This is a genomic window from Dyadobacter frigoris, assembly GCF_005280585.1.
Lineage (GTDB): Bacteria > Bacteroidota > Bacteroidia > Cytophagales > Spirosomataceae > Dyadobacter > Dyadobacter frigoris.
In genome coordinates this window covers 1-115,343 of sequence record NZ_SZVO01000002.1, presented here as the reverse complement: position 1 = coordinate 115,343, position 115,343 = coordinate 1, and the positions used below count along the sequence as shown (strand labels likewise).

At 39.8% G+C, this 115,343-nt stretch carries 90 protein-coding genes; 41 read left to right on the top strand and 49 right to left on the bottom strand.

Annotated features, from left to right (window positions below; translation table 11 throughout):
- Positions 1–49 precede the first annotated feature (49 nt).
- From FDK13_RS04255 to FDK13_RS04190, 14 genes are all read right to left on the bottom strand, one after another.
- On the bottom strand, positions 50–757 hold the full coding sequence (locus FDK13_RS04255) for a phosphoadenylyl-sulfate reductase (RefSeq protein WP_262711808.1): 708 nt from the start codon (positions 755–757) through the stop codon (positions 50–52).
- Between the two features lie 117 nt (positions 758–874).
- Positions 875–1,330, bottom strand: a complete 456-nt coding sequence (locus tag FDK13_RS04250; RefSeq protein ID WP_137338748.1) for a type II toxin-antitoxin system VapC family toxin — start codon at positions 1,328–1,330, stop codon at positions 875–877.
- Positions 1,327–1,674: a hypothetical protein gene (locus FDK13_RS04245; RefSeq protein ID WP_137338747.1), complete on the bottom strand. Its 348-nt coding sequence runs from the start codon at positions 1,672–1,674 to the stop codon at positions 1,327–1,329. The genes FDK13_RS04250 and FDK13_RS04245 overlap by 4 nt, the downstream gene beginning before the upstream one ends.
- 27 nt (positions 1,675–1,701) lie before the next feature.
- Positions 1,702–2,889 (bottom strand): trans-sulfuration enzyme family protein, encoded by a 1,188-nt coding sequence (locus tag FDK13_RS04240; RefSeq protein WP_137338746.1) that lies wholly within the window; start codon positions 2,887–2,889, stop codon positions 1,702–1,704.
- Positions 2,890–3,024: 135 nt separating this feature from the next.
- Positions 3,025–4,200: a sulfite exporter TauE/SafE family protein gene (locus tag FDK13_RS04235; protein WP_137338745.1), complete on the bottom strand. Its 1,176-nt coding sequence runs from the start codon at positions 4,198–4,200 to the stop codon at positions 3,025–3,027.
- A gap of 170 nt (positions 4,201–4,370) precedes the next feature.
- On the bottom strand, positions 4,371–6,647 hold the full coding sequence (locus tag FDK13_RS04230; RefSeq protein ID WP_137338744.1) for an FAD-dependent oxidoreductase: 2,277 nt from the start codon (positions 6,645–6,647) through the stop codon (positions 4,371–4,373).
- Between the two features lie 68 nt (positions 6,648–6,715).
- Entirely contained in the window at positions 6,716–8,743 is a 2,028-nt protein-coding gene (locus tag FDK13_RS04225; protein WP_137338743.1) for a glycoside hydrolase family 2 protein, read from the bottom strand.
- A gap of 21 nt (positions 8,744–8,764) precedes the next feature.
- Positions 8,765–10,483 (bottom strand): sodium:solute symporter family protein, encoded by a 1,719-nt coding sequence (locus tag FDK13_RS04220; protein WP_137338742.1) that lies wholly within the window; start codon positions 10,481–10,483, stop codon positions 8,765–8,767.
- A 44-nt stretch (positions 10,484–10,527) separates the two neighbouring features.
- Positions 10,528–13,113 carry a glycoside hydrolase family protein gene (locus tag FDK13_RS04215; RefSeq protein WP_137338741.1) on the bottom strand — a complete coding sequence of 862 codons (2,586 nt, stop codon included), beginning with the start codon at positions 13,111–13,113 and terminating at the stop codon, positions 10,528–10,530.
- A 10-nt stretch (positions 13,114–13,123) separates the two neighbouring features.
- Positions 13,124–14,131 carry an FAD:protein FMN transferase gene (locus FDK13_RS04210; RefSeq protein WP_229215898.1) on the bottom strand — a complete coding sequence of 336 codons (1,008 nt, stop codon included), beginning with the start codon at positions 14,129–14,131 and terminating at the stop codon, positions 13,124–13,126.
- An 18-nt stretch (positions 14,132–14,149) separates the two neighbouring features.
- On the bottom strand, positions 14,150–15,949 hold the full coding sequence (locus tag FDK13_RS04205; RefSeq protein ID WP_137338740.1) for an FAD-dependent oxidoreductase: 1,800 nt from the start codon (positions 15,947–15,949) through the stop codon (positions 14,150–14,152).
- 746 nt (positions 15,950–16,695) lie between these two features.
- Positions 16,696–17,730: a hypothetical protein gene (locus FDK13_RS04200; RefSeq protein ID WP_229215897.1), complete on the bottom strand. Its 1,035-nt coding sequence runs from the start codon at positions 17,728–17,730 to the stop codon at positions 16,696–16,698.
- Positions 17,731–17,808: 78 nt separating this feature from the next.
- Complete coding sequence (locus FDK13_RS04195; protein ID WP_137339273.1) at positions 17,809–19,254, bottom strand: RagB/SusD family nutrient uptake outer membrane protein; 1,446 nt, start codon at positions 19,252–19,254, stop codon at positions 17,809–17,811.
- 89 nt (positions 19,255–19,343) lie between these two features.
- Positions 19,344–22,373, bottom strand: a complete 3,030-nt coding sequence (locus FDK13_RS04190; protein WP_137338739.1) for a SusC/RagA family TonB-linked outer membrane protein — start codon at positions 22,371–22,373, stop codon at positions 19,344–19,346.
- Between the two features lie 334 nt (positions 22,374–22,707).
- Between FDK13_RS04190 and FDK13_RS04185 the strand changes: the two genes are divergently transcribed.
- A complete protein-coding gene (locus FDK13_RS04185; protein ID WP_137338738.1) occupies positions 22,708–23,877 on the top strand; it encodes a LacI family DNA-binding transcriptional regulator in 1,170 nt (389 codons plus the stop codon).
- Positions 23,878–24,012: 135 nt separating this feature from the next.
- Here FDK13_RS04185 and FDK13_RS04180 read toward each other — a convergent pair whose 3' ends face one another.
- The 5 genes from FDK13_RS04180 to FDK13_RS04160 form a co-directional block, all read right to left on the bottom strand.
- On the bottom strand, positions 24,013–24,480 hold the full coding sequence (locus FDK13_RS04180) for a PIN domain-containing protein (RefSeq protein ID WP_137338737.1): 468 nt from the start codon (positions 24,478–24,480) through the stop codon (positions 24,013–24,015).
- 316 nt (positions 24,481–24,796) lie between these two features.
- Positions 24,797–26,461: a RagB/SusD family nutrient uptake outer membrane protein gene (locus tag FDK13_RS04175; RefSeq protein WP_137338736.1), complete on the bottom strand. Its 1,665-nt coding sequence runs from the start codon at positions 26,459–26,461 to the stop codon at positions 24,797–24,799.
- Between the two features lie 38 nt (positions 26,462–26,499).
- Positions 26,500–30,039, bottom strand: a complete 3,540-nt coding sequence (locus tag FDK13_RS04170; RefSeq protein WP_229215896.1) for a TonB-dependent receptor — start codon at positions 30,037–30,039, stop codon at positions 26,500–26,502.
- 214 nt (positions 30,040–30,253) lie between these two features.
- A complete protein-coding gene (locus FDK13_RS04165; RefSeq protein ID WP_137338734.1) occupies positions 30,254–31,372 on the bottom strand; it encodes a FecR family protein in 1,119 nt (372 codons plus the stop codon).
- Between the two features lie 95 nt (positions 31,373–31,467).
- A complete protein-coding gene (locus tag FDK13_RS04160; RefSeq protein WP_170982707.1) occupies positions 31,468–32,073 on the bottom strand; it encodes an RNA polymerase sigma factor in 606 nt (201 codons plus the stop codon).
- A 243-nt stretch (positions 32,074–32,316) separates the two neighbouring features.
- Between FDK13_RS04160 and FDK13_RS04155 the strand changes: the two genes are divergently transcribed.
- Positions 32,317–33,387, top strand: coding sequence for a glycoside hydrolase family 76 protein (locus FDK13_RS04155; protein ID WP_137338732.1), 1,071 nt, complete (start codon positions 32,317–32,319; stop codon positions 33,385–33,387).
- A gap of 1 nt (position 33,388) precedes the next feature.
- Here FDK13_RS04155 and FDK13_RS04150 read toward each other — a convergent pair whose 3' ends face one another.
- From FDK13_RS04150 to FDK13_RS04130, 5 genes are all read right to left on the bottom strand, one after another.
- Complete coding sequence (locus tag FDK13_RS04150) at positions 33,389–34,156, bottom strand: glycosyltransferase (RefSeq protein WP_137338731.1); 768 nt, start codon at positions 34,154–34,156, stop codon at positions 33,389–33,391.
- Positions 34,157–34,183: 27 nt separating this feature from the next.
- Positions 34,184–35,533 carry an RNA-binding domain-containing protein gene (locus tag FDK13_RS04145; protein WP_170982706.1) on the bottom strand — a complete coding sequence of 450 codons (1,350 nt, stop codon included), beginning with the start codon at positions 35,531–35,533 and terminating at the stop codon, positions 34,184–34,186.
- A gap of 26 nt (positions 35,534–35,559) precedes the next feature.
- On the bottom strand, positions 35,560–36,831 hold the full coding sequence (locus FDK13_RS04140) for a glycosyltransferase family 4 protein (protein ID WP_137338729.1): 1,272 nt from the start codon (positions 36,829–36,831) through the stop codon (positions 35,560–35,562).
- Positions 36,828–37,571 (bottom strand): class I SAM-dependent methyltransferase, encoded by a 744-nt coding sequence (locus FDK13_RS04135; RefSeq protein ID WP_137338728.1) that lies wholly within the window; start codon positions 37,569–37,571, stop codon positions 36,828–36,830. The genes FDK13_RS04140 and FDK13_RS04135 overlap by 4 nt, the downstream gene beginning before the upstream one ends.
- A 157-nt stretch (positions 37,572–37,728) precedes the next feature.
- Complete coding sequence (locus FDK13_RS04130; RefSeq protein ID WP_137338727.1) at positions 37,729–38,226, bottom strand: ORF6N domain-containing protein; 498 nt, start codon at positions 38,224–38,226, stop codon at positions 37,729–37,731.
- A gap of 344 nt (positions 38,227–38,570) precedes the next feature.
- Here FDK13_RS04130 and FDK13_RS04125 point away from each other — a divergent pair, with 344 nt between their 5' ends.
- The 4 genes from FDK13_RS04125 (at position 38,571) to FDK13_RS04110 (ending at position 43,869) form a co-directional block, all read left to right on the top strand.
- Complete coding sequence (locus tag FDK13_RS04125) at positions 38,571–39,839, top strand: nucleotide sugar dehydrogenase (protein ID WP_137338726.1); 1,269 nt, start codon at positions 38,571–38,573, stop codon at positions 39,837–39,839.
- Positions 39,840–40,079: 240 nt separating this feature from the next.
- On the top strand, positions 40,080–41,231 hold the full coding sequence (locus FDK13_RS04120; protein WP_170982705.1) for a glycosyltransferase: 1,152 nt from the start codon (positions 40,080–40,082) through the stop codon (positions 41,229–41,231).
- A gap of 28 nt (positions 41,232–41,259) precedes the next feature.
- Positions 41,260–42,360, top strand: coding sequence for a non-hydrolyzing UDP-N-acetylglucosamine 2-epimerase (gene wecB, locus FDK13_RS04115; protein WP_137338724.1), 1,101 nt, complete (start codon positions 41,260–41,262; stop codon positions 42,358–42,360).
- Positions 42,361–42,369: 9 nt separating this feature from the next.
- On the top strand, positions 42,370–43,869 hold the full coding sequence (locus FDK13_RS04110; RefSeq protein ID WP_229215895.1) for a lipopolysaccharide biosynthesis protein: 1,500 nt from the start codon (positions 42,370–42,372) through the stop codon (positions 43,867–43,869).
- 3 nt (positions 43,870–43,872) lie between these two features.
- On the opposite strand, the gene FDK13_RS04105 is transcribed toward FDK13_RS04110, so the two are convergent.
- Entirely contained in the window at positions 43,873–44,754 is an 882-nt protein-coding gene (locus FDK13_RS04105; RefSeq protein WP_137338723.1) for an FkbM family methyltransferase, read from the bottom strand.
- A gap of 175 nt (positions 44,755–44,929) precedes the next feature.
- Between FDK13_RS04105 and FDK13_RS04100 the strand changes: the two genes are divergently transcribed.
- Positions 44,930–45,574, top strand: coding sequence for an FkbM family methyltransferase (locus tag FDK13_RS04100; protein WP_137338722.1), 645 nt, complete (start codon positions 44,930–44,932; stop codon positions 45,572–45,574).
- Here the strand turns inward: FDK13_RS04100 and FDK13_RS04095 are convergent.
- Entirely contained in the window at positions 45,571–46,560 is a 990-nt protein-coding gene (locus tag FDK13_RS04095) for a GNAT family N-acetyltransferase (RefSeq protein ID WP_137338721.1), read from the bottom strand. The two genes, FDK13_RS04100 and FDK13_RS04095, sit on opposite strands and share 4 nt — an antisense overlap.
- Positions 46,561–47,248: 688 nt before the next feature.
- Here FDK13_RS04095 and FDK13_RS04090 point away from each other — a divergent pair.
- Positions 47,249–47,881 carry a response regulator gene (locus FDK13_RS04090; RefSeq protein ID WP_137338720.1) on the top strand — a complete coding sequence of 211 codons (633 nt, stop codon included), beginning with the start codon at positions 47,249–47,251 and terminating at the stop codon, positions 47,879–47,881.
- 205 nt (positions 47,882–48,086) lie between these two features.
- Positions 48,087–48,737: a response regulator gene (locus FDK13_RS04085; RefSeq protein WP_137338719.1), complete on the top strand. Its 651-nt coding sequence runs from the start codon at positions 48,087–48,089 to the stop codon at positions 48,735–48,737.
- A 17-nt stretch (positions 48,738–48,754) separates the two neighbouring features.
- On the opposite strand, the gene FDK13_RS04080 is transcribed toward FDK13_RS04085, so the two are convergent.
- Positions 48,755–51,928: a sensor histidine kinase gene (locus FDK13_RS04080; RefSeq protein WP_137338718.1), complete on the bottom strand. Its 3,174-nt coding sequence runs from the start codon at positions 51,926–51,928 to the stop codon at positions 48,755–48,757.
- Between the two features lie 300 nt (positions 51,929–52,228).
- Here FDK13_RS04080 and FDK13_RS04075 point away from each other — a divergent pair, with 300 nt between their 5' ends.
- The 3 genes from FDK13_RS04075 to FDK13_RS04065 all read left to right on the top strand — a co-directional run bounded on the left by FDK13_RS04075 (position 52,229) and on the right by FDK13_RS04065 (position 55,171).
- Positions 52,229–52,759 carry an RNA methyltransferase gene (locus tag FDK13_RS04075; protein ID WP_137338717.1) on the top strand — a complete coding sequence of 177 codons (531 nt, stop codon included), beginning with the start codon at positions 52,229–52,231 and terminating at the stop codon, positions 52,757–52,759.
- Positions 52,760–52,906: 147 nt separating this feature from the next.
- The gene (locus tag FDK13_RS04070) at positions 52,907–53,317 is read left to right on the top strand and encodes a histone H1/H5 family protein, HCT subfamily (protein WP_181956142.1); all 411 of its coding nucleotides are present in this window, start codon (positions 52,907–52,909) and stop codon (positions 53,315–53,317) included.
- Positions 53,318–53,473: 156 nt separating this feature from the next.
- A complete protein-coding gene (locus FDK13_RS04065; protein WP_137338716.1) occupies positions 53,474–55,171 on the top strand; it encodes a lamin tail domain-containing protein in 1,698 nt (565 codons plus the stop codon).
- Between the two features lie 4 nt (positions 55,172–55,175).
- On the opposite strand, the gene pgeF is transcribed toward FDK13_RS04065, so the two are convergent.
- Both pgeF and FDK13_RS04055 read right to left on the bottom strand, forming a co-directional pair.
- The gene (gene pgeF / locus FDK13_RS04060; protein ID WP_137338715.1) at positions 55,176–55,949 is read right to left on the bottom strand and encodes a peptidoglycan editing factor PgeF; all 774 of its coding nucleotides are present in this window, start codon (positions 55,947–55,949) and stop codon (positions 55,176–55,178) included.
- 89 nt (positions 55,950–56,038) lie between these two features.
- Positions 56,039–56,554 (bottom strand): DinB family protein, encoded by a 516-nt coding sequence (locus tag FDK13_RS04055; RefSeq protein ID WP_137338714.1) that lies wholly within the window; start codon positions 56,552–56,554, stop codon positions 56,039–56,041.
- Positions 56,555–56,797: 243 nt separating this feature from the next.
- On the opposite strand from FDK13_RS04055, the gene FDK13_RS04050 reads away from it, so the two are divergent.
- The gene (locus FDK13_RS04050; RefSeq protein WP_137338713.1) at positions 56,798–58,024 is read left to right on the top strand and encodes a metallophosphoesterase family protein; all 1,227 of its coding nucleotides are present in this window, start codon (positions 56,798–56,800) and stop codon (positions 58,022–58,024) included.
- A 40-nt stretch (positions 58,025–58,064) separates the two neighbouring features.
- Here FDK13_RS04050 and FDK13_RS04045 read toward each other — a convergent pair whose 3' ends face one another.
- Positions 58,065–58,253, bottom strand: coding sequence for a hypothetical protein (locus FDK13_RS04045; protein WP_137338712.1), 189 nt, complete (start codon positions 58,251–58,253; stop codon positions 58,065–58,067).
- Positions 58,254–58,446: 193 nt separating this feature from the next.
- Between FDK13_RS04045 and FDK13_RS04040 the strand changes: the two genes are divergently transcribed.
- Positions 58,447–59,919 (top strand): gluconokinase, encoded by a 1,473-nt coding sequence (locus FDK13_RS04040; protein ID WP_137338711.1) that lies wholly within the window; start codon positions 58,447–58,449, stop codon positions 59,917–59,919.
- A 119-nt stretch (positions 59,920–60,038) separates the two neighbouring features.
- Here FDK13_RS04040 and FDK13_RS04035 read toward each other — a convergent pair whose 3' ends face one another.
- The 7 genes from FDK13_RS04035 to FDK13_RS04005 form a co-directional block, all read right to left on the bottom strand.
- Positions 60,039–60,752, bottom strand: a complete 714-nt coding sequence (locus tag FDK13_RS04035) for a DUF4198 domain-containing protein (RefSeq protein WP_137338710.1) — start codon at positions 60,750–60,752, stop codon at positions 60,039–60,041.
- Between the two features lie 65 nt (positions 60,753–60,817).
- Positions 60,818–61,240, bottom strand: a complete 423-nt coding sequence (locus FDK13_RS04030; protein ID WP_137338709.1) for a DoxX family protein — start codon at positions 61,238–61,240, stop codon at positions 60,818–60,820.
- A gap of 109 nt (positions 61,241–61,349) precedes the next feature.
- A complete protein-coding gene (locus tag FDK13_RS04025; protein ID WP_137338708.1) occupies positions 61,350–63,725 on the bottom strand; it encodes a TonB-dependent receptor in 2,376 nt (791 codons plus the stop codon).
- A gap of 300 nt (positions 63,726–64,025) precedes the next feature.
- Positions 64,026–64,430 (bottom strand): c-type cytochrome, encoded by a 405-nt coding sequence (locus tag FDK13_RS04020; protein ID WP_137338707.1) that lies wholly within the window; start codon positions 64,428–64,430, stop codon positions 64,026–64,028.
- A gap of 19 nt (positions 64,431–64,449) precedes the next feature.
- Complete coding sequence (locus FDK13_RS04015; protein WP_137338706.1) at positions 64,450–65,628, bottom strand: PQQ-dependent sugar dehydrogenase; 1,179 nt, start codon at positions 65,626–65,628, stop codon at positions 64,450–64,452.
- A gap of 53 nt (positions 65,629–65,681) precedes the next feature.
- Positions 65,682–66,677: an aldo/keto reductase gene (locus tag FDK13_RS04010; RefSeq protein ID WP_137338705.1), complete on the bottom strand. Its 996-nt coding sequence runs from the start codon at positions 66,675–66,677 to the stop codon at positions 65,682–65,684.
- A gap of 154 nt (positions 66,678–66,831) precedes the next feature.
- The gene (locus tag FDK13_RS04005; RefSeq protein WP_137338704.1) at positions 66,832–69,120 is read right to left on the bottom strand and encodes a GH92 family glycosyl hydrolase; all 2,289 of its coding nucleotides are present in this window, start codon (positions 69,118–69,120) and stop codon (positions 66,832–66,834) included.
- Between the two features lie 363 nt (positions 69,121–69,483).
- On the opposite strand from FDK13_RS04005, the gene hslU reads away from it, so the two are divergent.
- Positions 69,484–70,884: an ATP-dependent protease ATPase subunit HslU gene (gene hslU, locus FDK13_RS04000; protein ID WP_137338703.1), complete on the top strand. Its 1,401-nt coding sequence runs from the start codon at positions 69,484–69,486 to the stop codon at positions 70,882–70,884.
- 73 nt (positions 70,885–70,957) lie between these two features.
- On the opposite strand, the gene FDK13_RS03995 is transcribed toward hslU, so the two are convergent.
- From FDK13_RS03995 to fmt, 3 genes are all read right to left on the bottom strand, one after another.
- The gene (locus FDK13_RS03995) at positions 70,958–72,064 is read right to left on the bottom strand and encodes an alpha/beta hydrolase (RefSeq protein ID WP_137338702.1); all 1,107 of its coding nucleotides are present in this window, start codon (positions 72,062–72,064) and stop codon (positions 70,958–70,960) included.
- A 219-nt stretch (positions 72,065–72,283) separates the two neighbouring features.
- Positions 72,284–72,799 (bottom strand): dihydrofolate reductase, encoded by a 516-nt coding sequence (locus tag FDK13_RS03990; protein ID WP_137338701.1) that lies wholly within the window; start codon positions 72,797–72,799, stop codon positions 72,284–72,286.
- Positions 72,800–74,005: 1,206 nt separating this feature from the next.
- A complete protein-coding gene (gene fmt / locus FDK13_RS03985; RefSeq protein WP_229215894.1) occupies positions 74,006–74,926 on the bottom strand; it encodes a methionyl-tRNA formyltransferase in 921 nt (306 codons plus the stop codon).
- Positions 74,927–75,162: 236 nt separating this feature from the next.
- On the opposite strand from fmt, the gene greA reads away from it, so the two are divergent.
- The 5 genes from greA to FDK13_RS03960 all read left to right on the top strand — a co-directional run bounded on the left by greA (position 75,163) and on the right by FDK13_RS03960 (position 79,709).
- The gene (gene greA, locus FDK13_RS03980; RefSeq protein WP_137338700.1) at positions 75,163–75,648 is read left to right on the top strand and encodes a transcription elongation factor GreA; all 486 of its coding nucleotides are present in this window, start codon (positions 75,163–75,165) and stop codon (positions 75,646–75,648) included.
- A 131-nt stretch (positions 75,649–75,779) separates the two neighbouring features.
- Positions 75,780–76,103 carry a hypothetical protein gene (locus FDK13_RS03975; RefSeq protein WP_137338699.1) on the top strand — a complete coding sequence of 108 codons (324 nt, stop codon included), beginning with the start codon at positions 75,780–75,782 and terminating at the stop codon, positions 76,101–76,103.
- A 55-nt stretch (positions 76,104–76,158) separates the two neighbouring features.
- Entirely contained in the window at positions 76,159–77,229 is a 1,071-nt protein-coding gene (locus FDK13_RS03970) for a M42 family metallopeptidase (RefSeq protein ID WP_137338698.1), read from the top strand.
- A 118-nt stretch (positions 77,230–77,347) separates the two neighbouring features.
- Positions 77,348–78,400 (top strand): PA0069 family radical SAM protein, encoded by a 1,053-nt coding sequence (locus FDK13_RS03965; RefSeq protein ID WP_137338697.1) that lies wholly within the window; start codon positions 77,348–77,350, stop codon positions 78,398–78,400.
- A gap of 43 nt (positions 78,401–78,443) precedes the next feature.
- Complete coding sequence (locus tag FDK13_RS03960; RefSeq protein ID WP_137338696.1) at positions 78,444–79,709, top strand: exo-beta-N-acetylmuramidase NamZ family protein; 1,266 nt, start codon at positions 78,444–78,446, stop codon at positions 79,707–79,709.
- 375 nt (positions 79,710–80,084) lie between these two features.
- Here the strand turns inward: FDK13_RS03960 and FDK13_RS03955 are convergent, their stop codons facing one another.
- The 3 genes from FDK13_RS03955 to FDK13_RS36010 all read right to left on the bottom strand — a co-directional run bounded on the left by FDK13_RS03955 (position 80,085) and on the right by FDK13_RS36010 (position 81,483).
- Positions 80,085–80,585, bottom strand: a complete 501-nt coding sequence (locus FDK13_RS03955; RefSeq protein ID WP_137338695.1) for a hypothetical protein — start codon at positions 80,583–80,585, stop codon at positions 80,085–80,087.
- Between the two features lie 195 nt (positions 80,586–80,780).
- The gene (locus tag FDK13_RS36365; protein ID WP_262711804.1) at positions 80,781–80,903 is read right to left on the bottom strand and encodes a hypothetical protein; all 123 of its coding nucleotides are present in this window, start codon (positions 80,901–80,903) and stop codon (positions 80,781–80,783) included.
- 409 nt (positions 80,904–81,312) lie between these two features.
- Positions 81,313–81,483, bottom strand: a complete 171-nt coding sequence (locus tag FDK13_RS36010) for a winged helix-turn-helix transcriptional regulator (protein ID WP_229215893.1) — start codon at positions 81,481–81,483, stop codon at positions 81,313–81,315.
- Here FDK13_RS36010 and FDK13_RS36005 point away from each other — a divergent pair.
- Together FDK13_RS36005 and FDK13_RS03945 are read left to right on the top strand one after the other, a co-directional pair.
- Positions 81,478–81,642, top strand: a complete 165-nt coding sequence (locus tag FDK13_RS36005) for a hypothetical protein (RefSeq protein WP_229215936.1) — start codon at positions 81,478–81,480, stop codon at positions 81,640–81,642. The genes FDK13_RS36010 and FDK13_RS36005 overlap by 6 nt on opposite strands.
- A gap of 160 nt (positions 81,643–81,802) precedes the next feature.
- Positions 81,803–82,549, top strand: a complete 747-nt coding sequence (locus FDK13_RS03945; protein WP_137338694.1) for a Fic family protein — start codon at positions 81,803–81,805, stop codon at positions 82,547–82,549.
- Between the two features lie 85 nt (positions 82,550–82,634).
- Here the strand turns inward: FDK13_RS03945 and FDK13_RS03940 are convergent, their stop codons facing one another.
- Positions 82,635–82,979 (bottom strand): hypothetical protein, encoded by a 345-nt coding sequence (locus FDK13_RS03940; protein WP_137338693.1) that lies wholly within the window; start codon positions 82,977–82,979, stop codon positions 82,635–82,637.
- Positions 82,980–83,192: 213 nt separating this feature from the next.
- Here FDK13_RS03940 and FDK13_RS03935 point away from each other — a divergent pair, with 213 nt between their 5' ends.
- From FDK13_RS03935 to FDK13_RS03920, 4 genes are all read left to right on the top strand, one after another.
- Positions 83,193–85,346: a TonB-dependent receptor gene (locus FDK13_RS03935; protein ID WP_137338692.1), complete on the top strand. Its 2,154-nt coding sequence runs from the start codon at positions 83,193–83,195 to the stop codon at positions 85,344–85,346.
- Between the two features lie 109 nt (positions 85,347–85,455).
- Positions 85,456–86,109, top strand: a complete 654-nt coding sequence (locus tag FDK13_RS03930; RefSeq protein WP_137338691.1) for a BRO1 domain-containing protein — start codon at positions 85,456–85,458, stop codon at positions 86,107–86,109.
- Between the two features lie 39 nt (positions 86,110–86,148).
- Positions 86,149–87,216 (top strand): sensor histidine kinase, encoded by a 1,068-nt coding sequence (locus FDK13_RS03925; RefSeq protein ID WP_229215892.1) that lies wholly within the window; start codon positions 86,149–86,151, stop codon positions 87,214–87,216.
- A gap of 24 nt (positions 87,217–87,240) precedes the next feature.
- Positions 87,241–87,993: a LytR/AlgR family response regulator transcription factor gene (locus tag FDK13_RS03920; RefSeq protein WP_137338690.1), complete on the top strand. Its 753-nt coding sequence runs from the start codon at positions 87,241–87,243 to the stop codon at positions 87,991–87,993.
- A 17-nt stretch (positions 87,994–88,010) separates the two neighbouring features.
- Here the strand turns inward: FDK13_RS03920 and FDK13_RS35290 are convergent, their stop codons facing one another.
- A complete protein-coding gene (locus FDK13_RS35290; protein ID WP_170982704.1) occupies positions 88,011–88,217 on the bottom strand; it encodes a hypothetical protein in 207 nt (68 codons plus the stop codon).
- A 122-nt stretch (positions 88,218–88,339) separates the two neighbouring features.
- On the opposite strand from FDK13_RS35290, the gene FDK13_RS03910 reads away from it, so the two are divergent.
- Positions 88,340–90,079: a thiamine pyrophosphate-dependent enzyme gene (locus tag FDK13_RS03910; protein ID WP_137338689.1), complete on the top strand. Its 1,740-nt coding sequence runs from the start codon at positions 88,340–88,342 to the stop codon at positions 90,077–90,079.
- Positions 90,080–90,163: 84 nt separating this feature from the next.
- Here the strand turns inward: FDK13_RS03910 and FDK13_RS03905 are convergent, their stop codons facing one another.
- Positions 90,164–91,579, bottom strand: a complete 1,416-nt coding sequence (locus tag FDK13_RS03905; RefSeq protein WP_137338688.1) for an arylsulfatase — start codon at positions 91,577–91,579, stop codon at positions 90,164–90,166.
- A gap of 202 nt (positions 91,580–91,781) precedes the next feature.
- Here FDK13_RS03905 and FDK13_RS03900 point away from each other — a divergent pair, with 202 nt between their 5' ends.
- From FDK13_RS03900 to FDK13_RS03850, 11 genes are all read left to right on the top strand, one after another.
- A complete protein-coding gene (locus FDK13_RS03900; protein ID WP_137338687.1) occupies positions 91,782–92,777 on the top strand; it encodes a YhdH/YhfP family quinone oxidoreductase in 996 nt (331 codons plus the stop codon).
- A 320-nt stretch (positions 92,778–93,097) separates the two neighbouring features.
- Complete coding sequence (locus tag FDK13_RS03895; RefSeq protein ID WP_137338686.1) at positions 93,098–95,575, top strand: glycoside hydrolase family 95 protein; 2,478 nt, start codon at positions 93,098–93,100, stop codon at positions 95,573–95,575.
- Positions 95,576–95,594: 19 nt separating this feature from the next.
- A complete protein-coding gene (locus FDK13_RS03890; protein ID WP_137338685.1) occupies positions 95,595–97,820 on the top strand; it encodes a DUF7133 domain-containing protein in 2,226 nt (741 codons plus the stop codon).
- 206 nt (positions 97,821–98,026) lie between these two features.
- A complete protein-coding gene (locus FDK13_RS03885; RefSeq protein ID WP_137338684.1) occupies positions 98,027–99,511 on the top strand; it encodes an alpha/beta hydrolase in 1,485 nt (494 codons plus the stop codon).
- Positions 99,512–99,538: 27 nt separating this feature from the next.
- Complete coding sequence (locus FDK13_RS03880; RefSeq protein WP_137338683.1) at positions 99,539–101,704, top strand: outer membrane protein assembly factor BamB family protein; 2,166 nt, start codon at positions 99,539–99,541, stop codon at positions 101,702–101,704.
- A 23-nt stretch (positions 101,705–101,727) separates the two neighbouring features.
- Complete coding sequence (locus FDK13_RS03875; protein ID WP_137338682.1) at positions 101,728–103,092, top strand: enolase C-terminal domain-like protein; 1,365 nt, start codon at positions 101,728–101,730, stop codon at positions 103,090–103,092.
- Positions 103,093–103,384: 292 nt separating this feature from the next.
- Positions 103,385–103,969: an RNA polymerase sigma factor gene (locus FDK13_RS03870; protein ID WP_137338681.1), complete on the top strand. Its 585-nt coding sequence runs from the start codon at positions 103,385–103,387 to the stop codon at positions 103,967–103,969.
- A 109-nt stretch (positions 103,970–104,078) separates the two neighbouring features.
- Complete coding sequence (locus FDK13_RS03865; protein WP_137338680.1) at positions 104,079–105,086, top strand: FecR family protein; 1,008 nt, start codon at positions 104,079–104,081, stop codon at positions 105,084–105,086.
- Between the two features lie 46 nt (positions 105,087–105,132).
- The gene (locus FDK13_RS03860) at positions 105,133–108,528 is read left to right on the top strand and encodes a SusC/RagA family TonB-linked outer membrane protein (RefSeq protein WP_137338679.1); all 3,396 of its coding nucleotides are present in this window, start codon (positions 105,133–105,135) and stop codon (positions 108,526–108,528) included.
- Positions 108,529–108,577: 49 nt separating this feature from the next.
- On the top strand, positions 108,578–110,101 hold the full coding sequence (locus tag FDK13_RS03855) for a RagB/SusD family nutrient uptake outer membrane protein (protein WP_137338678.1): 1,524 nt from the start codon (positions 108,578–108,580) through the stop codon (positions 110,099–110,101).
- Positions 110,102–110,278: 177 nt separating this feature from the next.
- The gene (locus FDK13_RS03850) at positions 110,279–112,318 is read left to right on the top strand and encodes a GSCFA domain-containing protein (RefSeq protein WP_137338677.1); all 2,040 of its coding nucleotides are present in this window, start codon (positions 110,279–110,281) and stop codon (positions 112,316–112,318) included.
- 8 nt (positions 112,319–112,326) lie between these two features.
- On the opposite strand, the gene FDK13_RS03845 is transcribed toward FDK13_RS03850, so the two are convergent.
- The gene (locus tag FDK13_RS03845; RefSeq protein WP_137338676.1) at positions 112,327–112,509 is read right to left on the bottom strand and encodes a hypothetical protein; all 183 of its coding nucleotides are present in this window, start codon (positions 112,507–112,509) and stop codon (positions 112,327–112,329) included.
- Positions 112,510–112,648: 139 nt separating this feature from the next.
- Here FDK13_RS03845 and FDK13_RS03840 point away from each other — a divergent pair, with 139 nt between their 5' ends.
- From FDK13_RS03840 to FDK13_RS03830, 3 genes are all read left to right on the top strand, one after another.
- On the top strand, positions 112,649–112,876 hold the full coding sequence (locus FDK13_RS03840) for a P-loop NTPase family protein (protein ID WP_137338675.1): 228 nt from the start codon (positions 112,649–112,651) through the stop codon (positions 112,874–112,876).
- A gap of 108 nt (positions 112,877–112,984) precedes the next feature.
- The gene (locus FDK13_RS03835) at positions 112,985–113,545 is read left to right on the top strand and encodes an HD domain-containing protein (protein WP_137338674.1); all 561 of its coding nucleotides are present in this window, start codon (positions 112,985–112,987) and stop codon (positions 113,543–113,545) included.
- 634 nt (positions 113,546–114,179) lie between these two features.
- Positions 114,180–114,389 (top strand): hypothetical protein, encoded by a 210-nt coding sequence (locus FDK13_RS03830; protein ID WP_137338673.1) that lies wholly within the window; start codon positions 114,180–114,182, stop codon positions 114,387–114,389.
- A 120-nt stretch (positions 114,390–114,509) separates the two neighbouring features.
- Here FDK13_RS03830 and FDK13_RS03825 read toward each other — a convergent pair whose 3' ends face one another.
- Positions 114,510–114,833, bottom strand: a complete 324-nt coding sequence (locus tag FDK13_RS03825; protein ID WP_137338672.1) for a T9SS type A sorting domain-containing protein — start codon at positions 114,831–114,833, stop codon at positions 114,510–114,512.
- Positions 114,830–115,075 carry a hypothetical protein gene (locus FDK13_RS03820; protein ID WP_137338671.1) on the bottom strand — a complete coding sequence of 82 codons (246 nt, stop codon included), beginning with the start codon at positions 115,073–115,075 and terminating at the stop codon, positions 114,830–114,832. Before FDK13_RS03820 ends, FDK13_RS03825 begins: the two co-directional genes overlap by 4 nt.
- Between the last annotated feature and the right edge of the window lie 268 nt (positions 115,076–115,343).

Here is a 115,343-nt window from a genome sequence, read left to right as displayed (position 1 = left end):
TAGACATTTAATACTTCTTCTTTATTTACGTAGCATTGGGATGCTTTTATTACTTCGCGTGCAAACCACATTCTTTCTTCGACTCATCTTCCCACCACCAACGTCCGGCGCGGAAATCTTCGCCTTCCTGGATAGCGCGTGTACAAGGCGCGCAGCCAATACTTACAAAACCTTTGTCGTGCAACGGATTGTAAGGAATGCCATTCGATTTTACATAGGTTTTTACTTCTTCAAAACTCCAATCCAGAATCGGGTGGAATTTGATCAGATCATGTGCTTCGTCAATTTCCAGCTTATGCATAGCCTGACGATTTCCTGACTGCTCTGCCCGGATACCTGTCACCCAGATTTTTGCTCCTTTCAAAGCTCTGTTCAAAGGCTCAACCTTACGGATAAAGCAGCATTCTTTGCGGTTTTCGACAGAATCATAAAAACTCAAAGGGCCTTTGGTACTTAGCAATTCTTCCGCAGCACCGGTTTGAGGATAATAAACTTTTATTTTGGTATCATACCGGTTGTTCGTTTTTTGAAGCGTCATGTACGTTTCATTAAACATTCTGCCTGTATCCAAAGTGAAAATGCTGATATCCAGATTATTCTTTAAAATAAAATCTGTGATAACCTGATCTTCATAACCCAGACTCGTAGAAAATACTACCTGGCCAGGAAAAAGATCGGCCAGGATAGCCAACGATTCGATCTCGCTTTTGCCTTCAAGGGCGGCGGTTAATGCGTCTATGTTTGTGTTCATGGTGATTCGCCTTGTATTACTTCTGGTATTATTACACAGAGGAAATTGGAGTTAAAAAAGAGGGACACGGAGTTTTTTATAATATTCTCTGTGTATCTCTTTTTTTCTCTGTGGAACTCTGTGTTATCTTTTATTATTTATATCAAAATATGCAACTTCTAAAAAGTGCGTGTGCAAATGTTGAAAATCTTTATCTGTTGTTATCAATGTTGCATTTAAAACACTGGCCGTCGCTGCAATCCACAAATCGTTCTTGCCCATATTTCTTGAAGAGCCTATAAGTGGTTTTTCTTCCAGTCTTCCCTGGCTGAAAGCGTCTATTTCTGCGTAAGAATTTATGATTTCCTCTGTTATGAAATCGATTATTGTAAATTCTTTTGCGAATATTTCCAGCTCTCGCCTCTTGTTAAATCCCCATTTATTTTGAACAGCAAGCGATCTTAATTCTCCTATTACGACTGCTGGAATATATACATCCGAATCTGTTTCAAATATTCCAAGCTGCAATTCAATTAAATCCCAGATTGAATGTTTTCTCAAATATGCCAGGATGACATTAGTGTCCAGGACATATCTCATTTTGTCAATTGCGAAAGAAGAACTTCAAGGGGCTCCTGAATATCAATTGCATCTCTTAGAGCTTCAAGCCTTTCTTTATTTAAACCTTTGTACCCCTGTTTATTTTTCAGTTTTTCAATTCGATCTTCAAATGACAAACTTTTATCCGCCGGATTGCTTATCATAGATTTTAAAGGATCATCATCTGCCAGTGTACTATAAACTAATTCGTTCATCGTAACACCGGCCAAATCAGTAGCCTGTTTTGCGGAAAGTGCTCCTTGTTGATAAAGTTGGCCGGCAATGGAAAGCAATACCTTCTCCTTCTCGAAATCTTCCGGCAAATTGATGGTTAGTGTTTTCATATTATGACCAATTTAATCTATTGATTTTTACTCTAATATATCACTTTTGACCGACACTTCCACAGCATTTGTGAAATCCTCGATCAGGTCTTCGATATCTTCCAGACCAACAGAAATACGGATTAAGCCTTCTGTGATTCCTAATGACAGCTTTTCGTCTGCTTTCAGTTTCGCATGTGTCGTTGTGAACGGATTGGTAACAATTGTTCTCGTATCACCAAGATTTGAAGAAAGAGAAGCAATTTCCAAAGCATCCATAAATGCAGAGACACGTTCAAAACCGCCTTCCAATTCAATTGTAACAATGGCACCGCCGGCTTTCATTTGCGCTTTGGCAAGTTCATGCTGAGGGTGAGACGCTAAAAACGGATACTTAACCAGTTTTACGTCCGGATGTTTTTCCAAAGCCGAAGCCAAAGCCAATGCGTTTGAGCAATGTTTTTCCATTCTCAAATGCAGTGTTTCAAGACTTTTGCTCAATACCCAGGCATTAAACGGAGACATGGACGGTCCGGTGTGACGGCAGAAAAAGCGAACATGTTTGATGTATTCTTCTTTTCCAACCACAATTCCACCCAAAACGCGGCCTTGTCCATCCATGTACTTAGTAGCCGAATGCACAACCAGATCCGCTCCGAAATCAACCGGATTTTGCAAGGCCGGAGAAGCGAAACAGTTATCTACGTTGAAAATCAGATTGTGCTTTTTGCAAAGTCTGCCAATCATTTCAAGATCTACCAGGTCCAGACCTGGATTTGAAGGCGTTTCAAGGTAAACCATGCGCGTATTTGGTGTTACCGCCGCTTCCCAATCTGCCTCACTTGCATCCGCGTCCAGGTAGGTATACGTGATACCCCATTTGCTGATAATTTGTGTAATGATCTGATGCGCAGAGCCAAATAAAGCGCGACTAGCCAAAATGTGGTCACCGCTTTTCAACAATGCAGCCATACTGGCAAAAACCGCCGCCATACCCGTAGCCGTAGCTACGCCATCTTCACAATCTTCAAGGAGACAAACCTTGTCTATAAATTCCTGAACAGATGGGTTCGAAAAACGACTGTAAATATTTCCTTCTTCCGTTTCTTCAAACAATGCTTTTCCTTGTTCAGCACTTTCAAAAGTAAAGCTGCTTGTCAAAAATAAAGGTGTAGAATGCTCACGGTACTGTGTTTTCTTCGTTTGGGTACGTATCGCTTTGGTCTGCTTTTTCATAGGTAAATAGCTGTTAGCTTATAGCTATTAGCTTTTGGCTTGTAATAAATATTTCTTACTTTATATGAGAGAATTAAGTCTCTTTTTTTCTATTTCTGTTTACCTGGTCCGGATCTAAAAGCTAACTGCTAACCGCTAAAAAACCACCATATAAATTATTCTCAAACTCACGATGATAACAATGGTTCCTACCATGATCATCATTGTTTTTATTGGTAATTTCCGGGAAAGGTTTGCCGCGATCGGCGCCGCAACCATTCCTCCCAAAATCAATCCTAAAACGACCTGCCAGTGTGAAAACCCGATCAGCGTTATAAAGGTAACTGAACTTGCCAGCGACACGAAAAACTCCGCCAAATTCACAGATCCGATCGTATATTTTGGGTGACGGCCTCTTGCAATTAATGTTGACGTTACAATAGGCCCCCAGCCGCCGCCGCCGATTGAATCCAGCGATCCGCCGGCAAATGCCAGCCATCCGATCTGTCTGATTGGTCGTTTTTCAATCCGTTTCTTTAACGCTTTCTGGATGATAAGAATTCCCAGAATTAAGGTATAGACTGCCACTAATGGCTTGATGATGTAAATATATTGTTCGAGTGATGTTAACAGATAAGCACCAGCAATAGCGCCAATAACACCGGGTATCAGTATTTTCTTGAATAATTTGCTATTTACGTTTCCAAATTTAAGGTGCATATAACCCGAAACGCCGCTTGTGAAGATCTCCGAAGCGTGTACACTGGCACTAACAGCCGAAGGAGGAACACCGAGTGTAAGCAGAAACGTAGCAGACGTTACGCCATAAGCCATACCCAGGGCGCCATCAATCATTTGCGCTATAAAACCGCCAAGAATGTAGTAGAAAAAGCTTTCATTCAGTTCAAGTTCATCCCAAAGAACGGAAAGTCTGTCGTAGGTGATATAGGTAAAAACCAAATGGCCGACAATCATCAAAGCGATGGCTGCGAACAAGTTCATCCCAATTTCTGTTCGGCTTCTTTTGCGCAATGTGGCAGCCCAGATCTTGTTCTGAATGGTATCCCAGGAAAGTGATGATTTTGGATTATTCTTAGGTGCGTCAAAAGCAGCGTTTTGCTGTTCAACCTTTTGCATAACCTTATTGAAACGGGAATCCGATTCTTCCGGTAAATCAGGCAGAAAAACAACTTTCCCCTGTTCCTTTGCGATAGCAGCCAAACGGCGATCTTCCTCAGGATCACCACTTGCAATGTAAGCGACTTCCAGGGATTCCCAATTAACTGGCTCCTTAACTTCTAATGAGGGCAATGATTCTGATGCGTCCTTCAAAGTCTATCTAGTATAGTATTATGATAGAGTAAAGTATTAATAAAATAGCAAACTAATGTTTGCTAAATGAGGTGCAAATTTAGCATCAAAATATTAGCTTTCAAAGAACAAAAAATGACGGGCCCGAAGATCCGTCATTTTTTAAACGATTATACACTAAAAATCCAGACTCAATAACACCGGATTTCAAACAACGAAACAGGCGTATTTTCATTTGAATTAGCCAGTTCAATTTTGAGTTTTTGCGTCGAAGCGGGTTCGCTTAACGTAATTGTTCTAATGTTTTGATGATTATTTTCGATCGATCCGATGAGTTCGTTTTTGTCGTTGTAAACTTTGACTTCCGTAACACAAAAGGGCATGACGGTTTCGGGATGAATGAAAATAACATTTTCCATCGGGTGATCATAATCCGCATCAAAGACAAATTCGATGGTTGAGATTTTTGTCTGCTCTGCCCAATCGATATTAATAGTTGGGTTTTTGTCGGCATAATCCGCAACCCAGGCATTTGGACTTTCGATCGGACGTTGCAGTCCGTTTTTTAAATTTTCGGTTTCAAAAAGATTTATCTCATCACCCAGTTTCATGGCAATATTTCTTCCCCCGGGTCTGCGTTGCGGACACCAGAATTCGAAGGTATCCACCCCAATATCTTCCGTTGGTTCCTGTTTTCCATAATTCGAAACAGCAGGATTTGTTGCGTTAAAAACTGTTAAGATCCCTGAAATCCGCGCCTCGCTATACTGAATTTTGATATTTTCATTTTTTATAAAACAAACGAAAACATAACACGAATGATCGAACTCAACTTCCCAGTCTAACGTAATTTCCTGTTTTCCCTTTTTCAATGAAACCGTTTTCGTTTGAAGCGTAACATCCGGTGTATGATTGAACGGTTTACTGCTTTTTCGCAATTCAATTGCCAGCTCCGTTTCTTCATCAGCATCAACCGAAACCGTAACCGAAGGCATTTTACCAACGGTAACCGGTAACATTTGTGCAACCGAATGGACAATAGGGGCCCAGTGATCAACACCCGGAATCTCTTTCAATTTTAAAGTTGAACTTGCCTGGATATTGATCGCTTTTTGAAGAAGATCTTCGGAATCTGATAATTTCAAATGTGGAATATACTGGCCTGATTTGATCAATTCCCGCTGCAATTCTTCCAAATGAAGCGTTCCAACTTCTCTTGGTGAAATGCTATATTTCTTTGCCAATGAAGCAGCAATAGCCACAGCTTGTCCGCCATGCGCGCTCGTAGCCATTACTCTCGTGGAAGCAAAAGCCACGTGTGTCGTACTTATTATACGCCCGGCGATGAAAAGGTTATTGATGTTTTTGCTGTAATAACTACGATAAGGAATGCTGAAAACGCCTTTTCCATGCCACTGATTACAACCCGCCTGATCACTATAAATTCCATCGGCCGGATGCAAATCAATACTCCATCCACCAAAAGCAACCGTATCTTCGAATTGTTTTTGTTCGACAATATCTTGCTGTTTAAGCATATAATCGCCTTCGAAACGGCGACTTTCCCGTTTTCCCGGAATGGTACCAACCCACTCCAAAGTCATGGTTTCGGCTTCGGGAAATAAGCCGGAATTTTTAATATAATTCCAGGCGCCGTAAACCACTTTCCATAATTCCCACTTAATTGTTTCGGTATCATGAACGGTATCCAGCCGTCCGCCATATTCCAGCCACCACAACCGACAGCCAAAATCTTTTGGATTGAACGTTTTGTAACGGGGAATTTGGGTAATGTCCTGCAAGGCAAAAGACGGAGGCGTAAATTTCACCGGTCGACCAACATCTTTCGAGTAGAAATACATCGAGTGCCCCAGAAGTTCGCCATATGCTTTATCCGGCGCGAATTTTTCACCAAACTCTTCCTGAGATTCTGCACCCATACGGAATGCCGCGCCTGCCAGAAAGGCTACGATTCCATCGCCGGAGGCGTCACAAAACAAAGGAGCGCTGATTTTGTACTGCGTACTATTCTGGCTGCAAAAAGCGTGGACGGCTGAAATTGTATCTTCCGAAGATTTGTCAAGATCAAAAACAGCTGTATTTAAAAGTAAAGTAATGTTCTTTTCTTCCACCACTTTTTCCAGCAAAACGGTATCAAAAATCAGCGGATTTCCATCGGGATTCCGGTGAATATTTTCCAGCATGATTTCATTGATCACACCACCTTCCCGTGCCCAGCGATTGTTGTTTCCCATATGCGAAGTGGCGCCTAAAACCCATAACCGGACTTCACTTGACGCATTTCCGCCCAAAACCGGTCTGTCCTGAACAACAATTACTTTCATTCCTGTCCGTGCCGCGGTGATCGCCGCGCAGGTTCCCGTCAATCCACCTCCGACGATTACTAAATCTGCTTCAAGAGCTATGGTTTTTGGTGATCTTTTGTAGATGAATTCTTCTCTTATCATTGGTTAATAGCGTTAGGGTGGGGATTCGGCCTTGAATCATTATTTCCCAGTCGTATTTATAGTTTGAATTATTTTAGCTCGATTTCTTTAATTCCGGCAGAATAACCAGTTGGCTTCATGAGCGTTAGTAATAGTTTTTTGTCAAATCCAGTCAGCAGAATTGTAAATTCTTTACTTTCTCCGGGATTTAGATCAGGAATAATATAGGTTCCATTTGACGTTTTCAATGAATAACCATGGATTGCATAAGATGGGAAATCATTACGGGCAGTCAGTTTCAGAACCAGTTGATGTAAACCCTGTTCACCTGATTTAAAATTCACTTTTTCAATTAAAACTGGTGACATTTCTTCCTGATAAGATTTATAGGCGGGTCGTAGAGATCTGTCCGGGCCAACAATTCCCCACGGACGGTATCCGTTGGCATTTGTTCCGTGGTAGCGGCTTTGATAATCATTGTAAGTCCACCAGGAAGTCCCGATCACATATGGTCTTTTTCTTACTTCCGCTATCACATCACGTACATGCTGCGCCTGACCAATTTCACCATCTTTATTATCTGCTCTTGCGCCCCATTCACTAATCAGGATTGGTTTTTCGGGGTATAATTTGTGGATATGATCAAGGACTTTTGCATGATTTCCATACGTATTGGAAGAAATAAAATCGACATACTGACTGGCTTCGTCTTCCGGTTTTTCTGGAAACGTATTTAAAAACATGCTGGCGAAAGTATATAGTCTGGTTGGATCGAGTTCCCTTGCATTTACGATCATATCTTTGGTCCATTTTAGTCCGGCAGGAGATTTTGATTCGTACTCATTTCCAACGCTGTAAGCAATAATGCTTGGATGATTCCAGTCGCGTTCGGCCATTTCACGAAACTGGGAACGAAATTTTGTACGCATACTGTCATTGTCCATTTGTCTGGGCGTAAGCTGCCAGTTTCCTGCTTCGGAGATGATCAGCATTCCATATTTATCCGCCAGCTCATAGAAATATTCGGAAGGTGTATAATGCGTCAGTCGCTGAAATTCCATTCCGGCTTCTTTCATTAAACGGAAATCTTTTTCCACCAACCAATCGGGTTCCATTGACCCTAAACCCGGATAATCGACAACACGATTTCCACCGCCCAATCGAAGCGATTTCCCATTAAGCAGCAGTTGCGCATTTTTTATTTCAACTTTTCTGATTCCAAAATTTGAAGAGATTGTATCAGAGCCGACCGTAGCGGTAAGATTATAAAGATTTGGTTCATCCAGATTCCAGAGTTTTATCTGCGCCGGGGAAAGATTTGTTTCCGCTTCAATAATACCCGTTTGTCCAGCTGAAATGGTGGCTGATTTAATTTTCCAATTCAGTGCAACGACTTTGTCTTTGAATTGAACTACATAATTTACTTTTGGAGAAACTGTCTGTTTCGATGCATTTTTAATTCTCAGTTTTGTAGTTAATACGGCCGTTCCTTTCGCAAGATCCGGCACCGCTTCAATTTTTACATTATCCGCATAAACTTCGGGTTCAACGGTTAAATAAACCGGACGGATCAGTCCGCCGTAATTAACCCAGCCCATAAAGGCGTCGTTGATTTTGTTGTTATCTTTTGCTCCCGGAATAGTACCAACTTTCCAGGTATCGTTGTTTACAGAAACAGCCAGCAGATTATCTCCGTCTTTCAAAAAGTCTGTAATATCAAAGCTGAATGGCGTGTAACCGCCTTCATGCACACCCACTTTTTGATCATTTAGCCAGATGTTGGTTTTATAATAAGCGGCATCAAAATGCAGAATGATGCGTTTTCCGGCAGTCGTTTTCCATGGAAAAGTTTTTCTGTACCAAACCGTTCCGTTATAAAACTGGTATCTCAGGTCTGCGGAGAAACAATGAGGAACGGTTACTTTGTCAAAACGATTGCTCTCCACTTTGGATTCATACCATTTACCAATCTGTCCCATTTCGGCAGGATCCAGCGCGAAAGACCATTCGCCGTGCAGGGGAATGGCATTTGACTGACTGATTTTATATTGACCAAAAGAAGATAAGTTTGATGATAATAATAACGTCAGGAATAGAAATATTTTTTTTATTGACATGATAATAAGTGATTTACGGTTTTAGGAGTGGAGGGTTTGGTCTTTTGTTTCCGTAGAAACGAGCTTGATTTTTCGGGATGCCCGCCAGGGAATGATGGCCGTTAAAAGAATTCCAAATGCTATCGCTGCTGTTAGGGAAGAGCCGATCGTTGTTAACGCACTTAGAATAAATAGCAAAAAAGCGGTGAAAGCAAGTGCTCCTGCAATTACCCGTAAGCCAAATTGATTTTGTCTGCGCGCCTCCGTTTTTTCTTCGTCTGAGCTTTCCAGATAATCAAATTTTCTTTGCGCCAACACGGCTTGATAAACTTCGTATTCTGAACTGGCAGCTGTTTTTCTGGCTATGAGCCATTCATTAAGTGCTAATAAAATGATTGGCAAACCAATGCCCAGAAGCATTTCTTCAGAACGGTTTAATTTGAAGCCTGCCGTTAAAGGCAAAATGATTTTGAAAAGTAAATTGACCGATAAGGTAGAACCCGTTATCCGGAGCGTTGCTTTTCCGGTTAATTTTTTTGAAAATAAAGCCCAAAGTCCAGGAGCTAAAAGTGGGCCGCCAGTAACGGCGCCTATGCTTAAAACAACCTCAACAATTCCACCAGCGGCAGGGACAAGCAGCGCAATAATGATCATCCCGATTCCGAATACCAGTGATGATAAACGCGCAATGGACATCAGCTTTTTGTCAGAAGCGCCCGGGTTGATCATTCCCTTATAAATGTCATTTGTAAAAACGGCTGATACGACATTCAAAGTTGTATTGGCGGACGCCGATGTTGAGAAATACATACCAGTTAGCATCAGTCCCATTAAACCCGGAGGTAAAACCAGCTGGCAAACTTTTAAATAAGCATTTTCAGTATCCAGACCTACCAGGGAAGGATTAATAGTACGGTAAATCATCGGAGGCAACATCCAGATGATCGGGCTGATCAGATATAAACCTGCAAAAAGAAAGGAAACTTTTCTGGCTGATTTACCACTGTCGACGCTGGTATAACGCTGCACAAAAGTCCAGTTTCCACCTATATAACAAATGTGGTAAAGCGTAAAAGCAATGATAAATCCGAACGTGTATTCACCATTTAACAAATCGAAAAACCCATCAGGCGCTTTTGTCGTTACCGCTTCCCAGCCACCAGCAGCATTTAATGACAAGGGTAAAATAATAAAAACGGCTGCTGTTAAAATTACAAATTGAAGAATATCTGTCACCATTACCGCCCATAATCCGCCAACGGCTGTATAAGCGATCATCATAATCCCCAAAACAATGGTGCTTGGTATTAATGGAAATCCAAGGGAAACACTCACAAGTTTGGCAACCGGATATAAAACTGAACCTTTAATAAAAAGTGAAACCAGTGTAAAAATGTAGATGAACGTTTTTTGTACAGTTAATCCCAGTCGTTCTTTCACAAATTCTGCGGCTGTCAATGCGCCTGTTGCTTTCCATTTTGGTGCCAGCCAGATTCCCGTGATCAGTGCACCAATACACATCGTCCATTGAATGGTGACAGAAACCCAGCCATATTTATAAGCAATGGCGCCCCAGGCCACGAAGGTTCCTGCGGAGAAAAAGCTCATAAAAAGAGATAAACCGCCTATAAACCAGGGCACGGATTCTCCTCCTGCAAAGAAAGATTTCATATTCCGGCCTGTTCGGACGAAAAGCATTCCGATAAATAAAACGAAGGCCGAAAAGATAAAAATGACGGCGGTATCAATGGGTGAGTTCAAGCGTTCAGGCGTGTAATGTGAATTAAATTTTTTAAACTGATTTTTTAGTCAAACTGAACAGCAATCACTTCAATACCAAAACCCGGAATGTTGTAGGGAATGGAATTGTCAGAAGTTGTGATTGTTTGGTTTGATTTCAGATTCCGGATTTTTGATATCTTTTTTCCGGGTATCCACTTTTCTGAATTTAAAGTGATTTTGCCGGATGTAGGCTGCGAACGATCATTCAATAGGATAATAAATGCTTCATTTTTTTGTCCATTTTCTGCCAGAATGTAATCAACAATCGGTTTGTCATTTTGGATAAAACCTTCACGAATTACGAGATTTGCCTTTTCACCATAAATCGATCCGGCTTCGAAACCATAAGTCTGGTGCGGGCCAACTTTTGGTGTCACAAATCCTCTCGGAAAACTAACTTTTCCATCAGATCTCAATTCAGTTTCAGACAATAAATAATCTGTAATCCAGCCGATTTGCCACCATGCGTGATGCGGATAAGGCCCGGCACCTTTATTCATTGATTGCCAGTAATATGAAGCGACACTCGTTTTTGGATCAACAAAAGCATCACGCCCAATAGCGGCTGATCTTGCCAGATCAGCAAAAATCTGTTCACCGGTAATTTTGTACATTCTGATAAAAAGTCCGGCGTGGCTGGCTAGTTGGATAGGGCCATGACGCGTTGCAGAGCCAAATATCCCGCCATGTTCAAAGCTTAACCCGGCCTGGCTTATCTCCCAGTCTTCCCGTTCAACACCATTAATAATCTTGATTTTTCGGGAAGGAATTGGGTGGGTGTAAATTGAACCGACATAAATTTTTGCAGAAGTTATAGCGGCTTTTTTATAGCGTTCGTCTTTTGTTTTATCAAAAAGATCAAGCAAGGCCTGAGCTGATTGTCCGGTTGCAAAATCCGGTGCATAACGCGCATCACCGCAAACACCCAGAAACGAACCCGTTTCAACAGCGTTTTTGATAAACCAGTCGGCACCTTTTTGCGCTGCTTTCAGATATTTTTCGTCTTTCAAAATCCGGTAAGCGACCAGCAAACCATAAAAAGTAGGACGTACATCTTTAATATCCTTGAATATTTCTTCTTCCGTTTTCCGGTCATAGGCCACGGCAAAACTTCCGTCTGGTTTTTGCCATGTAAGAAGTTTCTCCGCGCCGAGTTTTAATCTGTCTTTTAATTCTTTATTATCAGGTTCAAAAAGCAGCATGTTCCCGATGTCCAGCATGATGTAATAGGTCAGGCCAATGGGTTCAACAACCGAACCCCATTCCTCGACAAACTTTTTACTTTTTGCCAGGTAATATTGTCCTTCAATAGCACCTTTGAAAAAACCGTCGTCCGTTATTTGTTGAACCAGTTTGAAATTCTCTGCCGGCGGAAGCACTTTTTGGGTTAGCTCCGAATCTTTGGTTTCGTGCGCAAGCATCCACATCGCACCATAATCCGAATTTTTCATGGCATCTTTATTCGAACCGACAACACCGCCAAGGTAAGATTGAGCTCCTATTTGTTTGCCTTTATATTCTTCAATATTCCAAAGCGAAGTTTTCGGATCAATCAGATACTGATGCATTTTTTCAATACGATCCGACAAAGATTGGGTGCTCTGGCGAAGCGCCAGTCCTTCTTTGAAATTATAGACATCGTAAATGGCATGATTCAGTGCCTGAAACCAGTCGCCTGAAATTAAACTGTAACGAAATCCGTAACTTATTTCCTGCCCAATTTCCCTTTCAGATTTTTCTTCACCTAAAACAGGATAATACAAAGTAGGGGATAACCCAGCTTTCCGGTTCATGTGAGATAAACCAATAAACCAGTCAGTCTGGGTTATCTTGTCTTTCGCCCAGGGATCACGCGCCAAACCCGGTTCGGGGATAATGGATAACGTTAATCCACTTTTACTACTCATGAGCGGACTCAACGTACTCGCACAGCGCTCACGATAAATGACTGGCCGATTTGGAACTCCATGGCCGTAAGCATAGGCCAAAGCAAAATTTTCCTGCATAAAATTCCCCTGAAAATAACCGGGAACAGAAACCCAGCTCATTTTTTCCTTTTCCAAAACCGCTAATGTTGGTGTTGCCAGAGAGAAAAATCCTTTTCTTTTTGGAATTAGTTTTTGAGATACATAAATATCGGAAGCATATTTTTCATCCAGTTTCCAATCAGCGATGATGGTGGCGATTTCTGTTTCCTGTGTAAATTGAATATGATTTTTATTAATTATTTTTAGTTTAGAAGGGAAAAAATGATAGGCTTTCCCAGCGGTGTTCAAAGAAACTGCTGTTGTGCTTTCTTTCCATTGTTCCTGCTGATAATGGTAGGCATCTTCCGGGAATTTGCCGCCTGTTATTTTGTCAAAAGTTTCTGCCGATTCGGATGAAGGTTTCGATTCTGAAAATAATAATGTGTATTCGCCGGAAGGAGTCAAATCTGAGATCCACTTTCCGTTTTTATTAACGGCCACTTTTTGAATACGATAACCTTCCGCAGCTTTTAGCCAGACAATTTGCACAGTTTTATTACCCAGTGTCACTGTTTTCGGCATTTGACCAAAAGCGGTAAGGATAGAAATCAGAAAGGAAAATATCGTCAGGTAATATCTCATGAGAAAACGTTTACAATACTTTGATTAAATTTTTTATTCCGTCGGTTAAATAAGTGTTCAGTTTCCCGTCGTCGTCGCTGTATAAAATGCAGACGTCTATGTCTTTTCGTTCGCTCAAAAAACGCTTGGTTTCTTCAAGTCCCATGACGAAAAATGCGGTATCATAACCGTCGGCGGTAATGGCATCGCTGGCAAAAACCGTCACACTCAGCAAAGAACTTTGTTCCATGGAACCGGTTTTCGGATTGATAATATGATTGAAAACCTGTCCGTCTTTTTCAAAATGGTTTCTGTAATTTCCGGCGGTTGTCATCGCACGGTCGGAAAGTTGAACGGAACAAAAAAGAGAACCTGGTTTTAATGGATTTTCAATACCTGTAACCCATGGTTTATTGTCGGCTTTGTATCCCTTACAAAGAATTTCACCACCGATCTCTACCATAAATTGATTGATACCAAGGCCGACCAGAAAATCGCCGATTATGTCAACAGAATATCCTTGTGCGATACCATTGAAATCAAGCTGAATACCAGGTTTTGTTTTTTTGACAGCTATGGAATCGAATAGAATATTTTTAAAGTCTATTAGTTTCAACAAAGCGTTGATATCGGTATTTTTCGGATTTTTGCTCTTGTTTGGGCCGAAACCATAAGCAATAACAAGAGGCAAAATGGTAGGATCAAAAGCACCATTTGTAGCTTCGTAAACTTCCTTTGACTTTTTAAGGACAGGAAAAAAATAGGGAGATTTAAATTGATAAAAGGTTGATTTATTAAAATCGGAAAGCTCGGAATCTGATCTGTAAAGTGACAGACATGTATCAAAATCCAGTAAAATGGAATCAATATCGATTTTAATATTCCGCTGTTTTTGGTCAAAATATTTGATATGATAAGTCGTACCCTGCGCTTCTCCCTGAATCGATATCATCGGAAGGTCATAACAATTTGCCATCGCAGTTTTGGGCGATAGCAAAGTTGAAATGATGAAAAGGAAAAATCCGATGATTTTGATCATGGCTAATAGTTAGAAATATTACGGCTGAGCTTCAATGGTTTCTCCTTTTAGAATTGACATTAGTTCAGGTAAGTGATCCTGATAAACTCCTCTTGGCGTGGTTTTATATTTTGTGGTCAGGTACGCTGCAAAGCCCACGACTTCACCCATCATACCGCAGGTTCTCATTACGCGTGTACTGCCAAACGCTACGTGTGTAGTGCTGATATTTCTCCCGGCAACGAAAAGATTTTGGATATTTTTGGAATAAAGACAGCGGTAAGGAATGGTGTACGGAGCTACTTTGATATGTTTGGTACCTGCAAAAAACTCCTGGCCTTCAAAATATTTGCTGTTTTTAGCGTCGGGGAAATGAAGATCAATTGTCCAGGTAGCCGTTACCGAACCATCCGGATATTGTTTGCCTTCCTGAATATCCATCTGGTTCAGGATATGGTCGCCAATAATTCTGCGCGACTCTCTTTTTCCACCGATATAAGCCACCCAGGCAAGTTCCTGTTTGGCATATTTCTGTGATTTGTGATTTTTCAAATAAGACCAGTTTCCATAAATCGCACGCAGGTTATGGTCACGAATTTTTTCGGCATCCGTTATGGTGTTAAAATTGCCAAAACCAGTTTCCCATTCCCAGTCTGCCTTGGTATTATCGATGTGATATTCATCTGAAAATTGTAGTGCCCAGGGTGTCTCGGGAAAAGTTGTAACGGTATCACGAGGAAGCGAAGCCCAGAGATTTGAAGTTCCCAAGGTGAAATTATCTGCTTTATCTGCGGCAAGTGATTCACCCGTTTCGGCTTTGCTTTCTCTTCCCATGCGGAATTCTGCGCCGGCCAGATATCCGATGGTTCCATCGCCTGTACAGTCCGCAAAGAACGAGCCTTCGAAGCGGGTTTCTTTATTCGTGATGATATCTCTTCCTACTACTGCGGTAATAATATCATTTTGTTTTTCAACTTTGTACACATAAGTATTAAGGAAAAGCGAAATGTTTTTTTCTGCTTTTACAATAGAAGTTTTTCTGGCGTCGCCGTATTCTTTTGCATCAGGATTTCCATTTCCCGGATCTCCGTTGTCCATTTCTCTAACAATTCTTCCCAGTTTGGGATAGTAATTTTTATCAACATCACCCATCAGATGCACACGGATTTCCGAACTATTATTACCACCTAAAACCGGGCGGTCCTGGATCAGCGCTACCCTTAATCCCATTCTCGAAGCCGAAACAGCTGCACACGTTCCGGCAACGCCGCCGCCCACGATCACCATATCAAAATGTCCGGCAGCAACCGGTGAATCAGGCAGATTTAAAAGTTTTTTACGGAAAGCGGATAATTCTTCAAGTTTATTCGGCGGGGTGAATTTTGGAACGTCCGTGAAGAGAATTGCATCGCAGCGACCGTTAAAACCGGTCAGATCTTTCATGGATAATTTGATTGTTTCCGTTTTTATGTCGACTTCGCCCGCATCATACCATTTCCATTCATCAGAGCCGCTTTCTCCAAAAACTTGCTTTAGAGGATTCCCATCAATACTAACCTGGAATTTTCCCGGTCCTTTTGGAAATGGTGCCCAGTCTTTGGTACGAACCCAAATATGATATTTTCCTTTTTTTGTGAATTTTATGGTTGTTGATGCATCTTTTACCGCTCGGCCCATGCCATGCGCCATCAGGTAAGACGAGCCCATCACCACAAAAGATTGTTGATCGATAACCCAGCCGCCTTTGTCTTCAAAGGATTCTGTTTCAACAAAAACGTGGTTTTGCGCGGAGAGCTGCAAGGTGAATAGTAGAAGAAATAGGGTTAGGTAGTTTCTCATATGTATTTTAGTTTGTTTCTGACATTCACGGTTGAAACCCTGAATACGGATAGTTGGTCGTTCATTCGCCCCAAGGCTGAAGCCCTGCGTTAGTGTTATGCTCAAGGTTGAAACCTTAGGTTAGTTTTCGATTTCCTGGCTCATTGGTATCAGATTTATTTTTTTACTTTTTTGATTTGTTTCCTGCATTCAGGGGTGAAACCCTGAATGTTGATCGTTTGTTATTGATTCGCCCCAAGGCTGAAGCCTTGGGTTAGTATTTGTTCCTAAGGATGAAGCCCTGGGTTAGTGTTATGCCTAAGGTTGAAACCTTAGGTTAGTTTTCGATTTCCTGGCTCATTGGTATCAGATTTATTTTTTACTTTTTTGATTTGTTTCCTGCATTCAGGGTTGAAACCCTGAATGCTGATCGTTGGTTGTTGATTCGCCCCAAGGCTGAAGCCTTGGGTTAGTATTTGTTCCTAAGGCTGAAGCCTTGGGTTAGTATTTGTTCCTAAGGCTGAAGCCTTGGGTTAGTGCTTTGTCTAAGGTTGAAACCTTAGTTGTGGATTTTGGCTAATGGACATATAAAATCAATTTCTGCATTTTCGGCCCGGTCTCCGTACTTCCCCAGTTTCAGTCATCTATAACTTCAAATCGAAGTCTTGTGCGGTGGATTAGGAGCTTTTACACTATTTCGAGGTGGAGCCTTTTATTAACCCAAGGCTTTAGCCTTGGGTGTGGCGAGGTCTCTCACTTTCCAGACTTTAGTCATCAATAGTTCCAGCCAGGATTTTTCGACTTTTATCCGAGAGTTTGGTCTGCTTTTTCAAAAGATCAAGTTTTAACTTTCGTTGTTCGTCATTCGATACAACCAGGCCGTTTGCGATCTTTTCTGTCAAGGTTTGGTTTAAAGGAATAGTCGAAAGTTTTTTCAAAATTGCGATCTGCATTGGATAGGTGGCTGACTGAAATGTTTCCCAAAGCCAGTTTTGTTTTAGTGGTTTTGAAAAAAAATCACTACCTGTTTTTTGCAAAGCTGTTCTCGCAGTAAAAAGATTTTTTCCGGCAATAATTTTTTCTATATCCGGCTCGAAAGATTTTAAGACACGGCCATCTTTTTGAATCACATTTTCCATCGCCCAATACTGGTAATGATAATTTTTATCAGCCAGAAAAGCATGAAGCATTTCGTCGTTTTTATATGATTCTGTGATTTTTAGCATTTCCGCAACCGCCTTTCCATAAGCAATTTTCCATAGGGTAAAACAGGTATAAACCGCTCCGTCAATAACCTCGTTTTTGATTGTTTTAAGAGTTGCTCCGGTTTTTGCATCCACCGAATCAGACAATTCATCCGTTCCTTTTGTGATGAGATCTTCCATTTTCAAATCAGCAAAAATGGAATTTTGTTTGGCCAGAATATCCTGTAATTTTTCGTAATCTTCGGCTTTGAACTCTTCGTGATCAACTTTGGTGAGGACTTTTCCTTCTGGCAAATCATACCTTATATAATTCCCTAAAAGATCCCAATAAAAATTAATATGCACCGGTTTGCATTCATTGGTATAACAAACCGGTGTGAAAATATTCCGGAAGAAATATTGGGGTCTTCCGGAATCATCAAGTTTCAGTTTTAAAGTATATTGAAGCGTATCATTTTCGATAATGTTGAACTCACGAATTTCTTTATTAAACTTTATCTCTGTCTTTACTGACACTTCAAGACCGTTTTTATACTGTTTCCCGGTCAGGGAAAAAGAAGAAACGAGCATTAGGAAAGGAAGAAACAGGTAGTTCATTTTCAAGATTGGTTTCCTAAGAAAAGACTTTTGGGGAAATGTTTACAGACATCTGTTATAGTTTATAAATCTGTTGGATTATTGCCAATCGGGATTTTGTACCAATTTTGGATTAGCATAAATTTCGTCCTGCGGAATCGGGAAATATTTGTTTTTGGCGGTTGGCGTGCGAACCGGATAAACACTGTTTACGGCTTTTGGAATCGCTGTCATAAATTTCCCTGTACGTGTTAAATCATACCAGCGGTCACCTTCTGCGAAAAATTCCCAGGCACGTTCTTGTATAACTGCGTCAACAAATGCTTCTTTGCTTAATCCTGTTTGCAGATCAGCTAATCCTGCACGTTTTCTAATGATGTTGATAAATCCATAAGCAACTCCCGTAGCTCCGTTCAACTTTGCTTCCGCTTCTGCAGCGATCAAATACATATCCGCCAAACGAAAAATTGGAATGTTAGGAATCATCCCAACCGTAGAAACCGGATCCTGATATTTTTTGATCAAAACCGCGTCAGTTGTTATTGGTGTGATATTTTTTTGAGCAATTGTTTTTCCCGTTTTGTCTGTATATGTCGTGTCAAGCAACAATCTGCGCTTATCCGACGGACTGAAAGAATTGTAAAATGACTGATAGGCAAACATGGAACCATATGATGTTTTCGCATATTCCGGTGCCGCGCTACCTGTTGGGCCCATTAAACTTGTCAGCTGATGCGAACGGGTTTGTGTTAACGGATCCACTTCAAAAGCCCACATATTTTCTGCGCGGGCAGCATCTTCTTTGTCGTAACGATAAGTGTCGCGGACGTCCGGCATCAAAGAATATTTTCCGGAATTGATCACCGTTTTTGCTTTTTCCAGTGCCTTGGCCCAGTCTTCGTTATATAAAGCAGCTTTGGCATAAAGTGCATTTACCACTTCGTTGGACGGGCGCCCTTTGTCAACACTCGGGTAGGATGGAAGTCCGGCCGTTAGTGCCTGGTCAAGATCGGCGTAAATTTGTTTGTACACATCGGCTTTTGGACTTTTACCTACAACAGCATCGTCAGCCGAATAACTGGGCGTTATTTTTACAGGAACATCACCAAAGTTTTTTGTCAAAGTCCATTCGTAAAAAGCACGTAAATAATAGGCTTCCCCGATAATTTGTTTTTGGCGGGTAGCGTCCATCGTTGCAGCCGGAACTTTGGCAATGATCCAGTTTGCTTTTTCAATCCCATCGTAGCCAGAAGCCCAGATCTGTTGCGGAGATTCACTTGTCCTGGAATTTGTTTTTTGGGTTGTATAATTGACATCGTACGTGAAAAGTGTCAGCGTATTTCTGCCTACAACGCCTCGGGGATAGGTCTGGTCGTCGCTGAAATCCGGCACTAACGTACAAGCCGGCCCGGAATACATATCAGCCAAAGGATCGTAAGCGGCAATAAGCCCTTTTTCGGCATCCGCAGCCGTTTTGTAAAATGCTTCGGTGTAAATAGAAGAATAGATTGTCTCGTCCAGCTGACATGCATTGAGTAAAAACATGCAAATTAACAGTCCGGCAGAGGAAAATTTTATGTTGGATGAAAACAACGGTTTCATATCAGATTCAGTTTTAAATAGGGAAATAAGGCTTAGAACGTGATTTGCAGACCACCTAAAAGTGATTTTGCCTGCGGATAGACAAGGTTGTCTACACCGATGACGGTATTGGAACCTGCATAGGTATTCACTTCGGGATCAAAGCCGCTGTATTTTGTAATTGTGAGTAAATTGTTGACACTGGCGTAAATCCTGATCTGCTGAATTCCCTTTATTTTTGGCAAAGTATACCCAAGAGAAATGTTTTTGACACGCATGTAAGATCCGTTTTCAACAAAATGATTGGTTACCGGCAGACGTCCGCTGACGTATGCGCTGGCATATTCGTTATTAGGATTTGTAGGTGTCCAGCGATCTGCCAAACCGGCCAGCATGTTTCTGCCTCCACCCGGATTTTCGAAAGAAAGGCGACTTGCGTTATAGATATCATTTCCTTGCGAACCAGAAATAAATACGCTCAGGTCAAAATGCTTGTAACTGGCGTTGGTTGAGAAGCCGTAAATGAATTTAGGATTTGGATTTCCGGTAACAACCTGGTCATCAGCCGAAATTTTCCCATCACCGTTCACGTCTTTTACTTTATGTCCGCCAAGTCTGCCGTCGTAGCCCGGGAGGATAGCATCTCCGGTTTGATTAATTCCATCGAAAACATAGGTTTTGATCAAACCAAGCGGCTGTCCAACTTTCAGAACGGTGTAAGCTGTAATGAATCTTTCCTGCGTCAGTCCGCCGTCGAGGCCTAGTACTTTATTGCGGTTGAAAGTGATATTTCCTGAAACATTCCAGGTGAAAGCGCCGTCAAGAATTCTGGCATTAGCAGCAAGTTCCAGACCTTTATTTTGAAGAGAAGCAAAGTTTCCGGTAATGTTGGCGTAACCTGAACTAAGCGGTAAGGCTTTTACATATAATAAATCATCCGTCCGTTTTTGGTAAACATCGGCGATAAGACTTAATCTGTTATTCAACAAACTGACGTCGATACCAATATTGGCTTGTTTGGATTTTTCCCAGCGCAAATCCGGATTTGAGATACCGGATGGGTTAATCCCTGTTATATAAGTATGGTTGATATTATAATCAGCACCTTGCGCAGAAACCGTTGCCAAAGATTGATAAGGATTAATACCACCGGCATTTCCGGTTACACCATAACTTCCTCGAATTTTCAGATCAGAAAGCCACGTGACATTTTTGATAAAGGGTTCTTCAATCAAACGATAAGCGGCAGATACTGCCGGAAAAACTCCATATTTATGATTGGCTCCAAACTTGCTAGAACCATCCACACGTGCTGTCAGATCGACAAAAAATCTATCCTTAAAACCGTAATTAATCCTGCCCATGTAGGAATCCAGTCGCTGGCTGTTGCGGGTACTGGTAACGGTACGGGTTAAAGCCAACTGAAGTGCTTCATTTCTAGTAGCGTCATTTGGAAAACCTGTCGCACTAATTTCATTTTGATTAAATAATTCAATTTGTGTTGCAAAAAGCGCCGTTGCTTTTAAAGAATGATTTGGGGCGAGCTGAGTGGCATAAGTCAGGATGCTTTCGTGGAGTAACGATTTCGAATTAGCATTTTTCTTGTAACCAGAACCTGAATTATCACTTAAATCGTTTTTCGCGATAATGGATCTTGGCGAATAACGGTCCTGCAAACTGCTTTGCAAATCAGCATTAAAAGACGCACGGTATGACAATCCTTTGAACAAAGAAACTTCACCATAAAGATTAACCAGCGTACGGTTGATGGCGGTACGGTTAAGCATGGAAGCGAAATTTAATGGATTTGTTACTTCCCGATATTGCCCCGCGGCTTGTTCTCCAAAAGGGAAAACACTGCCATCTGCATGGTAAGGCTGCAAGGTTGGAGGTGCACCCAGGGCAGAGCCAAGGATTGAGCCTGTTACCACACCGGCGTCGCCAATGGTCTCCGAGCCTGTTGTAATTCCATTGTTGACATTGTAACTTCCCAGAATACTGGTGCCGATTTTGATACGCTTGCTGACTTTGTGATCAACATTCAGACGATAAGAATACCTTTTGAAATTGGAATTTATAATGATACCATCCTGATTGAAATAATTCAAAGAAAGTGCCAGCTGCGTTTTTTCCGAACCGCCATTGATAGAAAGCTGATGATTTTGAATAGGTGCTTCCCTAAAAATAATATCCTGCCAGTTAACCCCCTTACCAAGTGAAGCCGGATCCTTGTAGTAATTATTTTTAAATACTTCATTTTCCAATTGTGCAAATTGTGAAGCGTCTAAAACAGGTAAGGTTTTTCTAACTTTCTGTGTGCCATAATAGCCATCATACGTTACACGTGTCGCCCCTGTTTTACCTCTTTTTGTTGTGATAAGTACGACGCCATTGGCTGCTCTTGAACCGTAAATCGCTGATGATGAAGCATCTTTAAGAATTTCAATCGACTCAATATCGTTTGGATTAATAGTCGAAAGAGGACTTACATCCGTAATTCCCCCACTGTTTGAAATCTGGATTCCATCAATAACATACAGAGGTTCAGAAGTTCCGTTGATGGAGTTTGTTCCACGAATTCTTACACTGATATTTCCACCGGGAGAACCCGAGTTTTGATTAATCTGAACGCCGGAAATGCGGGATTGCAATCCCTGAGCAATGTTTACAACGGGAGTTTGTACCAAATCTGATGCCTTTACGGAAGCAATTGAACCCGTGGTTTCAATTTTTCGCTGTGTTCCATAGCCTACAACGACTACCTCGTCCAACGCTTTTTGATCTATTTTTAGAGTAATATCCACCGTTGTTTTATTATTCACCGCAACTTCTTCTTTTAAATAACCAACAAACGAGAAAACAAGCGTTGACTGGGCAGAAGCGGTCAATGAGTAAGTTCCATCGACATTGGAGAGGGTTCCCTGTTGCGATCCCTTCACAGTAATACTTGCCCCAGGAATAGGCTGACCGGTCTCGTCAATAATTTTCCCCTTGACAGTCCCATCCTGTGCATATAGGAATTTCCCCGATGCCGCCATGACCAGAAGAATGAGAAAAGTGATTTTACATAAATTTTTGAGCATAGTTAAAAGGGTTTTGATAGTAGCGTAAAATTGAAATAGTTCAATTTGTTTGGTTGTATGGCTGATGTTTTCTAAGTCGGAAAAGATTCAGGAGAATGCCTTTTTTGATTGAAAACAGGAATTATTACTTGAATATAGGAAGGAGAAAAGTTTTGTCAAGAGTAAAAAAACGCTGAAATATCACGGATTATCACAAAAAGTATCGGTAACGTTTGCGGATACGTTACCGATATATGGTTATGATTATTTTTTATATGAAAATTTTATAGAAAGTATTTTTAATATCTTTGAGAAGTATTTTTATGATTGTTTGACGATATATTGAAATAATACAATGATCTCTTGTCCGAAGTGCTCCGAAGTAGGATCGATAATGAAAGCAGGTTATGTGCGGAACAAACAGCGTTATGTTTGTAAAGACTGCAATTACTTTTTTACGCTTTCAAATCCGGATCAAATCGCGCCCATAAAAAACAGCCGAAGGCATCAAACCACCATTATTGATATTGCCCGTTCCACGGGTGTCTCGAATTCTACGGTTTCCCGGGCGTTGCATGGACATGCAGATATAAGCCCGGAAACGCGAAACGCAGTTTTGGAAATGGCTGCGCAGCTGGATTATCAGCCAAATCAGTTGGCCTACAATCTTGTAAAAAGCCGGACCAACACGATCGGGATGATTGTGCCGGAGTTTACAAATTCATTTTTTCCAAACATCATTATTGGCGCGCATGAGCTTTTGACGGAAGCAGGTTATAATCTCACGATCATGCAGTCGAACGAATCTTATCCGATTGAAGTTTCCAATACCAAGGCAATGCTTGCCAACAGGATTGACGGTTTACTGATTTCCCTGACGCAGGAAACCAATAACTATGATCACCTGAAAGTGTTTGAGAAAAGGGGAATTCCGCTTGTACTTTTCAATCGGGTCTGCGATTATGTATCGGCTCCAAAAGTGGTTGTAAACGATTTTGAAGGATCTTTTTTAGCTGTGGAACATTTGATCCTGAACGGTTATGAACGCATTGCTCATTTAGGCGGCCCGCTTAATTTACTTGTGAGCAGGGAACGTTTGCGCGGGTATCGGGCGGCGATGGAAAAATATGGAAAAAATATTGAGGAGAATATGGTGATCCAGGGTATGTTTTCGCAGCAAAAAGCCAGGATTTATGGAAAATATTTGCTGGATCTGGAAAGCAGGCCGGATGCAATTTTTGCTGTTAATGATTCTTCTGCCATTGAAATTGTGCTGATGGCTTTGGAAAAAGGAATCAGGATTCCGGATGAACTGGGTGTTGTAGGTTTCAGCGACAATCCTGAATCTGCTTACATTGGTCCCGGATTGACGACGATACGACAGCCAACCCATGCAATCGGTAAAACATCGGCGCAGTGGGTTTTACAGTTAATAGAGTCGGAGGAAGAGATGATTTTACCTAATGAAAAGGTGCTGAAAACGGAGCTGATCGTGCGGGGATCTTCGAAGCGTAATAGAAGTTAGCTTTTGTTCAATGCTGTTAGTTTTGTTTTAAGTAAATAAGACTGCAATTCGTCATAGGACATATTTTGTATGTCTTTTGAGATTTTGTCTTTGATTTTTCGAAATGTTTTGACCGTGTCAAATTCCTTCAATTTACTATTTGTAGGTTTCATCGCCAATTATTTCTTTGGGTGAACAAATATTAAGGATTTTGTGTCCTAGCTGTAAATTTACAGAATTATAACCATGAATTCTATGGACATTAACAATGTGCTTGAAATTCCAGCTTACTAAAACATCTACTTTACTTAAAGTTGCTACTGCGATATGAATACAGTCATCTAAACTAGTTTGCCCAACAACATTTTTAGAAATATAGGTTTGTGCAAGTTGAAAAGCTTCTGGTGTAACTTTCACCAATTGTTTCTGATCTTCTTCTAAGTCAAGAAAAAATGCTCTTATTCTTTCTGGTACCTTTGATATTTCATTTTCCGTCAAATCAGAATAGATACATTGAATCTGTCCTAAATTGACTTTTTCAAAAAGAATTATTGACTCCTTTTCAAACTCAGTGTCAAATACTCGACCAAAAACAGATGTATCGAAGTAAAATCTATGTTTCATCAAATTTGCGAAAAATTCCTAACCTTGATACGGATTTTCGTAAAAGTGTCACTTGGCCTGATTAGTAATTTCTCTTTCATAAAACATTAAAAAAGTGCGCTCCCACAGGAAACGCACTTTCATAACTACAGAAGAAAATTATGATATACTCTTTTAATTATTTACAGGCCATTGAATTCTTCCAAGACCGGCATTTAATTGATATTGTAATTCCTTGTTAAGGGAAGTAGTTATGAATAGGAATAGTAAAAATTAAGGGTAGGAATAGTTTTAATTAATTCGCCGGGTACTGGTCCGCACCCGGCAAATTGTTTTATTATGGATTTTGTTTCAGGATAGTTGATCCCATGATATCAATTTGTGCCTGCGGAATCGGGAAATATTCACTGCTCCCTTTCTTAAATGTAGCACCCGTCAGGTATGTTCTTTTCTTGCTTTCTTTGGCGATGTATGCGTTAAGAACAACGTCTGCATTTCCCCAGCGAACCAGATCAAAGTGACGGTGACCTTCCATTGCCAATTCAAGACGGCGTTCGAAACGTACTGCTTTTCTTGCATAATCCTGGCTCGCAAAAGCTGAGTAAGGTTTTACAAGATAATTTGCTGCCGGTGTTCCGTCATCTTTTTTCACAATTTCGGTTGCAGCACGTGTTCTGATCTGATTTACGATTGTCAAAGCGGTAGTAAGATCACTTTCTTCAACTGCAATTTCAGCACGCATCAAAAGAAGATCGGCAAAACGAAGCGCACGGTAATTGTTAGCATTGGCGCGAGGTGATTCTGCGCCGGCGTTATCACCGCTGTTAGCAAAAAACTTTTTGAAGGTATAAGGTCCTGCAAAGCTTTGATCACGGATCCAGTTTTTGCCAGGGTGAACTCCCCAGTTAAGGAAAGGTAAACCACGACGGCCAACCGTCCAGTCCAATCTTGGATCCAATGTTCCGTCATACGGAGTGAACGCATCGCTTGACGCTAAACCTTCGTCATTTTTAACATCTGTATCATTGAAAGTGTCCAGAAGAGGCAAACCTGCGGCATCCGTTTTGAATGCATTCACAAGATTTTGAGAAGGCTGATAAAATCCGCAGCATCCGCCGGGACCTGATCCGTAAGGAAAGTTCAGGTTATCACCCCAGCTTCCGTTTTCCCCGCTACCACCGTCAGCGACTGACATTTGTACTTCAAAAACAGATTCGCTGTTGTTTTCCGTAGCAATTCTGAAATTGTCATGATAATTCGCAACCAAAGAAAAAGGACCAGCAGAAATGATGTCGACAAGCAAAGGTTTTGCTGCTGTGTAGTCGCTTTGGTACATATGTACTTTCGCCAGCATGGCTTTCGCAGACCATTTGCTGGCTCTTCCCACCTGTGCTTTGGTAGCGGAAAGATTGGTCACAGCAAACTGGAAATCAGCCTCAATGTTTGGCCAGATATCCTTATCGTTTGGCAGGTTGATATAATCGGTTACGGCTTCATCAACATAAGGAACCATGTTCCACATTTTTTTTGCTTCAAAATGGTACCAGCCGCGAAGGAATCTTGCTTCTGCGGTTGCCTGCAATTTTTCAGCTTCGGTCATATCGGTAGCTTTTGCGATCAGGTGCAAAACGTCATTGGAACGTGAAACGCCATCATACAATGCAACCCATTTTTCGTTGTAACCACCAATGTCTGCCTGCGGAATATATTTTTCAATCGTTGTTATTTGGGCAAGGTCACCTACGTCACTTCCTTTGTAACCATCGTCTGAGGCAACGGTTCCGTATATCCAGTTACTTACGGCCGAGAAATACGTGCCACCAGAACCAACGCCGTCCAATAAGCTGTAAGCGCCTATCAATACGGCATTTACACCCGTTTTGTTGGCAAGCATCGTTTCGTTCCCAACGCCAAGCGGCGTAGTTTCCAGAAATTTATCTTTACAGGAATTCATCATTCCCATGCAAACCAATGTTGTAAATATTAAAATTTTCTTTTTCATATTTTTTGATTTAAAAAATCTGTGTCGGTTTGTTTTTGTTAAAATCCAAAGTTGATACCAACCTGATACATTTTAGATCTTGGATAGTTTCCCTGATCCACACCCAATACAGTAGTGCCCGGTGTTGAACCTACCGAGGTTACCTCAGGATCAATTCCGGTATATTTTGTAATGGTGAACAGATTTTGTCCCTGCACATAAATTCTCGCACTTGTCAGTTTCAATTTTGACAATGCTTTTGTAGGCAATGTATAGCCGATAGTCAGGTTTTTCATTCGGAAATAAGAACCATCTTCAACAAAATAGCTCGATGGCTGCTGACTTCTGCTGTCGTTGGCATCAAGAATTGGTAACGAGGCGTTCGGGTTTTCAGGTGTCCAGGAATCATTTAGCATGTGAAGACTTCTGTTACCGGCCTGGTTGTTGAAATCAGTCCAGCGTTTCACCATGTTGATAATTTTATTTCCCTTAACACCCTGGAAGAAAGCAGAAAGATCAAATCCTTTGTAACCTAAATTCAGGTTGATACCATAAGTAAAGTCAGGATGTGGATTTCCAAGGAATTTTCTGTCAGCATCTGTAATTACGCCATCTCCGTTTGTATCATGGTATTTATACTTTCCAATAGCGGCATAACCCGGATAAGTTGGTCCGGCATCAACTTCTGATTGATTCTGATAAATTCCGTCGATCTGCAAACCGTAAAAAGAATACAAAGGCATTCCTGCAACCGAACGTGTCCAGGTATAACTACGGATTGTTGGTCCAAGAAGAACAGCAGTCGCACTATTATTCAGTTTCACAACATTGTTTTTGTAAGCTGAAATATTGGCGCCAATCGAATAGGTAAGTTGACCATCCAACGCTTTGTTATTAAAGTCAAGAGCAAGGTCAACGCCTTTGTTATTCATTTCACCAACATTTACAAAAGGAATTGTAGCAACACCTTGCGTAGCCGGCAAACTTACCTGATACAACATATCAGAAGTTGTACGGTTGTACAAATCAAGATTAAGACCAAACATTCCTTTCAGGAAAGTTGCATCAAGTCCGACGTTCGTCTGTGTTGTAGTTTCCCATTTTGCATTCTGATTTCCAAAAGCCTGCGTATCAAAACCCGCCTGAACAGAACTGTTTGAGCCATCGATTGCGTAAGACGACTGGTTAAGCGTAGAACGATAGGTACTGAAACCGTTGTAATTTCCGATTTCCTGGTTTCCCGTTTGCCCCCAGCCAGCTCTCAGTTTCAAGTCATCTATCCATGTGGCGGTTTTCATGAATGACTCTTCAGATAAACGCCACCCTGCACTGAACGCAGGAAATGTTCCGTAACGGTTGTTGGCTCCGAAACGGGAAGAACCGTCACGTCTTACTGTCGCTTCGAGTAAGTAACGATCTTTCAAAGCATAGTTTACTTTTCCAAAAATTGAAAAAAGTGACCACTTGTAACCCGCACCAGTGTTATTAATACCCGCAGAACCAGCACTTAAATACATATACTGAGGATCCTCAGAATAAAACGCAGTACGCGTTGCAGAAAAATCTTTTCCTGTTCCCTTAATTGCTTCAGTTCCTGCCAAAACATTTAATTTATGGCTCGTCCCAAAAGTTTTAGTGTAATTAAGCGTATTAGACCAGGTCCAGTTAACGTCGTAAGCATACGCATTTGTCAAAGAGTTATTTGATTCAATTTCCGCTTCTTCCAAATCCAGCAAAGTATAAGAAGTTCTGTTGGCATTCGTAAAATCAACACCGATGCTTGATTTTGCTACAAGATCCTTCAAAACGTCGACCTCAACATAAGCATTTCCAAAAGTTCTGAATGTGTTAACTGCATTGTCTTTTGTACGATACAATTGTGCAACCGGATTTGTAGCAGGTCCAAGGCCAGCAGCACGGGTAGCTGCAAAATGACCCATGATATCATAAACCGGAATGATAGAAGGAATACGGAATCCATTTCCGATCGGGTTTCCATCCTGATTGTTGCTTGAACTTGCAGTACCGTTATTACTGTAATAACCTTTATTTTCGGTATAACTTACTTCCAGATTTTCTCCAAAACGGATTTTCTTTTTGAACAGGAATTCAGTGTTTGAACGTAAAGAATATCTGTTGAAAGACGTGTTTTTCAAAATACCATCCTGTTTGAAATAATTCAGGGAAAGTGCATATCTGCCCGTTTCACTGCCGCCGGTAGCGCCAACGTTATATTCCTGAATGGCAGCATTTCTCAGGATTTCCTTTTCCCAGTCGGTACCTTGTTTATTTGCTTTTACAATCTGGTAAAAACCTGTGCGGTTATAGTTGTAAAGTGATGGATTCGTAGCAGGATTTCCCTCAGATAAACCGTACTGAGCACCAGCAAGAATATAATCCGGAACGACTGCATTAACACCATTACCATATTGCGGATGTGAAGGATTTCCGTTTGTAAGCACACCGGCATTTTTGCGCTGTGTCCACAAAAGATCTCCAAATTGCTGCGGATCAATGATCATATCCAGATTTACTTTTCCGGTTTGTACGCCAAAACGACTGTTAAAAGTAAACTGAGGCGCGCCCGATTTTCCTTTTTTAGTTGTAATAATGATTACCCCGTTTGCAGCACGTGAGCCGTAGATCGAAGCCGAAGAAGCATCTTTCAAAACCTGCATTGATTCAATATTATTAGGGTTGATGCTATTCAATCCACCTTTTGTAGGAACTCCGTCAATTACATATAAGGGATCATTGTTGTTAACAGTACCGAATCCACGGATACGAACGGTAGCCTCACCACCAGGAGAATTATTGGAAGTTACCGTTACACCCGCAACGCGTCCTTGTAATTGCTGTGCAACGTTAGGCGCGGAAACTTTGGTTAATTCCTTAGTATCAACCGTTGAAACTGCACCGGTAATATCTCTTTTTGATTGAGAAGAATAACCTGTAACAACAACTTCGCTTAATGATTTTACATCGGATTGAAGTGTAATCTCAATCATCGATTTATTGGCAATATTAATTTCCTGCGTTAAAAAACCGATCGAGGAAACCACCAAAGTCGTGCTGCCATCCGGTAATTCCAACGAAAAACTTCCTTCGCCATCCGTAGTTGTTCCTACACTTGAACTTCCTTTAAGCACCACCGTTGCACCAGGAACGGTGGCTCCCGTAGCATCAATAACCTTTCCTTTGATAGGGAAAAGTGCCGGTTTTATTGTTTGGATCGATGTTCCCATACCTTCTATTAAAGGTGTGGCAGTTTTCGCACCGGGAATTCGTTTCAATAAAATCTGCTTGCCCGAAACTTCGTAAGTTACTTTAAGCGGCGTAAGGAAATTTTCAAGAATCGCTTCCAGTTTTTCGTCCTTCACATTCAGATTTACTTTACGTTCCGACTGGATCAATTCAGGACTGTACATGAAATTCACACCTGACAATTTGCCCAGTTTTTCCAGAGCCACGCCAATTTTCTGTTCTTTCAGATTAATCGTTAACCGGCGGTTAAGAACTTCCTGAGCGTTGCTGTCTATCGCAAAAGACATGCCCGAAAATTGTATCACTATAAACAATTGTATGAGGCTGATTCTCATAATTTTAAAAAGGCATTGGGGCCATTGTAAGGTTTTTTTCATACTTTTGAATGTTTTGATGGTTGTTAAAAAATCAGCAAAATAATTCCCTTGTCCCTTTTCAGGGGACGTTCATCTTAGTGCCAACATAGGTGGGGATTTTTACGGGTGAATGATGTTGCCACATCGTTCACCTTTTTTGTTTTTTTCAAATAGTTACGGGTTAGGATTTAAATTAATATTGACAAGAATTTCCGGTAATACTTACTTTATTTTCACTGATCTGATAATTTGCTTCAAGAATTGCACAAATCCATTTCAACTTATTATCCAGTGGCTCGTCGCCCAATGTCGCTGTAATGCTGCAACGGGACATTATTTGTTCGTTATAATCAATGTCAATTCCATAAGCTTTTTCAAGTGAAGCAAAAACTTCTGAAACCGGTGTTGCATTGTAGGTGAACTTTTGGTTTTCAATCGGGATCTTCAAAAGCATCGAACCGGTTATCGTTGACCTTACCAGCCTTGAAATGTGGCGCTCAAATGTAGCCTGCTGATTGCAGGTCAGTAAAAGAGCAGATAACTTTTTGCCTGATTCATATTCCCTTGCGTGCTGATCAGTTTTGGTAAAAACAGAAACTTTTCCGGTTTTTACAGCAACCAGGACATTTTTACCATTTTCGTCGGCCTTGATGCTGAAACTGGTCCCTAAAACTTTTGTAACCAGTTCATTGGCATACACAAAGAAGGGGATTTCAGGATCTTTTGTTACTTCGAAAAATGCTTCTCCGGAAAGCACGACAACCCGTTTTATCTGACCAAAATTTTTATTGTAACTGATACGGCTGTTTTTTCGGAGTACTACTGAGCTTCCATCAGGAAGCTGTACATACTTTACCTCTTTATTTTCGTTGGCAATTTCAATAATAACTTCCTCTTTTTGATTAAAAGAAAGTTGTTGCTGATTCTCTGTAAAAATGGTTCGGTTTGGATATTTTATATAAATAAAAAGTCCGGCTGCAAGGAGTACAAAAATGGATGCCGCCATTGCTCTGCTATGTTTCAGCCAGCTAAATTCGCTTTTCGAAATTCTTGCAGCATTTTCCCTTCTTTTTGCAATTTCAAGGGACTGGCTGACTTTGTATGCTATGTGTTCGTCTGTAATACGGAGGGTTTCATCGGTGAACGACAACAAGCTAAATCTTGCCTGTTCCAATGCTTCTTTGCGGGTAATATCACCAGAAGACCAGTTTTTCCAATATTGATCAAGCTCAGAACTATCTTCAAGCACCCAGGCTATGAAAACCGGATTTTTAATCAAATCCTGAAAAAGTGCATTGCGCCTGTGATTCATAAACAACAATATAATTCGACCTGTATATTGTTATTATCTTTTTAATCTGTCCGGATACTCACTTGCCAAACTTAATTTTTAATATTCTTGAAAAATTATAATATTATTTCGAAAAATGAATAAAATATAAAAGAAAAAGATGGGCTGATTGGCCAGATATTGCGGAGGGTAGTGAGAGCTCGTTGTAAGATATTACTTACGGATTGCGGTTTTATTGAAAGCAACATACCTATCTCTTCTGATTTCAATCCCTGAAAGAACCGGAGATAAACCACTTCCCGTTGACGGGATGGGAGCTGGGTCATCATTTCTTTTACCTGGTTTTTGAGATTTAATTCATTTTCATTTTGGATAAATACTTCCTCAGACGAGAATTCGGAAGAAATATCTTCAAACTGTCCGGTCAATTCCAATTCTCCTGAAAAAGGTTTTAAGGTTTTGATAATTCTGTGGCGGAAGGATTTCAGTAAATAGAATTTAACAGAGGGGGTGTCATTCAGATTTTGACGATTCAGCCATAGATGGATCAGTAAATCCTGCAAGGCGTCTTCAGCAATTTGAACGTTCGGTGTAAATCTTAAACCGTAATGAAGTAATGTGCGGTAATAACGAGTGGCGAGCTCAGTATAAGCTGCCTCGTTCCCGTTCCGGAAATTGTCCCAGAGTATTGAATCATCGGTATGTTTGGAGATCTGAGTCAATAGTAATTCTGTTGAAAATAGACATCGTAGAATCAAAAATAGGTAATGGAGCTATTATATGAAATAGTATTTTGAATGTTATTAGAATATCAAAATTTAATTATGTTATTCTGCAAGTTTATTCTGTTTCTTTACACAATTGTGATAAAATTAGATGACAGGATATAAAATTTGTGGCAAAAGAGTATAACAATCGTAGACTGTAACTTTGTTAATTCAGTTCCTAACTTAACGATATTCTCAATGATCCGGGTTATCTTATTTCTATTCCTTTTTATCCTTTGTTTCTCAGTAACAGCGAATGCGCAACCTGCTGAGACTGACTATAAATCCCGTGTAAATGCTTTAAGCAAATCTATAAATTCTGTTTTTTACGAATCTGAAACGGGATTGTATAAGGAGACAAACGGGAAAAATAACAAACCGCATTCCTATCTGTGGCCGCTGTGCGCCCTTGTTCAGGCCACAAATGAAGCTGAACAAACAGAGCCGGGAAAGGAATTTATGAAGCCGGTTTTGGCAGCCATCGCTCAATATCATAATACAAATCCGCCAGCGCCGGGTTATCAGGCGTATGTGACGAAAGAAGAAAAAGATTCCCGTTTTTATGATGATAACCAATGGATAGCGATTGCCTGTCTGGATGCATATAACCGGACAAAAAAGAAATCTTATCTGGATATTGCCGAGGAAATATACCGGTTTCAAATGACAGGTTATGACGAAAAATCGGGTGGGGGATTGTACTGGAAGGAAGATGAAAAGAACACGAAAAATACGTGCTCAAATGGCCCTGGAATTCTGGTGGCTTTGCAATTATACAAGATTACCAAAAAGAAAGAATACCTGACAGCGGCGATCAAATTGTACGATTGGACAAATAGAAACCTGCGTTCAGCCGACGGCATATTTTACGACGCGATCAAGATTCCAAGTTTGAAAATCGATTCGGCAAAGTATACTTATAATACCGGGACGATGCTTCAATCCAACGTTTTGTTGTACACGATTACAAAAGAGAAAAAGTATCTTGATGAAGCTGAACTGATCGCGGGATCGGCGGAAAAGTATTTTTATAAAAATAAGAAATTGCCAGGTAATTATTGGTTTAACGTTGTATTGTTGAGAGGATATGAAGAGCTTTATAAAGTCAATAAAAACAAAAAACAATGGCAGTTTTTTGTTGATGATGCTGAGCGTATCTGGAAAAATGAAAGAGACGAAAAGGGTTTAATTGGAATAAAAGAGGCTAAAACCCTGATCGATCAATCGGCGATGATGGAAATGTATGCAAGGTTGGATAGGTTGAAATAGTCTACCAGTATTTCCCGTTTTTTCTAGCAAACCAGAATCCCCGCCAAAAAATTAATCCGTGATTCCAAAGTGAAGGAATTAATCCAAAATGCTTTTTCAAAACGTTATAACGATCTAACAAGGAACGTCGGTGATTTTGTATCGACAGTCCGCCCATTAAATAACGACAAAGAACAAACTCTAAATACTGAGTTTTTTTTGAATTTTTCAGACAGGAAATTTCCCAGTCAATATCAGCACTGAGATTTGTATAATCGTAAGCCGGAGCAATTTCCTTTTTTGCAATAAAAGATTGATGGCAAACTTTCATTCCCAGTGCGAAATCTTTCCAGGTTAAATCTTTTGGTAAATCGTGTGGAGTAAATTTACTTCTTAATCCAACTTCGCTGCCATCCTCACGAACTAATAAAGCGTCGCTATAATAAACATCGGCATCACCTTTAAAAGTGGAAATTAACTGACTTAAAATGTTCTCATCCTGAACTTCATCACCTGCGTTCAAAAACCATAAATATTTTCCGGTAGCTAGATTTAAACCTTTATTCATCGCATCATAAAGTCCGCGGTCTGGTTCAGAAACTACTTTTGAGATGAAATCGAATTGACTGGCAATGGTTAATGTCTGATCTTTTGATCCGCCATCAATGATAAGATATTCAACAGCTGTTTTATCTGCCAGTTTTGCCAATGACTTTTCAGCACTTTTCAGCGTTCGGGGCAGATAACGTTCTGCGTTGTAAGTGATGGTGACAATTGTTAATAAAGGCATTTGTTTCAATTTTTGAATGAATCAGAATCATTCTTTTATTATTTCCCAATGGCCACCTTTATCAGGCCCGATCCGATTAATTATTTTTTGATCTTTTAACTTTTGTATTTGCCATTCAATACCTCGTCTGCTTAATCCGGTAATTTGTTGAATCGCTTTGGTTGTAATGCGAGAATCGGATTTGATCAGATTTAGAATCATTTCATCGGTTTTCTCCACAGTTTTCTCCACAGTTTTCTCCACAGTTTCCTCCACAGTTTTCAGCACAGTTTTGTGCACAGTTTGTGTAGAAACAATAACTCTGAACCCGTGCTGAAAATTTTCAAAAACAGGCGCTTCCAAACCGTAATTCAGAAAGGCATTTTGAATTCTTTTGATACCGGAACCATATTTTTCAATAACACCTGCTTCTTTGAAAATCGAAGATACCTTTTTATTTCTTGCCTGTGAGGTGTAATCACCGCTAAGTAATTGTTCAATGGAAATCGATTGTGGTAATGAACCTGGATTGAAAAATTCGATATAGTTATCAAAAACTTTTACAGACGAATCACCATAATGCATGTAGTCGCGGTGAACGATCATGTTAACAATAATCTCACGAATAGCATTCAAAGGATATTCCCAGCGCTCTTCCCGCTGAGGATTTCCGGTAATAATATATTCTTTATTAATGTGCTTTTTGATGAATGTTAGTATATCTTCAACCTGAGCAAACAAATCACTCCGGAGCGTTAAGCCGTCTTTTATTAAGGTTGCAGCAGAAAATCTTCCAAGTTCAATCGTTGCCAAAAAAACATCATTTTTCGCAAATAATAAATGACAGGCGTTGACTATTTTTGACTCTTTGATCAATTCAAATTTGTACAAAACCGTTAACGGATCATCCTGCAATGGACTTTCTTTAAGTTTGTTGGATTTTTCTATAAACGAACTTACTTTTTCCAGCGAAATATCGTCCAGTTTGTAATCATTCGTTGCATAACTGTCCCAACTCGTGTTGAAAGTTTTAAGATGCATATCCGAAATCTCTCTCAAATTTAATTGATGATTTGAGTTTTGGACGCGTTTGAAATAACGTCCGCGAAAGGCTACTGGTTTGATTGGGAATTCTTTAATCGAAAGCGAAATAATTTCTTTTCCCCCGACTTCAATTAATTCAGAATCCGGAATAACGGATGGCTGCGTTTTATGTTTGATTTCGTTAAGCCATTGTTGAACAGTTTCTTCCCGGACTACGAAATTTTTGACGAGTTCTCCATCGTCGTTCAGACCAATAAAAATCTGTCCGCCTTTGGTATTGGCAAAGGCAACCAGCGTTTCAATTACAGCATCACTGAAACTGCTTTTGTATTCGGTATTTGAGTTTTCTGACATAGGCGGAAAATATGTAAACTGCCTCGTCATTTATTTTTCAACAATGATTTGTACAGTGTTTCGTATTGAGACGCGACAATATTTTCCGCGTAACTTCCCAATACTTTTTCCCGTGCTTTTTGAGAAATTTCTCCGTCCTTGTTATTTTCCAAAACCCACTGAATTCCGGTTGCCAGCGACTCAACGGATTTGTAATCTGAAAGATATCCATTTTGCTGATGATCAATCATTTCGGGTATACCGCCTATGCTAAATCCAACGGCCGGCGTTCCGCAAGCAAAGGATTCCATGATGGTGTTGGGTAAATTTTCTTCCAAAGAAGGTGTGACAAAAACGGATGCTGTGTTATAAGCTAATACGATCTGTTTTACATCGGACAAATGTCCAAGTTTATGTGTCTTAAATGGTAGTTGGTTTAACACTTCGTCTTCCGCCTGACCGAAAACAAGAAGCTCGATATTTTGCGATAGTTCAGGATGTTTGTCTTTTAGCAAATTTAACGCTTCCTGAAAATATGAAAATCCTTTCATCAGCGCATTGATACGCATGGCTGCGAAAAGAATCAAGTGTTTGTCAGTTGGTAAATTTAATTGCCGTCTCGCTTCTGCTTTTGAGATCGGCGAAAATACAGTTATGTCAATTGGATTTGGGATTGATTCAATTTTAAATCCATTAAGTAAACTACTGTTTCGGGCTCTTTTTGATAACCATTGACTGCATCCCACTGCGGTAAAATGATTGGGTTGATAGGCTGATTTTTTGGAAAACCAGTCTTTCCTGGAAATGTCATTTCCACCGGGATTTTTTAAAAACTTGCAGTTACCACATTCAATCTGGTAGTTTTCACACTCGCCGCTATGATGACAACCGCCGGTAAAAGGCCACATATCATGGAAAGTCCAGACGACAGGTTTTCCTAATGCCAATAATTTTTTGATTGAACCGGTTGATAAAAAACCAAAGTTAACCCAGTGTAAATGAATGATATCCGCATTTTTAACCAGTGGATGTTTGCTTATATCGACACCAACGATACCGCGATTAAACAAAAAACGAATTTCTTTTGATCGTTCATAGGATAAAAACAAAAGTCTTTCAGCGATAAATCTCGCCCAGACAAATTGTTTTTTTAATGAAGTATTGGCGATTGTGGTAACAGCCGGATTTTCCGTTTTTTTTTCCTGAACCAGTATATCGCCTTTGATGGACGAATGTTTTTCCAAAGCTTTTTGAAGCCGGGAGCAAGCTATGGCTGCGCCGCCGCTACTGTCGCTGGTATTGATAAAAACTACGTTCATGCACGGGCCGTTATGACGATGTAAGGTGATAACGTCTTTGTTTCAAACGGAAAAAATTTAGAAAAAACTTTAAGCGTAAACCAGGTCGATTTGCGGAAAGCCTGCACCCAGGCAGGCTGTTTATTTTCATTTTCCAGCCAAAGCATGAAACGGCCGGAATAATAAACTTCAATATCTTTCAGTCCGAGATTTTGGCAAATATTCCGCAGATAGACCAGATCCATACTTTCAATGTAATGCTTGTCGTAATTATCGCGGTCAAATGTCTTTTGAAACCAACCATTTAATCCCTGAAAGTTTGGCAGGGAGATAAAAAGTATCCCGTTTTCAGAAAGAAACTGGGTGTGTTTCTCAATAATCTCGGTTGTATTTTGAAAATGTTCGATCAATCCGTTTGACATCACAAGGTCATATTTGCCAACGGGAGTATAATTGAATAAATCCGCTTCAATCGTCCCAACCGAACCTTCGGTTATTTGATTCGCTTTTTCAAGGTCATGCAAAATCTTTGGATGAATGACGAAATCCAGCAGATCGGTTTTAATCTTTAAATTCTTAAACGCCCAAACGGAATAGTAACCGGGAAATCCACCGATTTCAAGCAGATTCTTTACTTGATTTGTCGTAACCAGTTTTTTTAAAAGAGATAAGAATGGATAATTATCAGTGATACTAAAAACCAGTCCGGTTTTACTTTCCCAATAATTCAACCAAAATTCTTTATCCGTCAGGCCATTCATATAGTTAAAAAACAGATTATGCTTATTCGAAACTTTGCAGAAAGATCAAAGTTACAATTTCAGAATTAAGATGTCTTTAAAAATATGCAGGTGGGGGAATTTAATTGGTATCTTCGTCCATCTTGAGGTCACAAACTGTGACCTCAAGATGGAACCGTTATTCGTGGCTATTTTTAAATCCTATTGCTTTTCGTTCTGGGTGTGGTGGATTTAGTAGAAAATTAAGGGCTTCGTAAATGTCTTTAAATTTAACCTGCATCTCATTTTCCAGACTTTCAATACGCTGTTTCAACTCCGTTGAATCAGAATAATATTGACGGATCATTACAAAGGCGCGCATAATGGTGATGTTTACTTGAAGTGCTTTTTGACTTTTTAAAACACTGGATAACATAGCCACTCCTTGTTCGGTAAAAGCAAAGGGTAGAAAGCGGAGACCTCCCCAACTTGAGATCACATTTTGTGATCTCAAGTTTTCTAATTCTGTTTTAGTTAACTCGAACATAAAGTCTTCGGGAAATCTATCAATATTCCTTCTAACAGCCTGTTTCAAAGATCTCGTTTCAACTTCATACATTTCTGCCAAATCAAAATCCAGCATAACTTTCTGTCCACGAAGCGTGAACACCTTGTTTTGTATAGCGATCAGTTCCATAAATTCAGTTTTTGAAATTGTATAGAATACTGAGAAATTGGTTTTAGGTCACAGCTATTCGACCATTCTCTAAGGTCACAATTTGTGACCTTAGAGAATGGTATTACGGTTTTGTGATTTCAAATATAAAACCATCGGAAAATCTACATCTATTGACGTTTTAGAATCTTGAAAATTGTATCCGAATCAGGCTTCTTGCCATTCTTTAAGATCACAATTTGTGATCTTAAAGAATCTCGGTTCTGCTCATAATTTCACAAACCCAAACACCACAGATTCTCCCAAAATTTTCTGATCATAATTAATATGGCTAGTTTTATGTCCTCGTTTTAAATTTTACCAAAATGTTGTCAGAAATTGCTGCAAGTAAAATTGCAATTATTGGTCTTGGTTATGTTGGTCTGCCGTTGGCGGTAGAGTTCAGCCGGAAATATTCAGTACTTGGTTTTGATATTAATAAAGAGCGCGTTGCTGAATTGAAGCGTGGCTACGACCGAACGCAGGAAATTTCTTCGGAGGATTTACAACGTGTTCAGGATCTGCAATTTTCGGATGAATTGTCAGCATTGGCGACCTGCAATATTTTTATCGTAACCGTTCCGACGCCAATTGATAACTATAAAAAACCGGATCTTGGCCCACTTTTGAAAGCGAGTGATACCGTTGGTAAAGTTTTGAAAAAAGGAGATATCGTTATTTATGAATCCACAGTTTATCCGGGTTGCACCGAGGAAGATTGTGTTCCTGTTCTTGAAAAAGTAAGCGGCTTAAAATTCAATGTTGATTTTTTCTGCGGATATTCTCCTGAGCGTATCAATCCGGGCGACAAAGTCAACACACTTACTAAAATCAAAAAAGTCACTTCGGGTTCTACACCTGAAATCGGAGAATTTGTCAATACTTTATACGGAACCATTATAACAGCCGGAACGCATTTGGCATCCAGTATTAAAGTTGCGGAGGCTTCAAAAGCGATAGAAAATGCTCAACGCGATGTGAATATTTCTTTCGTTAACGAATTGGCGTTGATCTTTGACCGGATGGGAATTGATACAACGGAAGTACTGGAAGCTGCCGGAACAAAATGGAATTTCCTGAAATATAAACCCGGTTTGGTTGGTGGACATTGCATTGGGGTGGATCCCTATTACCTGGCGTACAAAGCAGAATCACTTGGTTATTATCCACAAGTAATCCTTTCCGGTCGCCGTGTGAATGATATGATGGGTGTTTTTGTTGCTAACAAACTGGTCAAACTTCTGATCAAAAAAGGACATAAAATTGAAGGCAGCCGTGTTTTGATTTTGGGCATTACTTTCAAAGAAAACTGCCCGGATATTCGAAATACGCGGGTTGTTGATGTTTATAAGGAATTGAAAGATTTCGGCATGGAGGTTGATGTGTATGATTCCTGGGCTTCGGCGGAAGAGGTTAAACATGAATATGACATCGCCCTGGCAGATAAACCAAATGGAAAATATGAAGCCGTTGTGTTGGCTGTTGCACACGATACTTTCAAGGAGTTGAACCTGACAGATTTTACAAATACGAATTCAGTGCTTTTTGATTTGAAATCAACTTTGCCAAAAGATTCGGTCGATTCACGACTATAGAAAATACCTGCAGCCGGAATCAATTCAGAAATGATTCCGGTTTTTTTCTTCTTAAAGACTTTCAAATTTTCGCTTTCGGTATTATCTCAATTGCATTAAAGTAAGCGAAACATTTCTTCCCCTCTAAAAATTGTCTGCGAATGTGTACTTTTGCAGGAATTACCACAAGATTTTTGACGGATGCGAGTTTGTTTTGTTATGGCGGGGTTGCCGCATTATTTTGCCTTGATATTGAATAAAATGGTTTCCGACTACGGAATCGAAGTTATTCTCGTCAAACCTACCCAACAAAGCAAAGCTCTAGGTGCCGGCGTGAAGGAAGATAAATCAGCTGCAAACTTCCGGTTGGTGGAACTTCCCGAGTTTACAACCTGGTACGGAAAGTCTTTTTTCGAAAATCTTATCCCGACTTTGCAAGAAATAAAGCCGGACATTATTGTGATGTCATCCTGGCCATATTTTCTTCAACTGGTATTGAATCCTCCTTTTTATTTCAAACTGAAAAAAATTGGTGCAAAATTGATTTGCCGGGATATCCCATTTAATACTGCCTATTGGGGAAAAAGCCAGGAGTATTATTATTCGGGACAAAACATTACAGAAGATCTTGACGCGAATAAAAAGAACTGGAAAGGCGCACTTTATTTCCGGGCAATAACCTGGCTTCGAAAATTGTATCTTCCGTTGGCCGACGCGCATATCAATTATTATGATGAAGGCCGCGATATCATCGGAAGTTATGGCGTGCCCAAAGAAAAAATATTCATCGCCGCTAATTCTCCGGATACAGACGAATTACTGGCTGCGTTTGAGGAAGTTTTAAAATTACCGGACATTTTGCCAGCTAATCCGCACCGTGTTATTCATGTCGGGAGATTGGTGAAATGGAAGCGCGTGGATATGCTGATCCAGTCGGTAAAGGATTTGAAACGGTTTTTCCCGGATATTGAACTGGTCGTTGTGGGCTTTGGCCCTGAAGAGGAAAATCTAAAAAAGTTGGCTGAAAAGCTTGGTGTCAGTGACAATGTAAAGTTTGTCGGAGGTGTGTATGACGCGCTGACGCTGGGTAAATATCTGCATGTTTCGTCAATCTATTTACTGGGCGGAATGGGTGGATTATCTATCAATGATGCGATGTGTTTTGCCAAACCGGTCATTTGTTCGGTTGCGGATGGCACGGAAAGACGATTGGTGAGAGAAGGATACAATGGTTTTTATTTTGAAAACGGGAATCAGGAAAGTCTGAACCTGAAAATGAAAACATTGCTTCAAGATCCCGAAAAAATCAGCACCTTTGGTGCAAATTCATTGAGAATAATAAAAGAAGAAATCAATATACACAGTGTGCTGAAAGAATACATGGTTGCCTTCAATTATGTTCTGGCGCACTGATCTGTTTTAAATTCTGGTTGATTAAAAAATGAAAATCCTGAGTATTGTTGGTGCCCGTCCGAACTTCATGAAAGTGGCTCCGTTGCACCGCGCTTTTTTACAGCATCCTGAAATAGATTCTAAAATCATTCATACCGGACAGCATTACGATGCCCGTATGTCGGATGTGTTTTTTAATCAGCTGGAATTACCTAAGCCGGATTATTTCCTGGGTATCGGCGGCGGTTCGCATACGCAGCAGACAGCTAAGATCATGATCGAATTCGAGCAGGTTATGCTGGCTGAAAAACCGGATGTTGTGTTGGTGGTAGGGGATGTCAATTCAACAATTGCCTGCGCAATGGTAGCCGTGAAAGAACATATTCCAGTCGTTCACGTGGAAGCAGGTTTAAGAAGCGGAGACCGTGGAATGCCGGAAGAAATCAACCGGATTATGACGGATTGCATCGCTGACGATCTTTTTGTTACCGAACAAGCGGGTATTGATAATCTGAAAAGAGAAAGCATTCCGGACGAAAAAGTACATTTTGTCGGAAATGTGATGATCGATTCTTTGGTATATTATCGCCAGAAAGCTTCGATTTTAACGCTGCTGAAAGATCTTGGTTTAGAGCCAAAATCTTATGTGTTGATGACGATGCACCGTCCAAGCAATGTGGATTTTCAGGAAGGATTGGCTAATATTTTGAAAATCATCAAAGAAACTTCAAAAAATAAAACCGTACTTTTTCCCGTTCATCCAAGAACGCTGAAAAATATGGAAACCTGGGGATTGCTGGATGAATTGCAAGGTCTTGAAAATGTGATTTTGATGGAACCGCAGGGTTATCTTGAATTTTTACATTTGATGGAAAATTCTGCTTTGATCATCACCGATTCTGGTGGAATTCAGGAAGAAACAACGTATCTGCAAGTACCTTGCCTTACTTTCCGTGCAAGTACAGAGCGCCCGGTTACGGTAGAATTGGGAACCAACATTTTGTTAAGTGATCTGGATCCGGTTTCTGTTGCTGAAAAAGTGCAGGATATTTTGGCAGGAAGAGTGAAAGAAGGCGTTATTCCTCCTTTTTGGGATGGACATGCCGCTGAACGTATCGCTGAAATATTGATACAAAAATACGCTAACTAGACTTTCAGAGTGGGAATCGTTGTTCGTCAGAGTCTTAAAGCAGGTTTAGGATCTTACATTGGAGTAGGAATTGGTATCATCAACCAGATGTACGTTTCTACAAAATTTCTATCCGTAGAGCAGTTAGGACTTTCCCGTTTGCTGTTTGAAAACAGTTTGCTTTTTGCGGCTTTTGCACATTTAGGAACTCCTTTTATAGCGGATAAGTTTTTCAGTCTTTTCCGGAATGACGAGGAAGAACATCACGGAATTCTGGCGTTTCTCCTTTTTCTTCCATTCATTGGAGCTGTAATTTTTGGCATTATTTACCTCGTATTTACACCGGCGATTCATGCGTATTTCGCGGAAAAATCGCCGATGTTGTTGAAATATCATTTTCTGGTTATTCCCTTAACTACATTCTGGATTTACATTTCTGTTCTGGAAGCATATTGTCGGAATAATTCCAGAATTGCAGTTCCCAATTTTATCAGAGAAGTATACCTTAAATTAGCCAATGTCTTGCTGATACTGATGTTCGGCTTTGGTTGGTTGAGCTTTGAAGTAATGCTTTATCTGTACGTGGCTTCGTATGGTTTGGCAATCGTAATTTTGCTGGGTTATATCAAACAGCTTGGCAGATTATACTTCCGGCTCCCCGACAAAAAAATACTGACCCGCTCGTTGATTATACAAATGCTTGGTTATGGGGGTTTTACATTGCTCGGTGGAGTAGGCGTAAACCTGATGCTTTTTATTGATCGAACGATGGTGGCTGGTGAAAAAGGATTAGTCAGCGCCGGGATTTTTATTATAGCATCTTACATCGCAGGCGTTATCGAAATTCCGAAAAAAGCGATCGCGCAAATTTCAATTCCCTTACTGGCAGCTTCTTTGGTGAAAGGTGATTATGATCATGTTCGTACAATGAATCAAAAATCGGCATTGAATCAGCTTATTGCAGGTGGTGTGGTGTTTTTATTAATTTGGGCGAGCATTGATGATATTTTCTTTTTGATACCAAAGGGAAGTACTTATGGAGAAGGAAAATATGTTGTGCTTTTTCTGGCTTTGGTAAAAGTTTTTGACATTGCGACCGGTCTGAATACAGAAATCATCATGTATTCAAAGTTTTTCAAATTCGCTACATTATTTATTATTGCTTCAGCCGTTTTAGGGTTCTTTTTGAACCTATGGTTAATCCCGATTCACGGTTTTGTAGGTGCCGCAATCGCTACTGCTTTTACAACTTTGGTTTATTCCATCGCCAGAATGACTTTTGTTTGGTGGAAGTTTGGCGTTCTTCCCTTTACAAATAAAACTTTGCAGGTTGCAGTCATCCTTGGAATTTTGTATGCGTTAACGTTACTAACTCCTGATTACAACAGAACCATCTTTTCTGCGATGTTGATGACGGCCGTGCGATCTTCAATTATCATCATTTTCTTCATAGTGCTCGTGGTGAAATTCAGAATTTCAGAAGAAATAAATGAGTTGGTTACCGGTTTGCAGAAAAGATTTTTGAAATAGATTCTAAATTAAGTCGTCTCCCAATTTTATTTTTCTTGATGTTTTGATACGGTTTTCTACAAAGGCCAGATCACGGATATAAATCGTATTTTCAGGATTCGTCGCTGTTATTTTGGTCAGTTTTCTTTCGGAAGGAAAATAATTGTAAGGGACAAAACCCAGGCTCAAAAGTTTGTCATGGATGTAATTCTGCCCGAATTCATATTGATCAGAAAGTCCATTGGTTTCCATAATAATGATTTTCAACTCCGGTCTTTCCAGTGTTTTTGAAGCACCGTTAATTACGTTGGCTTCAAAACCTTCCACATCAATTTTTAAAAGATTGATATTTTTATCAACCAATAAATTATCAAGGGAATTTACCGGAACTTCGGTGACCGGACCGCCAAATGTATTATCATTAATAACATGATTAATGGCATCCAGTGAATTGGAAAAAATCAAAGTTTCTTCTTTATCCCCAACACCCAGATTATAGAGCTCTGAGCGGTCTTGCAAATTATTGTAATTGATATTCCGTTTCAGGTTTGCAAACGTAGAAGGAATGGGTTCAAACGATAACGATTTCGCACCGGTAATGCCTGATGCCAAAACTGAATAAACGCCGATATTAGCTCCCACATCCACAAATGTATCTTCCGGACGCAGGTAATGCATCACAAAAAGCATCTCATTTGTATCGTATAAGCCGGTATAAATTTGCAGTTCCGCGCTCGACATGCCCTTATCCACAACCAGCGAAACATGCTCAACAAACGGATAGACCATCGGATGTTTATGTAAGCGAATGACCAGGCCTCTTTTGAAGAGCGTCATCAATGCTTTTACCTTTCTGTCTTTGTTTAAAGGGTGGCCCAGAACCGTCTTTATCGTTTTTAATTTCATTCTAAAACTGAGGGATTTTGAAATTATTCCCGCTATCAATACAAATATTAAAATTGAGTGCTAATGTAGTATATTTGCACCCCCTATGCAAAATTGGAGTTTCGGAGTAACACCGGAAATCAGAATATTTCAGGGTTAAAATTGTCATAAATATCTTTTGGAATAAGCGGATAAAATGGTTAAGTTTTTAAAAAAGCAAAGTTGGGGACTTCTAAATTCAGTTGGTTTTGGCGGAGCCGTGCAACTTTATTTGAAAAGTGCTTTAAAGGAATATGGGTGGTTCAGAAGTTTCCATTCCAAACAATCGGTTGATGCTGCCGGAAATCCATTGCCCTGGTATACTTATTCCTTTATCTTTTTTCTGGAACCAAGAATTAAATCGCATTTCCAGGTTTTTGAATACGGATCGGGAAATTCGACACGGTGGTATGGTGCACGTGTTAAAAGTATTACTGCCGTAGAACACGATGCGCAGTGGATTGAAATTGTTAAACCAAAACTTCCTTCTAATTCTACTGTCTTTTCCCGGCCACAAGGTGATACTTATATTGAAGCTGTAAAAAACGAAAATATTAAATATCACATTATCGTTGTTGATGGCAGAAATCGGGTAAAATGCACCGCTTTCGCCGCACAATTTCTGACAGAAGATGGCGTATTAATTCTGGACAATTCGGAGCGGGAATGGTATCAGCCTGCGAAAGACTTTATGACTGGCAAAGGGTATAAGAGTATCGATTTTCGTGGAATGTTACCAATTGTTGGTCATGAAAGCTGCTCTACAGTTTTTTATAAGGACGGAAATTGTCTGGGAATTTAATGTCCGGGTTTTAATTTCTTTTCAAAAGTGACTTTTAAAGATTTTTTTCCACCAAGATTTTTCTTAAATTTTAAAAGATCCGGCTTTTCAATCCCATCATGGTCCAATGAAATACCAAGATCGAGAATAGTTATTTCTTCCTTTTGACAATAATTATAAACCGTTTCGGTGAGGTAAACCATTGGGCTGAAACTTTTATAGGCAGGCAGATCCGCGGGCAGAAAATTGTACAACACTTTTTTACAGACGACAATTGTTACAGTCAGCGCGATAATTGTGCCTTCGTCGGTTACAACAAAGATTTGACATTGCCCCGGAAATTTATTTATCAATATATCGAGCTGTTCAAATGTCATCGACATCAAATACCCTTTCGCAGCCCGGCTTTTTTCAATGAAGTCAAATACAATTTTAACGTCCGGATTATAATATAAGCCTGCCCTAAAACCCGATTTTTTACATTTTGCCAACCGTCTTACCTCCGCAGCCGTAATATTCTCAAAAAATGGAGAAGGTGAAATTTGGATATGATAGTTTATGAATTTATCAGTGACGTTATATCCGGCCAACTCATAAGCACTGGTAAGTAATTCGTTTGTTTTGACATCATCATAGCAAGATGGTGCTGTTTTTATCATTACAGCATAGTTATCCTGCGATAAAAACCAGTTGTTAATACATCGCAAAAACCAGTTTATTTCATTCGCGTTACATTTTTCATCACATTGAATTCCGCCAAAAGGAGCCCGTGGAGGAGAAATGAAATTTGTATTGTTTTTGGTAAAATGGATACAGGCGACCGACGGGATTTGCCCTGTTCGGAAAAGATAAAAGGAGAAATATTTATTACTGCTTTGGACATTCAGGTGATGCTTGGTTTGGTATAAAAAAGCCTCGAAAGATAGTTGAATGCCAGTGATGGAATGCTGAATATACAGTCTTGTCTCCAGATCGTTTTCAAGCCATTTAAAATCCGGATTTTCCAATTTTAGAATAATTGTGTGTGTATTTGCCCAGTTCTGAAAAAATGTCGGCTTGAATGGTTACTAATCAGATTTTCATTAGTCTAATGTCTTAGTTAGAATAAATTACTTATTTTAAATTTAATTTTTTTTATAAAATATTTTAAAGAAGATATTTGGTATGATTTTCATATATGTTTTTCAATAGCCATAAATGTATTTAAAATATTAGAATTATTAATTATTTAATAAATTATAATGAGTTGTATATTAACAAATTAGTAAGTGGACAACGTAATGTAGATATATTCTTTTTTCTTTGTAGCATCATTTCTTGTTTATTTGTAGAGATTTATTGGTTTTTTTGTCAATTATCTTTGTAAATTATAGCCATAATTATTTTTTAAGTAAAAAATGACCACCGAATTTGCAAAAAGGAGCCGGGTAATTCGATTAGTTGGACTTTGTTTCCTGTAATATTTGAGATGAGATTTTTGATTTTCAAAATTTTACACTTGTCATTTCGGAAGGAGATACGTGCAGACATCAGTTTAAACCTAATTTAGCCAATTCATTTTATCATTATTTTTAAAGTTACCATATCTGTGTACCAAGCAATTAGAATTTATCTGGTAACTTAGTGATTAGATAAATAATTAATTCTAACTTTGAGGTAATACTATTTCTACTATAATTAGTATATAAAATTTTCATGAAGCACATACTTATTGCCGAGGATCACGCTGTGGTTCGCATCGGAACCAAACACCTCTTAAAGTCCCTTATTCCTGAATCTCAGATTACGGGGGTTGATACTTTTCAGAAGGTCTTGCTGGAGTTGGGCAACCAAACATTTGATCTTCTCATATTAGACATCAACATTCCCGGTGGGAATAATACCAAAATGATTGAAACGATCAGGATAAAGCGTCCTGATATTCGTATACTTATGTTTTCAAGTTACGATGAGCAATTGTACGGTTTGTTATATCTTCAGGCTGGTGCTGATGGATATTTATCCAAAGATGCAGCGGAAGATGAATTTAAAACTGCTGTGCTGAGTGTGCTCGATAACAAGAAATATATGAGCGCTGATATGCAGCAGATCAATATCAACAGACTTATCAATCCAAAGGAATTTCTTCCGGATCCAATCGTTAGTCTTTCTCCAAGAGAGAAGGACGTTATGAACTTGTTGAAAGAAGGTTTTGGAACTGCAAAAATTGCAGAAAAGCTAAGTCTGCAATTATCAACAGTTAGTACTTACAAGGCTCGTATTTTTGAAAAAATGGGCGTTAAAAATATTGTGGAATTGATTACTAAAATTAAGTTGATAGACAGTTGATACATGTATTTTGATATTTTGAAGAAGCAGATACTCCGGTGATTTTATCAGGTATCTGCTTCTTTTGTTATAATTTAAGGATACCCTCACAATCAGAACTGGATTTGAACTAAACGTATGAATGGTAATCAATGCTCAGAAAATAGGCATTGTAACCTTTGGTATTTGATTTTCAATTCAATGATGAGTTTTACTCAAACGTATAATGAAAAGAATTTTAATCGTAGAAGATCATGCTATTGTAAGAATGGGTATAGATTTTCTTGTAACTGAATTGTTTCAGCCAGTAGAAGTGCATCAGGCTTCTAATTTTACTTCTGCACTGGGGTTTCTTCAAAAAAATGTATTTGATCTGATTGTTCTGGATATCAATATTCCGGGAGGTGAAAACAGCAGGATGATCAACAAAATCAGGGCGATTCAGCCAAGTGTCAGGATTTTGGTTTTTTCCGGTTCGGAGGAAGAAATATATGCACTTCACTATATCCATGCCGGTGCTAACGGATTTCTGTCCAAAAGTGCTTCTGAGGAGGAATATAAGGTTGCTATTGCAGCAGTACTTAACAACGGGAAATACATCAGCAACAAGGTTCAGCAGCAAATGGTGAAAAATATCCTGGATAGTAAATATATAAGTTCTAATCCACTTGAAGATCTATCCAAACGGGAGCTTGAAGTAATGCATTTGCTGGCGCAGGGGAAATGGACCAAAGAAATTGCTACATTGCTGAATCTTAAAGAGACAACGATCAGCACTTATAAAGCACGGATTTTTGAGAAACTGGAAGTGGCCAATATTATTGAAATGTTTAAAAAACTGGAACTTTATAAATCCAAGGACCTGGATTTGAATTAATTTGCCACTTATTGATTTTATGGGAAAATGAGGTGTACTAGTGTACCCTGATTTTTTTCAACCAATAAATTTAATTTTAGTAACATCGACAATTCCTTTACAATAGTTAGTCCCAATCCATTATAATGAATGGAAAATAGTTTAGCTTTTTCGAAAGAATCCGTTTTTGAAGAAGTATTGAGCCAATTGACTAGTTCGTCAGGCATTCCGGGGCCAGAATCGGAAATGATCAGATGTATTTTAGCGTCGATTATTGCTGTTCTTATTTTAATGTCAGCATTGAAAGAGAATTTATTTGCATTATCAATCAGATTGTGCACGATAATACCCAGTAGCTGGGCGTTGGTAACAACATTCACCAAAGTATCTACTTCGTTACTAAACTGGTTGGAGCGCTCGCGGATTACATGCTCAAAAATTTCAAATTTATCAGACAGAGATGTAAACAGATTGGTTTCTTCAAACTCTATTTTGCTTCCATAAACTTGTGTTTTAACGTAAGCAATAAGGTTTTCCAGCAAATTATACATCTGATCGGTCGAATGCTCGATCGTTTTTCCAAGCTTGACCACGGCGTCTATCTTTTCATTGTCCAGCATATCCTCAATTCTGCCGGCGGCATTGGAAACAAATTTCAGAGGCGTTTTTATGTCGTGCGACATAGAGGCGATAAGTCTTGTTTGGATATGCATTTGCCGGTGCAATTCCCGTTCGGATTTTTCCAGAGCGCTAAATGTATGTTCAAGTTTTCTGGTACGCCTTGCTATTTTAATTTCCAGTAAACGATTTTCTTTTTTGATAATACGTAATCTTAGACGAATAAAAAGGTAAACTGCAAGCATGAAAACAAGCAAAGCAGCCACTCTGAACCATTTGGTTTCATACCAGTCCGGCGGTACTATTATGGATATTTTTTTATACGTATAATTATCTTTCCCAAAGCCATTACTCTTTCGGATGAATAACGTATAATTCCCGGCAGTAAGGCTTCCAATTGGAATCGTTGTATTTGTTCCATCCAGATCAAGCCATTCATCGGGCATCGTTTTCGACTGCGGGTTTTCCAGCAGGGCATAGGAAATATTCAGGTTAGCCGGGTTTCCGAAGTAAGCTGTCGTCAGATAAATCTTTATTTGCTGAGGATTGAGTGGGAATATGATCGAGTCACCTGATGCGGCAATACTCTTTCCCCGGACCTCATAACGGTCCAGTATGATATTTTTTTCAGGCAATTCTGATTTTATATTTTCAGGGATAAACCAGACGAGTCCATCCAGTGAAGGCAGTGAAACATAACCATTGGGCAGTCTTAGTGCACAGGGCTGGCAACCGCCATTAAATTCATTGGTGTAAAATCCCTGCTCTTTTGTAAAGTGCAGGGAGAAAATACTTTTATTTTCGTTAGCAAAATGACTTCCGGCGTAATCAAGTAAATCTTTTTTGGCTATACGAAAGAGGCCTTTGTTGGTTGTAAGCCAGAAATAACCAAGCTTATCCAGAAAGATGCAATGTGTCCCGCTGAGATATTTATGTTTGTCCAACGGGAATTTAATGAGTTTGTTTTTCGAAAAAAGAAAGAAACCATCTTCATAGGTAGTGATCCAGATTTCCTTTTCATCCGGATTTTTTCCGGCTGGTGTAATTTGAGAAATATACAGGCTACGGATATAAAAATTTTCTGTACCCTTAATAAAAACAAGTTTTTTAGATGATAGATTGAGAAAGAAAAGTCCGTGAGCGGTACCAATAACAAGTGTCTGAGGTGTTTTTTGAAGAACAAATGATATTCGATCCAAAGGCCCCTTGATAAACTGCCGTGGTGTTGGTTTTGGATCCGATAAATTGATGTAAAACAAGCCCGAACTCCTTGTTCCAATCCAGATAGTCCCGTCATCGCCTTCGTAAAGATGATTAACCTCCGTTTTTAAATCCCATTCACCAATGATTTTTTTGCCTTGGATGTTGTAACAAAAAACGACATCTCCGCTTTTTCTCCATATGTTTCCCTTTCGGTCGCTAAGAATCCCGTATCCATCAGCCGATTTTTCAGAATGAATTAATGGAAAGTTTTTTAGATTGATCTTACTACTTTTCAATGATTTTCCAAGAATATATCCTTTTGGAGTGATGACGGAATTTGAGTCAAATATGGCTTGTCCGTAAAAAACGTTTTCCAGATTGTTTCCACTGGTTCTCAGTGTATAAAATGACTTGTTTTTTAAGACAAATAAACCTTTTGTAACGCTTCCAAGGAAAAATCGCCGGTTGGCCGTGTCATAATGGATAGAGGTTATATTATTTTTAACAAAGTCAAAATCTTTGATGAGCAGCGTTGTTTTGAATTTATCTCCGGGCACTTCTTTTAAGGCATAAAGATTTTTTTCAAGGTATAGGAAAACCTGATCGGATATATTGTTCCAGTATATTTTACCATTCTGTTTCCCCGGAACATAATTGTGATCCGTTACTAAATCACCGGTGACGGAAAGGTCTGTTAAACCGCTTTTGTCGATACGTGTGAATTCATTGTTGGTATAAGCATAAAGACTTTTTCGTATTGTGAAAAAATTCCATGGTAAAGGTGTTTTGAATGTATAGTCGTATTTTTTTTTCCAGTTTGAATAATATTCAATTTTTTGACGTTCGCAAATGAAAAAGTTTCCTTCGCCCTCGGGAACCGCAATAACATAATAATCCGGATTTAGCCAGTCTCTTAAATAATTAGGAGCGCCATTTGACATAAGCACATTCTCTCCCGACTTTTTTAAATGTGGAATCGAACGAATTCTATTAGTATATACAGAATCCATTGTAGCCTTTCCGGCCTCTATACGAACGAACTGATAGCCTTCAGCAACGGCATATAATTTCCTGGATTTTTTATTTTTATCTCCTCCTTCAAGGCTTGGCTGAAGCATGGAAAACCTGTTGTAGGTAATCGGCAGATTAGATTTATCAAAGGTGAAAAAGTTTTTTCCGTCAAATCTTACCAGTCCCGTTTCTGTGGTCAGCCATATAAAGCCTTCTGAGTCAGCCGAAATGTTTTTAACGCTATTTTGAGGAAGCCCGTTATCTTCAGTATAATAATGTACTGTGTAAGCGTTCTGTTCATTTGTTTGCGATTGTGCAAAAATGTAATTGTTACTTGCGAAGATTAGTAAAATTGCGAGGAGCACCAGGTATTTCTTCACTATTTTTAGAGTAAAATTTTAATAACAATCCGATTAATTATCCAATAGACGTCAGATTGTGCTGCAAGTAACGATAAGATAAAAACCAGACTCGTTGTTATAATTTCTTATTAAATGTAGTAATAATTTGATTTCATAGTAGTAGAATATTGTACTATGGGCTATTTAATTTTTAAATGCTTGATAAACAGTTGCCCTATGTTTAAAACCAGGTGCGCCACCATGCACGTTAACATTTTAAATAATTCGTTGTACGTTTGTCATTATATTATTATCATATTTTTATCGAAAACTATTGCAATGCGTAAACTGCTCATTGAAGAAATGAACCGTTTGTCGGTTGAAGAATTTAAAGAATCGGATAAATTTCCTTTTGTTATTGTGCTCGACAATATCCGCAGCCTTAATAATGTTGGATCTTTTTTTAGGACGGCAGATGCCTTCCGGGCAAGGAAAATGATTTTGTGTGGTTACACGCAAAATCCACCGCACCGGGAAATTACTAAAAGTGCACTGGGTGCAGAAAATGCGGTGATCTGGGAAAAGGAAGAAAGTACTTTACAGGCCGTTTTGAAATTGAAAGAACAAGGATATCAGGTTTTTGCTGTCGAACAGGCGGAAGGCAGTACATTATTACAAAATTTTGATCCCAAACCTGCTATACCCTGTGCATTTGTATTTGGAAATGAAGTAGAAGGCGTGGCGGATGACGTAATTGATGTATGTGACGGATGTGTTGAAATACCGCAATTTGGTACCAAACATTCGTTTAATGTGTCAGTATCGGCGGGAATCGTGTTATGGGAATTTATCAAGAAAAATTTAACATAAATATAACACGTTTTATTTGTTCTTCTGGATTTATTAGACGGTATTTGTAGGTTGAAAGACAAGAGCATGACTCACTTATCAAGCGGCTGTGTATAAGAATATTAGCCGGTCAGAATCCTGTCTTATTATTAAAAATAATTTTAAAATATGAAATCCGCAACGAAAAAACTTACTACCGAAATCGCAGAAACACTTGTTACGAAGCTTGATGCGGTGACTGCTGATTCAAAAAAAATAAAAAAGTCAATTGAAAAAGCAGCTGCTAAATTGGCTAAAAAAGTCTCGAAGTTCATAAAAGATGAAGCTAAGAGAAAAGAGAAAGAAGTTAAAAATGCGGAGAAAAAAGCCAAATCACCAAAGAAAGAAAAAGAGTCTAAAAAGGATAAAAAGAAACATGCAGAAAAAGTAGCTACATTGGTAGCTTCGGCTTCGTCCAAACCGGCTGCTGTTCCTCCAGCCAAGACTCCTGCTCCAAAAGCTGCGACGACACCAAAAACAGCAGCCGCTCCCGTTAAAGCTGTTGCAACAGAACCAGTGAAAACAGAAGAAAGCAAATAAATCAGCATTGCTTTAAAAGATACCAGGTCGAATTCAACTCAGAAACGGGTTGAATTTTTTTGTTTAAGACCTTCCTAATTCAATGCTGATTTGGTTGTTAGTTACCATAGCAATTTTATTCCGTATAGACTATTTAACGTCTTGCTACGCGGAAATATGTCTTTAATAAATTGGAAAAGTTTAAGAATTGTCGTCGGGATATTTTTTGTGCTTCATTTCAGTTCTTTTGGCCAAAGTTATAACAGCATCGTTATTTCTGAAATCATGGCAAATCCGATACCTGCAATTGGCCTGCCAACCGTCGAATATCTTGAATTGTATAATAGAAGCGGACAAGCGGTATTTCTGAAAAACTGGAAATTAACAATTGGTACACGATCCGCAGTTTTTCCCGATTCGATTATTCTACCCGACGAATATGTGGTGCTTTGTAATAAAGTAAATGCCAGCAATTTTATAGGATTTGGCAAAATAATTCCGCTTTCGACGTTTTTACTTCCAAATGAGGGCGGAACAATTTCCTTGTACAGCCCGGGAAATAGTCTTGTATTTTCAATCACCTATGAAAATAGCTGGTGGCCGTCTGATAAACGTGCAGGCGGTTATTCAATTGAAATGACAGATACGGATAATCCTTGCGGTGAACAAAGCAACTGGGAGATCTCGAACGATATACGCGGTGGAACACCTGCAAAAGTAAATAGTACCCAAAGAAGTAATCCAGATTTTGAGCCTCCTGTAATTCAACGGGTTGATGTAACCTCACCGACCGAATTGAGGATTGTTGCTAATGAAAAGCTGGATAGTTTAGTCGCAGTTTCAGGTACTCTTATTGAATTGTCGGGGCGAAAAATTGTTAAGAGAAAACTGGAACCGCCACATTTCCATAATTTGGTTGTTACGCTGGGTTTCTCACTTTTGGCGGGTGAAACATACAATTTATCAATAAAAAATCTTTCAGATTGCACCGGAAATATCTTACGTCAGGCAGATTATACTATTGGATTGCCTTCGAAAGCGGATTCGGGGGATGTGGTTTTAAACGAAATTTTATTCAATCCACCGGAAGGTGGTGTTGATTTTGTTGAAATTTATAATCGATCCAGGAAATATATTGATCTAAAAGATTGGTCTTTAGGAAATGTGAAGGATGGCCAGCCTGATGTTTTCGGGATCATAACAACTGAAAATTATATTTTGCCACCTTTCGGATATCTGGCGTTAACGACGAATCCGGAAGTTATTAAAGAACATTATCCGGCAAATGAATCCGGGAATTTTCTTAAACTAAGTTCGCTGCCAGCTTATTCAAACGCAGAAGGTGGGGTTATTTTTAAAAATCCGGAAGGAAAGATTTATGATCGTTTTGATTATAACGAGGCTATGCACGACCCATTAATTACTGATACAAAAGGAGTTTCTCTTGAAAAATCAGATACCGGTATTTCTTCTGAAATTATTTCAAACTGGCATTCCGCTGCCGCTACCACAGGAAATGCCACACCGGGCTATGCCAACTCGCAAATAAAAACGAATACAGAAAAGGATACTTTTGAGGTAGAACCAGGCGCTTTTAGCCCGGATAATATAGCCGCAGGTTTTACCCAAATAAAATATAAACTCTTGCAATCAGGGAAAATAGCAACGATTAAAATCTACGATATCCTTGGTAGATTGATTAAGAATCTACTAAGAAATCAGCTGCTGGGAACAGACGGGGCAATTTCCTGGGATGGAAGAAATGAAAATGGTGACATTGTCGAAACCGGATATTATTTGATTCTAATTGATATTTTTGATCCAACCGGCGAGAAGGCTCAATATAAAAGAAAAGTGGTTGTTGTGAAAAATTAACTGATTATTCGGTTAACCCGATCGTTACGAGCATTCTTCCCGTAAGTCCGTTTTCATAACGGTATGAAAAATAGTCTTCATTATTCAAAACCGTTGAAAATGACGAAACTTCGATGTTTTCAGGTTTGATACCAAAACGTAATAATTGTTCTTTATTCGCTGATTTTAAATCGACAAAGAATTTATTTTTCTGATCATCCCAGCGTTTAAAGATCGAATCAAAATTATCTGCAACATCCTCACCAACTTCGAAAGAACATTCATCAATACAAGTTCCAACATATGCCAGACAATCTTCCGGGTTTGTTCCATATTCTTTTTGCATAGCCAAACCCGTTTTTAAAACAATTTCCTGAACAGTTCCGCGCCACCCGGCGTGAATGGCGGCCACTGCTTTTTTTATCGGATCAAAAATCAATATAGGTGTACAATCGGCAATGGTGACCGCGAGTTGAATGTTCGGAATGTTGGTCATTAATGCATCGTAACCTTCATAACGGCCGGCAGTAGAAACGGTAAGAATTTCAGCACCATGTACCTGATGTGATTTGGCTACTTTTTCAAAATCAATATGCAGCGATTCAAAAAACCGTTTATTATTTTCCAGAACATTTTCAGGAGTATCCTTTGTCGATCCGCCAAGATTCAGCGAATTGTACGGAGCCGGACTGACGCCGCCGTGACGCGTACTTTCACCGGTGACAAGATTAGTAAAACCTGTAAAAATTTTCGGAACACGGAATAATGGCTTGTTATTGGAATTTAGCTGATCTTTCACAAAAAATATTTTTAATTCTGAAAGCCCAAAAATAATACAACTCCGCCATGAACAGGTATGACGGAGTTGTATTTTTAAGTTTTAATAAATTAAAACAACATTTCCTGCGGAGGTTTAACACTTTTCAAACGGATGTAAACGGTTGTCTGTCCGCGGTGATGTGTCTGATGCTCAAAGTCTTTTTCAAAAGCAGTTTTCACTTTAAGGTCCTTGCCAAAAACTTTAACATCTTTTTCGAGATCGGCATCTTTCATGTCTTTCAGGATGTTGATGATAAAATCGTAGCTATCAAGCGTCGCTTTGGTTACAGCGGCTTTGGATTGGTCTGCTGCTTTTTCCAATGATTCTTTAAATGGGCTGGCCTTACCCGTTGCGGCTGAAATAAAGGCATAATTAACATCAGCAAGGTGATCCATTTGCTCAGCAAAAGAACGCATTTCAGGCGTTGGTTTAAATGCATATCCGTCTTCCGGCATCGCATCCAGATACTGTTTTGTATAGGTTTTCGCTCTTTCAAAATCAGCGATCACCTTAATTGTTGCGGTTTGCGCAAACAAGGTCTGGGCTGTAAAAAACAGCATGGCAGAAAGTAATAATTTTTTCATCTTTATTGGGCTTTGTTAGTTATAAATACTTTTGAATATACGTTGAAGTTTATTTAGATTCAAAGATTGAACGGTATTTTTCTTACGTTATTATTTTTAAGTTATTTGTAATGAGTTAATTAGTTGATTTTAGTTTTCGATACTGATTAGTTTTTTCGACTTACATGTTGGTGAGATACGATTTAATTTAAACCTTGGACTGAATTTTTAACTATCTTATGCTTTTAGAAATTTAATCATTACATGAAGGAAAAATCAGAAGAGCGGACAAAAAAATTTCTTGCGTTAGGACATAGTGAAGCTGAAAATCATGCGAAAACGCAGCAAGAGCTTTACGAAAAACATGTAAAGGAAACTTCTTCGGTTACTAACGTCATTTCTGAATTTTTTAAAACCAATCTATTCGGTTTTGCCTGGCATTATCTGAAAAGTCGTTTTGGGCCAAGGCATCCTTATCAGGCTTATCCAAGAAATGGAGACACGGGTGTTTATCAACTACAATCTTCTATTCCGAGCCGCGAAGAAATCAGCATCGCCTTGCTTTCCGATTGGGCTAGTGACACAGCTGAATCCGATAAAGTAGCGCATCTGGTTTCGCGTTATGCGCCTGATTATACGATTCACCTGGGTGATATTTACTTCGTCGGAACACCCAAAGAAGTGGAAGAAAATTTTACGGCACCGTATGCATCCTGGTATTATGGTGCTTCGGGAAGTCTGGCTTTATCAGGAAATCATGAAATGTATTCCAATGGAAATGCCTTTTTTCAGCATTTGTTGCCTGCTATGTATGTACAGGAAGGAGAGATAAGGAAAACACAGCAGGCTGGTTTTTTCTGTCTGGAAAATGAGTACTGGCGTGTTATCGGAATTGATACCGGTTATACTTCCGTAAGTCGGCCATTACTCGAAATTGTTTCTCCTCCTGATTGTCATTTGAAAAAAGAGCAAGTTGAATGGCTTTGTGATGTTGTGAAATTAGGAAATCCTGGTGACAAAAGAGGGCTGATTATTTTGAGCCATCATCCCTATATTTCGGCATTCAGGGAAGAATATACCAGGCCGGGGGCTCAGCTTCGTGAACTAATGGGAGAATTTGAAAGACCGGTTATCTGGTTTTGGGGACATGATCACCGGCTTGTTATTTACAACAAAGATGTAAACGGAAAAGGCCCGGTAGCATTTGGTCGCTGTCTGGGACATGGAGGTTTACCGGTTGAAATAAAAATGCCGGATAATGAAACGGATCTTGCAAAAATACATTTATACGACCGCCGTGTCAGACTGGAATTAGGGCGATATAAGCTTGGCTATAACGGATTTGTGAAGTTGCAGCTGGATAAAGACAAAGCCATTGCAGAATATATTGACCTGGAAGATACCTGTGTTTTTGAAGAAGAATGGACAATAAAAAACGGCCAACTCGATTGGAAGATTTTAAAATCACTTCCGGAATTGGCCATTCGTTAAATATATAATCTGATATTTCCTGTCAGGGAAATAAGAAATTTCAGTGATCGTCTGCGGAGTGATCCGTGTAAAATGCAGCAAATGTTATTACAAGACCGATAAGTCCGAAGATAAAAGTAAAAAGATCTCCAAATACTGCGAGAATGATTACTAACAATAAAAATATTGTGATAGAAGCACCAAGTGAAACTCCTTCAGGTTTGCTATGTACGTGTACGTCGTCAGCCATGGTTCAATAGAAATTTTAATAGTATTGATTTACTACTGCGAAAATAATAAAAATTAGTGAATGCTGATACCACAAGGATGCAGATAAAGCGGATTTTTATAGATTTTTAATTATTCGTCTGAAATTCAAAGGACAAAGCGACAGAATATAATACATTTGTCAGGTTATAAAATTTAATTTACGCTTCATTAAAATGTCATTTATAATTGGTGTTGATATAGGTACAACAAACGTTAAAACCACTGCTTTTGACACAAAAACGGCCGCAATTCTGGCTTCCCATAGTGAAGGTTATGAGATGCTCCATCCACAGCCGGAATGGAGTGAACAAAATCCGGATGATATTTTTAATGCCGTTTGCCATTCTATTCAGGTTGTCAGTGAAACTTGTAAACCACAGGGAGAAACTATTGGCGTTTGTTTCAGCACAGCCATGCATAGTATTATGGCAATGGATGAAAACGGGAAGCAATTAACAAATCTCATCATTTGGGCTGACAACAGAAGCGCTGAAATTGCTGAAAAACTGAGAGCATCGGACGAGGGCAAAAAAATGTATCAAAACAATGGCACGCCGATCCATGCGATGACGCCGCTTTGTAAATTGATATGGCTGAAAGAAAATGAGAAGAAAATTTTCAAGGCTGCAAAAAGATTTATAGGAATCAAAGAATATATCGTTTATCGCCTCACCGGCAACTTTGTTATTGATTATTCCATCGCTTCTGCAACCGGATTGTTCAATATAAAAGATAAAAAATGGGATGACTGGACGCTGAAACAAATCGGACTGGACGAAAGTTATTTGTCAGAAGCTGTTTCGCCATATCACATTGAAAAACTGCCAGCCAATAATGGTTTTAAACTTTCTGCTGGAATTCCCCTGATCATGGGGGCAAGTGATGGCTGTCTGGCAAACCTGGGAAGCGGAGCCATTCTTCCCGGAACTATGGCAATCACAATTGGTACTAGCGGAGCTGCCAGAATTTGTTCTGACGTGCCTTATCTGGATGCCAATATGCGGACGTTTTGTTATATTCTTGATGAGGATACTTACGTTGTTGGCGGGCCGTCAAATAACGGTGCAGTTGTTTTTCAATGGTTGAAAGAAACCTTTTTTGCAGACAGTGATTTTAACCAGGTGTTTGATGAGGCTGCAAAAATCAACGCGGGTTCAGACGGACTTTTGTTTTATCCTTATCTTTTGGGTGAACGTGCACCGATATGGAGTTCAGCAGTTAGAGGCGGATTTCTTGGTCTGGATATTCAGCATACAAAACCACATTTTGCAAGAGCGGTGATGGAAGGCATTTTGTTGAATTTGTACAGCATTGGCAAAATTTTGCTTGAAACACAAAAGGTTAAAACAATTTATGCCAACGGCGGGTTTGCACATAGTCCGTTATGGGTACAAATGCTCGCTGATGTTTTCGGGATTGAAGTGGCTTTGAATGATACTGTTGATACAGGAACCGTAGGAGCGGCCATGATGGGGTTGAAGGCTTTGGGTGTGGTTGAAAAATTATCGGATCTGGACTATTTTACACCGGTCAGCACAATCTTTAAAGTTGACAAAAAAGTACATAAAGAGTATGTTTCGGTATATGAGAAATTCGGAAAATCGTCAATTGGCGTACTGGCCAATGCGGGAATAGAAAACAATTGATATAGCTATTTAAATAAAAAAACCACCTTACAAACATATGCCTGAAGGTGGTTTTAATAGGTGGCGGCCCGTTTGGATCATCCGAATCCGGACCGCCATAACGTTGATGAAGATTTTTATTATTTGACGTCAAGCAAAATGGTAGCGCAGCGCCACACAGAAGTGTAGTTTTTTCCGTTATGTTCGCCTTCTTCTTTTTCACTTTTTGATGCTTCAATACTATATGTTCCCGGCCAGATTGGGATGAATTCTGCAATTCCCTGCGTATTTGTACTGATTTCTCTATTCCATCCACTAGGCGAATGCACGGCTACCTGTAAATTGTCGGCAGGTTTTTCTTTGATAAAACCGCTTACGGCAAAGGGTTTGTTGATCTTGTAAATTTTACTTGCATCTGCAAAAACGCTGATGTCGTTCGGGTTAAGTGCGGGGTCATTTCCAACGACAGACTTTCCAACCGCAACCACTGCGCTTGCATTAAACTGATACTTAGTTTTGCCTCCAAGTTCTTTCGCAGTATGACTTACGCTGATCGTGTATACGCCATCTTTTTCTGGTGTAAATTCGGAGGTGAAATGATCTGCTGCTTCCGTTGTACTAAGTTTAACTTTTTGTTTGTCAGGGCCTGTAACCCATAAGGTAAAATCTTTCACATCTGAATACCAGTCGGCTATCTTTTCCGGTTTGTCATTAGGTTCAGCGTATACGATTTTGATGATCTGCTTTTGGCCTGTTTTTCCAACAGTGCTGGTTTGGATCCATAGCGCATGTGCAGAAACTTTTCCTAAAACGGCAATCAGTAAGAGGATCAAAATTGAAATGGTACGTTTCATAAGGTATTAAATTAAAAGGGGAGTAGATAAGTTATTGATGATTGCAGTTGAACTGCCAGATAAATTTATTTAAGCTTTTTGCCAATTGAATAATCAAGACTATACTTGCCGGGGCCGAGTAGAAACAGGACTGTGTAGGCCAATAAGTAAAAGAAACCGGATGAGGCACTGTCAAAAATATCGCCTTCGTGGGCAACAAAGACGATGACAATTGTGGCGATGATCAATGGAATAGTAGCCAATCGCGTGAATAATCCAACGGCCACAAGTCCGGCACAAAATAATTCTGCAAAAATGGTGAGTGATAAAGATACCGGTCCGCTTAAACCCATGAAAGTCATAAATTTGTCAGATTTTTCAGCGAATCCCATTAGTTTGGCATAACCGTGCGGCATCATTAAAATTCCAAAGCCCAAACGTAAGATTAGCATTGAAAAGTCAAACGAGCGGCTTTGGTAGGTAATACTGTTTAATTTTAAAGAAGGCATAGTAGTAGTTAATCTTTACTGTTTAAAATGAGTTGGGTTATTGAATTAAGAAATCTTAATTTTCATTTGTTCCCAAACGGGAACAAATGAAAACGACGGCTAATAAAAATTAAAACTTGTAAGAAATACTTAATCTGTAATTTCTCGGCGCTTCTGCCTGCCAGTAGTAGGCGTTCAGATACGTGTAATATCCGCCACTGTACAAATTTTTATCCAACACATTGAAGACGTTTAGGGTGAGTCTTATTTTGTCTTTTTCCCAGAAAACACCGCCATCAAGTTTGAAGTAGTCAGGCAGGTTCGTGCTGGTATTTGTTGTGCTCCAATTAGACATCGCTCTGTCCACCAGATAAGTGAAACCGCCGGAAAAACCTGTTCCTTTAAATGCTCCTTTCTGGATTTTGTAGCTTAGCCAGCTGTTTACAGTATGTTTTGCAAATCCCGGAATGACATCACCTTTGGCAATATCTGTAACGCCTTCGGTCACTTTTGTTACTTTTGAATCCGTATAGGCATAATTTGCCACAAGATTTAATCCCGGAAGGATTGTACCTCTTAAATCAAATTCAATACCCTGTGCTCTTTTTTGTCCTAACACAACACTTAAACCTGAGTTTGGCTGACTGTTCGGATCGGAGGTTAATTCGTTATTTTTCATGATCCGATAGAAAGAAACCGTTGTATTCCAGTTTCCGTCAGCCCAATCTTTTTTGATACCGAATTCTGTATTATTTCCAGTTATCGGTTTTACACTACCGCTTGCCAAACGGCCCGATTGCGGTAAAAAAGCCTGATCGTACAGTGCATAAATTGACGTTTGCTTATCAATAGAAGCACTCAGACCGATACGTGGTGAAAAATGTTTTGCAGTTTCTGCTTCACCGCCCCAAGCCGACATGCTGACATAAGTATAGCGGCCAGCCAGGGTTAGTCTGATTTTGTTATCCAAAAAGGAAAGCTCATCCTGTGCATAAATTCCGGTATATTTCTGACTGATGTTACCACCGGCAATCACAGCTCGTGCTTCCAGACTGGTTGTTCTGTCAAAAGAAGGATATCCGTTCACCGGAGTTCCATAATAAGGTGAAGCAGGATTGAATTCTGCACCTAAGGTATCCAAGTCATGACTTTGTCCCCAATCCGCCATGTAATCTTTGTTTCCAATATCAATTCCGCCCAGAATTCTGTGTTTGACAGCACCTGTCGTTACGTTTCCGTTTACAAAAGCCTGAGCAAGTGTCATTTCACTTTTTGCATCCCAGATGCCAACGGAACGGATCATCGTTCCATCCGGATTTACAGTGGAAGGCCACATGCTTGAACCGCGTTGTGCATAGTTAAAATAAGCAGCCTGAAACGTTAATTTCCAGTCAGCATTTAGTTGATGCTGTAAATTCAAAAACAGACTTTGATCCTTGATTTTAGTCGGTTCAAGTCCCGGAGGCATGGTTGTAAAATCGCGTGGTAAAGTTGCGTATCCTTTTGGAGAGAAAATATAGTAAGATCCAACATCCGACATTTTTGCATACTGCATGGTATACTCAGCCGTCAACTTTGTTTTTTCGTCAATCTGGTAAGAGATAACCGGTGCGACGCTGTAACGATCGTTGTATTCATAAGGACGGAATGAAGCTTTATTTTGTCCTGCCAAATTAAGGCGATACAGGAATTTTCCGTCTTTGCTTAATTTGCCATCCAAATCCAATGTAGCCCGGTACAAACCATAACTTCCCATTGTAAAACCGGCTTCTCCTTTCGTTTGTCTGGTAGGTTTTTTGGTAACTACATTATACAAACCACTTGGATCGCCATTGGCAAGCATAAAACCTGCCGGTCCTTTTACAAATTCGATATGATCAACAAAACTCATATCTTCTGTAAGTGGTCCCCAATAAGAACTTACAACATTGAATCCATTTCTAAATGCCTGAATCTGAGATCCGCGCATGGTAATGTTGGCATATAAATCGCCCCAGTGTTCCAATCTTGCGGCACCGCTGACGTTGCGGATCAGGCCGTCACTCATGCTGATTACCTGTTGATCAGACAAGGCTTTGGAAGTGACAACCTGAATATTCTGAGGCGTTTCCTGAATCGGTGTCATCAAACGGAGACTTGAAGAAACTTCATTGGTTTTATATTGGCTGGCGTCTTTTATGACAACTTCCTGTAACTCATTAGCCGTTTCTTTTAGATTAAAATTAACCGTAGTCGTTTGTCCGTCAACGACTTCCACTTGTTGTTCCAAAGTTTCCAGTCCGACATAACTTGCCAAAACTGTATATGTTCCCGGCTTAACTTTCTGAATCAGGAAATTTCCATCTTCCCCGGAAACTGCGCCAAGTCTGTGCCCTTTCATACCGACAGAAACATGTTGGGCAGGTTTTCCATCTGATGAGGTAATCTGCCCTTTGATACTTCCTGTTTGCGCAAAGGAGCAAACCGACAGAATCATAAAATACATAAATAAATAGATTTTTTTCATTTTTATCGTGGTTAAATAATCTTTCTGGTTGAGTATTAATGTTTTGAATATAGCAATCGATATTTAGACTAAATGTAATTAATGACAAAAGTATAGTGAGATTGTATCTCATGCAAGTAATTATTTAGAATGTTTAAAAATAATTAGTTAAAATTGAGAATTTCAAGGTGTGTCAGCCTACACAATTTCCTTATTATCAGGAGGGAGGAAGAATCTGGAAATTGTTAAAAAAACGACAAAACTTAAACAAAAAAATCCCGGACAATGGTCCGGGATCCTATCTTAAAATGTTGAAAATTACTATTTCTTAACCGCTTCCACCATTTTATCCGTTACAATTTTTTTCTCAGAAGAATTACCCCAGGAGTTCTGGATATAATTCATCACATCAGCGATTTCTTCGTTATCCAATCCTGGAGATGGCATTTGATTATCAAATTCCAGATCGTTGACCTTAATTTTTCCCTGCAAGCCAAACTTTATTGCGTGAATTGCTTTTTCCGGTGATTGCGTAAGGTAATCAGCTTTTGCCAGCGGGGGAAATGTTTGAGGCACACCTTCACCTCCGCCCATATGACAGGTCATGCAGTTTTCTGCGTAAATTCCTTTTCCTCTGGCGATGCTTTTTTCAAGGTCATCATCCTGCTTCGGGAAAATCGCTGAGCAGAAAATGATTCCGGAAAGAAGTATTACTAATGATTTCATGTGAATAATTGCCTTTATTTTAAGCCCTTGGGCTGATACGAACGATCTTTCCTGAGTTTTCAAGAACAACGTAAATATTTCCATCCGGTCCCTGACGAATATCACGAACGCGGCCAAGTTTTTCAAAGATAATTTCTCTGCTTAGAACTTTATTTCCTTTTACTTTAAGATGTTGCAGATATGCGAATTTCAAAGAGCCAACAAGCAAGTCGCCATTCCAGTCTTTAAACTTTGGGCTTGTTACGAAAGTCATTCCGCAAGGTGCGATGGATGGTTTCCAGTAAATTACCGGTTGTTCCAAACCTGCGCGGGCGGTATCTTTTGAAATGATGCTGTTGTCATAATCAATACCAAAAGTGATCAAGGGCCAGCCATAATTTTTACCTTTTTCGATAATATTCAATTCGTCCCCACCTTGTGGACCGTGCTCATGTTCCCAGATCACGCCGGTTGTTGGGTGGATCGTCATTCCTTGCGGATTACGATGGCCATAAGTCCAGATCTCTGGTCTTGCGCCTTCTGTTTTTACAAATGGATTATCGGTAGGAATTTTTCCGTCTTCATGCAAACGAACCACTTTTCCCTGGTCTTTTCCAAGATTCTGGGAGTTTTCTTTTTGTCCGCGTTCGCCAAGAGAAAGAAAGACGTATCCTTTTTTATCAAAAACAATACGTCCGCCAAAGTGAACATTGGCTTTCACATTCGGGATCGCTTTGAACAATTGCTGAATTTCAACAAGAGCATGGTCTTTCAACTTGGCACGCATCAAACCTGTGTTTGCTCCGCCGTCATCACCTTCTTCACCTTCTTTCTTGGGCGAAGAATAACTGATATAAATCCAGCCGTTTTTTGCATAATCCGGGTGAAGCGCTACGTCAAGCAAACCGCCTTGTCCTTTGTAATAAACTTCCGGAATACCAGAAATCGGTGTCGGATCCAAAACGCCGTTTTTCACCAGACGTAATTTACCAACACGTTCCGTTACCAGCAAATCTCCGTTAGGCAAAAAAGCAGTTGCCCATGGCATTTCCAAACCTTTGGCAAGAGTATCAACTTTCAAATCAGATTCTGATATTCCTGCTTTTTTCTTTTCCGGCAATGCAAAGTTACTGCTCATCAAACCTGCGGAAGCAAGCAATAACATGCTGCCCAGCATAAGCGGTATATTTCTTTTTAATGATAAAAATTTCTTTTTCATAGGTTCAAGATGATAGTTAATGTTCAAAGATAAGGATATGGGATTGAGTTTTATTATTTAACCAATTCCAATTCATTCAGATTGGTTGTTATAAGGCTAATTTCGTCCTCAGATAAACTAATGTCCATTGCTTTTGCATTCTGGATTGCCTGATCAGCATCCCGGGCTCCCACCAAGGCGATAGTGATTCCAGGCTGTTCAACCGTCCAGCGAATAACAAGCTGTCCCAAAGTCACCTGTTTTTCATCAGCCAGCGGTTTTATTTTTGCTAGAAATGCATTGACACGCTTCAGGTTTTCGTCCTTGTAAAAATAAATTTCGGCGCGGTGATCATCAGCTCCAAATGTATAGCCTGGTTTCATTTTTCCAGTTAGCAATCCTCTTTCAAGCGGACTGTAAGCCAGGATTGATTTGTTGTTTTCAATGCAATAAGGAACGGTTTTGTGTTCAATTTCGCGTTTTACCATGCTGTAAGGAACCTGATTAGAAACCAGATCAATATAGCTGGCGGCTTCTTTCATCAATTCAGCATCATAATTACAAACACCCGCATAGCGGACTTTTCCCTGTTCAATAAGCACGGAAACTGCTTCCATTGTTTCCTGAATAGGAGTCGTTTTGTCATGCCAGTGAATTTGATATAGATCTATATAATCGGTGCCGAGGCGCTTCAGGCTGTCTTCACACTCTTTTATGATACTATCCTTTGCGGCGTATTTATAAATGTCAATATCCTTTCCGTTATTGTCTTTGCTGTGCATAGCTAAATCTCCCTTAGCCAGATCCCAGCGCATGCCATACTTTGTCAGGATTTGTACTTTATCTCTTGGGATATCTTTTATCGCCTCGCCTACAATTTCTTCGCTAAGTCCCTGTCCGTAAACCGGCGCTGTATCAATGGATGTTACGCCTGCGTCAAAAGAAGATTGGATGGCTTTTACTGCTTCGCTTCGTTCGGTTCCGCCCCACATCCACCCACCGGCAGCCCAGGCGCCGAATGTTACTACTGAAATGTCAAGATCCGAGTTTCCGAGTTTTCTGTACTTCATAAAAGTAATAGGTTTAGTCAAAGTTTTGCCAGTCATCTTAACTGACTGATTTATGCTATAAACAAATATTCCACTCTTTGGAGTTAAACCAAAAAGTGGAATAATATGCAAATATAGCAATTGTAAAAAAGTAACTAAACAGAAGCAACGCTCACTATTTTGTTAGTGAGAATGGAGCAGTTTCTGGTTTGATACCCCAGGCTTTTGAAGGCGCGTTGGTCATATTAAATTGAAGTGTTCCGCCGTTTTGGATGTCCTTATGTTCAAGATATGTATTGGCGTAAGGTTTTCCGTTCATGGTCGCACCGTCTACATACATATTGGCATCACTTGTTTTTGGCGATTCGATTGTGAATTTCTTACCATCTTCCAGAGTGATCGTTGCTTTTTTGAAAAGTGGCGAACCGATCACATACTGCGTTGTTCCAGGTGTTACAGGATAAAATCCTAATGATGAGAACACGTACCAGGCCGAAGTCTGTCCGTTATCTTCATCTCCGCAATATCCGTCCGGGGTTGCCTGATACAATTTTTTCATAACCTGACGTAACCAGAATTGCGTTTTTGAAGGTGCACCGGCATAGTTATACAAATAAATCATATGCTGGATCGGCTGGTTTCCATGGGCATAATTTCCCATGTTCATGATCTGCATTTCACGGATTTCGTGGATTGGGAAACCGTAATAGCTGTCATCAAAAATTGGAGGCATCGTAAATACAGAATCCAGTTTCTGAACAAAAGCTTCGCGTCCGCCCATTAAACCTACCAAACCTTTCACATCCTGAAATACCGACCAGGTATAATGGATGCTGTTTCCTTCGGTAAATGCATCACCCCATTTGAAAGGATTGAATGGCGTCTGGAATTTACCATCCTGGTTTTTTCCGCGCATCCATTTTGTTGAAGGATCGAAAATATTACGATAATTCTGGCTTCTTTTAAGATATAGATCAATTTCCTTCTGTGGTTTTTTCAATTCTTTTGCCAATTGGGAAATACAAAAATCAGCATATGAATATTCCAGAGTACGGGCTGCGTTTTCATTGATTTTAACATCGTAAGGAACATAACCCAGTTCATTATAATATTCATGTCCAAAACGTCCAACGGAACTTACCGGGCCGGCATTTTCTGTATTTTTAATAATCGCTGAATATAGTTTTTCGATATCATATCCACGTATTCCTTTCATGTAAGAATCAGTAATCAGCGAAGCCGAGTTGGAACCAATCATACAATCACGGTGACCAGGACTTGCCCATTCAGGCAAAAATCCGCTTTCGTCGTAAGCATTTGCCAAACCTTCCATGATGTGCGCATTCATGGTCGGGTACATCAGCGTGAAGAAAGGAAAAACGGCACGGAAAGTATCCCAGAATCCATTATCTGTAAACATATATCCCGGCCGAACTTCACCATTATAAGGACTGTAATGTACTACCTTTCCCGCTGCGTCAAATTCGTAGAACTTTCTCGGGAAAAGCAGAACTCTGTAAAGGCAAGAGTAAAAAGTACGGATCTGATCAATGTTGTCACCTTCAACTTTAATACGTGAAAGCTCCTGATTCCAGATATTACGGCCTTTTTCCTGCGTTTGGTCAAAAGTATCTTTACCAAGCTCAGTTGTTAAATTTCTTTCCGCCTGTTCGTAGCTAATGAAAGACGAAGCCACTTTCAAGCCAATTTTCTCACCTGTTTTTGTTTCAAAACGGACCACAGCACCTACGTGATTTGCTTTGATTTCAAGCGTATCCTTTGTGATCTTAAATTTGCTCCAAGCGGATGAAAATTTGAAAGCTTTATCAAAAACCAATACAAAATAATTTTTAAAATTGGCAGGAACTCCGCCGCTGTTTTTGGTAGTATAACCGATAATCTTGCGCTCCGATGGAATGATTTTTACATAAGATCCTCTGTCAAAAGCATCAAGCAAAACATAAGAACTATCCGATTTCGGGAATGTGAACCGGAATTGAGCGGCACGTTCTGTTGGTGCTATTTCCGTAGTGACATCATAATCGGCCAGATAAACTTTGTAATAATTTGGTTTGGCAACTTCTGCTTTGTGTGAAAACCAGCTGGCACGTTCGTTTTCGTCAATTTTCAATGCACCGGTAACCGGCATTATCGAAAACTGGCCATAATCGTTGATCCACGGACTTGGCTGGTGTGTTTGTTTGAACCCACGGATTTTTTCGGCATCATACATATAGCTCCATCCATCACCCATTTTGCTGGTTTGCGGCATCCAGAAATTCATCCCCCAGGGCATTGCAATGGCAGGATAAGTGTTGCCGGACGACAAACTGAATTTTGACTGGGTTCCCATCAGCGGATTTACCAGATCAACCAGATTGGTATTTGCCGGTGTGGTCTGGGAAAAAACGAAGGAATGTGTTAACAGGGTAAAAAAAGCGATACAGGAGATAATTTTCTTCATGTCAAGGGAAATCCTTTTGAGTTTATGGTAGCAGTAAAACAAAGATAGTGATCAGGCGCTAAATCCTTTTAGTTTTCCTTATAGATTGAATAAACAGGATTAATTTAATCAGGGCTGCCGTTTTCGGACGGCAATTTACTAAAAAGATTTAGTTGGAAAGAACGTCAGTAATTATTTAACTGTGGTATCATTTTTTTAAATGGTATCAAGGAAAGAATATATTTGCACAGAGAATTTTATAAGCTGGTACGAAAACGTTTATGCCATGCAGTATCCCGACTTTTTTTTACAAGAAATCGGTTTTCTCTTCGTTCAAAGCAAACATTTAGCTTATCTAGTAAAAGTATTTTTATAAATCCCACTATGACTGAACACTTGAACCGCCTTACTCCACGACAAATTGTCTTTGAACTGGATCAGTATATAATCGGACAAAATGACGCAAAACGTAATGTTGCCATTGCTTTGCGGAACAGATGGAGACGCATGAATAGTCCGGAAGATATTCAAAAAGAAATTATACCAAATAATATCCTGATGATCGGGGCGACGGGTGTTGGTAAAACCGAAATAGCACGTCGTTTGGCAAAAATCGCTGACGCACCTTTCGTAAAAGTGGAAGCTTCCAAGTTTACCGAAGTAGGTTATGTAGGACGTGACGTTGAAAGTATGGTTCGTGACCTGGTTGAACAAGCCGTTGGGATGGTCAGGACTCAGAAGAAAGAAGAAGTGAAAATTAAAGCCGAACAGGCTGTTGAAGATATTATTCTGGATGCGCTGATTCCTCCGATTCATGGAAATAATGCTTTAAAACCACGTGCTGAAAATGCAGAATCAAATGGTGCAATTCCCGAAGACGATAATGAACTGAACCAGCGCACCCGTGAGCGTTTCCGTGAAAAAATCCGGAACGGAGAATTGGACAGCCGTAAAATCGAAATTGAAATCCAGCAAAACCAGTCACCAAGTGTTGGAATGATCGGTGGTGCTATGGATGACGTTTCGATGATGAACATTCAGGAAATGATTGGCAATATGGTGCCACGCCGGGGTAAAAAACGCAAGGTTACTGTTGGAGAAGCTAAAAAACTTCTTTTGGATGAAGAAGCAGGAAAACTGATTGATATGGACGAAGTGAAAATAGAAGCCATTCAAAAAGCGGAAAATCTGGGAATTATTTTTATTGATGAAATTGATAAAGTTGCTTCAAGCCGTTCTGGTGGTGGAAGTGGACCGGATGTAAGTCGTGAAGGTGTGCAACGTGATTTGTTACCGATTGTGGAAGGAAGTGCGGTTAATACCAAACATGGGGTAATTAATACGGATCATATTCTTTTTATCGCAGCCGGAGCTTTTCACGTAGCAAAACCATCGGATCTTATTCCTGAACTTCAAGGCCGTTTTCCAATTCGTGTGGAATTGAACAGTTTGACAGAAAGTGATTTTTATCAAATTTTGAAAACGCCGAAAAACGCTTTGACAAAACAGTACGAAGCAATGATGGAAGCGGAAGGTGTGGATTTACAATTTGAAGACGGCGCACTTCGTGAAATGGCGCGTATCGCTTTTGAAGTGAATAGTGAAGTGGAAAATATCGGAGCCCGTCGTTTGCAAACGGTAATGAGTTTGCTTCTGAATGATTTTATGTTTGACATTCCTGATGTGATCGGGCCGGATTCTTCAATTGTTATTACCGCAGAAATGGTTAGCGAAAAACTGTCTCACATGGTAAAAAACAGAGATTTGAGCCAGTTTATATTGTAAAACACTTGAAATGAAAAATGTCCCTAATCGAAGTTTTACTTCTGGTTAGGGACATTTTTTTAATGATAAAATATTATTCTCCTGAATATAACCATTTCAAAGCTTTCGGAAATTCTTCTCCCCAGCAGCTTTCTGAATGTGTTCCTTTTTGATTCAAGGACGTTTTTATTTTGACACGGCTGTAACCAAATCCTTGGTTAACAAGTGTTTCCTGCAATTTTTGAATATTAGGAATCATTTCTGAGCCTTCTTTTCCACCGCCGTACAAATAAATACGAGTCTCGAAAGGTTCGAAAAAGTGAATTGCATCAAAATATATTTTACGTGAAATCCAGAGCGAAGGCGAGAAAATCATCAGTCTGCCGAAAATATTGGGATACATCAGAGCCGCATACATACTTAATAATCCACCCACAGAACTGCCTCCCATACCTGTATTCAGGCGATCGGGTAATGTTCTGTATTGATTGTCAATATGTTTTTTTAATGTTTCTGTAACAAATTTCAGGAACAGATTTCCTAAACCCTTTCCAAGATTCGGATTGTCGTAGGGAGAAAATTCCTGAACACGCTCGTCTCCGCCGTGGTCAATAGCAACGATGATCACATTTGCTTTATCTTCTCCGGCAAGGGTGGCAAGTTTGCGGTCTATCTCCCAGTTTCCATAAGGAGAACCTTCGCCAAAAAGATTTTGTGCGTCCGTCATGTATAACACGGGATAACGACGGTCAGGCTGCTCGTAATAATCATGCGGCAGCAAAACGTGTACACGTCTTTCTCTTTGTAATTGAGGAATTTCAAAAGTTTCGGAAAGAACTTCAATGATCGGTATCAGATCCGGTTTTTTCGTCTTGTCCGTTTGCCATCTTATCACGTAATCCGACACATCCTTTTCATCCTCTCCAATAAAACGGTTGCCATAAGGCTGGCCATAACGATCCAGTTCTACCTGATCCCATCCACCACGCGTATATTTGTATTCCAGAGGGAATTCAAAATCAAGGTCTGTGGGGAATTGAAAAGTATACTGTCCCGAACCAACCTTGGTCATTTGATAATGAGGGAGATCGGGAAGCCACTTGCAAAAATTACCCGTTATAAAAATAGGGCGATCGTCTGTATTCGGTGTTGTTAACGTTATGGTAAGCGTTTCCTTTAATGTATCTATTTCTGTAAGCATTCTTTAAAATAACACTGGGTCAATATAAGTGTCAAATTTACAAGATTTTTGTAACGAATAGTAACTGAATGAATAGATTAGCGAATTTTTTCTATCTGACTACTTTGATTTAGGAATATCAAAAGAAAACATGCCAGGAATACACAAATTTTTCACGAATGTTTTAAGCCAATTCGTGAACATTTGTGTATCCGTGGCATGAAATGTTTTTTGTGGATTTTATTTAACAGTACTGTCAAATTGTGTTTTTCTTCTAAAATCGACAAAATAAAATGAAAATTCATGCTTTTCATCATTGGAATGGTGCTCTCTTTCAACTTCTTCCCACAAGTCGGGATTTTCTATTTTGAAAAATGTATCACCTTCGGTTTTAGTATCTACTTCTGTTATATATAATTTGTTGGAAATTTTCTGAACCTGATTGTAGATATCTCCACCACCTATTACAAAGGCTTCATCTGTCCCTGTTTTTTTTGCTTCTTCAATAGCGTCGTCCAAGGAATGGACGACAATTGTACCTTCGAAAGAAAAGTTTTTGTCACGGGTTATGACAATGGATTGTCTGCCCGGAAGTGGTTTTCCAATAGATTCAAAAGTTTTTCGTCCCATGATCATGGGATGGCCAAGAGTAAGTTTTTTGAATCGTTTAAGATCGTCCGGTAAACGCCAGATTAATTGGTTGTTGAGTCCTATAACGCCGTTTTCGGAAACAGCAACAATGATGGAAAGAAGCATTTATTATGGGTAATGTTTTATTTGAATGAAATAAACGTGAGGTTGAAGTAGTTTAAATTTGATTATTAAGGTGCTTTGCACCTTGTTAATGGGAATTTGGTGATTTTGGTTTCTACAAATATTACGGTGCTCTGCACCTTGTTAATGGGAATTTGGCAAATTTGGTTTCTACAAATATTACGGTGCTTTGCACCTTGTTAATGGGAATTTGGCGAATTTGGTTTCTACAAATATTACGGTGCTTTGCACCTTGTTAATGGGAATTTGGTGAATTTGGTTTCTACAAATATTACGGTGCTTTGCACCTTGTTAATGGGAATTTGGCAAATTTGGTTTCTACAAATATTACGGTGCTCTGCACCTTGTTAATGGGAATTTGGTGATTTTGGTTTCTACAAATATTACGGTGCTCTGCACCTTGTTAATGGGAATTTGGTGATTTTGGTTTCTACAAATATTACGGTGCTCTGCACCTTGTTAATGGGAATTTGGCAAATTTGGTTTCTACAAATATTACGGTGCTTTGCACCTTGTTAATGGGAATTTGGCAAATTTGGTTTCTACAAATATTACGGTGCTTTGCACCTTGTTAATGGGAATTTGGCAAATTTGGTTTCTACAAATATTACGGTGCTTTGCACCTTGTTAATGGGAATTTGGTGATTTTGGTTTCTACAAATATTACGGTGCTCTGCACCTTGTTAATGGGAATTTGGCAAATTTGGTTTCTACAAATATTACGGTGCTTTGCACCTTGTTAATGGGAATTTGGCAAATTTGGTTTCTACAAATATTACGGTGCTTTGCACCTTGTTAATGGGAATTTGGTGATTTTGGTTTCTACAAATATTACGGTGCTTTGCACCCTGTTAATGGGAATTTGACAAATTTGGTTTCTACAAATATTACGGTGCTTTGCACCTTGTTAATGGGAATTTGGTGATTTTGGTTTCTACAAATATTACGGTGCTCTGCACCTTCTTAATCGGAATTTGGTGATTTTGGTTTCTACAAATATTGCGGTGCGCTGCACCTTGGATTTCGGAATTTGGCAAATTTGCTTGCTATAAATATTTCTGTGCTTTGTACCGGCGATGAATAGGTGCAGAGCACCAAAATATTTGTAGAATAGGTAATAACTCGCGATTTGCTAAGGTGCAGCGCACCGCAATACTAAATTCCAACCAAACAATTTTAATCAAATTATTACAATTTCGCCCCTCTCAAAAAATCCCCAACTTCCATTTTCTTTTTCCCTTCCAATTGCAAAACCTCAATCACCAGCCAAACATCGCCAGCCCGAAAATGTAAAAATGTTTTATGATCCGTTTTAAATTCTCCCGGGTTTCCTTCACTTGTATCTTCGGTAATACTTGTTTTAAATATTTTGCACGAAAGACCATTCAAAGTCGTCCATGCAGCCGGATACGGAGAAAGTCCTCTGACGAAATTATGGATTTTTTCAGCCGGTAACGTCCAGTCAATTTCACATGTTTCCCGGAAGATTTTCGGGGCCATTTTTATTTCTTTCGACTCATCCTGCGGTTCCTGCGGATAGTTTCCTTCTTCAATGGCCTGAACTGTTTTTACAACCAGTTTCCCGCCTATGTGCATTAGCCTTTCATAAACAGAACCTGCGTCGTCATCAGGAGTAATCGGATCTCTTTCCTGAAAAATAATTTTCCCGGTATCAATTTCTTTTTCAATAAAAAAAGTAGTGACTCCCGATTCCGTTTCACCATTAATTACAGCCCAGTTAATAGGCGCTGCACCGCGATATTGCGGTAATAAAGAGCCATGTAAATTGAATGTTCCGTATTTTGGCATACTCCATACAATTTCAGGAAGCATTCTAAATGCAACGACTACTTGCAAATCTGCATTTAATGACTTTAATTGAGCAATAAACTCGGGATTTTTGAGTTTTTCTGGTTGAAGAACTTGGATTCCCTGTTCTTCTGCATATATTTTGACAGGGGATGACATCTGTTTTTGTCCACGTCCGGCAGGTTTATCTGGCACGGTAATTACAGCAATTACATTAGAATTGCTCTCTACCAGACTTCTTAAACTTTGGACAGCAAATTCTGGCGTCCCCATAAAAATAATTCTTAATTTATCAGGCATGGATTGTATCTGCTTTTAACAATTTGGTTTGTTACCATTTACAAATATTGCTATTTTTGTCGTTGATATTAAAAAACAATGGAAAAGATAAAAAGATATTGCTGTCGAAAAGCTAAGGTTTTCTAGTCCTCTACTACGGGTTAAAACAAACTCTTGTAGGACGGTCTTTGAGCCGTTCTTTTTTTTTACCCAAACCACCAATTAAAAATTTAAGAATATTTAAACATAATTAAGTCATGGCTAAAATTTCATACTATACCGAAGAAGGATTAAATAAGCTGAAGAATGAGTTGAATGATATGAAAACCAAAGGCCGTACCGCTATCGCTGCACAAATTGCAGAGGCGCGGGACAAAGGTGATTTGAGTGAAAATGCAGAATATGATGCGGCGAAAGATGCACAGGGAATGCATGAAATGAAAATTGCCAAGCTGGAAGAGATCATGTCAAATGCTCGTGTGATCGATGAATCATCGATTGATACTTCACAGGTGGCCGTTCTTTCCAAGGTGAAAATCAAAAACCGTAAAAACGGCATGGAAGTAACTTATACGCTTGTTTCCGAAGAAGAAGCTGATTTGAAAACCGGAAAAATTTCGGTTGGTTCACCCATCGGGAAAGGTCTATTGGGTAAAAAAGTGGGCGAAACAACGGAGATAAAAGTACCCGCCGGAATGATGGAATTCGAAGTTTTGGATATCAGCCGGTTTAGTGAGTCCTGATTTTTGGATAAACAGATTTTATTTTATTTCTAAATAAAACCGACAAAAAGAATGTTGAATTGCTGGATGTTTATTCATTCACTAATTCAACATTTTTTATTTAACATTGGAATAAGATTAAGAAAGCCAATATGAAATTCAAAGGTTATTTGCTTACATTTTCATTCCTTTGGGTTGAAGGTATGGCTATTTTTCCTTTTATTTTTTCGAGGTCAAAAGCGCCCGGAAAAGTACTTTTGTTCCATGAAACCATTCATTTGAAGCAACAGCTTGAAATGGGTTTGGTGCCTTTTTACATTTGGTATTTTCTGGAATATCTGATCCGGCTTATTCAATACAAAAATCATTATCTGGCTTATTTTAATATTTCTTTTGAGCGCGAAGCTTATGCAAATGAGCGCGAATTTGAATATCTTGTGAACCGGAAATTCTGGGCATTTTTAAAGTATTTGTGACAAAGAAAAGTAACCCCGGAAATAAAGAGTGATTACACATTTCAATTAAATTAGTATGACTGAAGAAAGTAAATCGTTTTTATACAAATACCTGAACAATGCTTCTCCAACGGGTTTTGAAGCATCCGGACAGCAGATCTGGCTGGATTATATCAAGCCTTATATTGAAGAACAAATTATTGATGTTTACGGAACGGCTGTTGGTGTGATTGGAGGCGGACAAGATTACAAAGTTGTTATTGAGGCGCATTCCGATGAAATTTCCTGGTTCGTAAATTACATTTCGGATGACGGATATATTCACGTTCGCCGCAATGGCGGGTCGGATGCTGCTATTGCGCCTTCGATGCGTGTTAATTTACATACTGCCAAAGGAATTGTAAAAGGAGTTTTTGGCTGGCCCGCAATTCATGTGCGTGATACCGCCAAAGATCAGGTACCAAAAGTGCATGAGCTCTTTATAGACGTGGGCGCAGCAAAAAAAGAAGAAGTGCTGGAAATGGGAATTCATGTGGGAACGGTAGCAACTTTTGTTGACGGTCTGGATGAATTGAATGAAAAATTCTACATCGGTCGTGCACTGGACAACCGTATGGGTGGTTTCATGATTGCGGAAGTAGCGCGGATGCTGCATGAAAACAATGTCAATCTGCCTTTTACGCTTTACATCGTCAATGCAGTTCAGGAAGAAATCGGTTTGCGCGGAGCAGAAATGATTTCCCGCAGATTGAAACCGGATCTTGCGATTTGTACAGACGTGACGCACGATACCCAGTCGCCGATGTATAACAAAAAAGAACAAGGTGATTTGAAATGTGGAAACGGACCGGTTATTTGTTACGGACCAGCCGTTCAAAATAATGTGCGCGATCTGTTAATCAATATCGCTGAGGAAAAAAGTATTCCATATCAGCGCCAGGCGGTAAGCCGCTCAACGGGAACAGATACGGATGCATTTGCTTATTCAACAGAAGGAATCGCATCCGCATTGATTTCTCTTCCATTGAAATACATGCATACAACGGTTGAAATGGTACATAAGGACGATGTTCAGAATGTAATTCAACTGATGTACGATGTGCTTCTTTCTTTGAAAGGAAATGAGGATTTCAGGTACATAAAATAATATTGAGCTGAACGAAGTCGGGAATTGGGAAAGGGAATAGCGTAACAAAAACCCTATTCCTTTTCCTTTTGTAAAGCAGGCGAAATTGAAATTCTGAAAACATTTTACACTTCATCACATGGACAATCGGGCTAGGGGCAGAGGAGCGGGAATTAATACCGATAATAAATTTCGTAAGCAGGAAATTGAATATACTTCCGAAGACTGGCAGAATTGGGAAGAGCCTGAAAAAAATGTCAAAACGTTGTTTATTGAGGAAATCTCAAAGTCGATTCTGAGCAAATCGGATAGCCCGGATCTTCGTAATTTCAATTCCATTAATCCTTACAGGGGTTGTGAACATGGCTGTATTTATTGCTATGCACGTAATTCTCATGAGTATTGGGGCTTTTCGGCCGGACTGGATTTTGAAACAAAAATTGTAGTAAAAAAGAACGCACCTCAATTGCTGGAAAAATTGCTGAATTCAAAAAGCTGGGAACCTCAGACGATTTTCTTTTCAGGAAATACAGATTGTTATCAGCCTGCTGAAAAAGTTTATCAGCTTACCAGACAGATGCTTGAAATTTGTCTGAAGTATAGAAATCCTGTTAGTATTCTTACAAAAAATGCCCTGATCCTTCGGGATCTTGATATTCTTGAAAAACTGGCAAAACTAAATCTTGTGCATGGCGCGGTTTCAATAACGTCTTTGAATGAGGATCTGAGAGGGAAACTGGAACCAAGAACCGTAACTGGAAAACGTCGTTTGCAGGTAGTGAAAACATTGCACGAAGCAGGCGTTCAAATGGGCGTGATGACTGCACCGATAATTCCCGGATTAAATGATCATGAAATTCCTTCCATCATTCAGGCTGCGGCAGAAGCTGGTGCGGTTTGGGCGGGCTATACCGTTGTAAGATTAAATGGTGCAATTGGGCCGATTTTCGAAGAATGGATCAATCATCATTTTCCGGATAAAGCGTCCAAAGTTTTAAACCAGATTAAAGAATGTCACGGCGGCCAGTTGAATGATTCCCGTTACGGTCTTCGTATGAGTGGTGAAGGCAAATTCGCTGAAAATATCAGGCAATTGCATGATTTTGCCTGTCGCAAATATTTTGCCGGCAGAGAGACAAAAGAGCTTGACAAGTCGCTATTTATAAAGGGCGGACAGATGAAATTGTTTTGAAAAAATCTTTATTTACCTCGAATATTTCCTAAATCCATATTAAATGAAAAAAATAGTTCTGGGCCTGAGTTTAATCGCTTCGATTGGCGCAATAACGACGAGCTGCGCCAGCACATCTGGTAATAAAAGTCCCTTTCCGGCCACTGGTGATTCCTTAGGTAATCATAATCCGGAGGCTGCCAAAACCGTCATAACCGGTGCTGACCAAACATCGGAATATCTGAAATATCTGAAAGGGAAAAGAATTGCCATGGTTGTCAACCAGACTTCCATTATTGGCAAAATACCAAGCGTGGACAGTTTATTGGCACTTGGAATAAACATTGTCAGAATTTTTGGTCCGGAACATGGCTTCCGTGGAAATGCCAGTAATGGTGCCAAAGTGAGCGATGAAACCGATCCGAAAACGGGTATTTCAGTTGTTTCATTATATGGAAAATATAAAAAACCGAGTAAAGAACATCTGGCAGATGTCGACCTTGTAATCTTTGATATTCAGGATGTTGGCTGTCGTTTTTACACGTATATCAATACGCTGGATCATGTAATGGAATCCTGTGCTGAAAATAATAAGGAGCTGATGATATTAGATCGTCCAAATCCGAATGGTTACGTTGTGGACGGGCCGATTCTGGAAGATCATTTACATTCGGGCATTGGTATGCACAAAATACCAATAACACATGGTATGACAATGGGTGAATTTGCACAAATGCTGAATGGCGAAAAATGGTTGCCGGGCCAGTTGCAATGCAAACTAAAAATTATTAAAGTAGCTAACTATGACCATGATACGCCTTATGATTTACCCGTTTTCCCATCGCCAAATCTGAATAGCCAGCAGTCGATTTTGTTGTATCCAAGCATATGTCCTTTCGAAGGAACAATTGTTAGTCAGGGTCGGGGAACTTACATGCCATTTACTGTTCTGGGTGCGCCTCTTTTAAAAGGAAAATATGAATTTTCTTTCATACCAAAAAGTATTCAGGGAATGAGTGAAACCCCGTTGCATCAGAATCAGGATTGTTATGGGCTGGATTTGAGGAAATATGCTATTACTTCTTTAAGAAAAAGTAAACAGATCAATCTGAAATGGCTTATTGAGATGTATAAAGCTTATCCGGACAAGGAGAAATTTTTCGATATGTCGCAGAGCAAGCAAATGGGCAATTTTGATAAACTTGCCGGAACTGAAAATCTTAAAAAACAAATTGTTGCCGGGACTCCGGAAGCTGAAATAAGAAAAAGCTGGGAGCCTGGACTAACGGATTATAAAAATATGCGGAAGAAATATTTGCTTTATCCTTAATGTAAGAAATGTTATGGTGAAGTAACAAAAAACCCCTTAGGCATAGTCTTAGGGGTTTTTAAATTTACTCAACGAGATTAGATATTATTTTGTCAGATATCGAAACATCTTTATAAAATTTATGTGAGAAATATTTGTAGGCGTATATACCTTCCGCGGTATCTACGTTTTTTTATCACCTTTAGATCACTAGGAAAAAAATAAATTTGAAATATTTTGATATTGTATTTAATTTACTTATAATGAGGTAGTTATTTGTAAATTATATTTTAAATATTAATAAAAAAAGATATATTTCACTTCGCTGGACCAGTAAAGTGCTTAATAAGTTTAAAAATCAAGATGAGGCCATTGAAAAGCCCAACAAGAAATTAATCAGAATTTGGCTCCTAATACTTTCGTATCACAGCCTACCGCGCCATTGTTTACAAACCCGACACTCACGTCCGTAATTCGGGTAGATTTTCCGGCTGGCAGATCTTTTTTTATCGTGATGACTTTTGTGGTAAGCGCTTCCTGTGTGTCGGATAAATATTTAAATTCCACTTCTACACTCTTGGCAGGCTTGTCTGCTTTGTTTTCAATAAGTAAATTGTGAATTGCTATGCCTCCAACGGAATGCCATTCATTTTCAATAATTTTTAGCTCATTTTCTACCTGGCTTTTCATCATGGCGTCGGCCAGATTAAGGGAATCTTTTTGACCTAAAACAGTGGTTACCGATTCGATTTCTTTATCTTTTTGAAGAAAATCCAGTTGTTTGTAATAGTAGAGAATGTAAAAAAAAGCACAAATTGGTACAATTGCACTAATCCATTTAAGCCACTCAATTGCAACTTTTTTAAATCTGGCACTTTTTCGTTTTCTTGACGGCATTTTATTCGAATTGCGGTGAGAATTACAAATAAAAGCATCTTACGTAGTAAGAATACTATGTTGTGCCAAATTTTTACGAAAATGAATATAATTTTTTATTTGTAATAAGGAATGTAATGACCGGATTAGAAATTGATTTTAGCCAGAGAGAATTTTTGCAGAGAAAAATTTAAACAATAAAAAGTGCCGGAAATTTCACCACCATACATATTCCAGAATATTATAAAGGATAAGAACAAGTATTGAAAATGCAATTAATGAAACAATAATTCTCCACCGGCCTGCATAACCAGGCTGGTCGTCACGCGAATTCTCCATGATATTCCAAATATTGTAGAGGTAATAGTAAAATACTTTCTCTTCTATTTACAAGCAGAATCACCAATTCTGATAATTTTAGCGGGTGTATACTATGATCCAGGAAATATGTGTTCAGTTAACAAATGGTGACACAAGGTTAGTTTTTTATGTTGTGCCGCCCAAACCGTTAAATAAGTTCTGTTGAAAAAAGATGTATTTGTCGTATTAATACGATATAATGCTATAAAACTACTTGGAATAACTTTAAGATTGTAAAATTTGATTGCCTTTATTTTATTTATGACCATTTTTAGGTAATGATCAGATTAAAAAGGCAAAAGAACTACTTTTTCGCTTCTTCCGTTTCCGAAAATACTGATGAGGTTATTACTTCGCGCAGGTGGGCCTGATGTTCATCACCCCAGTTTCACATCGTTTCAATTACGGGCAAAAGTGTCTTCCCAAATTCAGTTAGGCTATATTCAACTTTTAGTGGTAATTGCGGGAATACTTCTTTGCTAATAATGTTGTGTAATTCCAATTGTCTCAATTGAATATTTAGCACGCGGCGGGTTGCTTCCGGGATTTTTTTATGCATATCCGTAGGACGCAAGGCACCATTTCCAATGTAATGGATAATGTGAATTTTCCATACAGTACTTCTCTGATCAGATCCAGACCGCAGCTGAGTGTGATGGGGATTTTTCTATGGTACATGAGTATTGATATTATAACAAAAGTGAACAGCTTTAACTAACGCTTTTTCTTTATTTAAAATCTCATATTTTTTTTATGCCGGTGATCCGCTTGCGCAACTAAACGAGGATCAAGTGAGATATTCCATATCTTGCCTATTAAAAATTATAATGTGAGGTTTGGTGAAATTTTAAAGCCCATTGTGAAGCAGCAAAAGCCTGATGAAAGAGTTATTAGCAGAAATAGACAATCTAAAAGAGCAGCTAAATCGCCTTCGCTATATTCAAGGTGAGAAAGTGGCTAAGGCCTTTGAAATGGAGTATACTTATGAGAGTAACCGGATTGAAGGTAATACTCTAACGCTTCAGGAAACGGTATTGGTTATTGAAAAGGGGCTAACTATTAGTGGAAAAAGTCTTCATGAACATTTAGAAGCTATAAATCATTCTTTTGCGTTAAATTATATAAAGGAATTAGTTAGTGAAAAAGCGCCGTTAACAAAGCATGAATTATTAAATATAGATAAATTGATTCTCCAGGGAGTTGACAACAGTAATGGTGGAAAATTCAGGACAGTACAAGTTTTGATTAGTGGCGCAAAACATATTCCGCCACAGCCATTTATGGTTGATGAATTGATGGAAGGATTTTTTAAATGGTATTACGACAATAAGGATTCTATTCATCCTGTTATTCTTGCTGCTGAAATTCACGAACGCTTGGTGACTATCCATCCTTTTATCGATGGAAACGGAAGGACAAGTCGTTTATTAATGAATCTTATTTTATTGCAGCATGGATATCCAATTGCAATATTAAAAGGAGATTCTGAAAATCGGTTGAAATATTATCAGGTTTTGGAAATTGCACAAATGGATGGAGATAATGAACCGTTTATAGAAATGGTCGCATTAAACGTCAAGGAAATTTTACTAAGAATTTTGCAGGTTTTGAATTTTAACATATAAAATTTAAACCAAATGGGATTAAAAGTTGATTCCTTATCACAACACTGGAATCAACTTTTTAATCAGATAAATTATTTCAAAATCCCTAAGGCTTTTTCACCGTCGTCGTATCCGGATACACAACTCCCCCCGTCGTAATTGTTCTTTTTCTTCTCCTAACCGTATATCCGGCCGTTGTATCTGCACCTGGGCGGCCGGTACTGCTTCTGCTTCCGTCAATTGTCCCATTGGTATTGACATTTCCGTTGTCATTCAAAACGGGAGCATTTTCTTTTATGACCGGGTCTTTTGACAAATTCACTCTTTTGGAAGTATCCATTACGGTAACTCTTTTAGAAGTTTTCGTTTTAGTAACATTTTGGGTTTGAGAAAAGCCAACAGTCGGGATAATCAATATTGTGATGATAAAGAAATGTTTCAGCGCTTTCATGGTGTAATTGTTTAAATATCAGATGTGAAGATTGTTATCTTTAAGTGTTAAAAATATTATTCCAGTGAATAATCAGACTTTTGAGTAAATGATTGATTCACTTGGGCAGGATAATTCTGTACTTCATCCATCACTTTCTGCGCTTCGGTAAAGTTCAATTTTTCAGTACCCTCTTATCAGCCAATTTTGACTTAAATCTAATGAGCAGCCAGGATGAAAATGTTATTAATTTCCTTCACGATATTTTTTCTGATGTTAAGTGCAGAAGCACAAACCATAATATCCGGGAGAATTTCTGATCAAAAAGGCGCAGGAATGCCAGGGGCCAATATATTATTGAAAGGAACATACGACGGAACTTCCTCAGACGCAGACGGAAATTTTAAATTCGAAACGTCCGAAACCGGAAAGCATATGCTGGTTTTTCAGGCTTTGGGTTATAAACCGCAGGAAAGGGAAATCGAATGCGCAGGTCAACCGTTAAGTTTCCGGATTTCATTAGCCGAAAGTATCAATGTATTAACAGCAGTAACCATCACAGCCGGAGCCATGGAAGCCAGTGATACCAAAAAAGCGGTAGTACTGAAGCCACTGGACATTGTAACAACTTCGGGAGCGATGGGAAATATTACCGCTGCATTACTTACACTGCCTGGAACTTCAACGGTTGGCAACGACGGAAGATTATTTGTAAGAGGTGGTGACGCTTCCGAAACCTCGATTTTTATCGATGGCTTACAAGTTGGAAATGCTTACGGAAGTACAGCAACCAACGTCCCGACTCGTAATCGTTTCAGTCCAAATTTATTCAAAGGTTCGTTTTTCAGTACCGGTGGTTATTCAGCAGAATATGGTCAGGCGCTTTCTTCTGCGCTCGCCTTAAATACACTGGATCTTCCGTTACGGAATCAGGGTGATTTGAGCATTATGTCGCTGGGCGGCGGTTATACGCAAACGTTGGTAAAAGATAATAATGCGCTGACAGCGACAGCCAATTATTACAATCTTGCTCCGTATCAATCACTGGTGAACCAAAAATTTGACTGGGAAAAGAGTCCGTCTACCTGGGATACTGAGGTTTCTTTAAGACATAAATGGGGCAAAACAGGTTTTCTGAAAGCTTATACGCACACAGAAGGAAGCAACATGACGATCTGGCAACCGGTTGCGGGTGGGTTGGGCCGTGGTGACCGGGTTCATATCAATAACCGTTATTCTTACGGAAATCTTTCATTTCGTCAGGCTGGAAAGCGTGACTGGTTTTTCTACGGCGGACTTGCTTATTCACACAACCGGGATGCAATCAATTTAAATTATGTTCCGGTTTGCCAGGTAAATCAGCTGGGACATGCGAAAATAGTGGCAGTGAAAGATTTCAGTCCTCAGTTTTCATTAAAAAACGGAATTGAGTATTATTTGAAATCGTATTCGGAAGAATTGGTTGATGACCATTTGAAACGCAGTATTATGGACAATCAGTTTAACCATTTTATTGAGACAGATTATTATTTCAGTAATCGTTTGATTTTCAGAGGTGGATTAAGAAGTGGATACAGCACAGCCGCTAAACAATTTTGGATGGATCCACGGATTTCATTGGCTTATAAATTGAATAATCAGGGACAATTTTCCATCGCAGCCGGAAAATTTCACCAGCTTCCTGATGAAAAATTGAGAGTATTACAAAACAACTTGCAAAATGCAGAAGCCAGTCATTATATTCTTAACTATTTCATTGTCAACAATAACAGGACATTTCGCGCGGAGGCATTTTACAAAACTTACAACAACCTGTCAACCTACAACGGAACAGACCTGGCGCCGGTTAACATCACGCAAAATGGTTCTGGTTTTGCAAGAGGAGCCGATTTCTTCTACCGGGATAAAACAAGTTTTAAAAACACAGATTTCTGGGTTACATATAGTTTCGTGGATAGCAAACGCCAATATTCAGTATTTGAAACAAAAGTACAGCCGTCTTTTGCTCCGAAACATAATGGATCAGTCGTTATCAAACATTTTGTAAGTGCCTTGAAATCACAGCTTGGAACTTCCTGGTCCTGGAATAATGGGTACACCTACAACGATCCAAACCTTGCGGGTGAGATGCAGCGTAAAACAAAAGCGTATAGCGATCTCAGTATCAGCTGGAGTTATCTGCCAAGACCGAATATTATCCTGCACGCTGCCTGTTCAAATATTCTTGGGAGGAATAATGTGTTTGGTTATAAATATTCAACACAGCCTGATGAAGCAGGTTCGTTTTCAAGAATTCCTGTTGGACAAGGTGCGACCAGAATGGCTTTTATTGGTTTGTTTATCACGCTTTCCCACGATAAAAATGCCAATCAGCTGAATAATCTGTAATCTTAAAAATGTATTGACAAACAGGTTTTTATCAAAATAAATGGTGCAAAATATAAGTATTAATCAAGTTTCTACAATTGCTTCCCAACTTTCAAATCGAACAAAAAATATGAAAAATTCTCTGTTAACCATCGCTTTAATTCTTTGTACTGTTGTATCAATTTTCGCACAGGATTCTGCTTACCAAAAAGCTATGAAAAAAGAAATTGATAAACTTAACATAGCCGATTCTTTGAGTAAATATCAGCAATCCGCTAACGGTTTCGCACGTATCAGCCAGTTAAATCCAAATGAGTGGCAGCCCTATTATTACAACGCCCTTGCTTACGTTTACCAGGGATTGGACAATTCTTTGGACCTGAACAAAAAAGATGAAGCCCTGGCAAAAGCAGAAGAACTGATCAAAAAGGCCGAGGCAATTTCACCGAATAATTCAGAAATCGTAACACTTGAAGGCTTTAAAATAATGGCAGAAGTAAGTGCCGATCCTGCCAGCCGCGGACAAAGCTTGTCGGGGACGGTAATGTATACTTTTGGGAAAGCGATGAAAATGGATCCTCAAAATCCAAGAGCATCACTTTTAATGGGACAAATGGAATTTGGAATGGCCGGATTTTTTAAATCGGGTACTGAAAAAGCATGTGGTTTAGTAAAACAAAGTCAGGCTATATTTGCAGCCCAGGATGATGAAGCCTTAAAAGCAAAACTGGCGCCAACCTGGGGAAGAGCATTTGCCGAAAAATCCGCAAAAGCTTGTCAGTAATACGTTGAAACATTACATTAGAAAAACAAATTTAATCAAATGACATCTTCGATAAGAGGCTCAAAAAAATTCTGGAATTTTTCCCCGGCCTTTATTGGTGTGAATTTGATTATTGCCGCTGTACTTACGGTTATATTCTGTCCTTCCTGTTTTACCTCAATTAAAGGATTGTTGTCTGCAGCCAATGACTTTTTCTACTCTTTCGTTTTGTCATGTATTCTGAGTTACGGCGGTTTCCTGGCCGAATATTACTTTGACAAGAAAATGCCCTGGATTCAGTATCCTGTCAAAAGGCTGATTTTAGAAAGTATCAGCTATGTTCTGTACGTTTTTGTTACTAGTTATACCATTACATTTTTAATCGAATTTCTGGTAAGACAGTCTTTTTCGTTGGACAATATTCCTTGGGAATGGCTGATGGTCCACACAAAATTACCCATGCAGATTTCTGTAATTATTGCATTTTTGCTTATTAGCCGCTCATTTTTACTGGAATGGAAAAAGTCGGCGATTGAAGCTGAACAATTGAAAACGCAGCAATATGCACAACAATATCAAACGTTAAAGGATCAGCTTAATCCACATTTTTTGTTCAATTCACTCAATGTTTTGAGCAATCTGGTTTATGAGAATCCGGATACAGCGGCAAGATTTATCCGACAGTTATCAAAAATCTATCGTTATGTTTTGGAGGTTCAGCAAGAGAAACTAGTTAAACTTTCCAGCGAAATGGAATTTGCTGAAAACTTTCTTTCACTTCAAAAAATACGGTTTGAAGAAGGTTTGCAATACAAAATTAATGTAAATCTGAAAACTGATTTTTACCTGCCGCCACTGTCGCTGCAAATGTTGCTGGAAAACGCGATCAAGCACAATATCGCATCCATGGCTAATCCATTATTTATTGAAATTCTGTTGGAAGGAAAACAATTAATCGTTAAAAACAATCTTCAATTAAAAAGCAGTTTATCAGAAGAATCGACTGGAATTGGTCTTTCCAATATTCGAAAGAGATATGAATTGCTTAATAATGATCAGGTTTTAATTGAAGAAACAAATGATTTTTTCATTGTAAAACTACCGCTACTAGAAAATCCGCAATTATAACGCAGCCAGTAAATTTAAGATAAAATGCGAATACTGATCATTGAGGATGAAAATATGGCGGCACGCCGTCTGATCAAACTGATCAACGATATGATACCAAAGTGTGAGATTTTTGGAAACCTGGATACGGTTACTTCTGCCGTAGAATGGCTTAATAATAATCCACAGCCAGATCTTATTTTCCTGGATATTCAGCTCGCTGACGGAATAAGTTTTGAGATTTTTGAACATGTAAAAGTCACCTCGCCCATTATTTTTTGCACAGCATTTGACCAATATGCAATCAAAGCTTTCAAGCTGAATAGTATTGATTATTTATTAAAACCAGTTGATCCGGAAGAGCTGAAAAACGCTTTAAATAAATTTCAATCGGGAAGAAAAGCACCGGAAATAACGCTGGACCAAATTCGTGTTTTATTACAACCCGTTCAAAAAGTATACAAAAACCGGTTTTTAGTAAAAATCGGAGAACGTATCCAAACAATCGCAATCGACGAAATTGGTATATTTTACAGTGAAGACAAAGTCACTTTTCTGATGACCAAACAAGGTAAAAAATTCATCATCGATTATACGCTTGACGAAGTTGAAAATCTGCTTGATCCTGAATTATTTTTCAGATTGAACAGAAAATACATCAGTTCCGTTAGTGCGATAAAAGGTGTTTTCACCTACTCAAACAGTCGCCTGAAAATCCAGCTTGAAAATTCCGCTGACAACGATATTTTGATAAGTCGTGAAAAAATGGCTGCGTTTAAAAACTGGTTAGGACAATAAAATTAAGAAACCAAAATCTATAAGTTACCACAGAAGTTTCTCCGAGCCACCCGTCCGCCGGCTTTTTCCGCCGTCGGACGGGTAAAAAACCAGCCAAAACCAAAGACCAAAAAGACCAGCAAACCCAAACCCCATATATCTACCTCAAATTCCGTCATAAGTCCATTGATGTTCTCATAGCTCCGATTGAAATTTGCAATAACGATTCTGTTATAATTGCGCATTCCCAACAATCATTAGTACATTAAAGTGTAATTGATCAACATCAGGATAGCTGGAACGAAAGTTGAGTCTTTTCTGTCAGAAGTGATTCACTTCCAATAACAAAAAACTAATACCTATTGATATGTCAAAGAAAGTAGCGGAACAATTGGCGGATATGCTTGTACAGGCAGGTATCAAACGGATTTATGCGGTGACGGGCGATAGTCTGAATGAATTGAATGATGCGGTAAGAAGAAATCCGGCCATTAAATGGATCCATGTAAGACACGAAGAAGCAGGAGCTTATGCCGCCGCCGCAGAAGCGGAACTGACCGGTTTGGCCTGTTGCGCAGGAAGCAGCGGCCCCGGACACGTGCATTTGATCAACGGACTTTATGATGCCCACCGCGCCGGAGCATCCGTTTTAGCGATTGCGTCAACCTGTGCTACGGTGGAATTTGGCAGCGGATATTTTCAGGAAACAAATACGATCAAGCTTTTTGACGATTGCAGTTATTACAATCAAATTGCTGCCACACCGGCGCAATTGCCAAGAATGACGCAAGCTGCACTGCAACATGCTATCCAGCAAAAAGGTGTTGCAGTATTAGGTTTGCCGGGAGATGTAAGCGCAATGGACGCGGTTGAAAATGTGACTGCCGACAAAAATTATTTTTCCAAAGCATTAATCAGACCTGGCGATGAGGAACTTCAGGCGCTCGCCAATCTGATCAACAAACATAAAAAAATTACGATTTTCTGTGGAATCGGGGCTTCTGATGCGCATGATGAAGTTGTAGAATTGGCGGCTTTATTGAAAGCTCCGGTAGGATATTCGTTTAGAGGAAAAATGGGAATTCAGTATGATAATCCCTATGAAGTTGGGATGACGGGTTTGCTGGGATTGCCTTCCGCCTATCACGCCATGCATGAAAGCGAGCTGGTAATTTTACTAGGAACCGATTTTCCTTACACGCCTTTCATTCCGCAAGACAAAATTTTGGTACAAATCGATACCAGACCTGAACGATTAGGAAGAAGAGCAAAACTTGAAATGGGTTTGCATGGCGATACTAAAACAACATTAAAAGCACTTTTCCCACTTTTAAAAATCAAAGAAGACGACAGCTTTTTGAAAGCCCAGCTTCATATTTATGAAAAGGTAAAAGATCATTTGCAAACGTATGTGAAGGATAAGGGCTCAAAAAATGCAATTCATCCGGAATTGGTAGCAGCTGAAATTGATAAATTGGCAACAAGTGACGCCATTTTTACCGTGGATACCGGCATGTGCTGTGTCTGGGCTTCCCGGTATATTCAAGCGACTGGAAAACGGAGCATGGTCGGATCCTTTACACATGGATCGATGGCTAACGCCATGCCTCATGCGATTGGTGCAGCGTTGGCCTGTCCTGACCGTCAGGTTGTTGCAATGTGCGGGGATGGTGGAATTTCTATGTTACTGGGAGATTTGGCTACTATCAAACAATACAATCTTCCGATCAAAATTGTGGTATTCAACAACCGTTCTTTAGGAATGGTAAAACTGGAAATGGAAGTAGCCGGATTGCCTGATTCTGAAACAGATATGGTCAATCCCGAGTTTGCATTAGTGGCCGAAGCGATGGGGATAAAAGGTATAACAATCAGCGATCCGGACAATCTGGAAGCAGGTTTACAGGAAGCGTTTCTTTACAATGGCCCTGTTTTGATCAACGTCATGACCGATCCAAATGCATTGGCAATGCCTCCGAAAATTGAAATGAAAATGGTTGGAGGCATGGCACTTTCCATGACCAAATTAATGCTTGGCGGAAAATTTGAAGAAGTTTTAGATACCGTAAAATCCAATTACAAACATTTGGAAGATTTGCTGGATTAGTAGTCGATTTAAAAATGGTTAGGTTAATCTGATTTCTGGATTGATCTAACCATTTTTATAAGTGAGGTATTTCAGATCTCATTTTCAGTTTTTAGCGAACGGAAATAAAATACTTTCACGATGCGCTTCGCCCATGTATTTTTCCATTTTATTAACAATCTCAGGATTTTGGGAAGCCAGGTTGTTTTTTTCGGCAGGATCTTTTGCCAGATCGTAAAGCTCCGGAATTCCATTTGGATTTTTATCAACTTCAAGTCTTACCGCTTTCCAGTTCCCCATTTTAACGGCCTGCCTTCCGCCGCCTTCATGAAATTCCCAGTATAAATATTCATGTTGTTTCTGCTTCGGTTTTCCAAGCAGCTCATTAACAATCGAGAGTCCATCTGAATTTCTTGGTTTTGCTGCGTGGGTTAGCTCTGTAAATGTGGGCATCAAATCCCAAAATGCGCCGACAAACTGGCTTTTGCTGTCAGCTTTAATTTTTCCTGGCCATTTTACGATAAAAGGGACGCGAATTCCTCCTTCATACAAATCCCTTTTATTTCCCCTCAATCCGCCCGAACTGTTAAAAAATTCAGGATCAGCACCACCTTCACGATGTGAACCGTTATCGCTGCTGAAAATGATGATCGTATTTTCCGTTAATCCCAACTTGTCGAGTTTTTGCAAAATTTCCCCTACATAGAAATCCATCCGGCTTACCATGGCGGCATAGGTAGCGTGTGCATCAGGCTCTGAGGCATAACCGGGAACGGTCGCATCCGGCCCGTAATCATTGCCTTTATAAGGTTTTTCTGTCAGTTTTCCTTTGTACATTTTCAAAAAAACATCATCCGGCCCCTGCAATTCAGCATGTGGCAAAACGGTTGGAACGAACAGGAAAAACGGTTTGTCTTTATTTTTATCAATAAAAGCAAATGTTTTTTGCTGAATCAATTCTGGTGCATAAGTTGCCTTATGCTTTAAATCATTTCCCTGAAGAATTATTTTTTTGTTATTTTCCCAAAGATGTGTAGGATAATAGCGGTGCGACTGGCGCTGACAATTATATCCAAAAAACTGGTCAAAACCTTTTTTTGCCGGCTCGCCTGAAGTTCCTACCATGCCCAATCCCCATTTGCCAAAAGCTCCTGTGACATATCCAGCTTTTTGAAGTAATTGTGCATATGTTTCAACCGAATCCGGAAGCGGTTCCTGGCCTTCCGGCTGGATTTCCTTATTTCCTCTGATGTAGGTATGGCCTGTATGCAGTCCGGTTAATAAGGAAGAACGGGAAGGTGCGCAAACGGTAGTGCCGGCATAAAAATTGGTAAAAAGTTTCCCCTGTTTGGCCAAACAGTCAATGTTGGGCGTTTTTATTATTTTCTGTCCGTAAACACCCAAATCTCCATAACCCAGATCATCAGCCAGAATGAAAACGATATTTGGCTTTTTATTTTGTCCAAAAGTTAAAGCAGAAAGTGAGATTAACCCGATGGCAAGGGATACTAGTTTTTTCATAATACATTTTCTGTCCGGTAAATAAAGGAAGCTTAGTCATTTCCCTACCTGTTATTTTGCAGGATAAAAGACATTTCATGAAACTTCCGAATTCTGTTTTTCGGTAAAAATTTTATGTTGATATTCAGCATTGCTATACAAAATGTCTGTTGTGGTAAGGGATATAAGATTTTGTATAGCACAAATTTTAATGAGAAAAATCATGCAAAAGGTATTTAAAGCTTTATATATAAGCCAGGAAGGAGGAGATTTCAAAAAGGAAATTAAAGAATTAAACACCGCCGATCTTCCGGGAAATGACGTGCTCATTAAGGTCAGTTATTCGTCTTTAAACTATAAAGATGCGTTGTCGGCGTCTGGAAATAAAGGCGTTACAAGGAAATTTCCACACGTTCCGGGAATCGATGCAGCAGGAATTGTGGTAAAATCCAATACATCGGATTTTCAGGAAGGTGATTCAGTTCTGGTTACCGGATTTGATCTTGGGATGAATACCTGGGGCGGTTTTGGTCAATATATAAGCGTTCCGGCACCATGGGTTGTTGCCTTGCCGGAAGGACTTTCTTTAAAGGAATCAATGAGTTTCGGAACGGCGGGACTGACCGCTGGATTATCGGTTGAAAAAATAATCGGTGCCGGGATAACTCAGGACCTGGGAGCTGTTATTGTCAGTGGAGCAACCGGTGGCGTGGGAAGTATGGCGACGGCAATCATGTCAAAACTAGGTTTTGAAGTTGTAGCCATTTCGGGGAAAAGTGAAGACGATTTCCTTACATCGACGCTTGGTGCAAAACAAATTCTTAACCGGAATGAGTTTATTGAAAAATATAATAACAAGCCCTTATCATCATCCGATTTTTCTGCCGGAATCGATAATGTAGGTGGCCCAACGTTATCGGGAATTTTGAAATCCGTCAAGCAATATGGCATGGTTACCTGCTGTGGAAACGTCTCTTCGGCAGAACTGAATACTACTATTTTTCCGTTTATTTTAAGGGGAATTACACTGACAGGAATTGATTCAGCTCAGGCTCCGATTGCATTGAGGAAGAAAGTCTGGCAATCGCTGGCATCAGAATGGAAACCACTCCATCTGAATGAAATGATCCGGGAAATTGGTTTGGAAGAATTACCGGAAAAGCTGGATGCATTGTTGCACGGAAAAGCGAAAGGAAGATATGTTTTGAAACACAATTAAGAAATACTGGAAATCAGGGTAGGGCCTGGGATGTTGGGTAATGACCCTATCTCCCGGGCTTTTTTATTTTTAGGATTATTTTATTTGATTATATAATAAAATAATAGTCAAAAAGGGTTTGATTAATGTTTTATTAATCATTCTGTTAATCCTGAATGCCTAATTTGCACAGAATTCATTTAGCTGCTGGCCGGGATTCAATTCTTTCTAAAACTTTTACAAACAATCATGATTAGAGTAGTCTTCTTTGATTCTTATCTAAGTGTCACCGGTTTTCATTTTCCATCACAACTTTTTGATAAGATATACCAATCATTTTCATGAAAAATATAGTACGCATCCTAACCGCTTTCTTGTTTATTTCCAATGCGTTTGCTCAGCAGGCTGGGGCATTAAAACTTTGGTATAAAAAACCTGCCGGGAAAATCTGGACAGACGCGCTGCCGGTTGGAAACGGTCGTTTGGGTGCCATGGTTTATGGAAATCCTGAACAGGAAGTTATAAAACTTAACGAGTCGACAGTCTGGGCTGGCGGGCCAAATCGTAATGATAATCCCAATGCACTTGCTGCATTACCACAAATCAGAAAATTAATTTTTGAAGGAAAACACGCAGAAGCGGAAAAGCTTGCCGCACAGAATATCGAGTCCAAAACGACCAATGGCATGATGTATCAACCCGTGGGAAATCTCAATCTGACATTCCCGGGCCATGAATCTTTTACAGATTATTACCGTGAACTGGATTTGGAAAAAGCCACTACTACAACATCTTATACAGTCGATGGCGTGCGCTATACCCGACAAGTAATTGCCTCGGTTCAGGATCAGATCATTGCAGTCCGGTTAACTGCTGATAAACCAGGCAAACTGAATTTTACTTCTTTTTTAACAAGCCCGCAAAAAGGCCGGCGAAAAACAGATAAAACCGGAAAGCTCGTGTTTTCCGGAATGAGCGGTGATCATGAAGGTTTAAAAGGACGAGTTGTGTTCAATGCGCATGTAAAAGTATTAAATGAGGGTGGGCAATTAAGCGCCAGCGACACGTCTGTCACAATTAACAAAGCTAATGCAGTTACAATTTATATTTCAATCGGTACTAATTTTGTTGATTACAAAACACTGACTGCCAATCCTGAAACAAAGGCAGATTTATATTTAAACAATGCGGTAAAAAAGACGTTCGAGGATATTCTTGCCAGACATATTATCTCTTATCAAAAGTATTTCAACCGTGTAAAACTTGACCTCGGAACTACCGAGGCAGCTAAATTTCCTACCAACGAACGGATAGAAAAATTTGCATCAGGAAACGACCCGCAGCTTGTGTCCTTGTACTTCCAGTTTGGCAGATATCTGCTGATCTCTTCTTCCCAACCTGCACAAAACGGAATGCCCGTTGGACAACCTGCGACTTTGCAAGGCATTTGGAATGAAGAAATGAGTCCGCCCTGGGATAGTAAGTATACGATCAATATTAATACTGAAATGAATTACTGGCCTGCTGAGGTAACCAACCTGACTGAGATGCATGATCCTTTAATTCAGATGGTTAATGATCTTTCACAAACCGGACAAGAAACAGCGAAAGTCATGTACGGCGCCAATGGCTGGGTGGCACATCATAATACAGATCTTTGGAGAATTACTGGTACGGTGGATCCGATTTTTTATGCCATGTGGCCTATGGGTGGTGCCTGGCTTAGTACGCATGCCTGGGAAAAATATTGTTATTCGGGAGATAGAAATTATTTGAAATCGGTGTATCCTGCACTGAAAGGATCTGCTCAGTTTTTTGTCGATTTTCTGATCGAAGAACCTACGCACAAATGGTTGGTTGTAGCTCCGGGTATGTCGCCAGAAAATGCACCGGCTTCACGTCCGGATGTTACGATAGGTGCAGGAAATACGATGGACAACCAGATTGTTTATGATATTTTTACAAGCACTTTACGAGCTGCCGAAGCCCTTGGAACGGATCCTGAATTTGTAAAAATATTAAAAGAAAAACGAGCCAGACTTGCTCCGATGCAGATAGGGAAGTTCGGTCAATTGCAGGAATGGCTTGAAGATCTTGATAATCCGGATGACAAACACCGTCATATTTCACATTTATATGGTTTGTATCCTTCGCACCAGCTTTCTGCTTACCGTACGCCTGAACTTTTCAGTGCGGCTCGGACGTCACTGGAACATCGGGGTGATGTCTCAACTGGCTGGTCAATGGGTTGGAAAGTAAACTGGTGGGCGAGATTGCAGGATGGAAACCGGGCTTATAAACTTATTACCGATCAACTTTCGCCTGTAAATGCACCTGGAAAAAAAGGCGGTGGCGGGACTTATACAAATCTTTTTGATGCCCATCCGCCATTTCAAATCGATGGAAATTTTGGCTGTACCGCCGGAATTGCTGAAATGTTAATGCAAAGTCATGATGGTGCCATTCATTTATTGCCGGCAATTCCGGATGGCTGGAAAACAGGGAGCATTAGCGGACTGCGGGCCAGAGGTGGTTTTGATATTGTCGCGCTGGAATGGAAAGATGGCAAAGTTTCAAAACTGGTTATTCAGTCTAATCTGGGTGGAAATTGCCGTCTGCGGTTGCCGAATACTTTACAAGGAAAAGGAATCGTTTTACAATCCGTGACGGGAGAAAATCCAAATATTTTTTACAAAACGGAAGATGTTCTGAAACCTGTTATTTCGCCGGCTGCAACGATCAATAAATTAAATATCAAAGAAACATCGCTTTATGATTTCCAAACACAAAAAGGAAAAATTTATACACTGACCCTTTAATAATAACTTAACCACCACCATGAAAAAACATATTTGGATCGTCTGCATTCTGACAGCTTTTATAATGATTACGTGTCAGGTTTCTCGCCAGAAGACAACCGACAATACGCTCCGGACAACAGACGCATCCGTTGCTGCTATTCCTGCTTTTACCTCAAATCCGTCGCCGGAACATTTAACACCAGAGCAAAGTCTTAAAACATTTAAATTGCCAAAAGGGTATCATCTGGAACTGGTAGCAAGTGAGCCGATGATCCATGAGCCGGTTGCTATTGCCTGGGACGGGAATGCGCGCATGTATGTGGCTGAACTGAATACCTACATGCAGGATGTGGAAGGCAGCAACGAGCATGCCCAAACAAGCCGTGTTATGCTTTTGGAAGACACCAATAATGATGGAAAAATGGACAAAAGTTCTGTTTTTATTGACAAGATGCTTTTGCCAAGAATGTTGTTATGTGTTGGTCATGAATTGCTTGTTAATGAGACGGATACCTACAATATTTACAGCTACAAAGATACCAACGGAGACGGTGTGGCGGATGATAAACGACCAGTTTATACCCCGAATAAAAAAGCGCCGGGAAATCTTGAACATCAGCGTAGTGGTCTGGATTGGAATCTGGATAATTACATTTATACAACCGTCGATCCGGTACGTTTTCGTTACACAAAAGGGATCTTAGTACCAGATTCAATTCCAAGCGGATCTAATGGACAATGGGGATTGACGCATGATAATTTTGGGCGGCTTTTCTTTTCTTCGGCTGGTGGAGAAGTGCCTGCACTTGGATTTCAGATCAATCCGATTTATGGAAGAATGGAATTTAACGATCAGTATACCCAGCAATTCAATGAAGTTTGGCCAATCATAAAAACGCCGGATGTTGAGGGCGGATTGAAAAGATTAAGACCAGATACTACTCTAAACCATTTTACTGCCAGCTGCGGACAGGTAATTTTCCGGGGAGACAGATTGCCAAAAGATCTTGATGGAGATTTACTGATCAGTGAGCCTGTTGGCCGTTTGATCCGTCGCGCCAAAGTGATGGATCAAGGCGGAAAAATTACTTTGGAAAATGCATATCAAAAAGAAGAATTTATTGCTTCAACCGATATGAATTTCCGGGTTGTAAATATGTATACGGGGCCGGATGGCTGTTTGTATCTGGTGGATATGAACCGCGGAATTATTCAGGAAGGAAACTGGACGGGGCCGAAAAGTTATCTGAGGCCACAAATTAAACGTTTGGGTCTTGATAAAAATATTCAGCACGGCCGTATTTATCGTCTGGTTCACGATGGAATGAAACCTGGACCAAAACCGGATTTGCTGGATGCTTCATCTAAAAAACTCGTTTCCTATCTTAATCACCCCAATGGATGGTGGCGTGATAATGCGCAAAAAGAACTGATTATCAGAAATGATAAATCTGTAATTCCTGCCTTGAAAATTATGGCTGAAAGTCAGAATGAGTCAGTGAAATCAACTTCTTCATTAGGGCGGCTTCATGCGCTGTGGACGCTGGAAGGTTTAGGAGCTCTGGATAGTGCAATTGTTCTTGGAGGTCTCAGAGATAAAGACCCTGAAATAAGAAAAACAGCAATTCGGCTGACCGAAGATTATTTGAAAAAAGATGACCAGATGATTGAGCATTTGGCAAGTTTGAAAACGGATGGCAGTTATGATGTGAAAATGCAGTTGATTTTGTCCTTGTCGTATAGTAAATCGCCGAAAGCAAAAGGCTTGATTGATGAAATGCTTACCGCTTCAAATGGAAACGAAGTATTAGCCCGAGCTCAGAAAAGTATTGATAAAAATGAAGATGTGAAGAAGTTTGGGCAACGTTTAGGCCGTTTGGATGAAGTTGACAGGAAACTTGTCTTAAACGGGGCAGTTATTTACAAATCGCTTTGTACTGCTTGTCACGGAGTTGATGGAAAAGGTTTACAAAGTAAAACCGCACCGCCGCTTGTAGGTTCATCAAGACTTGGAAAAGGAAAAGATATGGCACTTCGGATTTTGCTGCACGGACTTTCAGGTCCAATTGACGGACAAACCTATCCAAGTGAAATGCCGGCGATGGGAGATAATGATAATGAATGGATAGCATCCGTATTAAGTTACGTCCGTCATGAATTTGTAAACGCCCCGCCAATCCGTCCCGCAGAAGTAAAAACCGTCCGCGAACAAACCGCCGGCCGAAAAAATGCCTGGACATTATCGGAATTGTCAGGATTGTAGGGGCGACCCTTGTGGTCGCCCTGTCCCAAATCGCAACCAAATCAATTCGAGAGAAGGCCGTGGTCCAATAAAATTAAGCCAGTTTAGAAGATTCGATTATAGATAAATGGAAATATTATTGATTGTTCCAAGGGCGACCACGAGGGTCGCCCCAACGGTCGATCGCCCGAAGAAATGCACGTGAATAAATAAATCCTAAGCCACCCATGAAAAATAAATTCCTGCCCCTAATCCTCCTGATTTTCCTAACAGGAAAAATCAGTGCCCAGTCAACCTTCACAGGCGAAAAAACTTCCTGGCACGGCTTCGACCGATACGATTTCATCATGGACGAAGCAACCCTTAAAATAACCCCATTCAAACCCGACGCAGATGAAAAAAATGCCGTAAAAGCACCAGAAAAAGGTCAGCGCAGATGTATCATCGTAGTTCCACAAAAAGCGGCAGCCGGAAATCCCTGGTCTTGGCAGGGATGCTACTGGGATCATGAACCACAGACAGAAGCAGAACTTTTAAAAAGAGGTTTTTTTATAGCTTTCATCACACCCGATCCAGGAAAAGAATGGGACGCCTGGTATAAATTCCTGACAGAAAAATATGGTCTGGCAAAGAAGCCAGCTTTTGTAGGTATGAGTAAAGGAGGAGTAAATGAATATGACTGGGCGACAAACAATCCTGATAAAGTTTCCTGTATTTATGCAGACAATCCAGCCATACGATCCACTGCTTTTATGAAATTGGGAGAATTGGCCAAAAATGATGTTCCACTTTTAAATATCTGTGGATCAGCTGATTTTTTACTTGAAAGAAATACACTGGCCATTGAAAAACGTTATCAGGAACTCGGTGGTAGAATTACCATTATGATAAAAGAAGGCCCTCCACACCATCCGCATTCCATCAAAAATCCAAAACTCATTGCTGACTGGATCGAAAGCAATATGAAATTAACTCCTGAAAAAAGACCAGATTTTGCCGCTTCTAATTTTATCAAATCCTATTATTACAGTCTCGAAAATTCCTACCATTATCTTCCTGAGGAAAAAACATATGCAATAAGCCGGGGTCCGGGTTTTACAAGATTTTATAAGCGTTATGATCTGGAAAGAAACAGTCAGTGGGGTGTAACAGGTATGGCTATTATTGTCCCTGAAAAGGCTGCTCCGGGAAAACCATGGATTTTCAAAGCCAGTAATATTGATAGGAATGATGTTGTTGATCAGCAATTACTTGCGAAAGGTTATCATATTGTAATCGCTCCATTAACGGAACAGTCCGGCGCTGTAAAAAGCCAGTGGGATTCAACCTACCACTTTATGATCCAACATGGTTTTTCCAAAAAGGCAAGCCTGGAAGGTAAAGGCGCCGCAGCAGGCGAAAGCTTTGCCTGGGCGATTGACAATCCTGACAAGGTAAGTGCCATTTACACAGAAAATCCTGTAATGCACAGTTTGATGTCAAAACAGATTTTGCTTGATAATCTTAAACCTTTGGCAAAAGCAAAAATTCCACTTTTAACAGTAAGCGGTAGCCTGGATCCATGGTTAGCAGAAAATACCAACGTTTTAGAGCAGCTTTATAAAAAACTCGGAGGGAAAAATACAGTGCTGATCCGGCGGGGTGAAGGACATTTTCTTACAAATAAAGAACCGGAAGTTATTGTCAATTTCATCACAGGTAATACTAAATAATTTTATAAAATTTTATCATTCGGGCAAATGCGCAAGATTTTATTAATCGGCCAGCTTTTGCTAAGCATTGTGATGTTTAGCGCACGCGAAAGGGAAAAATATTCCGGTCCGGGTACCGACTGGCCAACGTATGGAGGAAACAAAGCGGGGAATCGTTATTCGCCATTGGATCAGGTTAACACGGGAAATGTAAGGGATTTACAAGTTGTCTGGATGTATGACGCTTCGGAAAAACCAGATCCCAATAATCCGGGAAGATCACGAAACCGGGCAATTCAATGCCAGCCGATTGTGGTGAACGGAGTTTTATACGGAACAACGCCGGAATTAAAATTATTTGCCCTGAAAGCCGGTACGGGAGAACAGCTATGGAAATTCGAACCTTCAAAAAGTGATAAACTGAATTCGAACCGTGGTGTGGTTTATTGGGAAGACGGAACGGACAAGCGTATATTGTATACAGTTGGTTCGAGCCTGTATGCGATTAATGCAGAAAACGGAGAAATTGTAAAAAGTTTCGGTGTGGATGGAAAGGTAGATATTCATGAAGGACTGCAAACCAATATGGATCATAATGTCAGCATTTTGTCCGTTAATGCGACAAGCCCGGGGATTATTTTTAAGAATACTTTTATCCTGGGTTCGGCAGTTTCTGAGTCTGGCGATGCGGCTCCGGGACATATTCGTGCGTTCGACGTAGTTAGCGGAAAGTTGAAATGGGTTTTCCATACCATCCCGCAACCGGGAGAATTTGGCTATGATACCTGGCCCAAAGATGCTTACAAAAAGATTGGTGCTGCTAACAACTGGAGTGGTATGAGTCTGGATGAAAAACGGGGAATTGTTTATTTCGGAACCGGTTCGCCGGCTTCGGATTTCTATGGTGGAGACAGAAAAGGGACTAATTTATTTGCCAATTGTATCATGGCTCTGGATGCAGAAACAGGTAAAATGAAGTGGTATTATCAAACCATTCATCATGATCTTTGGGATAGAGATCATCCAAGTCCGCCTAATTTGACGACGATAAAACACAAAGGGAAAAAGGTGGATGTGCTTGTCCAGTCGACAAAAGATGGGTTGGTTTATGTATTAGACAGAGATAAAGGGACTTCTATTTTTCCGATTGAAGAACGTCCGGTTCCTACGAAAGGGCTTCCCGGAGAACATCCTTTTCCAACCCAAAGATATCCCTCAAAACCACTTCCGTTATCCCGACAGGTTTTCATGGAAAATGATATTACGGATCTTTCGCCGGAAGCCCATGCTTACGTAAAAGAGCGTTATCAGAAAATAAAAACAGACAACAAATTCGCACCGCCCAGTACGACTGGTACCTTACTTTTTGGATATAGCGGAGGCGCGGAATGGGGTGGAAATGCGGTTGATCCTGATGGCATTTTTTATCAGAATGCAAACGAAGAACCATGGGAGTTGATCATGATGGATGCGGCTCAGAAAAAGACGGATATCCCTCGGACGGCAGGAAATGCGTTGTACATGACAAATTGTTCAGCCTGTCACGGGCAGGATCGAAAAGGAAGTGGAAATGAACTGCCATCGCTGGTTGATATTGGTAAAAAACTGAATGCAGCTTCTATTAAAAGCATCCTGAAAACGGGAAGTGGAAGAATGCCTTCTTTTTCTCATTTGTCCGACAAAGAACATGATGCAATTATTTCGTTTTTGTTAAATACAGAATCAGACCAGAAAACTATTGCTAAAAGAGAGACGAAGGTACCAGTGAAAAAAGGTGGTTTTCCTTATACACCTGCCTATGTGAGTAAAACCTGGCAAAGATTCACGGATCAGGATGGTTATCCCGGCATAAAACCGCCATGGGGAACACTGAACGCAATTGACCTGAATACAGGCGAATATTTATGGCGTGTGCCTCTTGGAGAATATCCGGAACTGGCAAAAAAAGGAATTCCAACAACCGGAACAGATAGTTATGGCGGTCCCCTGGCAACAGCCGGCGGTCTTGTTTTTATCGCCGGAACGAAAGATGAAAAGATCAGGGCCTTTGATAAAAAAACAGGAAAAGTAGTTTGGGAATACCAGCTTCCGGCCGGTGGATTTGCTACACCGATCAGTTATGAAATTGATGGAAAACAATTTATCGTCATTGCTGCCGGTGGTGGGCGGGGACAAAAAATTGGTGGAAATTATATCGCTTTTGCATTGAAATAATAAACCTTTAATCCGTTAGAATTATGTCAAAATCAGAAAAAAATGTGGAGGACAGTCGCCGTAATGCGCTGAAATTATTAGCTGCCGGATCAACCGCCGGATTGTTTTCTTTGTTCGAAAGTCCGGTTGCACGAGCCGAAAAATATGTGACACCTGCCTATGCAAAAGCGATGGCGCCGGTTACAATAAAAAGTGTACGGGCGATCACGACTGCGCCTGGCGGATCAAATCTTGTAATTGTAAAAGTGGAAACTTCCGAGCCTGGATTATATGGTTTGGGCTGTGCTACTTTTACACAAAGAGCATTGGTCGTAATTCCTGCAATCAATGTTTATCTGAATGAATTTTGTGTGGGCAAGGATGTCGATAACATTGAAGATATGTGGCAATCTACCTATGTGAGTTCTTATTGGCGGAATGGGCCGGTGCTGAATAATGCACTTTCCGGCCTGGATCAGGCTTTGTGGGATATTAAAGGAAAACGGGCAAACATGCCGGTTCATCAGCTTTTAGGCGGGAAAGCCCGGATGGCCGTTGAAACTTATACACATGCGAGCGGTCCTACACCGGAAGCTGTTGCGGATAAAGTCCAGCAATATATGTCCGAAGGTTTCCGTCATATCCGAATTCAGCAAGGTGGTTATGGTGGAGTAGGAGCCATGGAAGAAATAAAACCGGATTTCAAAACAGCCGGTTTTGGAAGGTCAACGGATGATTTCAGTGATCAGAGAACATATCTGAAACGTGTCCCTAAAATGTTTGATGTTGTCAGAAAAAGATGTGGTGAGGATATCGAGCTTTTACATGATATGCATGAACTTGTGGAGCCGATGGACGCGATCAATATGATCAAAGGTTTGGAAGAATATCGTCCTTATTTTGTTGAAGATCCGTTTTCTCCGGAAAATATGGGCTGGTTCAAGCAGCTTCGCCAAAGTACTACGGTACCAATTGCGATGGGCGAATTGTTTAATAACATCAACGAATTCCGCGAACCAATGGCCAATCAGCTATTTGATTACATCCGCTGTCACGTTTCCCAGCTCGGTGGAATTACGCCTGCTATGAAAGTCGCACGTTTGGGAGAATGGTTTAATGTAAAAACAGCTTGGCACGGTCCGGGAGATACTTCGCCGGTAGGACATTCGGCCAATAACAATATTGACATTGTAATCTGGAACTTTGGAATTCAGGAATCCCAGAAGTTCAGCGAGAAAGTCCAGGAAGTTTTTCCGGGTTGCCCGACGATAAAAAACGGTTATTACTATGTCAATGAAACGCCCGGACTTGGGATTGATATAAACGAAAAAGAGGCGGCGAAATATCCGATCAGTTCAAAATCAAGATGGACTGTCAGGAAAAGCGACGGGACGTTGTTGAAACCATAACATCCGCATTTTTTTTCCCGGGGTTGAAATCCCGCGCCACAATGTCGGTCCGGGTCGCGCAGGCGTGCCTACGGCATTAATCAAAAAAATGCCATCGGCATGATCGATTTTGTAGCCGCGGGTTTCAACCCGGGGGATTAATAATACATTAACATCAATATAATCTATTTTTTATTGAAATTGTTTCAAAAAATACCTAAAAACCACCTCTGTTAATCGTTTATTAAGATTTTCTTAAGACCGTAATTCTAAGTTTGCCATAGTTAATTTTTAACCCTTTTGGCAAAATCATATGAATGACGTTGACTTGTGGAGAAGCTTTCGAAGTGGAGATGATCATGCCTTTTCCATGTTGTATCAAACTTATATTGAAGTGTTGTACAAATATGGGCATAAGCTTACAATCGATTCTGAGCTGGTTGAAGATGCAATTCAGGATATGTTTATTGAACTATGGAACAGTCGTCAGAGATTGTCTGATACTGATTCTGTCAAATTTTATCTCTTTCGTGTTCTTAGAAGAAAAATCACCCAAAATCCATTAGTAAGGAAAACCACAGATTGCGGTATCGAAGCAGTGGAACAAAAGTTTTTTTCGGGTTCTGCTGAAAGTCAGTTAATTGCTACGGAAAGTGAAGGTACCAGAAAAAAGATGCTGAGCAGAGCTTTGCTGCAATTACCTCCACGCCAGCAGGAAGTTGTTAACCTCCGCTTTTTCAATGAATTCAATCACCAGCAGATTGCAGATATTATGAATATTTCGATCCAGTCGGTGCATAATACGCTTCAAAAATCTATGAAAGGTTTACGGGAAATACTTTCCGATTATGCCGAGATCATTTTATGCGCAGTTACGCTGCTTTGTTTCGGTAAGTAAGATCCGGTTTTTGATATAATTTAAATATTTCAAAAAAAAGTTTAATTCTTAGGGTAATCCGTTTCGAAATATCCCATTTGGTTGATGAATAAGAGAAACAAGATTTTCTATGAATTATTTGTTATTTGAACCGGAGGATTTTGCGTTGGATGAATTTTTCTACCGGTGGGTTCTGGAACCTACACCGGAATCGGAAACTTTCTGGCGTAACTGGTTGAATGATAACCCCGGCAAAAATAAGGATATAGAAATAGCACGGCAGCTGGTATTAGTTGCAACCTGCGACGACGAAATTTCTCCCTCTCAATATACTGTTGATAAAATCTGGGAGGGTATTCAGAATGGAAAGGAAACCAAAATATATGTTTTTCAAAGTACAAAATTCTGGATGAAAGCCGCAGCTGCTGTTGCTATCTTATGCGTTGCCTTTACCGGATATTTTTACAAACGTGTACAAAGCCAGACATACCGTACGGCGTTCGGAGAATCCAGGAGATTATTACTACCGGATGGTTCGCTGGTAACGCTCAATGCAAATTCCAATTTACGTGTCTCAGACCGATGGGGCGTAGCCAAAGAACGGGAGGTCTGGATGGAAGGTGAAGCATTTTTTAGTGTGAGCAAATTAAAGAAAAGTGGCATTCCGGTCAAATTTGTCGTGCATACGCCTGATCTGAATGTTGAAGTTAAGGGCACGGAATTCAATGTTAATACCAGAAAAAGCCAGACGCAGGTAGTGTTGAGCGAAGGTAGCGTCAATCTCTATTTGTGCGGAATCGGCGAGAAAAATGAAATCCGGATGAAACCCGGTGACCTGGTCGACTTCTCTCAAAATAATAAAAAACTTTTTGTCAGGCATTTGAAGGATGCCACACCCGTTTTCTCCTGGAAAAATAATCGGTGGACATTAAATAACACCTCCCTGGAAGAAATTTCCAATCTGATCCGGGAGACGTATGGAGTAACCGTTACCATTGAGGAAGATTCGCTTCGCCGCCAAAAATTTTGCGGAGTAGTGCCAACCGACAATATGGATGATTTGCTGAGTTCACTTGAAAGTATTTTACCAATAACAATTCTGCACCATGAAAACCATTTAACCATCAGGAACCGATAGTACTAAACTAAATCAAAATTTCCACTAAAACCTTAATTGAATCCCCATGAAAAAAATTAGTCTACTCATAATGGGACTGACCTGTTTTTGTCATTCCATTGCTGATGCTCAGATATTTGCCCGCGGACAAGTACCTCAAAAAGCACCAGTGGCTCAAACAACATATAAAAGTCTGGATCAGGTTTTGAAGGACCTGGAAAAAAAACATTCGATTTATTTCATGTATCAAAATGAAAAGATAAAATCGATGCAGGTTCAGTATCCTTTAAAAGCGGGTGAAGATGTAGATGCCACTCTTGACCGCGTTTTGAAGGCCAGCGGACTGGAATATAAAAAACACGGAAAGATCTACGCGATTTTCCCAAAAGATGCTGATTCCAATTCGATTAAAGAGTTGAAGCAGTCGATGAAACAAACACAGGTACCTGCAAATGAACCGGAATCTGATTCTGGTTCCGCAACAAATCAACCGGCTGAGCAAAGTTCTGAAATCAAATTAATTGGACTAAAAGGAAAAGTAACGGACGAAAAAAATGCCGGACTTCCTGGTGTCAGTATCGTTGTAAAAGGCACACAAACCGGAACGACAACGGATGCAAGCGGCCAATACCAGCTTGATATTCCGGACGCACAAGTCGCAAGTGCTGTTTTGATTTTCAGCTTTGTAGGGTATGAAAGTCAGGAAGTTGCTGTTGGTGGAAAAACTTCTTTAGACGTTAATCTGAAAGTAAGTGAACGTGGTCTGGATGAGATCGTTGTGGTAGGTTATGGTGAGCAGCGCAAAAGCGAAGTAACCGGTGCCACCAGTACCGTTTCTGCCAAGGAAATTGCAAAACGCCCGCTTTCCAGATTGGAGCAGGCATTGCAGGGAACTACGGCCGGGGTGATGGTAGTAAGCCAGAACGGTCAGCCGGGACAAGGACTTCGTGTAAAAATCCGGGGTGCAAATTCGATCACGGGAAGTAACGAGCCGCTTTATGTAATTGATGGAAATATCGGTTCGGGTTCTGATGTCAATGTTAATGATGTTGAATCGATCGAGATTTTGAAAGATGCAGCTTCGACTGCGATTTACGGTTCAAGAGGTTCCAATGGCGTTGTGATGATCACCACGAAGTCTGGGAAATCGGGGAAAATGCAGATCAATTTCGAATCCTGGGTTCAGCAGGCATCCATTCCGAGAAAACTTAAACTGATGAATGCCTATGATTTTGCCCGCTCGGTAAATTCTCAATTTGTTTCAACCGGAAGTACGCCGGCTTTTAATGAAACGCAGCTTCAGGCATTTAAACAAAATGGCGGTACGGATTGGCAGAATGAATTACACACAAAACCGTTCGTTAAAAATTACCAGCTGGATGTTTCAGGTGGCTCTGAGGCAGTCAAATATCGTTTTTCTCTCGGATACCTTGATCAGCCGGGTGTGATTTTAAATCAATCTTACAAGAGAGCATCTTTCCGTTCTAATATCGATGCAAAGATTAATAACCGGATGAATATCAAGTTCATTGTAGCGGCCACAATTCCTCAAAATCATAACAACAGTTATGGTGGAGGTTTGGGGGATCCCTTCAACCAGGCAGTAGAATGGGACCCGACATCGCCTGTTCGTGACCCGGTGACAGGAAATTATATTTCCCATTCATCTTACGCTTCGATTCAGTTCAATCCAATTGCTCAGGCCAATAACCAAAGAGTTGACAATACAAGTACAAACGTTTCAGGAACAGGAACATTTACTTATAAAATCCTGAACGATCTGACGTTTACTTCTACAAATGTTTACTCGCTTGGTTCTGGTTTTGGCCAGCAGGTTTTCGGGCCGGGAACCGGAGCTTACGATTCCAAATCGGATTATGCTCAGATTAATTCCAACAGGTCGCACAGTTTTCTAAGCAGTAACTTTTTGACCTATAAGAAAAAATTCGGTGATCACTCACTTACCGTAACAGGTTTGTATGAAGTAATGTCCGGACAAAATACTGCTGTTCAGGCTTTGGCAAAAAACTTGTCGACATATGCACTTGGCTATTATAATTTGAGTCTGGGCGGAACACAGCAAACTTCTTCTACTTATTCGGCCGATGTTTTGCGGTCTTATATGGGTCGGGTTAACTATTCGTTCAAAGAAAAATATTTCGTAACAGCCAGTATCCGTACCGACGGTTCGTCTCACTTAACGGATAAATACAGCTCTTTCCCATCTGTCGGCGTAAGCTGGAATATCGCCAATGAAGATTTCCTGAAAGATTCGAGAATTGTCAGCAACCTGAAAGTGAGAGCTTCTTACGGACAAACGGGTAATCAGGCAGTAGCAGCTTATTCAACGATTCCGGTAATTTCTACAGGCGGTACACAGCCTTCCTACTATTTTGACGGAAGTACGCCAAGCGTAGCCACGCCACTAGGTTCTCCCGTTTCTCCTTCACTAAAATGGGAAGTAAAAACATCCTATGATGTTGGTATTGATGCAGCATTCCTGAATGGCAGATTGACATTTACAGCAGATGCTTACAAGAATACGATCAACGATCTTTTATATAATTATCAGGCTCCTTTCTATCTGGGCGGAGGTACTTACAGCCGGAATATCGGTAGTGTATCCAATAAAGGTTTGGAATTTGCTTTGGGCGGAACGCCGCTTGTTACTGAAAATCTGCGTTGGAATACCAATTTTACCATCGCTTTCAACCGCAACAAAGTACTTGATCTCGGCGGACTTGACAACGTAATTACCGGCGGCGTTACCAACCAGGGAATTCTGAAAGTAGGAATGCCGCTTGGTGAATTTTACGGTTTTGACTTTCAGGGAACCTGGAAATCAAACGAAGCCGCACAGGCAGCAGCATTTGGTATGAAACCGGGCGACGCAAAATACAGGGATGTGAACGGCGACAAAGCGTACACCTCCGCGGATTATGTGCCGATTGGAAATGGTACACCAAAATATAGTTTCGGATTTATCAATGACGTTTCGTACAAAGCTTTCACTTTAAGTTTTATGTTCCAGGGGACGCAGGGAAACCAGAAATTCTCTCAGACGCAAGCTTATTTGTGGGGTGGATTGGGTGATATGAAAAATGCAACGACGGTAGAAGCTGTTCCTGAAAACTTGTGGTCGCCAGAACATGAAACCAACAATCCTGCCTGGAGCAATACCGGGAAAAACTACAATCTGAGCAGCCGTTATGTTTACAACGCAAGTTATATCAAACTGAAAAACGTAGCGATCTCTTATCGCATTCCAACAGATTTGTTAAGCAAAATCAGAGTAAGAAGTCTGGAAGTTTATGTCAGCGGACAAAATCTTTTCATGATCACTCCTTACAAAGGCTATGATCCGGAGGTTGAAAACGGAAACGACGCCATTTCACAAGGCCAGGAATTCGGTGTTATCCCAAATCCTAGAACGTACACAGTTGGCGTCAGGCTTGGATTGTAATTTAAATCTGCTGTAACCAATCATTCTAAATTTTATTAAAGAATATAAAATGAAGACAACATATTCAATTTTGACAGTAATCCTTTCTTTGATGATTTTTGCCGGGTGCCAGTCACTTACCGAAGATCCGAAGGGTACTTTAACGCCGGTTACTTATTTCAAAACACAAAGTGACCTTGACGCATCCGTTACGGCGATGTATATCCGGCTTGCCAGAGACGGTGGCTGGGGTTTCACAAGCAAAGAAACTTCCTATTTTGGCTCAGACGATTACACAACAGATCCAGGCCTGAACAAGCAGGATATGCGTGATTTTGATAAACTGGCAGGAGGTAGTACCAACCAAAGTATGGTTTCGCAATGGCAAGGTCCCTGGGAAACAATTTATCAGGCCAACAATGTCATCACCAATTATGACAAAGTAACTTCAACTGCTGAATTGAAAAATGCTTCTGCCGGACAAGCTTATTTCCTGAGAGCCCTTTGCTATTATTATCTGGTAAGGACTTTTGGGCCGGTTCCTGTGATTTTGGGAACAATTGACGTGAATGACCGTCCTCCACGGGATGAAGTGGCGAAAGTGTATGCTGCGGTTATAAGTGATTTACAAATGGCAAAAACACTTTTGGGCACGAAACTGGAACAAGGAAAACCTAATAAATACGCAGCGAGCTCACTCTTAGCTGATGTTTATCTGAATATGGCTGGCTGGCCGCTTAATCAGGTTTCCAATTATGCCTTGGCCGCTTCCGAAGCGAAATCGGTTATTGATGCCAATGTTTACAATTTGAATACGCCGTACGACAAGGTTTTTTCAACAAATAACAGTACAGAGTCTATTTTTGCCCTACAATATAATATTGGCGGCGGACTCCCTAATCGTCGTTTTGGGTCCAGCAATATTCCTTTGGACGAAGTTGCCGTTGATGGATCGAGTGGTTGGGATGATGTATATCCGGAAATTACTTTTTTCCAAAATGCACCGAAATGTACACGTACAGACCTGACTTTTTATACGACTTTGAAGTTAAGGCAAGCGGATAAAACTACCTTCAAACTCGTTCCGTGGAGCTCGGCCGAAACACATGCGCAACATCCGTATTACAAAAAATTCCGGGCCGGACTAAATGGTGATGGCGTAAAAGAAACGGATACGCAGTTACTTTCAATCCAGCCAAGTACCAATAAAGCGACAGATATTATTCGTTATCCGCTTGTTTTACTTTGTTATGCGGAGGCTTCCGCCATGGCGTCGGCACCGACTGCAGATAGTTATGCTGCGATCAATCTTGTTCGGAAACGTGCAGGCTTGGCCGATCTGGCACCCGGGCTTTCCCAAACTGCTTTTCGGGATGCTGTCGTTTATGAACGGGCGTATGAATTCGCAGGGGAATTTGGCGTGAGATGGTTTGATATTGTCAGGCTGCAAATCTTGCCTCAGGTAATTGCGAGCAGAAATACAGTTGAAAATCCAGTTCCGACCGGTACGAATATTAGCCAGAAATATATTGCGCCGATTCCTTATACCGAAATGGTAAGAAATCCGGAATGGCAGCAAAATGCGGGTTATTAACCGTAAACCAACCTTTTGAAATAAAAATAGTTTAATCATGCTTCGGCATGGTTAAACTATTTTCTGTTTTGTCTTCTGGTTAAGAGCTGTTGGCTTTTAGCGAAAAGCTGTTAGGCTTCTGACCAGGAAATCTGGCTTGAATAAGTTTCAGGTTACCTATATTATCCGTTCTGATAAATGAGTAAAAAACAAGTTTTAAAAGAGAAATCGGTCAGGAAACCGGATCGGATCATTGCCTTTCGGGTGATCAGTATTCTGTTTCCTTTTTTGCTGTTGTTTCTCGTAGAGATTGCTTTGAGATCTTTTCATTACGGAAATGATTTAAGTTTGTTTATCGAATATCCGCAGGATGAAAATTATCTTTTCCTGAATCCTGACGCTTCAAAAAGATATTTTTCAAACCAGAAAAACGCGACAACCGGAAATGTTGAGCCGTTTAAAAAGAAAAAGGAAAATGGCACTTTAAGATTTTTCGTCCTTGGCGAATCCACGACCATAGGTTATCCTTACTTTCACAACGGTTCTTTTCATCGCTGGCTGTTATACCGGTTAACACATTCTTATCCGGATCAAAAGTTTGAAATCGTTAATATTTCCCTCACCGCTGTTAATTCGTACACGGTTGCAGGTTTTGCAAAGGAAGTCGTTCATTACGAGCCGGACGCTATTCTTATTTACACCGGACATAATGAGTATTATGGAGCGTTAGGTGTTGGATCTACTGAAAATATTGGCGGAAATCGTTTTCTAGTTAAACTAATTCTGAAACTACGGGAGCTGAAAATCACGCAGCTGATTAATAATTTCTACGAAAAAATAATCAGGGCTACTGCATCCAAAAATCAGGATTCCGATGGTACGCGTATGCAGCGTATGGTATCGGAACAAAGAATTCCTTACCAGTCGGATTTGTATGAAAGAGGCGTTGAACAATTTCGTGCTAATATGGATGAAACGCTTGAATTATTCAGCAAAAGCCATATTCCGGTATTGATCAGTAATCTTGTCAGTAATGAAAAAGATCTGAAACCATTTGTAAGTTTTCCGGTTGACAGTATACAGTTTCCTGGTTTTTCGCTTAATTATAAACTTGGTTTAAAAGCATTCAATAACAAAAATTACAGTTCAGCTTACAACTTCCTGAAAGCGGCGAATAAAAGTTATCCTGAAAATGCGGAGTGTAATTATTATCTGGGGAAACTTTCCTACGCCGCCAAAAATTACAACGCAGCAAAGCAATATTTTTCCAAGGCAAAAGATCTGGATGGACTTCGGTTCAGGGCTCCTGAGGCGTTAAACACTATTTTGACGGAGTTAACAACAAAATATTCCAACACACATCTGGTAGATACTAAAAGTATTTTTGAAGCACATTCAGCAAATCAGATTGTTGGAGATGAATTAATTCTGGAACATGTTCATCCGGATTTAATAGGTTACGCGCTTATGTCGGATGCTTTTTTTACTGTTATCGAAAAACAAAAAATCATCAAAGTAGTCGGTGAAAAAATGAGTTTTGATGTTTTGTTAAAAGAAATGCCGATAACCAAAATCGATTCTTTGTCGGGTATTTACAAAGTAGCAAAGCTGAAAAGCAGCTGGCCCTTCACCGGAACGATGCATTCGGATTCTTTTAAAATAAATTCTTTTGAAGAAAAAACGGCTTATGAACTGGCTAACCGGAAAATTTCCTGGCTGGATGCCATGGATCGTTCTTATAATTATTATGTTGAAAATCACGATTTGTTAAATGCCAGAAAAACGGTCGAAACACTGATTTTGGAATATCCAACCGACGCGCAATATTATCTGAAATCGGCTATGTTAAGCGGCGAAATGAAAGATGAAAAAAGGGCGGGTTTTAATTTCAAAAAGGTGTTTGCACTTTCCCCGACTTTTGATATTGCCCGATATCTTTTTGTCATTTTATTGAAATTGGATAAACCCGCAGAAGCGATTCTCTATCTGGATTATGCGATTGCAAACAATACTTCCCGTTTTGATTTAAATCCGGTAAGAAATTCGGCAGTGAAAATTATGGAACTTGAAAAAGATTTTTCAAAAGATTCTACCAATAAATCTGCTTTTTTACAGATTGCCAATTTGTATTTCAAAATGCAAAACAAAGAAGGCGCGGAGAAATATGCACAGAAAGTCCTGGTGTTGGATACCAGAAATGCAGAGGCTAAGATGATTATTTCGGGCCTTGGGAAATAATCATCTTATCATCGATCATCACATTCGGGCAGTGGTATTTTATAATGAATATCTTCATAAGCCTTTATGCGGTTTAAAGCATTTTGTAAAATAATTCCTTCTTTACTGTCAGAATTTGGTTTGTTATTGATTTGAATATCAATCCATTCTAACAATTTTCCGTATTCAACTTCGCTCGCAATCAGTTTCATAATATTTGTTTTGTTTTTATAATCTGGATTATTCGGTTTAGATCGGTTTTAGGCTTAATTCAACCATCAAACAAAATACACTTCCTCAAACCTGGATTGATTTTTGTTAATTTCTGTTATCATTTAAAAAAAAGAAAATATGGAAAACACAAATTTGCCCTCCGATCATCTTCCTATTCTTTTTACGGATTTGTCGGGATTAAGTCACGAAGGAATTTATAATTCCGCTATTCATGCTTTTGTAGAAAAAATCGGTGATGAAGGGCCGGAAGATAGCGGAATCAGTTATGCTGCGGAGGAAATCAGGGAATGGGAATATCTGGATGATCAGGAAAGTTCTGATCCTGATATCATGAATATTTTGTAAAATATGTTGATTGTTATGTCGTTGACGTTGATAAACTGGCATTTGTTATAAAAAAGATAAATCTTGTGTTCGAAAGTGACATTATCGATAAACTAAAAGGAGAGCTGAATGGAATTGTCAGATAAGCAGTGGGAGCTATTTGATTTCGTGAAAGAGCAGCATGGCGAGCAAAGGCGGAAATACACAGGAGAACCTTACTGGACCCATCTATTGTCAGTGGCCAATATTGTGAGTGACTATTCTACCATTCATTTTGAAATAGAAATTGCTTTATGTCACGATCTGTTTGAAGATACAATGTGTACTCCTGACCTATTAAATGGGTATTTGATAAACCTTGGCTACGACAAATCAGGTAGAGACACAATATTGAGGGGCGTGAATGACCTTACAGATAAATTTACGAAAGAAGCTTATCCCAAGTTTAACCGCAAACTCAGAAAAGGTTTTGAAGCGCAAAGATTATGGAAGATAAAGCCTTACTGTCAGACCGTAAAGTATGCTGATATTATTGATAATACAAGTTCAATTGTAGAAAATGATGCTGGCTTTGCCAGGATTTACCTGAGAGAAATTGATTCTTTTATTTGGAAAATCAATGCCGGAAATAAAGATTTATATGTACGATGCTGCAAACAGTTTAGTGAAGCGGTACATAAATTGTTGTAAATATGAATTCATCAGAGGAAAGGGATTCTCGGGCGTTGTTCTTTTTTTTGTGCCTAATGAGACACGAATTTTGCATTTTGCCATTAAATAAGTTAATTATTTTGTACTTATTATTCAGCTTATATTTACTTGTAACGTTGAGTAGTAGTTTTTAAAAGGGCTTTGTGATTTGCGAAGTCCTTTTTTCTTTATGCGTTCTGGCCTGATTATTTTATTGTTCATGCTGTCTGCATAAACGTCTTATTACTCAATACGACGATTAGATAGGTGTTTGTTAAAAGAACTTTGGGTTTTCTGAGGGTCTTTTTTTGCGCACATTTATGGGAATTGCAGCGAATTGAAACATTTGGATCTACACTTCAAAAACCTGTAAGCCAAACAGTTTTTTCTTTTTTAATTATTCTAATAGTTACAAATGTTTTACTTTTGCCAAAACTTACAAATTGTGAGTTAGGTAGAAATAATACTTATAAGAACTTCGGAGATTTCGGGGTTCTTTTTTGTTTCCCGATTCTGCACATCTTATCAGGAATTTCATTCTGAATTAAGGACTAAAACTGATCCTGGATTTTAATAAAAAGCCGGAATGGTCAAAAATGTCGTACCTTAAAAAGGAAAACAAAGATTGTGTATTATGAAAGTGAAGATCATTTCGAAAGAAGACCTGCCTGAACCTGGTTCAATAGTGAAATTTAGAATAAAAAATACTACACAATGGCGCCTGGGACGCAGAGATGCTGAAGGGAGTGATTTTATCGAAGAGCCCCGCGGAATTATTTACAGATATTCCTGGAACCAGATCGACGAATACATGTTGTGGACGATTCCAGAGGTTGAAATTTAAAAGATATAATCCGGATTAATGAGGAGGCTGTTCGCCTCCTTTTTGCATTTACTTTTTAAGTAATTTTAAGATAAACTTTTAATTGACGGCATGTTATTCAGTTTATCTGACCAGGTAATATTATTGAAACAAAATTCTTTTAACGTCTGCTTTTTCGTTTGAGCCTTCACGTGGCATTACATATAAATAATACGTTCCCCGTGGCAGGCTGCTAACATCCAGCTGTGTTTTGCTGCTGTTGGAAGCATTTGCACTTAATGTATTGACGTTTGATATAGTCTGAACCACATCCGATCTTTCATTGTACAAAACAATTTGTTTTGGCTGCACTTCTTTGTTTGAATTACTGCTGTAATCCAGGTTTATCACATCTCTGGCCGGATTTGGATATACACTAAGTCCTGATTGTGTACACTGCCAGCTGAAAGAAATTTTGTTACTCATCGGTGTAGTGCCACAGGCATTTTTACCGTAGCATGGATAAAATGTGTCGTGCCACAATTTCCGCTGTTAATATCTTCTACATTGCTGATACCGCTCAGTGCAAGATTTCCATCCAGATACCAGTTGTAAGTTGCATAAGGAACTTCAGTCATGATAGCTGTGACAACACCGTCTGAATTTGGAGCCGTTGCAGAGAAAGTGATCGTTGGAATTTCTATATAACCACTTGGATTGCGTCGCAAAGCGTCCAGTTTAGACAAACACTGAAAGGTGAAGATCGCTCACACTTTTGACCTTCTTTTGAGGAAAGATATTGTTAATAATGCGACTAAAAGGATCGATGCCCCTGAATAAAAAGATCTATTTGTTTCCTTGGGAATATTGTGCCCGCTCCCTATGAAGCAAAACCAAATGAAGAGAAACAGCAATGTGACAATAAGCACAAGCCAGAATAAAATTTTCAGAAATAATTCCATTCCATGAATGTAAACGATTTAGACGACTAGTCAA

Bases quoted from the DNA above. Each gene is read 5' to 3' on its own strand.
- FDK13_RS04190 (WP_137338739.1), bottom strand. From the start codon at position 22,373: ATGCTCAAAAATTTATGTAAAATCACTTTTCTCATTCTTCTGGTCATG.
- FDK13_RS03935 (WP_137338692.1), top strand. From the start codon at position 83,193: ATGAAAATGTTATTAATTTCCTTCACGATATTTTTTCTGATGTTAAGT.
- FDK13_RS03845 (WP_137338676.1), bottom strand. From the start codon at position 112,509: ATGAAACTGATTGCGAGCGAAGTTGAATACGGAAAATTGTTAGAATGG.
- FDK13_RS04155 (WP_137338732.1), top strand. From the start codon at position 32,317: ATGATCCGGGTTATCTTATTTCTATTCCTTTTTATCCTTTGTTTCTCA.
- FDK13_RS03860 (WP_137338679.1), top strand. From the start codon at position 105,133: ATGAAAAAAATTAGTCTACTCATAATGGGACTGACCTGTTTTTGTCAT.
- FDK13_RS04025 (WP_137338708.1), bottom strand. From the start codon at position 63,725: ATGAAAAAAATCTATTTATTTATGTATTTTATGATTCTGTCGGTTTGC.
- FDK13_RS03900 (WP_137338687.1), top strand. From the start codon at position 91,782: ATGCAAAAGGTATTTAAAGCTTTATATATAAGCCAGGAAGGAGGAGAT.
- FDK13_RS04230 (WP_137338744.1), bottom strand. From the start codon at position 6,647: ATGATAAGAGAAGAATTCATCTACAAAAGATCACCAAAAACCATAGCT.
- FDK13_RS04120 (WP_170982705.1), top strand. From the start codon at position 40,080: ATGGTTTCCGACTACGGAATCGAAGTTATTCTCGTCAAACCTACCCAA.
- FDK13_RS03835 (WP_137338674.1), top strand. From the start codon at position 112,985: ATGGAATTGTCAGATAAGCAGTGGGAGCTATTTGATTTCGTGAAAGAG.
- FDK13_RS03975 (WP_137338699.1), top strand. From the start codon at position 75,780: ATGAAATTCAAAGGTTATTTGCTTACATTTTCATTCCTTTGGGTTGAA.
- FDK13_RS04145 (WP_170982706.1), bottom strand. From the start codon at position 35,533: ATGTCAGAAAACTCAAATACCGAATACAAAAGCAGTTTCAGTGATGCT.
- FDK13_RS04125 (WP_137338726.1), top strand. From the start codon at position 38,571: ATGTTGTCAGAAATTGCTGCAAGTAAAATTGCAATTATTGGTCTTGGT.
- FDK13_RS04140 (WP_137338729.1), bottom strand. From the start codon at position 36,831: ATGAACGTAGTTTTTATCAATACCAGCGACAGTAGCGGCGGCGCAGCC.
- FDK13_RS04195 (WP_137339273.1), bottom strand. From the start codon at position 19,254: ATGTTTTTACTCAATGCATGTCAGCTGGACGAGACAATCTATTCTTCT.
- FDK13_RS03855 (WP_137338678.1), top strand. From the start codon at position 108,578: ATGAAGACAACATATTCAATTTTGACAGTAATCCTTTCTTTGATGATT.
- FDK13_RS04055 (WP_137338714.1), bottom strand. From the start codon at position 56,554: ATGAAAAAATTATTACTTTCTGCCATGCTGTTTTTTACAGCCCAGACC.
- FDK13_RS04005 (WP_137338704.1), bottom strand. From the start codon at position 69,120: ATGAAGAAAATTATCTCCTGTATCGCTTTTTTTACCCTGTTAACACAT.
- FDK13_RS03840 (WP_137338675.1), top strand. From the start codon at position 112,649: ATGGAAAACACAAATTTGCCCTCCGATCATCTTCCTATTCTTTTTACG.
- greA (WP_137338700.1), top strand. From the start codon at position 75,163: ATGGCTAAAATTTCATACTATACCGAAGAAGGATTAAATAAGCTGAAG.
- FDK13_RS04130 (WP_137338727.1), bottom strand. From the start codon at position 38,226: ATGGAACTGATCGCTATACAAAACAAGGTGTTCACGCTTCGTGGACAG.
- FDK13_RS03965 (WP_137338697.1), top strand. From the start codon at position 77,348: ATGGACAATCGGGCTAGGGGCAGAGGAGCGGGAATTAATACCGATAAT.
- FDK13_RS04070 (WP_181956142.1), top strand. From the start codon at position 52,907: ATGAAATCCGCAACGAAAAAACTTACTACCGAAATCGCAGAAACACTT.
- FDK13_RS03940 (WP_137338693.1), bottom strand. From the start codon at position 82,979: ATGAAAGCGCTGAAACATTTCTTTATCATCACAATATTGATTATCCCG.
- FDK13_RS04085 (WP_137338719.1), top strand. From the start codon at position 48,087: ATGAAAAGAATTTTAATCGTAGAAGATCATGCTATTGTAAGAATGGGT.
- FDK13_RS04015 (WP_137338706.1), bottom strand. From the start codon at position 65,628: ATGAAAAAGAAATTTTTATCATTAAAAAGAAATATACCGCTTATGCTG.
- FDK13_RS04090 (WP_137338720.1), top strand. From the start codon at position 47,249: ATGAAGCACATACTTATTGCCGAGGATCACGCTGTGGTTCGCATCGGA.
- FDK13_RS04065 (WP_137338716.1), top strand. From the start codon at position 53,474: ATGTCTTTAATAAATTGGAAAAGTTTAAGAATTGTCGTCGGGATATTT.
- FDK13_RS04240 (WP_137338746.1), bottom strand. From the start codon at position 2,889: ATGAAAAAGCAGACCAAAGCGATACGTACCCAAACGAAGAAAACACAG.
- FDK13_RS04225 (WP_137338743.1), bottom strand. From the start codon at position 8,743: ATGTCAATAAAAAAAATATTTCTATTCCTGACGTTATTATTATCATCA.
- FDK13_RS04175 (WP_137338736.1), bottom strand. From the start codon at position 26,461: ATGAAAAAGAAAATTTTAATATTTACAACATTGGTTTGCATGGGAATG.
- FDK13_RS03990 (WP_137338701.1), bottom strand. From the start codon at position 72,799: ATGCTTCTTTCCATCATTGTTGCTGTTTCCGAAAACGGCGTTATAGGA.
- FDK13_RS03885 (WP_137338684.1), top strand. From the start codon at position 98,027: ATGAAAAATAAATTCCTGCCCCTAATCCTCCTGATTTTCCTAACAGGA.
- FDK13_RS04210 (WP_229215898.1), bottom strand. From the start codon at position 14,131: ATGATCAAAATCATCGGATTTTTCCTTTTCATCATTTCAACTTTGCTA.
- FDK13_RS04215 (WP_137338741.1), bottom strand. From the start codon at position 13,113: ATGAGATATTACCTGACGATATTTTCCTTTCTGATTTCTATCCTTACC.
- FDK13_RS04105 (WP_137338723.1), bottom strand. From the start codon at position 44,754: ATGAAATTAAAAACGATAAAGACGGTTCTGGGCCACCCTTTAAACAAA.
- FDK13_RS04180 (WP_137338737.1), bottom strand. From the start codon at position 24,480: ATGAAACATAGATTTTACTTCGATACATCTGTTTTTGGTCGAGTATTT.
- FDK13_RS03880 (WP_137338683.1), top strand. From the start codon at position 99,539: ATGCGCAAGATTTTATTAATCGGCCAGCTTTTGCTAAGCATTGTGATG.
- FDK13_RS03850 (WP_137338677.1), top strand. From the start codon at position 110,279: ATGAGTAAAAAACAAGTTTTAAAAGAGAAATCGGTCAGGAAACCGGAT.
- FDK13_RS36005 (WP_229215936.1), top strand. From the start codon at position 81,478: ATGCATATCCGTAGGACGCAAGGCACCATTTCCAATGTAATGGATAAT.
- FDK13_RS03825 (WP_137338672.1), bottom strand. From the start codon at position 114,833: ATGAGTAACAAAATTTCTTTCAGCTGGCAGTGTACACAATCAGGACTT.
- hslU (WP_137338703.1), top strand. From the start codon at position 69,484: ATGACTGAACACTTGAACCGCCTTACTCCACGACAAATTGTCTTTGAA.
- FDK13_RS03865 (WP_137338680.1), top strand. From the start codon at position 104,079: ATGAATTATTTGTTATTTGAACCGGAGGATTTTGCGTTGGATGAATTT.
- wecB (WP_137338724.1), top strand. From the start codon at position 41,260: ATGAAAATCCTGAGTATTGTTGGTGCCCGTCCGAACTTCATGAAAGTG.
- FDK13_RS04165 (WP_137338734.1), bottom strand. From the start codon at position 31,372: ATGAATCACAGGCGCAATGCACTTTTTCAGGATTTGATTAAAAATCCG.
- FDK13_RS03830 (WP_137338673.1), top strand. From the start codon at position 114,180: ATGAAAGTGAAGATCATTTCGAAAGAAGACCTGCCTGAACCTGGTTCA.
- FDK13_RS04250 (WP_137338748.1), bottom strand. From the start codon at position 1,330: ATGAGATATGTCCTGGACACTAATGTCATCCTGGCATATTTGAGAAAA.
- FDK13_RS36365 (WP_262711804.1), bottom strand. From the start codon at position 80,903: ATGGAGAATTCGCGTGACGACCAGCCTGGTTATGCAGGCCGGTGGAGA.
- FDK13_RS03945 (WP_137338694.1), top strand. From the start codon at position 81,803: ATGAAAGAGTTATTAGCAGAAATAGACAATCTAAAAGAGCAGCTAAAT.
- FDK13_RS03925 (WP_229215892.1), top strand. From the start codon at position 86,149: ATGACATCTTCGATAAGAGGCTCAAAAAAATTCTGGAATTTTTCCCCG.
- FDK13_RS03930 (WP_137338691.1), top strand. From the start codon at position 85,456: ATGAAAAATTCTCTGTTAACCATCGCTTTAATTCTTTGTACTGTTGTA.
- FDK13_RS04205 (WP_137338740.1), bottom strand. From the start codon at position 15,949: ATGAGAAACTACCTAACCCTATTTCTTCTACTATTCACCTTGCAGCTC.
- FDK13_RS04200 (WP_229215897.1), bottom strand. From the start codon at position 17,730: ATGAACTACCTGTTTCTTCCTTTCCTAATGCTCGTTTCTTCTTTTTCC.
- FDK13_RS04040 (WP_137338711.1), top strand. From the start codon at position 58,447: ATGTCATTTATAATTGGTGTTGATATAGGTACAACAAACGTTAAAACC.
- FDK13_RS04030 (WP_137338709.1), bottom strand. From the start codon at position 61,240: ATGCCTTCTTTAAAATTAAACAGTATTACCTACCAAAGCCGCTCGTTT.
- FDK13_RS03895 (WP_137338686.1), top strand. From the start codon at position 93,098: ATGAAAAATATAGTACGCATCCTAACCGCTTTCTTGTTTATTTCCAAT.
- FDK13_RS03875 (WP_137338682.1), top strand. From the start codon at position 101,728: ATGTCAAAATCAGAAAAAAATGTGGAGGACAGTCGCCGTAATGCGCTG.
- FDK13_RS04185 (WP_137338738.1), top strand. From the start codon at position 22,708: ATGATCTCTTGTCCGAAGTGCTCCGAAGTAGGATCGATAATGAAAGCA.
- FDK13_RS03960 (WP_137338696.1), top strand. From the start codon at position 78,444: ATGAAAAAAATAGTTCTGGGCCTGAGTTTAATCGCTTCGATTGGCGCA.
- FDK13_RS03995 (WP_137338702.1), bottom strand. From the start codon at position 72,064: ATGCTTACAGAAATAGATACATTAAAGGAAACGCTTACCATAACGTTA.
- FDK13_RS36010 (WP_229215893.1), bottom strand. From the start codon at position 81,483: ATGCATAAAAAAATCCCGGAAGCAACCCGCCGCGTGCTAAATATTCAA.
- FDK13_RS03890 (WP_137338685.1), top strand. From the start codon at position 95,595: ATGAAAAAACATATTTGGATCGTCTGCATTCTGACAGCTTTTATAATG.
- FDK13_RS04150 (WP_137338731.1), bottom strand. From the start codon at position 34,156: ATGCCTTTATTAACAATTGTCACCATCACTTACAACGCAGAACGTTAT.
- FDK13_RS04035 (WP_137338710.1), bottom strand. From the start codon at position 60,752: ATGAAACGTACCATTTCAATTTTGATCCTCTTACTGATTGCCGTTTTA.
- FDK13_RS03905 (WP_137338688.1), bottom strand. From the start codon at position 91,579: ATGAAAAAACTAGTATCCCTTGCCATCGGGTTAATCTCACTTTCTGCT.
- FDK13_RS03870 (WP_137338681.1), top strand. From the start codon at position 103,385: ATGAATGACGTTGACTTGTGGAGAAGCTTTCGAAGTGGAGATGATCAT.
- FDK13_RS04170 (WP_229215896.1), bottom strand. From the start codon at position 30,039: ATGAGAATCAGCCTCATACAATTGTTTATAGTGATACAATTTTCGGGC.
- FDK13_RS03955 (WP_137338695.1), bottom strand. From the start codon at position 80,585: ATGCCGTCAAGAAAACGAAAAAGTGCCAGATTTAAAAAAGTTGCAATT.
- FDK13_RS35290 (WP_170982704.1), bottom strand. From the start codon at position 88,217: ATGCGCAATTATAACAGAATCGTTATTGCAAATTTCAATCGGAGCTAT.
- FDK13_RS04245 (WP_137338747.1), bottom strand. From the start codon at position 1,674: ATGAAAACACTAACCATCAATTTGCCGGAAGATTTCGAGAAGGAGAAG.
- FDK13_RS03920 (WP_137338690.1), top strand. From the start codon at position 87,241: ATGCGAATACTGATCATTGAGGATGAAAATATGGCGGCACGCCGTCTG.
- FDK13_RS04075 (WP_137338717.1), top strand. From the start codon at position 52,229: ATGCGTAAACTGCTCATTGAAGAAATGAACCGTTTGTCGGTTGAAGAA.
- FDK13_RS04100 (WP_137338722.1), top strand. From the start codon at position 44,930: ATGGTTAAGTTTTTAAAAAAGCAAAGTTGGGGACTTCTAAATTCAGTT.
- fmt (WP_229215894.1), bottom strand. From the start codon at position 74,926: ATGCCTGATAAATTAAGAATTATTTTTATGGGGACGCCAGAATTTGCT.
- FDK13_RS04135 (WP_137338728.1), bottom strand. From the start codon at position 37,571: ATGAATGGCCTGACGGATAAAGAATTTTGGTTGAATTATTGGGAAAGT.
- FDK13_RS03970 (WP_137338698.1), top strand. From the start codon at position 76,159: ATGACTGAAGAAAGTAAATCGTTTTTATACAAATACCTGAACAATGCT.
- FDK13_RS04010 (WP_137338705.1), bottom strand. From the start codon at position 66,677: ATGAAGTACAGAAAACTCGGAAACTCGGATCTTGACATTTCAGTAGTA.
- FDK13_RS04045 (WP_137338712.1), bottom strand. From the start codon at position 58,253: ATGGCTGACGACGTACACGTACATAGCAAACCTGAAGGAGTTTCACTT.
- FDK13_RS04050 (WP_137338713.1), top strand. From the start codon at position 56,798: ATGAAGGAAAAATCAGAAGAGCGGACAAAAAAATTTCTTGCGTTAGGA.
- FDK13_RS03910 (WP_137338689.1), top strand. From the start codon at position 88,340: ATGTCAAAGAAAGTAGCGGAACAATTGGCGGATATGCTTGTACAGGCA.
- FDK13_RS04020 (WP_137338707.1), bottom strand. From the start codon at position 64,430: ATGAAATCATTAGTAATACTTCTTTCCGGAATCATTTTCTGCTCAGCG.